We start from the raw sequence: 115,343 nt of genomic DNA, 5'->3' as shown, positions 1-115,343 counted from the left end.
ACGTTGATCGAAGCGCCGCTGCTCCATCCAGCGTCGCGCCCGATACGCGCCTGGAACCTGTCGAAGCAGGGGAGCAAGGCGCGAATAACCCGGCAGGGTCGCTTGCGGCAACTCCGAGCTCCAGCCCCAGCCATGGAACAAGGACAGCTGCACGTCCGGTTCCCGGACCAGGGCCGTGGCCAGCTCCGCCACATAGTGGCCGATGCCGGTGCGAGGTCCCCTGAGGATTCGTGCATTGAGGGCTATCCGCATACCGGTTCCCTGTCGACGACCCCGTTGCCGCTGTGTCGCTCGATGCGTTCCACCAGTTGCTCACTGGCCTGGCGCCAGCTCAACCATTGCCATTGATCCAAGGGGCGGGCGGCCGGAAATACGCCGCTGTGCTCCATGCCGGTGACCAGGTCCGCCAGGCTTTGAGGATCGTCGAGATCGAAATAGGCCATGAATTCACCCCCGATTTCGCGAAACACCTCGATGTCGCTGCCCATCGCCGGAAGCCCGCGCTGCATGGCTTCGACCAGCGGCAGGCCAAAGCCTTCCACATAGGACGGAAACACCAATGCGGTGGCTTGCAGGTAAGCGTGTTCCAGGCTCTGGTCCGAGGCATCGTTGAACACGAACAGGCGTCGATGCAGTTGTGGATGGCGACGGATGCGTTCGATCAGGGCTTCGCATTTCCAGCCGATCTTCCCGATGATGCACAGCCGTGCCTGCGAGCCGGCAGCCCAGGCCCGTTCGAATGCATCGAGCAGGTACGCGTGGTTCTTGCGTGGTTCGATGGTGCTGACCATCAGGAACACCGGTTCGGGCTGCTCGAACAGGCGCTGTAGCTCCCGGTCAATGGCGCTATCGGCGTCCGCCAGGTCCAGTTCGCTGCCCAGGTGGAAATAGTCGAACCAGCGCTCCTCCACGCGCTGTTCGCCGATACGGCGCACCATTTCCTGGCGTACCTGGTCCCGGATGGTGGCGGAAATGGCGACATAGCCGTCAGCCGTGCGGGCGATCCAGTCGAACCAGCGGTTGAACACCTTGACCAGCCCTTCGTCGCAGAATTGCGGATGGGTCAGGGGGATCAGGTCGTAGATCACCGAAACGATCCGGACGCCATCGCGCTTGAGCTGCTCGGCCAGAGGAAAGAAGTCCGCGTGCCAGGAGGAGTCCAGCAATACCAGGGTATCGCCGGCCCGATGTTGCAGGGGCACGATGCGCGCCGGGGCCGGTTTATGTCTCAGGAGGCGGTCGATCAGGCGAATCGGAATGCTCAGGCAGCCAAAGGCAAACAGCCGGCAGCCTGCGTAGAGCAAGCGTCGGGCCCACAGCGACTGGTTGAAGGGCCGCCGCGATTCGAGGGTTCGCTGCGCGAGCCAGAAGAGATTGGCGGCTCGTTCCAGGCGCCCGCGCAGGCTGACCAGGTCCAGTCCCCTGTCTGGCAGCGGCGCGAGGCTTTTCACTTCGTAGATCTCGCCCCGGAACATCACCACGGGCAAGCATTCGCGCCCCTGGCCCTTCGTCGGCAGTTCACGGATGACGTTACGTACCACCCGCTGGATGCCGGAGTTCGCCTTGGGATGTTCATAGACATAGGTGCACTCCACCAACAGGCGCGTCATGGCAGCTCCTCTTGCGGTAATGCCTGGGCGGTGGACAGGCCTTGCCTCTGGATGCTGGTACGGGCCTGGAGCCAGGAGCAGCCGACGAAGTCTTCCTGACGGTTGTTGATGACGTGGAACACCAACCCGTAGTCGCGCCACTCGAAATTGCGATCCAGGTGTGAATCCAGGCGCGACAGGCTCAACGCCACGGAATAGTTGCCCTTGCCCAGGCGCATGTCGAAACTGAAACGGAAAGTGACGTGTTCGCCGGCCACCAGGTCGGTCACGGCCTGGTCCTGGCGATGGGTATTGATGCCGTACATGGGTTGTCCCAGGCGGTCCTTGATCAAAAATCCCAGCACCAGCCGCTCGATGTCCTGGCGCACTTCGACCCGGACCTGCAACACCACGGGCTGGCCGACTTCAGCCACTTCCACCGGTTGTCCCTGGCTGTTGAGCAATTGAACGTCGAGGATGCCGGCTTCGCCGGTACCGGAGATGGTACGCACCTGGCCATTGGCGAGCATCTCCTGGCGCACGACCTGGCCTTCGCGCTGGGCCAGCATGGCGTTGTAGTAATCCATCACTTCTTCCGGCTTGCCGTGCATGGCCATGCGCCCGTTTTCCAGCAGGATGGCGGTGTCGCAGATCGATTGGATCGCCGAGCGGTCGTGGGACACGATCAACAGCGTGGTCCCGGCCTTGCGGAAGCTGCGGATGCGCTCGAAGCTCTTGTGCTGGAAGTAGGCATCGCCGACCGACAGGGCCTCGTCGACAATCAGGATGTCCGGGCGTCGGGCGGTGGCGACGCTGAACGCCAGGCGCATCTGCATGCCGCTGGAATAGGTTCGTACCGGCTGGTCGATGGCGTCGCCGATCTCGGCAAACCCTTCGATCTGCGGCATCAGCGTTTCGATCTCCTCGACCTGCATGCCCAGCAACTGACCGGCCATGAGGGCGTTCTGGCGGCCAGTGAAGTCCGGGTGAAACCCCATTCCCAGTTCCAGCAGCGCGGCGACACGCCCCTGCAGCCGGATGTGGCCGCAGGTGGGTTGGGTCGTGCCGGTGATCATCTTGAGCAACGTGCTCTTGCCCGCGCCGTTGACGCCGACGATCCCCACGGCTTCACCGGGCTGGATCTCGAAATCCACCCCCTGCAGGACCCAGTGCAACTGATGGCGCTGGCGGGAAAAGGGGATCAGCCATTCGAACAGCCGGCTCCAGCGGTTCGGATACTGCTTGTAGGCCTTGCCCAGGCCACTGACGTGCAAATATCCCATCAGAGTTCATCCACCATTTCACCGCCGCGCAGGCGAAACATCCGCAAGCCCAGCACGCACAGCAGCAACCCGGCGACCAGCAACGGCAGCAGGGACTGCCAGGCCGGCCACTGGTTGTAAAGAAACAGGTTCTGGTAGCCCTGCATCAGTGCGGTCATGGGATTGAGGGCCAGCAATCGCTGGATCGGCTCTGGCAGGATGGTGATCGGATAAACGATCGGTGTGAGCCAGAACCAGAACTGCAGGCAGATGCCGAACAACTGCCCCACATCGCGGAAAAAGACGTTGAGGATCCCCAGCAGCAGGCCCAGCCCTGCGGCGAATATCATCTGCACCGCCAGCAACGGCAGCAATGCCAGCAACGCCATGCCAGGCCAGCGGCCGGTCAACAGGAGAAAGCCGAGGAACAGCCCGAGGATGATCGCGAAATTGATCCCCGCGTTGAGCAGAACGATCAGTGGCAGGCAGATCCTGGGGAAACTGATCTTCTTCAGCAGATTGGCATTCTCCAGAAACATGCCCTGGCTGCGGGTAGTGATTTCCGCGAAGAAACCCCAGGTGAGCAAGCCGGCGCAGACGTAGACGCTGTAGGCCATGCCGTCTTCCACCCCCGGCAGGCGCGCACGCATGATGTGGGAAAAGATCACGGTGTAGACCAGGATCATCGACAGCGGGTTGAGCACCGTCCACAGCGCGCCGAAGAGCGAGTTGCGGTACCGGGCCTGGAATTCGCGCTTGACGCTGCCCAGGATGAAGCCGCGATAGCCCCACAGGGCGCGATGCAGGGTCAGCAGCATCAGACGGCCCTGCCGTAGTGGTCTTCGAAGCGGACGATGTCATCTTCGCCCAGGTATTCGCCGCTCTGCACCTCGATGATCACCAGGTCGATCACCCCCGGGTTTTCCAGGCGGTGGCGATGTCCGGCGGGGATGAACGTGGATTCGTTCTTGGCCACCAGGTGTGGGTCGGAGCCGTTATTGGTGACCTTGGCCATGCCTTCGACCACCACCCAATGCTCGTTGCGGTGATGGTGCATCTGCAGTGACAGTGCCGCGCCGGGCTTGACCACGATGCGCTTGATCTTGAAGCGCGGGCCCTGTTCCAGCACGGTGTAGCTGCCCCAGGGGCGGCTGACGGTGCGATGCAGGCGGTAGGATTCGTGCTCCTTGTCCTTGAGCTGGCGTACCACGCAGCGTACGTCCTGGGCGCGGTCGGCGTGGGCGACCAGGATGGCGTCGGCGGTGTCGACGATGATCAGGTTTTCCACACCCAGTGTGGCCACCAGCCGGCCTTCGCCCTGGACGTAATTGTTCCGGCTGTCGATAAACAGCGCCTCGCCGCTGACGCGGTTGTTCTGGGCATCGGCGGGCACCAGCCCGGCGACGGCGCTCCAGGAACCGATGTCGCTCCAGTCGAAGGCCGCCGGGATCACCACGACATTGCCGGAGCGTTCCATCAGGGCATAGTCGATGGAGATATCCGGCATCTCGGCGAAATGGGTGGCGGACAGCTCCTGCTGCACGCAGCCCGAGGTTTCCACGGCAGTGCTGACCGCCACGCAGGCCCGGGCCTGTTCGAGCAGTTCGGGGGCGTGGATCTGCAACTCGGCGAGCAGGGCCTTGACGGAAAAACAGAACATGCCCGAATTCCACAGGAACCGACCGCTCTCCAGATACTGAGTGGCGGTCTGCAGATCGGGTTTCTCGACGAAGCGCACGACCTTGGCCGCACCTTTGGTATCCAGGGGCTTGCCCCGTTCGATATAGCCGAAACCGGTTTCCGGCGTGGCAGGCAGTACGCCGAAGGTCACCAGGTGGCCGCCTTTGGCCAGTTCCATGGCGTGCTCCACCGAGGCCTTGAAAGCGGCTTCGTCGCGGATCAGATGATCGGCAGGCATCACCATCAGGATGGCATCGTCCCCATGCATGGCCTGCACCGCGAGCGTCGCCGTGGCGATGGCCGGCGCGGTGTTGCGACCCGTGGGTTCGAGCACGAAATGACCGCGATGGCGGGTCAGATTGGCGCTTTGATAGTGGTCGCGGCTCTGGAAGTAGTACTCGCGATTGGTCACGGTGACAATGTCGCCCCGGCCATCGAACAGGCTGGCGGCGCGACGGTAGGTCTTGCCCAGCAGGGACTGGCCATCGGGCAGGCGCATGAACGGCTTGGGTTGGCCCTCGCGGGATACCGGCCACAGCCGCGTCCCGGCACCGCCGGAGAGAATCACGGGAATCAGCATGGCCTACTCCTTGGCGACGCGTTTCATGTCCGCATCCATCATCATGCGGATCAGGGTGTCGAGATCGGTCCTGGGCTTCCACCCCAGGACTCTTTTCGCCTTGGCCGGGTTGCCGAGCAGCACCTCGACCTCGGCCGGGCGGAAAAACGCCGGGTCGATCTTCACGAAGTCGCGGTAATCCAGGCCCACATGTTCGAAGGCGATCCTGCACATTTCCCGCACGGTCGTGGTGACGCCGGTAGCGACCACGTAGTCGTCGGGTTTGTCCTGCTGCAGCATCAGCCACATGGCTTCGACATAATCCCCAGCAAAGCCCCAGTCGCGCTTGGCGTCGATGTTGCCCAGTCGCAATTCCTGCTGCTTGCCCTGCTTGATGCGGGCCGCCGCGTCGGTGACCTTGCGGGTCACGAACTCGATGCCGCGCAGGGGCGATTCATGGTTGAACAGGATGCCGCTGCTGGCATGCAGGCCGAAGCTTTCGCGATAGTTGACGGTGATCCAGTGTCCGTACAGCTTCGCGACGCCATAAGGGCTGCGTGGGTAGAACGGCGTATGTTCATCCTGTTGCTCGGCCTGGATCAGGCCGAACATTTCACTGGTGGACGCCTGGTAGAAGCGGGTGCCCGGACTGAACTGGCGAACGGCTTCGAGCAGGTGGGTCACCCCCAGCCCGTCGATGATGCCCGTGGTGACCGGTTGGTCCCACGAGGCCGCGACAAAGCTCTGGGCCGCCAGGTTGTACACCTCGTCCGGTGCGGCCTTGATGACCGCCCGTTGCACCGAACAGGCGTCGGCCATATCGCCATCCAGGTAAACGATCGCGTCTTCGATACCCATCTCTCGCAGACGCCAGCGTGAATCGCTGCTGCGTCGCGCCACCAGACCATGGACCTTATACCCCTTGTCGAGCAACAACTTGGCCAGATACGCGCCATCCTGGCCGGTTATCCCTGTGATCAATGCACTTTTCATTCTTTTTGTACCCGTATCTCCCAGTCGGACAGGATCGCCCGCAAGGATTGTTGTGTTGTTGTTTCAGGTGTCCATCCAGTGGCTTGTCGGAGCTTGGCAGGGCTGCCACACACGCGTCGTTGTTCCGCGCGGCGAAGACGCGCGGGGTCCTGGATCAGTTGCACATCGACCTGGGCAAGATCGCCCAGGTATTCGATCAGGCTGCGAATGCTCTGCTCGCGACCCGAGCAGATGTTGTAGATCTGTCCTGGCGTACCTTGGTCCAGCAGCGCCAGGTAGGCCGAGATCACGTCGTCTACATCGAGAAAATCGCGGGTGACGTCAATGTCCCCCACTTGCAGGCGGGGTGGTTGCAGGCCCTGCTTGATACGGCTGATCTGCCGGGCGGCGCTGGCAATGACAAAACTGTCCTTTTGCCCGGTGCCGATGTGATTGAACGGGCGCGCCACGATCACAGGCCAACCTTCGCTCATGCCCCATTGCAGGCTCAGCAGCTCGGCGGAAAGCTTGCTCACGGCATAAGGGTTGCGTGGTGCGGGAGTGTGCAATTCGGTAATCGGCAACTGGTGGTCGCCGACCTGGCCGTAGACATCGCCGGAGCTGACATACAGGAACGTGCCAGTGAATCCCCGGGCCTTGAGGGCCTGAAGCAGATTCAGGGTGCCAAGCAGATTGATCTGCAGAGTGCGCGCCGGATCGCGAAAGGCTTCGGGAACGAATGTCTGGCCGGCGAGGTGTATCACCGCATCAGGCACGTGCGACCAGAGATTTTCCAGGGTCTTGCCATCAGTGAGGTCGTAGCGAGCGGACACGGGCATCACTTGCCACGTGCAAGCGCAGGTATCCAGGCGCGATTTGATATGACGTCCCACGAAACCGCCGAGGCCCGTAACGAACAGACGTTTTTTCAAGCATCAGCCCTCTTGAGGCAAAACTTCGTCTGTCGCTGGATAAGTAGGAAATATCCGTAAGTTCGGAGAAATCATTCCCAAAAACAGCCCAGATGAAGGGTTTTGTAATTATTTGCTTATCAATCTGTGCCAATTTTGCGGCAATTTCAACACTGCAAGTCGTGACCGGTCAGTTCTCATATTTATAGTCGTTTTATTCTCGCCGAGCGGTTCACGAACCTTGGGAGGATGTGTTTAGAATGCCCCTCGTCAATATGGCTGCCCCGGTTCGATTTCGATTCGAACGACAGGGTGCAGGCCGCTAATAACAAGAACGAGACGGGCTGGTGGACACTCGACAAGCGCGGTGCGGTCCACCACCGTCATGAAAGGAAGTTGCCGGGATTGCGGCTTCCTGATGGGATGCCATGAACTTCATCATTTACTCGGACGTAAACGATCACTCCATCAGCCAGAGCCTTGGCCGCCCTGAGTACAGCTATTACTTCGTACTCAAGGCTTATCGCCCCGTGCTCGAAAGCTTGGGGCGGGTACATGTGGTGGCATCGGTCGCCGAAGTCGATCCGCTGTATCAGACCTTGCAGCAGTCCGGAGAGGATTGCCTGTTTCTCTCGTTTTCACCGCCCCACAAGACCCCCACCGACCTGCTTTGCCCGATGGTCTGCGTGGTGGCCTGGGAGTTCGATTCGATTCCGGCCGAGCACTGGGACAACGATTTGCGCCATGACTGGAGCCGTACGCTGGCCCGCCATGGCCGCGTCATTACCTTGTCCAGTCATACGGCCGAAGCAATCCGCAGGTCGCTGGGCGAGGATTTCCCGGTGCTGGTCCTGCCGACACCGCTGTGGGAGCGTTTCGCGGCGATTCGTGAACAGTACCCGAGTACGCCCATCAATCCGGGCACGGTCCTGGAGATCAAGGGATGCATCATCGACAGCCGACCCCTTGGCCTGTCGGCGGACGGTTTGATCGCGCCCCTTCTCGAAGACGCGCCGCCGGCGGATCCTGTCGTACCTCAGGCTCCTCCTGAGGACGTCGTCCAACCGCTCATCGAGACGCCAGCCCCGACCTGGCGACGTCGTGCATTTCTCAGCCGTCATTACTTGCGCGAAATCCTCCGCGCCTTCAGGGACGACAGCGAGCAAGGACCGTTGTGGCTGGTCAGGCACAACCTGCTGTGCTGGTACCGCGAAGCGGTGCGTGACCTGGTGCCGGTGCCCGTGCGCATTGCCGTGAGCCGGCTTCTGAGGGGGCCGGCCGCGCCCGTGCTGGACGTTGCGTTGCACATCGCCGAGCCGACACCGCCCGAACATCCCCAGGCAATCCTGCCGGATACCAGTCAGAGGGTGGAAACCGAAGTCAGCGGAGTGGTGTACGTCAGCGTGTTCAACCCCGATGACGGTCGAAAGAACTGGCATCACCTCATCACGGCCTTCTGCTGGGGCCTGCGGGACGTCGAGGATGCCACGCTGGTGTTGAAAATGACCCAGAACGACCTGTCGACCTATTACGTCGAGCTGCTCACCTTGTTGTCCCAGTTGTCGCCGTTCAGTTGCCGAGTCGTGGTGATGCATGGATTCCTGGAGGACGAGCAGTTCGCCCGGCTGTATGGCGCGGCGAGTTTCTATGTCAATGCCTCCCGTTGCGAAGGGCTGTGCCTGCCGCTGATGGAGTTCATGTCCTGCGCCCGGCCGGCGATCGCCCCGGACCACACGGCGATGCGTGACTACATCGATCCCCAGGTGGCCTTTATCGTCAAGTCCAGCCGCGAGCCGACCATCTGGCCGGAAGATTCGCGCATCCTTTACCGCACCTTGCGCCATCGGCCCGACTGGGGTTCGTTGAAACTTGCCTACCAGCAGAGCTACGCCCTGGCCCGGCATCAGCCCCAGGCCTACCAGGCCATGGCCTTGGCAGCGAGCGAGCGCATGCGCGGCTATTGCGGTTTCGACCCGGTGCGCCAACGCCTGGCGGATTTCCTGGCGGCGCCCGGTTGCGACGATCCATTGCCGGACGTGATCGAGGCGGGGGCCGCCTCATGCTGATCATCATTTATTCGGAAACCAACCAGAGCAATATCCTGGAAAACCTAGGCAAGCCCGAATACAGCTATTACTTCGTGCTCAAGGAGTTTCGCCCGGTGCTGGAACGGCTGGGGCGGGTGATCGAAGTGACCCGGCCGGACGACGAAGTGGATCAGCTTTATGCCGACTGCCTGGAGCGCGGCGAGGCGTGTGTGTTCCTGTCGTTTTCCCCGCCCCACCGCACCGCGGTCCACTATGCCTGTCCGACGGTTCCGGTATTTGCCTGGGAGTTCAGCACGATTCCCACTGAAAGCTGGCTGGGCGAACCTCGGCACGACTGGCGCACGGTGCTCGGCGCGACAGGCAGGGCGATCACCCATTCCAGTTTCACCGTCGACACTGTCCGCGCGGCGATGGGTGCCGACTTTCCCATCGTCGCCATTGCCGCGCCGGTCTGGGATCGCTTTGCGGCCCGTGGTGCGCTGCTGGCGCAAAGACCGACGGTGGAGCACATGCGTCTGCAACTGCGCGGCCTGTTGATCGACAGCCGCACCACCGACCTGCGGCCCTATGGCCCGCCAGTGCACCGGGCCGGCACCCCGGTGGTGCTCGATGGTCCGGCACAGGATCACGAGTTGCTGCTGGACGGCGTGATCTACACCTCGGTGTTCAACCCGTACGACGGGCGCAAGAACTGGAAGGACATGATCAGCGCGTTCTGCACCACGTTTCGCGACGTGGCCGATGCGACCCTGGTGCTCAAGCTGACTCACCACGATGTCGCCGAAGCGCTGGAGGACATGCTGCACCACGTCTACAAGAACCAGACGTACCGCTGCCGCATCGTGCTGATCCACGGGTACCTGGCCGATGCGGACTACGAACGGCTGGTGGAGGCCACTCGCTATGTGGTCAACAGTTCCTACGGCGAAGGGCAGTGCCTGCCGCTGATGGAGTTCATGTCCTGTGGCCGGCCGGCGATTGCGCCGTTGAACACGGCGATGGCCGACTACATCGACCACGACAATGCCTTCGTGGTGGATTCCACCGAAGAGCTGACCGCCTGGCCTCACGACCCTCGCGCGGCATTTCGAACCTTGCGCTATGTCACGGATTGGGACTCGTTGTGTTCGGCCTATCGTGCCAGCTATGACGTGGCGAAAAACGACCCCGAGCGCTATCGCCGCATGTCGGCCCAGGCCGTGCGCAGCCTGGAGAAATTCTGCAGCCAGGCCAACGCCGAGCAGCGCTTGCGGGACTTTCTCGAGCAGTTGTCCGGGCGGCAGTGGAACGCCGGGCAATCATGATCCGGCGGCTCATGGCCTGGCTCAGGCCTCCCGTGGAGCCCACGCCGCCTGCGCCGGCTGCTGTTTCGCCCCGGGACATCGGCCTTGTCGATGCGACGCTCGACGGCTGGTTCAACAACGCCACCGGCGAATTGCTCAAGGGCTTCGCCATCGGCGCCAACGACACGTTGCTGGATGTGGGTTGCGGTGAGGGCGTGGCCACGTTGTTCGGGATGCGCCAGGGTGCATCGGTGATCTTCACCGACAGCGAATACGACAAGGTGCGCGACCTGGCCCGCCAGGTCGGGCGCCACGCCAGGTCGACCGCAACGCCATTCCTGGGGCTGGTAAGCAATAGCCTGCCGCTGCCCCTGGCCGATGGCTGCGCGGACAAGATCGTGTGCATGGAAGTCCTCGAACATGTCGACCAGCCAGCGCCGTTCATGGCTGAACTGGTGCGCATGGGTCGCCCGGGGGCGCAGTATCTGCTCAGCGTGCCAGCGCCGGTGGGCGAGCGCTTGCAGCAAGGCATCGCGCCGCCGGCCTATTTCCAGGCCCCCAATCATGTGCAGGTATTCGACGCCGAGCAGTTCGCTGCGCTGGTGGAGGACGCCGGCCTGGTGATCGAACATCGCCAGGCCAGCGGGTTCTTCTGGGTCATGGGCATGATCTTCTTCTGGGCCAGCGAAAGGGCGGCCGGACGCATTCTCGAAGGTGCCGTTCGTGACCGGATCCAGGCCCCATACCCGCCGCTGATGCAATCGTGGGCGAGTGCGTGGCAGGCCTTGCTGTCGCAACCCGACGGCCTGGCGATCAAGCAGGTGCTCGATGGGTTCATGCCCAAGAGCCAGGTCATCATCGCTCGTAAACCCGATCCTTGCGCCGAGGACCCGTCGTGACCAGCAAACGAATCATGGACATCGAATTGCTGCGCGCCGTTGCCGTGATCGGCGTGCTGTTCCATCACATACAAGGCATGCCGTTCCCGGGTGGATGGCCAGGCCTGGCGGCGCTGTCCGGTAGCTTCCAATTTTGGTGGGGCGTGGACCTGTTCTTCGCCATATCCGGTTTTGTCATCGGTCGTAGCCTGATCCCGCAACTGCGCGGTTGCGCAAGCCTCCGGCAATTCTGGGTCGCCACGCGTGCGTTCTGGATCCGCCGGGCGTTCCGTCTGTTGCCGTCGGCCTGGCTCTGGTTGCTGCTGGTGCTGCTTGCAGCGTTTTTCTTCAACCGTTCCGGTGCGTTCGGCAGTGTGCAGGCCAACGTGCAGGCCACCCTGGCCGGGGTCCTGCAGTTCGCAAACCTACGCTTTGCCGATGCGTTCATGCGCTATGAATACGGTGCCAGTTTCGTGTACTGGACGCTGTCGCTGGAGGAGCAGTTCTATCTGATCCTGCCGCTGCTGGTGTTCGTTTCGCGGCGGTACCTGGTCTGGGTGCTGCTGGCCATAGTGCTGGTGCAATTTTTCACCTGGCGTGCGGTGTGGCTGTCGGTCGTGCGTACCGATGCCCTGGCCCTCGGGGTATTGTTGTCGATCTGGAGCCTGCGTCCCGGCTACTGGCGGTTCGAGCCCAGGTGGTTGCGCTGGCCGGGTCTTGGCGTAGCGTTGCTGGCAGGTCTTGGCGGCGTCATGGCCTGGCTCGCCACCGAACAGTTCAATCTGTCCTTCTACCGCCTCGGCGTCATCGCGGTTCTCAGCGCCGTGCTGGTGTGGGTCGCGTCCTATGACCGGGATTACCTGCTGCCCCGTAGCCCGCTGAAAGCCGCGCTGACCTGGGTCGGCAGCCGTTCCTACGGGATCTATCTGATCCACGTCCCGGTGTTTTTCCTGCTGCGCGAGCTGTGGTTCCGTCTTGCCCCGTTGGGGTCGCCGGACCTGGCCAGCCATCCCTGGCTGGCCCTGGCTTGCGGCTTGTCGCTGATCGGACTGTTGAGCGAACTCAACTACCGGCTGGTGGAAATGCCCATGCGCAATCGTGGTGCTCGACTGGTCGAACGCCTTCGAGCCGCACCTTGCGTCCTTCCTGTCTCTGGAGCCCCTTCATGCTGAGCCTTTTGAAGAAACTCACCACGGGCACGCCCGCGCCCGCGACGCCAGCGGCTGACAAGGTCGATCCGTATATGCTCGGGCTGCACGATGCGATGCTCAGCGGCTGGTTCAATCAGCGCACGGGCGAACTGTTCACCGGCTTCCCGGTTACTCCCCAGGACACCTTGCTGGACGTGGGCTGCGGCGACGGCGGCAACGTGCATTTCTGCGGCATGCGAGGCGCGAAGATCATCATCGCCGATATCGATGCCGCCAAGGTCGAGGCCACGCGCCAGCGCCTGGGCGATACGCCGGCGCGAGACATCGAATGCCACGTGACCGATTGCAACCCGCTGCCCATCGCCGACGGCACGGCCACGCGGGTGGTGTCCACGGAGGTGATCGAGCATGTCGACGACCCGGCGCAGTTCCTCGCCGAACTGGTGCGTGTCGGTCGACCCGGTGCGCTGTACCTGTTGAGCGTGCCGCACCCCAGCTCCGAAGAACTGCAGAAGGACATTGCCGCCCCGGAATATTTCCAGAAGCCCAATCACATCCGCATCATCGGTGAAGAACAGTTCAAGGCGATGGTCAGCGAGGCCGGGCTTGAGGTGTTGAGTCACAGCCAGTACGGCTTCTACTGGTCAATGTGGATGCTGCTGTTCTGGGAGGCCAAGGTCGATTTCAGCAATGCCGATCATCCATTGCTCAACCACTGGGCCGACACCTGGCAGGCGGTGCTCAATTCGCCTCGGGGCGCGCAGATCAAGCAGGCCCTGGACGGGGTCGTGGCCAAGAGTCAGGTGATCATCGCGCGCAAGCCTTGATCGATACCTGATTGCTCATAGAATGCCCGGGGCGCTGGACGCCCCCCAGTGTCGATGTGACGCGCAATGCGGTGAAACCCATGACTTCTTTATTCCGGCCAGCGCTGGCGCTCGCCGTTTTGCTTTTATCTGGCTGCGAACGACCCCCGGCTCGTCCTCTCGATCAACAGCTGTACATCTGGCAACGCCAATGGGTTCCGGCCCATGACGCGGCGCTGCGCCAGAGTCATCAGGATTTCTCCGGGTTGCGGGTGCTGGCGTTGCAGGCGTTCCCACAGGCTGGCTGGAGTCGGGCGCGGATCGATGCGGCGTTGCTCAAGGCTGACGGTCGGCCGCTGATTGCCGTGATTCGCCTGGACGGCCAGCTCAAGACGCTGGACCAGGACGAGATCGTCGCGCAGATCCAGCAGGTGCTCAAGCACTGGCAAGCCCAAGGCCTGGCGCCGACAGGGGTCGAGATCGACCATGACGCCGGTAGCGCCCGGCTGCCGGGCTACAGGACCTTCCTGGCCCGGTTGCGGCAAAGCTTGCCGGCCGATCTGAAACTGAGCATTACCGCGCTGCCGGCCTGGCTCGACAGCCCTGAATTGCCCGGCTTGCTGGAAACCGTGGACAGCAGTGTGCTGCAGGTCCATGCGGTGAGCGATCCGCGGCAGGGGTTGTTCGATCCGAAGCAGGCCCTGCGCTGGGCCGAACGTTGGGACCGCGTCACTATGCGGCCTTTTTACCTGGCGCTGCCGGCCTATGGGGTGGCACTGCTGAGCCAGGAAAGTGGCGCGCCGGTGGTGGAGAGTGAGGTGCCCATCGACCTGGGCGGCGAGCGCAAGGAGTTGTTGGCCGACCCGCAGCAAGTGGCCGGGCTGGCCGCCGGCCTGCGGGCCGATCCGCCGGAACATCTGGCGGGGTTGATCTGGTTTCGCCTGCCCTTGAGCGGCGACCGGCGCGTCTGGAGCCTGACTACCCTTGGCGCGGTGGCTCGGGGGGACAAGCTCGACAGCCGGCTGGCCCTGGAGCTGGAAGAAAAGGGTGGCTTGTACGATATCCGCCTGGTTAACCGGGGCAACCTCGACAGCCCCTGGCCCCAGCGCCTGACGCTGGCGGTAGGTGGATGTGATGGGGTCGATGCCCTGGCTGGCTACACGTTGCAACAAACGCCCGGACTGCTTACCTTCACCCGCATTCAGGAAGGCCGCCTGGCCGCTGGCGCCCAGCGGGCCGTCGGCTGGGCACGCTGTACAAAAATTGAACAAGGAACTTTCAATGTCTACCCCTAAGTGGTCTCGTCGCCTGCTCTGCCTGAGCCTTAGTCTGCCGCTGGGCCTGCCGTGGGGCGAGGCGCTGGCCTGTGGCCCCGATTTTCCCGCGCGCCTGCTGGACAACCGCGCCCAGACGCTGGCCGAATTGCCTGAAGGCAGCTTTCGTTTCGAGGTCAGCCGCCTTGGCCAGGCCATCGCGGGGCTCAAGTCGGCCAGCGAGGCGACTCGCAACCCGGACTACAACTATGACGACATGCCTGGCTACATCGCCCAACGTGACCAGGCCGAGCGGATCGGTCTGACCCCACCGCAGCAAGCGGTGGTGGAACGGGTGCGGGCTCTGAACGATATTGACCAGGCCCGCGCCGAAGCGGCGAACCTGCCTGCCGAGTTGCGGCTGTATGCCATTGGCGCGGCGGCGTTCAACCTGGGCGATCACCAGCAGGCGGCGCAGGCCTTCCAGGAGTTGCTGGCGCTACCGGCCGATCAGCGCCCGTTGCGCAGTACCTGGGCCGCATATTCCCTGGGGCGGTCGTTGTTCGCCATGAGTACCGAGGCAGGGCGCGGCGAGCCGGCGACGTTGCGCGATCAGGCGCGTGCGGCATTTCGCCAGGCCCGCGAGCTGAGCATCGGTGGTTTCAGCGACCCGCTGGAACTGGGAATCGCCAGCCTCGGCGAAGAGGCCAGGGTGGCCTATACCGCCGATGACTGGGACAGCGCCATCGAGTTGTACGCGAGCCAGTTCCTGCATGGATCCCAGGTCGGCTACAGCTCGTTGCTGTATCTGGCTGCCGACCTGGCTGCGCAGCCGGACGAGCGTCTGGATGCATTGCTCAAGCGTGCGGGTGTGCAGCGGTTGCTGACCGGTTATCTGCTCAGCCGTGTCGGTTGGTGGGACGGCGAGGAGCCGTCCGGGGAGAAGCGCCTTTTCCAGCGCCTGCAGGCCAGCAGCCGTGCAAGCCTGGACAACGCCGACCGGTTGGCGGCGGTCAGTTATCAGCACGGTGACTACGCTGGGGCCAAGGCCTTTGTGGAGAAGGCCGGCGATACCGGGTTGGCGTGGTGGGTTCGGGCCAAGCTGGCCTTGCGCGACGCGGATAAAGCGGCTGCGGCGGCGGCCTACGCCAAGGCGGCCCAGGCTTTCCCCCAAGAGGAAACCTGGGGCGGCCGGCGCAACGCGGATTGGGATTTCGAGGTGGTGCAGCCCAAGTGTCGGGTCGAAGGCGAAAGCGCGATCCTGGCCCTGCAACGGGGCGATTACCTGCAAGCCTTCGATCAGCTTTACCGTGGTCAGAGCAATTACTGGTACGACGCCGCGACTGTCGCCGAACGGGTGCTGACGGTGGATGAATTGAAACAGTACGTCGACCAGCAAGTCCCGGCCCCGCCGGCGTTGAGCCAGGAGGATCGCGACAATTACGTGCCATTGCCGGTCGCCGCGAGCCTGCGCAACCTGCTGGGCCGCCGCTTGCTGCGTGAGGGGCGCTACGACGAGGCGCCGGCCTATTTCGACAATGCCGACCTGCAGGCCAAGGCCCGGGCCTACGCCCAGTTGCTTCAGCAAGCCGAGTCCAAATGGTGGCCAACCCGCCGGGCCGAGGCCTATTTCAACGCTTCCTGGATCGCGCGCCGATGGGGCATGGAACTGCTCGGCTACGAGATGGCTCCGGACTATGCCACTTTCGAGGGCAACTACAGTCTCGAACCTGTCGAACTCAAGGTGGGGCCGCTGATGGCCGAGGGTGAGGTAAAACGCCAGCAAGCCAGCGCCGCCCAGCCAGACCTGCGCTATCACTATCGTTTTGTCGCCACGGCGTTGGCCAGTCAGGCGGCTGACAACCTGCCCCATACCAGCCAGGCGTTCGCGGCGGTGCTGTGCAAGGCAGTGGGGTACAACTCCAGCCTGGAGGAGCAAAGCGCGTTGTATCAGCGTTACGTGAAAGAGGGGCCCTATGTGACCTGGGCGGGTGATTTCGGTCATCAATGCCAGGAGCCGGATTTCCACAGCGCTGACAAGCGCTACGTCACCCAGGCCCTGGAGTCGCTGCGCTCTGCGCTTCGACCGTATAAGCGCTGGTTGCAGGTTGGCGGCCTGGCGTTGGTGGTCGCGGTCGGGCTTGGGTTGATCAGCCGGCGGCGCAACAAGGCGCGGGTATCGGCCAGCTGAAGAGCCGCTGTCCTGACTGTCCCGCGGGAACCGCTCCCACGGGACCGTCCTTGGAAGCTACATCTGCGTCGCCATGCCCTCCACATCCATCGCCGCCTGGCGTAATGCTTCCGAGCGGGTAGGGTGTGGATGGCAGGTCAGGGCGATATCCTCGGCCGAGGCGCTGAACTCCATGGCGACGCAATATTCGCCAATCATTTCACTGACGCTCGGGCCTACCAGGTGCACGCCGAGGATTTCGTCAGTCTGCTCATCGGCCAGGACCTTGGCGAAACCTTCGGTCTCGTGGTTGATTTTCGCCCGGCTATTGGCCGTGAAAGGAAATTTGCCCACCTTGTAGGCGCGACCTTCCGCCTGGAGCTGTTCCTCTGTCTTGCCGACGCTGGCCAGTTCCGGGCGGGTGTAGATGACGCTGGGAATCAACGCATAGTTGACCTCCCCGGCCTTGCCGACGATCTGTTCGATGCAGGCCATGGCCTCGTCTTCAGCCTTGTGAGCCAGCATCGGCCCGGACGTGACGTCGCCGATCACCCAGACGCCAGGTGCTTCGGTTCGATGTTGCCTGTTGGCGAGCATGCCGCGTTTATCGGTGCTCAGCCCGACGTTCTCGAGTCCCAACCCCTGGGTGTAGGGCCGACGACCGATGGCCACCAGCACATAGTCGGCTTCGAGAAGCTGCATCTCGCCGCCGGTTGCAGGCTCGATCTGCAACTGCACGCCTTCTGCCGACGTGACGGCACGGGTAACCTTGGACCCCAGCTTGAACTGGATGCCCTGTTTGCCCAAGGCCCGCTGCAGGGTTTTCGCTGCCTCGACGTCGGTGCCTGGGCAAATGCGATCCAGGTATTCCACGACTGTCACCTGGGCGCCAAGCCGCCGCCAGACCGAGCCCAGTTCCAGGCCGATGACCCCTGCGCCGATCACCACCAGGTGCTGCGGCACTTCACTCAAGGACAGTGCCCCGGTGGAATCCAGGATGCGCTGGTTATCGATCTCCACCCCGGGCAGTGGCGTGGGTTCTGAGCCGGTGGCGATAACGATGTCTTTGGCGCTCAGTTGCGTCTTGCTGCCGTCGTCGCCAGTGACGGTCACTTTTCCAGGGCCGTCGATATGGCCCCAGCCTTTGATCCAGTCGACCTTGTTCTTGCGAAACAGAAATTCGATACCTTTGGTCAGGCCCGCCACGCTGGCGTCCTTCTGTTTCATCATCTGCGCGAGATCGAGAGTGGGGCTGACCTTGATGCCGAGATTGGCGAACTCCGATCCTGTGGCCGCTTCGTAGAGTTCCGAGGCGTGGAGCAGGGCCTTGGAAGGCATGCAGCCGACGTTCAGGCAGGTGCCGCCCAAAGTGGCCCGACCTTCGACGCAAGCGGCCTTCAAGCCCAGCTGGCCGGCGCGAATCGCCGCGTTATAGCCACCCGGGCCGCCGCCCAGAATGATCACGTCATAATTGCTCATCGCTGCTCTCCCGTTCGGCCAAAAAATTATGATCGTAATATGAGCGTTTTCGAGGATTACGGTCAAGGCTTCCCATGTTGGCTTTTGGCGCAGCTTTCATGAAGCAAACAAAAACAGAAATTTCACAGGAATCGTTATAGGGTAACGTTCCTCAACGAAGCGGCCGTGGTTTCGCCCACAGCCCGATTGTGTTCCCTTGAAGCTGGGGTGGTATGCAAGTCGATCTAGATGGCGAAGGGGTGAGTGCGGTTGGGCTACCGCGTTTCCAACAGGCACCGTTCCAAGGGCGGCGCCTGAAGGGCATGGCCTGGGTGCTGGGCACCCTGGCGGGCCTGGGGTTGGTGCTGGCATTTTTTATCGGGCTGTTTGCACCGCAATCGTTGTGGCCTGCCCTGCTGGTAAGCCAGTGCGCTGCCTTGCTGGTGCTGGTCGCGGGCTTGCAATCGGCCTGGTGGGTGACGCGATGGCGTACCCGGGCGCTGCTGCCGAGCCAGGATATCCCGGCGGCTGACATTGAGCCTGTGGATGAACTCGGTTGGTACGAGCGACTCCTGGACGGTATCAGTACGCGCTGTGGTCGCCTGCTGGGCTATATCGGTGCTCCTACGCTGTGGTTGATCGGTTGGGCAATGGTGGTGCTGTTGAGCCTGGAACAGGCCTGGAACCTGGCGTTGCCACCCGCCACGCTGGGTGTGGCGGCCAGTATTGGCGCGGTATTTTCATTGACGCTGGCGTTCGGTTTACTGGTTTTTGAACGCCAGTTGGGTCAGCAATCCATCCTCGAATGGCCGGAGGCGCCGCCGCTGGCGCAGCTGACGCGGCTGGCGATTATCGTCCTGGTCGTTTGCGCCTTGTGCCTGTTGTTCGCCTCGCAAACGTCCATTTGGCCGGTACGGTTGGCGGTGTGGGCGGGGGTGTTGCCGGGCGTGGTGGCCGTGGAGCTGCTGCTCAGGGCATTGCTGTCTGTGTTCAGCCCACGCCGGGACGCCCTTGAGCCGACGCTGCTGGGGCGTAGTGTCCTTGCCGACCTGCTGCGCTGGCCGCCGCGTCCCTTGCAGGCGTTGCAACATGAATTGCACAACCGTTTCGGCATCGACCTGCGGCAAGTCTGGGCTTTCAGTTACATGCGCCGTGCCTTTTTCCCGGTGCTGATGTTGGTCTCGCTGGTGGGCTGGCTGCTGACGGGGGTGCATGAAGTGCCACTGCAGGGGCGTGGTGTCTACGAACGGTTCGGTGAGCCGGTCCAGGTCTTCGGTCCGGGCCTGCATGTCGGATTGCCTTGGCCATTGGGCCGGGTGCTGGCTGTCGAAAATGGCGTGGTCCATGAGTTGGCCACCAGCGTTGGCGACAACCGCGGGCCTGCGCAAGCCGAACCGGCGGAGGGGCCAGCCCCGGCGATTGCCAACCGGTTGTGGGACGCCAGTCATGTGAACGATAAATCCCAGGTCATTGCCAGCCGCCGGGCCGACCAGCAGGGCTTCCAGATCATCAACATGGATGTGCGCTTCGTCTACCGCATTGGTCTTGACGACAAGGCCGCGCTCGCGGCGACCTACCACAGCGCCGATGTGCCCGCGCTGATCCGCAGTACCGCCAGCCGTATCCTGGTGCATGAATTCGCCTCCCGCACCCTGGACGGTTTGCTGGGAGCGGATCGTGTCAGCCTGGCCGATGAGATCGGCCGAGCGGTGCAGGCCGATTTGCAGGCCCTGGACAGTGGTGTGGAGATCCTGGCCACGGTGGTGGAAGCGATCCATCCACCGGCAGGTGCGGCCAACGCCTATCACGGGGTGCAGGCGGCGCAGATCGGCGCCCAGGCATTGATCGCCAGGGAGCGCGGCGCGGCAGCGGAGCAGACCAGCCAGGCGCAGTTGCAGGCCGCCATGGCCTATGACCAGGCCCAGGCCAGCGCTCGGGAAATCAATGCCACCGCACAGGCCGCCGACCTGCGCTTCGGTGCTGAGCGCAAGGCCTTCGCCGCTGCGGGTCATGCCTTCGTGCTTGAACAGTACCTCAGCCAACTGAGCCAGGGCCTGGGCCAAGCCAGGCTGCTGGTGCTCGACCATCGCCTGGGAGACAGCGGCAACGCACCGACCATTGACCTGCGGACCTTCACCTTACCGGCGGACCCTGCCGAGCCGCGTAATCTTGCCCAGCCAGGAGCTGTCCATTGAGCCCTTTTCCCCACGATCACCACGACCACATCGGTCACGATCACGGCCACGCCGGACATCATCACCATCATGGTGAACCCCAGGAAGCCGGGCCGTTCCCTTGGCGCCGAATGGGCTGGGCGGCACTGCTGGTGGCGTTCGCGGTGGCGGCTGCGAGTCTGGTACAAGTGCGGTCCGGAGAGGCCACCGTCATTACGCGTTTCGGCAATCCGGCCAGGGTCCTGCTGCAACCAGGCCTGGGCTGGCGCTGGCCGGCGCCGTTCGAGGCGGCAATCCCGGTGGATTTGCGGCTGCGCACCACTTCCAGTGGTTTGCAGGATGTGGGGACCCGAGACGGATTGCGGATCATCGTGCAAGCCTACGTGGCGTGGCAGGTACAGGGCGACCCGGACAACGTCCAACGTTTCATGCGAGCGGTGCAGAACCAGCCGGACGAGGCGGCACGGCAGATTCGGACCTTCGTAGGCTCGGCGTTGGAAACAACCGCTGCCAGTTTTGACCTGTCGGACCTGGTCAACACCAACGCCAGCCAAGTGCGCATCGGCGACTTCGAGACCCAATTGCGCCAGCAGATCGATCAGCAACTGCTCGCCACGTATGGGGTGCGGGTGTTGCAAGTGGGCATCGAACGCCTGACCTTGCCTTCGGTGACCTTGACAGCCACAGTGGATCGCATGCGCGCTGAGCGCGAGACCATCGCCACTGAGCGCACCGCCATTGGCAAGCGCGAAGCGGCGCAGATCCGCTCCGCTGCCGAGCGTGATGCGCGGATCATGCAAGCCGATGCCACTGTGAAGGCTGCCGATATCGAGGCGCAGTCTCGAGTCGAAGCCGCTCAGCTTTACGGCAAGGCCTACGCCGGTTCGCCCCAGCTCTATAACCTGCTGCGTTCCCTGGACACCCTCGGCACCATCGTTGGCCCTGGCACGAAACTGGTTCTGCGGACCGACGCGGCCCCGTTTCGAGTGTTGGTGGACGGGCCGCCGGCCGTGGAACCAAAAGGTGGAACACAACCATGAGTGTGGTTCCACGTGGAACAAACGAGTTGTCCAGCCCCTGGATCCAGGCCGGACGCCTGACATTTCTGGCGCTTTACGCGGTTACGGCCCTGGCCGCTGTGGCCTGGGCGTTTTCCAACGTCCGGCAGATCGATCCGCAGGAACGGGCTGTGGTGCTGCATTTCGGCGCACTGGATCGGATCGAAAACGCCGGGCTTCTATTGGCCTGGCCTCGTCCTGTGGAACAGGTGGTTTTACTGCCTGCGGCGGATCGGGTTCTGGAAAGGCGCGTAGAGAGCTTGTTGCGTTCGGACGCCGCCCTGCAGGCGGACCGAGTCGCCAGTTTCGCTACGCCGGTCAGCGACGCACTGGCCGGGTCCGGTTATCTGCTGACCGGCGACGCAGGGGTGGTGCAACTGGATGTGCGCGTGTTCTACAAGGTCACCGAACCCTATGCCTTCGTACTTCAAGGAGAACACGTGCTGCCGGCCCTGGATCGACTGGTGACTCGTAGCGCTGTCGCATTGGCTGCGGCTCGGGACCTGGACACGATTCTGGTGGCTCGGCCAGAGCTGATCGGCAGTGATAACCAGGCCGCCGAACGTCGCGAGCGCCTGCGTGGCGATCTGGTTCAGAGCATCAACCGTCGTCTGGCCGAGCTGGCGACCACGGGACAGGGGTTGGGAATCGAAGTGGCGCGGGTCGATGTGCAATCGAGTCTGCCGGGGCCTGCGGTGAGTGCGTTCAATGCAGTGCTGACGGCCAGCCAGCAGGCCGACAAAGCCGTCGCCAATGCGCGAACCGAAGCCGAAAGATTGACCCAGTCCGCCCGTCAGGAAGCGGACCGGGCCCTGCAGGTCGCCCATGCCCAGGCCAGTGAGCGGCTCGCCAAGGCGTCGGCCGATACCGCTACGGTGCTCGGCCTGACCAAGGCTCAGGGTAGTGATCCGCAGATGCTGCTGCGCCTGTATCGCGAACGCGTGCCAGCCATTCTTCGCCAGGCCGGTTCAGTGACAACGGTCGATCCGAAAGACGATTCCCACCTGATCATCCAGGGAGCAGAACAATGACCGCACCCACCATTGCCGCTCCGATGTTGTCTCGCGACGAGCAACGTACTGCCGCGCGGCAACTGACCCTGGCCATGTTGGCCCTTGGTCTGCTTGCGTTGGGTCTGGCCTGGCGGGGATGGGCACCGGAGCAGTCAGGCGTCAGCCAGTTGCTGCTGGGGGTCGCCTCGCTGTTGGTGGCTATGCCAGTGATGAGGTCGGCCTGGTACAGCCTGCGCTATCCGAGCCTGCACGGGATCACCGACCAGTTGATCGCCCTGGCCATGCTTGGCGCCTGGGCCACGGGGGATCTGCTGACGGCCGCGCTGTTGCCGATCATCATGATCTTCGGCCATGTGCTGGAGGAGCGAAGCGTGATTGGCTCCCAGGAGGCCATCCATGCCCTGGGCCGATTGACTCGCAGCCAGGGTCGCAAGGTTCTGGCGGACGGTTCGATCGTCGATGTCGACAACGCGACGCTCCAGCCGGGCGACCTGGTGGAGGTCAGGGCAGGGGACCGGGTGCCCGCCGACGGTCGGGTAGTGTCGGGCCAGGCGAGCCTCGACACGGCTCCCATTACCGGCGAGTCGGTACCGTTGGAAGCGGCGGTGGGCACTCAAGTGTTCGGCGGCGCGATCAATCTCGATGGGCTGCTGCGCCTTGAAGTCACGCGAACCGGCAACGAATCGACGTTGGGCAAAGTCATCGCCCTGATGCAGAACGCGGAGCGCTCCAAGCCACCCATCACCCGGTTGCTGGAACGTTATGCCGCAAGTTATCTGGTGCTGGTGTTGCTGCTGGCGGCAGTGACCTGGTTCATCACCAACGATGCCCAGGCAATGCTGGCGGTGCTGGTGGCCGCGTGTCCGTGTGCACTGGTGCTGTCGGCACCGGCGACGGCGATTGCCGGCATCGCGGTGGCGGCGCGTCATGGCATCCTGATCCGCAGCTCGGCTTTCCTGGAAGAGTTGGCGGACCTCACGTCCCTGGTCGTGGACAAGACCGGCACCCTGACCTACGGTGCCCTGCGTCTGCAATCCATCGAGAGCGACTTGGAGGATCGCGCCTTCCTACTGCCGTTGGCGGCCAGCCTCGGTTCGGCCAGCAGCCATCCGGTCAGCCGCGCATTGGCCGGGTTGGTGGAACAGGACCAGCGCCTGTCCCTGGCACAGATTCAGGAGCGCCAGGGACTGGGCGTGGTCGCGATGACCGAGCAGGGCGAGGCAGCGCTTGGACGGCCGGAGCTGTTCGCCCGGTTAGGGATCGAGACCTCTGCGATCCCCACCCACGACGGCCCGATAGCCGGATTGGCCCTGAATGGACAATTCCTCGCCTGGTTGCTGTTGGCCGACAGCATCAAGCCGGAAGCACAACTGGCCATGACCGAATTGCGTGCGTTGGGCCTGGGACGACAATTGCTGCTGACCGGTGACCGCGAGAGCGTGGCCAAAGCCCTGGCTCGGGACATCGGCATCGGCGATGTACAGGCCCAGGCTCTGCCGGAAGACAAACTCAAACGGGTCATGGCGGAAATCGATCACGGTTTCCGTCCCATGGTGGTGGGCGACGGTATCAATGATTCACTGGCGCTTAAGGCCGGGGTCGTCGGAATTGCGATGGGGGCGGGAGGTGCAGACATTGCCCTGGCGTCGGCGGACGTGGTGTTGATCGGCAGCGACCTGAGGCGGCTCGGTACCTGCGTGCGGCTCAGCCGCCAATGCCGTCGTACGCTGCAGGTCAACGTGATCATTGGCCTGGGCTGGACCCTGGCGATCGTCGCTTTTGCCGCTTTCGGCTGGCTCGGTGCGGCAGGAGCGATGATCGCTGCGCTGCTGCATAACCTGAGCACTCTGCTAGTGTTAGGTAATGCCGGACGGTTGTTGCGCTTCCATGAGCCTTTGTCGAAAGTTTGAAAAGCGGCCCATTGGACAGAACTGCGCGCGATGTGCAATCAAGGGTGGATAGGGTATGCATCAGAGCCGTCCCGGCTCAAGGAGCGACTTCGGGAGGTAATAGAAAAAGGCTATATATTCGATAGGCAGCTATTTTTCTACGATGGTCTACCCTGATTTCAGACGTCTGAAACAAGGGGGATATCTCATGCTCGCGCAACTTCCACCGGCCTTACAGAATCTGCACCTGCCGCTTCGGCTACGGCTCTGGGACGGCCATGAATTCTCGCTGGGCGCCGACCCCAGCGTCACGATCGTGGTCAAGGACCCACAGATGGTCGCGCAATTCACCCATCCCAGCCTGGATGCCCTGGGCGCGGCGTTCGTAGAAGGCAAGCTCGAGCTTGAAGGCTCGATCAACGAAGTGATCCGGGTCTGCGACGAATTGAGCCAGGCCCTGGTGGACGAAGAGGGCGACAACCCTCCGGTGCGCTCGGTCCACGACAAGGAAACCGACGCCAAGGCCATTTCCTATCATTACGACCTGTCCAACGCCTTCTATCAGCTATGGCTCGATAGCGACATGGTCTATTCCTGCGCCTATTTCGAGACGGGCAGCGAAACCCTCGAACAAGCCCAGCAAGCCAAGTTCCGACATCTGTGTCGCAAGCTGCGGCTGCAGCCGGGTGATTACCTGTTGGATGTAGGGTGTGGATGGGGCGGCCTGGCCCGTTTTGCGGCACGGGAGTTCGGCGCCAAGGTGTTCGGTATTACCTTGAGCAAGGCGCAATTGGCACTGGCCCGTGAGCGGGTCAAGGCCGAAGGCCTGGAAGACCAGGTCGAACTGCAACTGCTCGATTACCGCGACCTTCCCCAGGACGGTCGCTTTGATAAGGTGGTCAGCGTCGGGATGTTCGAACACGTCGGCCATGCGAACCTGGAGCAATACTGCAAGACGTTGTTCGGCGCTGTGCGTGAGGGTGGCCTGGTGATGAATCATGGCATCACGGCCAAGCACACCGACGGGCGTCCGGTCGGTCGCGGCGCGGGTGAGTTCATCGAGAAGTACGTCTTCCCCAACGGCGAGTTGCCGCATCTGGCGATGATTTCCGCTCACATCAGCGAAGCGGGCCTGGAGATCGTCGACGTGGAGAGCCTGCGCCTGCATTACGCGCGTACGCTGGATCACTGGAGCGAACGGCTGGAAGACAACCTGGAAGCAGCGTCGAAGGAAGTCTCTGAGCAGGCCCTGCGAATCTGGCGTCTGTACCTGGCCGGCTGCGCCTATGCGTTTGCCAAGGGTTGGATCAACCTGCATCAGATCCTGGCGGTGAAGGCCCATGCTGACGGCAGTCATGACCTGCCTTGGACCCGAGACGACATCTACCACCCCTGATCGGGCCGTTACGCAAAGCCTTGATACTCGTTCATGCAGCGTTGAAACCGCCTCGCCTGACCTTCGTCTCAAGCTTTTTCGTACGGAGCCTAAAGTATCGGGGAAATGAGCCGGGCGACCCGCATGCCGATCTTTTGCAGACGGTGGGTCTCCCGGCTTTCCTGTTTGGCGATTTCGTGGGCCTGGGCGAAATCTGCCTCCAGCATCTGCTCGACCTCTGTGGCGAAGGGGGTATCCACCGTCAGGAGCATCACTTCAAAATTCAACCGGAACGAGCGGTTGTCCAGGTTCGCGCTGCCGATTGCGCTGATTTCCCGATCGATCAACACCACTTTCTGATGCAGGAAACCCGGCTCGTAGCGGAACACCCGTACCCCGGCGCGGACGGCTTCGAAGGCGTAGAGGCTGGAGGCGGCGTAGACGATCCTGTGGTCCGGCCTGGAGGGCAACAGAATGCGCACATCCACCCCCCGCAACACCGCCAGGCGTAGCGCGGCGAATACCGCCTCGTCAGGAATGAAATACGGCGTCGTGATCCATACCCGTTCGCTTGCCGCATGGATCGCTTCGACGAAAAACAGCGAGCACGTCTCGAAGGCATCCGCCGGCCCACTGGCCAATAACTGGCACAGCACGCCGTCCTCCGGATAGGTGTCAGGCAGGATCAGGGGCGGCAATGAGCGGGCAACCCAGAACCAGTCCTCGGCAAATGATTCTTGCATGCTTGCAACCACTGGGCCGCTCACCTGGACATGGGTATCGCGCCACGGCGCCAGGGGCGGCATCTCCCCTAGATATTCATCGCCCACGTTATGGCCGCCGACGAAGCCGAGGACCCCGTCCACGGCGACGATCTTGCGGTGGTTACGAAAGTTCACCTGAAACCGGTTTAGCCAGCCACTGCGGGTCGCGAAGGCTTTGACCTGAACGCCTCCGTCGCGCAGGGCCTGGACATAACGGTGGGGCAGGGAGTGACTGCCGATACGGTCATACAGTAGATAAACCGCGACACCTTCGGCAGCTTTCTTCAACAGCAACGCCTGCAGACGCTGACCGAGGCGATCGTCATGGACGATGAAGAACTGAATCAGGACGGCTTCCCTGGCGTTATCGATGGCTTGGAAGATGGCCTCGAAAGTGGCCTGTCCGTCGATGAGCAAGCGTACCTGGTTGTTCGCCAGGCAGGGCGTGCGCCCCAGTTTCGGCATGGCGCGCAGCGAGGCGTACGCCTGGGAAGCGCGTGCGGCCAGCGCCTCTTCCACCCAGGGGCGCCAGTTCAGCTCGGAGACGGCCTTGCGCATTTCATCGTTGGCCTGCCGGCGTGCCTGGATGTAGCCGTCGAAGGTACTGCGGCCGAAGACCAGATAGGGAATCAGCGTCAGGTATGGGATGAACACCAGTGACAGGGCCCATGCGATCGAGCCTTGGGCCGTTCGCACCGTCAGTACCGCATGAACCGCGGCGATGGAACCCAGGGTATGAAGCAGCGCGATGAGGTAACCGAAAACATGCGGGCCGAAATAGTCCATGGAGTCGTCTTGCTCCTGAATTCCAATTGCTTAACAGACCATGTTCCAGGACGAATGTCGCTAATTAATTCACCTGTGCCAAGCCTGAACCGAAGCCCATGGACGACGTCTAACGGCCACCTGTCCTCTGGAGTTCTTGCAATGAATGTTCGTCTGCTGGGTTTGGCCTTGGCGGTTGGCTTATCTGTTCCTATGGCCGCTCAGGCGCAGATGCTTCAGCCAGGCTTGTGGGAATTGACCACTAGCAACATGAAAGTCGATAACCAGAACCTGCCGGACCTGCAGCTGATCCTGGGCCAGTTGCAGAACCAGATGACCCCGGAACAACGGGCCATGCTGGAGAAGCAAGGCATCACCATGGGCGGGAAAGGGATCCGGGTGTGCCTGACGCCCGAGCAGGTCCAGACCAATGACATCCCCTTGCAGGACCCGCAATCGGGATGCAAGCAGCAGATCACCGAGCGCACCGGTAACCAGTGGAAGTTTCGCTTCAGCTGCCCGAAAGCCCAGGGGAGTGGGATCGCGACATTCCAGAGCGATCGTGAATTCACCACCAAGGTCAACGGTACGTTCAATGCCACCGGCATCCAGCAGAACGGCAGCCTGGATACCCGTGCGGTCTGGCTGGGACAGGATTGCGGAACGGTCAAGCCGAGGGCTTGACCGACCGCTTGAGTCAAGGCCGACTCAACGCGTCGTACAAAGTGTTGAGGTTGTATTCGAACAGGCCGATAAAGGTGCTGGCCGATCCACTGGCAGCCAGGGCATCGGAATACAGCGTGCCACCGATATGCGCGCCACTTTCGTCGGCGATCTGCTTGAGCAGGCGCGCATCCTTGATGTTCTCCATGAATACGGCCTTGACCTTCGCCTGGCGGATCTGGGTAATCAGCGCTGCGACTTCAGCGGCCGATGGTTCCCGTTCGGTGGACAGGCCCTGGGGCGCCATGAACTCGATGCCGTAGGCCTGTCCCAGGTAACCGAAGGCATCATGGGACGTCACGATCTTGCGATTGCCGGGTGGCAGTGAACCGAACCGGGTCCTGACTTCAGCGAGTAGCGCATAGATCTTGTTCAGGTAGGCTTCGCTGTTGCGCACGTAGTCGGCTTTGTTGGCCGGATCCGCGGCTTCCAGCGCCTTGCTGATGTTGCGTACATACAACAGCGCATTCGCCAGGTTGTGCCAGGCGTGCGGGTCGGGGACTGTCTCGCCGTCTTCGTCCAATGAACGGGGAATCACTCCGCGGCTGGCGCTGATCACCGGCGCAGCGGTTTCGGTACTGGCCACCAGGCGATCCAGCCACGGCTCGAAGCCCAGGCCATTCTTGATGATCAATTTTGCACTGAGCAGCGCCTTGGCATCGTCGGGTGTGGGTTCGTAGGTGTGGGCATCGGCGTCGGGCCCCACCATGTTGGTGATCTGGACATGCTCGCCACCGACCTGTCGGGTCATATCGGCAAGGATGCTGAAACTGGTGACTACCTGGAGCCTTTCGGCGGCGGGCAAGGACATGGATAACAGCAGGCTGAACAGTACGAGCAGGGCGCGCATCGGAAACACCTCATGGGGATGTGAGCAAAGGCGGGCGGCGCAGCAAACCATGTACCGGACCGAACACCACGGACAACAGATACAACCCGCCCGCCACCAGTACGATGGCTGGCCCGCTGGGCAGCGAGAAGTAAAACGACAGCAACAGGCCGAACCCTACCGAGAGACAGCCGAGCATTGCCGCAATGAGCATCAGCGTCGGCAGGCGACGGCTCCAGAAACGCGACGCGGCCGCCGGCAGCATCATCAAGCCTACGACCATGAGTGCGCCGATCGCCTGGAAACCGATCACCAGATTCAGGACCACCAGAGTCAGGAACACGCCATGGGCCAACGGTCCGAGCCGGCTGACGGTTTGCAGGAACAGCGGATCCAGGGTGTCGAGCAACAGGGGGCGGTAGATCAGCGCCATGGCCATCAGGCTGATACCCGACACCCAGAGCATGCCGGTGAGTGTCGGTTCGTCCACCGCCAGGGCCGAACCGAACAACAGGTGCAGCAGGTCCAGGCGTTTGCCCGCCACCCCCAATATCAGCACACCGGCCGCCAGTGAAATGGGATAGATCGCTGCGAGACTCGCATCTTCTCGCAGCCCGGTGCGGCGGGTGATCCAGGCAGCCAGTCCGGCCATGCCCAGGCCCGCGCCGAGTCCCCCCACTGTCAGGGCGGGCAGGCTCAGGCCGGCGAACCAGAACCCCAGCGCGGCGCCGGGCAGGATGCCGTGGGCCACCGCGTCGCCGATCAGGCTCATGCGGCGCAGGATCAGGAACACACCCAAGGGCGCCGTGCTGCATGCCAAGACCAGGCCGCCAAGCAAGGCCCGTCTCATGAACACAAACTCCAGGAAAGGCTGCCAGAAGTGGATGGCCGCAAGCATCAGGCCACCCTTGTGCAAGGTTGCTGCGCGATCAATTCATGGCTGCGTCCCAAGGTGCAGCCGGAGTGCTTGATCAACAACGTATGGGGAATATGCTGGCGCACCGCAGCCAGGTCGTGGCAAACCACTACGAGCGTGCGCCCCTCGGCGTGCCAGCCATGGATGTGTTTCCACAGCAACGCCTGGCCTTGTTCATCGAGGGCGGCGTGGGGCTCGTCGAGCAATAGAAGTGGCGCTTCGGTCAGGCCCAGGCGAGCGAGCAGGGCCCGTTGCAGTTCGCCTCCCGACAGCGCCATCAGCGGGCGATGTTCCAGGCCACGCAACGCCCAATCTTCCAGAACGGTGTTGAGCCGCTGGCTGCGCAAGGCTGGCGAATCCCTACGACCCCATGCGCCAGCGACCACCAGCTCCTGAAGGCTGATGGGGAACTGACGATCCAGATGTTGTTGCTGCGGCAAAAACGACACGCCACCGCGGTGCCGGACTTTCAGCGTGATCTTGCCGGACAGGGGCTTTTGCAATCCTGCCATCACTTTCAGCAGGCTGCTTTTGCCAGAACCATTGGCGCCGACAATGGCCGTCAGGCTGCCGGCGGGCCGTTCCAGATACAGCGCGGGCGTTAGCGGTCGTCCTGGAGGCCCCCAACGCAAAGCCTGGCAGTCGATCATGACCGCTCCCGGTTCCAACGACTTTCGGCAACTGCATCATGGGCGTGAAGGCTTTCGGCATGAACCACACGGACATCGAATGCGACAACGTCTTTTGAACGGCGCAAGGCCAGACTGAGTCGTCGAGCGGCATCCTCGCAGAACATCAGGTTCTGGCCGTTGGCGAGGGCGAATGCCTGTTCGTCGGCGCGCTTGACTGCGGTTTGCACGGCGGTGCCCAGTGCCGCTTCGGCTTCGTTGATCAGAAATTGCAACGGCAACTCAATCACGGTCGTAGCCAAGCGTATACCCAGGGTCGCTGTGCTGCGCTGGCTATGAGGGGTGGCGACGATGCCTTTGGAGGATCCTAGCCAGGCCAGAATTTCTGCATGCTCAAGGGCCTTATTGGCAAAGTCGTTCACAAACTGTTGCTGAATCAGCTGACGAGCGAGGGCCGCCGAACAGGGGCACGTAGATGAGTAGGGAATCTCGATGTTCAGTTCCACGTGGAACATTGCATGTTTCTGATGAGCCTTGATGCTTATCGGATAGCGTTTCCAGCCGCCAAGGGGACTGACCAGCGCCGGGCGTTTGAGTAGCAATTCGGTATGGACGGTCAGGGACGCAGAGCTCGAAAGGCCTTCATGGCTGGCGAGGAATTGCTGCAGTACTCGCTCCAGCAAGGAAGGCGACAAGGGCTCGCTCTCGAGCATTTCCAAGGCAAGATACAGCCGGGACATGTGAATACCCCGGGCATCAGCGTCATCCAGGCTGACTCCAGCGTCTGCCCTTGCACTCAGGCGCTGGCCTTCGATCAATACCGGTATCGCGACGCCGTGCATGCCCACCCAATCGAGAGGACCGGCTTGGCGTGAGGCCTGCGCAGCGACGTCTGGCAGCGTTAACGCGTTCATGGGTTAGATCCATCGTGAGGTCAGATTTAATGTTATAGTGTAACAATTAGCCCGGCCAGATCTTTTTCATGAATAGAGTTTTAATCTGTTCGTTCCACGTGAAACATCAGCGGGAATCCTGACAACCGCTGACGCGTCCGCATACAAATTCTCCTGCGCTACCACCGGAGCTGGAGAAGCGATTGATGGTCGTCCAACCGACGCGGCGGCTGTAGCCAACCCAGCTTTCACCGTCGGAAGCCAGTCCTGTGAAAAAGGTCAATTGTCCGTAGCGACTGTTGGTCTGCGCCCAGTAGCGGCGCCTTTCTGCGTCAAACCCCCGAAGATAAATTGTATTGCCAGCAGTCATCACGCTGTAGGTATTGCCGCGCTCATCCGCACACGACAGCAAATTCGCGCTACGTGTGCAGTTTGCCGATAAAGCGCTCTGGCCCTGGGGCGATGCCAGTGATGAAAACGGTAGAAAAAGCGCGCAGGGCAATAAAAATACGAAAAAAAACCGCATGGAGATTTCCGATGATGGACATTGCAGGGTGGCGTAGATTTATTGTTATAGTATAACGTAAATCACAGAACGAGTCGCAGCACGCTGATGCAGCGTCAGCAACGGCCGCCCCGATGAGGATACAACCCATGCCCAATCGCCTTCCTGTTACGGTGCTGTCCGGATTTCTCGGCGCCGGCAAAAGTACTCTGCTCAACCATGTGCTGCGCAATCGCGAAAAACTGCGTGTTGCCGTGATCGTGAACGATATGAGCGAAATCAACATCGATGGCAGCGAGGTTCAGCGCGATGTCACCCTTAGCCGCGCTGAAGAAAAACTGGTGGAGATGAGCAATGGTTGTATCTGCTGCACGCTGCGCGAAGATCTGTTGGCCGAAGTCGGCCAGCTCGCCAGGGAGGGGCGCTTCGACTATCTGCTGATCGAATCCACCGGCATTTCGGAACCCTTGCCCGTGGCGGAGACCTTCACTTTTCGCGATGAGGAGGGGCGTAGCCTGGCCGATGTTGCCCGGCTCGACACCATGGTGACGGTGGTCGACGGAGTGAACTTCCTGGCTGATTACCAGGCCGCCGAGAGCCTGGCCGCCCGAGGTGAAACCCTCGGCGAAGAAGATGAGCGCTCCATCACAGACCTGCTGGTTGAACAGATCGAATTCGCCGACGTGATCCTGATCAGCAAGATCGATCTGATCGGTCGTCAGGAACGGGAAGAACTGACCGCGATTCTCCAGCGTCTCAATACCCAGGCACGGATCCTTCCCATGGTCATGGGGCAGGTGCCGTTGGAGGAAATACTCGACACCCGTCGTTTCGACTTCGAACGCGCAGCACAAGCACCCGGCTGGCTACAGGAATTGCGTGGCGAGCATGTGCCGGAGACCGAAGAGTATGGCATCGCCTCGGCGGCCTATCGGGCACGCCGACCGTTTCATCCCGAGCGTTTCTTCAGCCTGATCGACCGCCCATGGACCAACGGCAGGCTCCTGCGCTCCAAGGGTTTCTTCTGGCTGGCCAGTAAGCCGGAAGAGGCGGGCAGTTGGTCCCAGGCTGGAGGTTTGATGCGTCATGGATTTGCCGGCCGTTGGTGGCGATTCGTGCCCAAGAGCCAGTGGCCACGGGACGAAGAAAGCACTGCCGCCATCCTGAAGAACTGGCTCCCGGGCACGGGAGATTGCCGCCAGGAATTGGTCTTCATTGGCCAGGACATCGATTTCGAATGTCTCACCGCAGCGCTGGACGCCTGTCTGCTTACGGACGAGGAAATGGCCCTGGGAGTCAAGGGTTGGCGGCTGCTGCCGGATCCATTCGGTGCATGGCACGACGAGGTTGCGGCGTGATCTTGGCGGCCGGCCTGGAACGCGGACAGGTCCGCCAGGTCCAGGGCGATACCCCTCGGGCCCTGACGCAGATTCTGGACGATGGCGTCAATCTGGCGGTGTGGCAACGCCAACTCCCGCTGCACATCAGCGATTTTGCCGCGATGGTGCTTTCCATGGAACAGTCTCTGGCGCAGTCGTGGGTGCTCGATCTGCCAGAGGAGGACTCCCAGCCGGAGCTGAACGGTCTGGCTGCCGGTTTCAGCGATCTGCAAGGCTACGAAGGGTTCAGGGCTGATGTCGCCTGGCTGGTCGGCGCGTTTGCCTGCCTGCTGGGCGCCACGCGTGTCGGCCTGCGCCTGCGAACCCTGGACAAGGCCATGTGTCCGCGTTTCCACGTCGACCATGTGCCGGTGCGGCTCGTTACCACCTATGCCGGCCCCGGCAGCCAGTGGCTCGAGGAAGGCGCCATGGATCGCCGATGGCTCGCCCACCCTGAGGCCGAGCCCAGGGATCCACAGATGATCCAACAGCTTGGCCACGGTGACGTGGCCCTGCTCAAGGGCGAGAAATGGCTGGGCAACGAGGGATTTGGCCTGATCCATCGCTCGCCGGAACCGACCCAGGGGGAGCGCCGACTGATTCTTACGCTGGACTGGCTTGCCTAGGCTCTTGCAGCTCTGTACTCGGCCGCGCCCCGTTTCGCCTGCCTGGCCTTCCTCACGGGACTTCGCATAGCGCCTAGGGTTTGAGCCAGCTTCCCTGGTTTTTCCCTTCACAGAACGGCTTGAGGTAGGCGGCGTCACTGGCCACACCGTAATAGTGAATATCCTGGCGATAGGGCATATTGGCCACCTGGGCGTCGCTGCAGATGCCGAACGCACCGCCAGGACACTGATCGACGTATTGCACCTCGACTTTCTGCCCGGCCAGGCTTGGCTGGCAGAACCCGTCGGCGAACAGCTTTGGTGGAATGCTGCGGTTCTGCTGGCATACTTTCACGTCGAGCCGCTCCGCCTGGCTATGGACCACGCAAGCCTGGGCCAGCACCTCGCTCGAAGCCAGTGCCAGTAATAAGCAGCCAATCACCCGCATTTTTCACCTCCATCGAAAGCCGTCGCCCATGCTGCAGAACATTCCCACCCATGTCATCGCAGGGCCGTTGGGGGCTGGCAAGACCAGCCTGATCAGACAATTGCTCGCCCAGCGCCCGGCCGACGAACGCTGGGCCGTGCTCATCAACGAGTTCGGCCAGATCGGCCTGGATGCTGCGCTACTGACCCAGGCGGCCGATGGTATCGCACTGGGGGAGGTTGCCGGAGGCTGCCTGTGTTGCGTCAACGGTGCGCCGTTTCAGGTTGGCCTCGGTCGATTATTACGCAAGGCCCGGCCGGACCGATTGTTCATCGAACCTTCGGGCCTCGGTCATCCGGCGCAATTGATGCGCCAATTGCGGCAAGCGCCGTGGCTCGGCGTGCTGGCGGTCCAGCCATGCGTGCTGGTGCTGGACGCCCGGGCATTGTCAGACGACAAGCCGTTGGCTGATGCGCAACGACAGACGCTTCCCACCGCCGGACTGCTGGTGCTGAACAAATCCGAAGGTCTCACGGACGCCGATCGTGCCCGCGTGATGGAGCGGCTGCCGGCGATTCCATCGTATTGGACACAGCAGGCGAACTTGCCCATCAGCCGTTTGCCGGGCCTGGCCGCAACGGGAGGCGGGGTTGTGGGTAACTTGAACGTGCCCAAGGACGTGGGTCAGCTCCCGGCTGTCTGGAGCGATCCAACGGTGCCGATCTGCCTGCACCAGCAGCAGGAGGGGGGCTGGAGCATCGGTTGGCGCTGGCATCCGAGCCAGCGTTTCGACACGGCGGCACTGACGCGATGGCTGCAAGGCCAGGTCTGGAAGCGGGCGAAGCTGGTTATCCACAGCACCGAGGATTGGGTTTCAGCCAATGCACTGGAGGGGGCGGCGCTGGATTGGCAAAGCAGCGAGTGGCGGCAGGATTCCCGGCTTGAATTGATTTTCGGCGAGCCGCAAGACGTTCCGACCCTGCAGGTTGGCCTGGCCAATTGCCGACGGTCATGAGTCAGCGGTGGTTCAAGGCTTCCACTTGTTGTGTTCCTGCCGCCATTGGCTCAACTCGATGACCTCGGCCCGAGGCCTGGCCTGGACCGGTTCAGCCAAGGTTTCGGGCGACTCTTCGAACGGCATCGGATACGGCGCCAGCTCGATGTGTGCGCTGTGGGCGCCGAATTGGGTGATAGTGCCCGAATGGCGGGACTCGCCAGTGACGGTGAACTCGAAATTGTAGATCCGCGCCAGGCGCCGTCGGCCACTGGCATCCTTCACAAACCCGATCTTCTTCAGCGCGACGTTGCCATCCAGCAGCTCGATCCTGAGGTTGGCACAATGCTGCATGACCCTCGCCAATGCCCGTTCGCGCAAGCCGTGGTTGTGCCACAACCAGGCGCCACCGGTAGCCAGCAGCATCAGCACGAAGATGTTTCCAAGAGTCAGCATGAACGAAGTGCTCCAACAAGTTGCCGTCAGCTTAACTGTGTCGCCGGTCTGTCGTACAGGCTGTGTTTAGTCGCATACTGCGCGGCTTGAATTTCAATCGTTTTACGGAAACCACCCGCATGAAACGTACGCCTCATCTGCTCGCCATACAGTCTCACGTGGTATTCGGTCATGCTGGCAACAGCGCCGCCGTGTTTCCCATGCAGCGGGTCGGGGTCAACGTCTGGCCGCTCAACACCGTGCAGTTTTCCAATCACACCCAGTATGGCCAATGGGCCGGGGAAGTTCATGCGCCCCAGCAGATACCGGCATTGATCGAAGGTATTGCGGCGATTGGCGAGCTGGGTCATTGCGATGCGGTTCTCTCCGGTTACCTGGGCAGCGCGGCCCAGGGTCGGGCGATCCTGACCGGCGTGGCCCGGATCAAGGCTGCCAATCCCAAGGCGCTGTACTTGTGCGACCCGGTCATGGGGCATCCGGAGAAGGGCTGCATCGTCGCGCCCGAGGTGAGCGAGTTCCTGCTGGAAGAGGCCGCCGCGGTAGCGGATCTGATGTGCCCGAACCAACTGGAACTGGACAGTTTTTCCGGGCGCAAGGCGCAATCGCTGCTCGACTGCCTGGGCATGGCGCGTGCGCTGCTGGCTCGTGGTCCCAAGGCCGTGCTGGTCAAGCACCTGGCGTATCCTGGCAAGGCCGAGGACAGCTTCGAAATGCTGCTGGTAACCGCCGAAGGCAACTGGCACCTGCGGCGACCATTGCTGGCATTCCCGCGTCAGCCGGTGGGGGTAGGCGACCTGACATCCGGATTGTTTCTAGCGCGGATACTGCTGGGTGACAGCCTGGTGGCGGCGCTTGAATTCACTGCCGCCGCGGTGCATGAGGTATTGCTGGAAACCCAGGCGTGCGCCAGTTATGAATTGCAACTGGTGCGCGCCCAGGATCGCATCACCCATCCACGTGTGCGGTTCGAGGCGGTGCCGATCCACTTGTGACCGACACCGCTCCAGCTTCCGTCAAGGCGCGTCCGCCTTGATCTCCTGATAGCGCTTCTCCAGCTCCTGGCGAATCTGCCGGCGTTGCTGGGCTTGCTCGTAGCGGCGCTTGGCTTCGCTGTTCTGTGGCTGCAAGGGCGGTACGGGGGCGGGTTTGCGCTGGTCGTCCACCGCAACCATGGTGAAGAAGCAGCTATTGGTATGGCGAACCGAGCGCTCGCGGATGTTCTCGGTCACCACCTTGATGCCCACCTCCATCGAGGTGTTGCCGGTGTAGTTCACCGACGCCAGGAAGGTCACCAACTCACCGACGTGAATCGGCTCGCGAAAAATCACCTGATCCACCGACAAGGTCACCACGTAGCGGCCAGCGTAGCGGCTGGCGCAGGCATAAGCGACTTCGTCGAGGTATTTGAGCAGGGTGCCGCCGTGGACATTGCCAGAGAAGTTGGCCATATCGGGGGTCATCAACACCGTCATCGACAGTTGGGCGTTTCCGGGTTCCATAACGTTCTCACGGATCAAGGCAGCGATTAGGGAAGTGCACCTCTGCGGGCGCTGGTCAGTGGCCTGCTCGACCTTTTTGCAAAACCACCGATATCGGGACGCTGCGCCTGTGGCTGCCGTCACGCGTCGATGGATCTGTTTCCTTATATTGCACCGTCTTTTTGTCAGAAGTCGCGGTGTTAACCTGCAAAAGCCCATCGCGAGGGCATTTCCTACAAGAGAAACGGACTTATCCAGTCGGCGACAGGGAGCCCTACAGATGCATGCCATCAACTTCATTCAAGACTTGGCGATCATCATGCTGGCAGCCGGGCTGGTGACGGTCTTGTTTCATCGTTTCAAGCAACCGGTGGTGCTGGGCTACATCGTTGCCGGTTTCCTCATCGGTCCCCATACACCGCCGTTTGGCTTCATCCACGACGAAGACACGATCAAGACCCTCGCTGAGCTCGGGGTGATCTTCCTCATGTTCTGCCTGGGCCTGGAATTCAGCCTGCGCAAGCTGTTCAAGGTGGGTGCCACGGCATTCATCGCCGCGTTCCTCGAAATCGTGTTGATGATCTGGATCGGTTATGAAATAGGCCGCTGGTTCGACTGGAGCACCATGGACTCGCTGTTCCTGGGCGCGATCCTGGCGATCTCTTCGACCACGATCATCGTCAAGGCACTTAACGACCTGAAGATGAAGAACGAGCGTTTCGCCCAGTTGATCTTCGGGGTATTGATCGTCGAGGACATCCTTGGCATCGGTATCATCGCCTTGCTGTCGAGCATCGCTGTCAGCGGTACGGTGAGCTCCGGCGAGGTGTTTTCCACGGTCGGCAAGCTTTCGCTGTTCATGATCGTCGCGCTGGTGATTGGCATCTTGCTGGTGCCGAGGCTGCTGGCCTATGTGGCGAAATTCGACAGCAACGAGATGCTGCTGATCACCGTCCTGGGCCTGTGTTTCGGCTTCTGTCTGTTGGTGGTGAAGCTTGAGTACAGCATGGTGCTGGGGGCTTTCCTGATCGGTGCGATCATGGCCGAGTCCCGACAGTTGCTGAAGATCGAGCGCTTGGTGGAACCGGTACGCGATCTGTTCAGTGCGATTTTTTTCGTGGCCATAGGCCTGATGCTCGACCCGGTCATCCTGCTGCAGTATGCCTGGCCGATCGCGGTGATCACGGTCGCGGTGGTACTGGGCAAGATGCTTTCCTGCGGCCTGGGTGCCTTTATCGCTGGTAATGACGGACGCACATCGCTGCGGGTAGGGATGGGGCTTTCACAGATTGGCGAATTTTCCTTCATCATCGCTTCACTGGGGATGACCCTGCAGGTCACCAGCGACTTCCTTTACCCGGTCGCGGTCGCCGTCTCGGTGCTGACCACGCTGCTGACGCCTTACCTGATCCGAGCCGCGGATCCGTTGTCCGTCAAATTGGCGACCGTGGTACCGCAACGGCTGTCGCGGGTATTGGGGATGTATGGCGAGTGGCTGCGCAACATCCAGCCCCACGGTGAGAATGCGTTGATCGCTTCCATGATCAGGCGGATCTTGTTGCAGGTAGGCATCAACCTGGCCCTGGTGATCGCGATCTTTGTCTCGGGCGGCTATTTTGCCGAGCGCATGTCGGTTCATATGCAAGCCTGGATCAGCGACCCAAGCTGGCAGAAAGCATTGATCTGGGGTGGGGCGCTGCTACTGTCGCTGCCGTTCCTGATCGCCGCGTACCGCAAGCTCAAGGCGCTGTCGATGATGCTGGCAGAGATGGGGGTGAAGGCGGAAATGGCCGGCCGCCATACCCAGCGCGTACGTCGGGTGATCGCCGAAGTGATCCCGATCCTTTCGCTGCTGGTGATTTTCCTGCTCCTGGCAGCCTTGTCGGCCAGTATCCTGCCGACCAACAAGTTGCTGGCATTGATTGCAGTGGTGGCAACGGCCGTAGCGGCACTGCTCTGGCGTTGGTTCGTCCGGTTGCACACCAGGATGCAGGTGGCCTTGCTGGAGACCCTGGACAACCACAAGGAGTCGTCCGGGCATTGACCGGCCCAGGGGGTCAGCTCTCCAGCCAGACATCCCGTGCCCAGTGCCAGACGGACTCCCAGGTTTCCTCGGCAAGCAACTCGTCTTCGGCCTGCCACAACACGACGGTGCCGTCTTCTTCGACGCAGTAGTAGTCGTCGCCGTCCTGACAGATCGGGATCAGGCTGCGGTCGACACCGGCATCCCAGGCGTTGGCGGCCACGTCCGGCAGGTAGGTATGGGATTGTGGATCGGTGACGGTCACCGGCTCCAGGCTGCCATAGACGACATCGCTGACGGTCAGCAAAAACTCTCTGAAGACAAACGGGATGTCGATGAACAGCTGTTCTTCGATTTCTACCAGCAGGTCTTCGTCGGGCAACTCCAGTGGAACCGGTACGGGTTCGTTGGCTTCACGCAGTTGTTCGATAATTTCTTCCACGTCCGGGGATCCTCTTTCTCGATGGCGCGGTTTGTATGGAGCGGTTTATACAGTAGCTCGCCATAGATGCAACCGCGAAATAGAAAACCCCGGCCTGAGCCGGGGTTCTCTTATTTCAACCTGCAAAACGCGCAAAGGTTCAACCGTTCTGGCGGATACCTGCCACCAGCCAAGGCTGGTTGTCGCCCTGGGCGCGTTCCATGTTCCAGCTTTCGCTGAACGCTTCGCCCTGGTCGAAGCGAGAGTTCTTCGATACACCGCTGAAGGTCAGGGTAGCGATGGTCTTGTCGGCGCGATCATCGACGCCGTCCAGTTGTACCTGCAGGTTGTCGATGTAGGTGGACTGGAAGCCGTCACCCAGTTCCGCACGCTCGCGCTTGAGGAACTCCAGCAATTGCGGGGTCACGAACTCGGCGATCTTGTCCATTTCGTTCGCGTCCCAGTGTTGCTGCAGGGACTGGAAGTGGGTACGCGCGGCTTCGACGAAACGCTCTTCGTTGAACCAGGCCGGAGCGTTGATCACTGGACGGGCGGCCACCGGAGCGGCCGAGCCACCGAAGATGGAGCCGGCGGAAGGCTGCTGGTTGAATACTTCACGCTGCATCGGTGCATGGCCGGCCGGGGCGAATTGCTCCTGCTGCTTGCGACGACGGGCGGCAATGAAGCGGAAGACCAGGAAGGCGATGACCGCCATGATCAGGATGTCGAAGATCTGCATGCCCTGGAAGCCGTCGCCCATGAACATGGAAGCGAGCAGACCGCCGGCCGCGATGCCGGCCAATGGGCCGAGCCAGCGCGAAGCACCGCTGGCCTTGGTGGCGGCGCCAGCGGCACCGGCCGCGCCTGCGGTGGCGGCAGTGGACCCGGCAGCAGAGGACGGCGCCATCTGGCTGGTCTGGTGAGTCGGGGCCGCGCCCGAGCTTTTACCACCGCCAAAACGCTTGGCGGCATTGGCGTCGATGGCCATCGTCAGGCCGATGCACAACGCCATGGCGATGCTAAGAAAACGTTTCATATAAAGGCATTCCCATTTGTGGATAGCACGCGCGCCATGTTGCACAGGTGAACTGTTGCTGGCTAGCGGCAGAGTGTTTCGGGCTTTTGCGTGACAGGTTAGGTTCAGCTTCAATCGCGCAAGAGGGCTTGTTCGCTTTGGGCTGTAGGAAAGAGGAACAAGTTCTATCGGAAATATTTCCAGAAAACTGAAGGAGCGAGCTTGCTCGCGATAGCGGTGTCTCAGTCAGCATCCATATTGACTGACCGACGGCTATCGCGAGCCAGCTCGCTCCCACAGGGGCCTACACAACTCTCTAGATCGCTTCCAGCTTGGCGTACCCCAGCATCAGCCATTTGCTGCCTTCGCTGAAGTTCACCTGGACCCTGGCCTGGGCGCCGGCGCCTTCGAAATTGAGGATCACGCCGTCGCCGAATACCGAATGGCGCACGGTCTGGCCTAGGCTGAAGCCGGTCTCCGGGATATCGCTGCCGCCGAACAGGCTGCTGGTGCCTTGCGACTGGCTGCCACCGAATGGTCGACTGACACTGTTGGACAACCGGACTTCCTGGATCAGGCCCTTCGGTACTTCGCGTACGAAACGCGACACCTTGTTGTAGGTTTCGCTGCCGTACAGGCGTCGGGTTTCGGCGTAAGTCAGCACCAGGTTCTGCATGGCCCGGGTGATGCCCACGTAGGCCAGGCGCCGCTCTTCTTCCAGGCGCCCCGGTTCTTCCAGGCTCATTTTGTGCGGGAAGAGGCCTTCTTCCATGCCCACCAGAAAGACGTAGGGGAATTCCAGGCCCTTGGCGCTGTGCAAAGTCATCAGTTGGATGCTGTCTTCATGCTCGTCGGCCTGGGTATCGCCCGCCTCCAGGGAAGCATGGCCCAGGAAGGCCGACAACGGCGACAGGTCGGCGTCTTCTTCGGTGTTCTCGAAGTTGCGCGCGGCGCTGACCAGTTCCTCGAGGTTTTCCACCCGGGCCTGGCCTTTCTCGCCTTTTTCCGCCTCGTGGTAGGCAATCAGCCCGGACTGCTCGATAACGGTCTGGGTCATCAGGTGCAGCGGCATCTCTGCGCACTTGGCCGCCAGGTCGTCTATCAGCTCCATGAAGGCCTTCAGGGCGCCGGCGGCGCGGCCGGTCACGCCTTTGTTGGCCACCAGCTGGCGCATGGCTTCCCACATGGATACGTGGCTATGGCGGGCGTGTTCGCGAATCGCCTCGACGGTCTTTTCGCCGATGCCACGGGTCGGCACGTTGATCACCCGCTCCAGGGCGGCATCGTTGCCGCGGCCCTCCAGCAGGCGCAGGTAGGCCATGGCGTTCTTGATTTCGGCTCGTTCGAAGAAGCGTTGGCCGCCATAGATCCGGTAGGGGATCCGTTCGCGCAACAGGGCTTCTTCCAGGACCCGGGATTGGGCGTTGGAGCGATACAGGATGGCGATGTCGCTGCGGGAGAGGCCGGTCTTCAGCGCGCTCTGGATGGTTTCCACCACATAGCGGGCTTCATCGTGTTCGTTGAACGCGGCGTACAGGTTGATCGCTTCGCCTTCATTGCCGTCGGTCCACAGCTCCTTGCCCAGGCGCCCGGTATTGTGGGCGATCAGTGCGTTGGCAGCCTTGAGGATACCGGCGGTCGAGCGATAGTTCTGTTCGAGGCGGATGACCTCGGCGTCGGGGAAGTCCGCTGAATACTGGTGGATATTCTCGATCTTGGCGCCGCGCCAGCCATAGATCGACTGGTCGTCGTCGCCCACCACCATCAGGCTGTCGCCGCCCTTGGCCAGCAGGCGCAACCAGGCGTACTGCACGGCGTTGGTGTCCTGGAATTCGTCCACCAGGACATGCCTGAAGCGCTTCTGGTAATGCTCCAGCAGGCCCGGATGATCGCGCCACAGGTCCAGAGCCCGCAGCAGCAGCTCGGAAAAATCGATGACGCCGGCCCGTTGGCATGCCGCCTCGTAGGCTTCATAGATGCCGCGCATGGTCGCCAGGAACAGGTCGCCACTGGCCTGGATATGCTGTGGTCGCAGGCCTTCGTCTTTCTGACCGTTGATGAACCATTGGGCCTGGCGGGCGGGCCAGCGCTGTTCGTCCAGGCCCAGCTCGCGGATCACCCGCTTGACCAGCCGCTGCTGGTCGTCGCTGTCGAGGATCTGGAAGGTCTGGCTCAGGCCGGCTTCCTGCCAGTGCGCCCGCAGCAAGCGGTGCGCCAGGCCGTGGAACGTGCCGACCCACATGCCGGCCGGGTTGATGCCCATCAACTGCTCGATGCGATGACGCATCTCGGCAGCGGCCTTGTTGGTAAAGGTCACCGACAGGATCGAATGAGGCGAGGCGTTCTCGACCTGGATCAACCAGGCGATACGGTGCACCAGCACTCGGGTCTTGCCGGAGCCGGCACCGGCCAGGACCAACTGACGGCCCACGGAGGCGGCTACGGCCTGGCGTTGGGCGTCGTTGAGGGAGTTCAGCAGAAGGGAGAGATCATCGCGCATCGGGGCATTCTAGGGCGCGGCGTCACCCCGGGCAAACCAAGCTTTGCAGCAACCGATAAAAGACCGGTCGGGGATGACCGGTCAGTCATGGTGCAGGAGCGTTGCCAGGCCTCGTGCGCAGCGTTCGAGGAACGTCGCAATGGCGAATTTTTTGCGTATTTTTATGAGCCTCGGCAGTGTGGGATAAGCCCGGGCTTGTGTATGCTCGGTGCTCTTTCGGGTTCTCCGTGCCCCTGTGATAAGAACAAGAACAGTGCCTATGACCCTCAATTCCGATCTGGCGGGCCCTTGTGTGGAACCGCGGGTCATTCGCAAGCAGTACGCCACGGAGATGGCGGTAGAGCGTACACGGTTGCTGTACCAGGGCTCGCTGCTGCCAACCTTGTTCATGCTGGTCAACGGCCTGGTCTGCGCGGCGCTGTTGTGGGATCCGTCACGCTATGTCCTGGTCAGCGTCTGGCTGGTGTGGCTGTTGTCCCTGGTGGCGCTGAGGGTGATCCAGGTGGCTGCCTTCGATTCGGCGATCCCGGGCCGCCAGGCGCATCCCATCTGGCTGCGGATGTTTTTGCTGGGCTCGGCGATGACCGGCCTGACGCTGGCCATTGCCGGCATCGCCCTGGCCCCGACCGACAACTTCCAGCAACAGGCCTGGGTGTTCGGCCTGATCGGCGCGGCCACCCTGTCGGCCAGTGTCGCCTATGCGGTGAGCCTTCCCGCCTATCTGTCTTTTACCTTGCCCTGCCTGCTGCCGGCGATCGGTTTCCTGTTCTGGGGCGACGACCAGCAGCAGCACGGATGGGGCTGGCTCGGCCTGGCTGTTCTGGTATCGCTGAGCGTGGTGGCCTGGCAGGTCAATCGACTGATGCAGAACGGCATGCTGCGACGTTTCCAGAATCAGGCATTGATCGAACATCTGCAGCAGACACAGATTCGTAGCGCGCAGCTCAACGAGGCGTTGGCCAGGGAAGTCGAACAGCGTCGTCTCGCCGAAGAGCGGTTGCGCGCCGCCCAGGTTGGCCTCGAGGCGCGCGTGGCCCAGCGCAGCCTTGAACTGGAGGTGGCCAGCCAGGCCCTGAGCAAGAGCGAGGCGCGCCTGGCCTTGGCCCTCAAGGCGAGCGAGCTGGGGTTGTGGGACTGGAACCTGCAGACCGACGAAGTCCACCATACCCAGCTCAAGGAGTTGTTCGGGCTGGAGCGCGAATACGTCACGGCGATGCTCAGCCATCTCACGCCCCGCCTGCATCCACAAGATCTGCCAGCGCTCAAGCGAGCCCTGATCGAGCATCTGAAGGGCCGTAGCGAGGACTACCAGATCGAATATCGCATTCGCCACAGCGACGGGCACTGGGTGTGGATCGAAGATCGCGGGCGGGCCGTGGAACGCAGCGCCAGCGGCCGGGTGTTGCGGATGGTCGGCACTCGACGAAACATCAGCGCCAGCAAAGAGCTGGAACAGCAGCGGCAATTGGCTGCTACGGTGTTCGAGGCCGCCAGCGAAGGCATCGTGATTTTCGATCCCAACTACGCACTGCTGGCCGCCAACCAGGCATTCACCCGGGTCACCGGGTTCAATATCGATGACATGCTGGGTTGCAACGTGGTGGATCTTCCGTGCAGTCGGGACGCCCGGCGGCACTATCCGGTCATTCGCCAGGCCCTCAAGGCGCACGGCACCTGGCAGGGCGAACTGGTCGAGGCTCGGGCCAACGGCGAGCTGTACCCGCAATGGCTGCAACTGAACGTCGTGCGCGATGTACGAGGAAATGTCAGTCATATTGTGGGCTTCTTCGCCGATCTTTCGGCGAGGCGCGAATCCGAAGAGCGGATGCGCTACCTCACCCACTATGATGAACTGACGGGGCTGGCGAACCGGTCGCTGTTCCGCGAGCGGTTGCATGAAGCCCACCAGCGTGTGCGACAGGGAGGGCGGCGCAGCCTTGCATTGCTGCATATCGACCTGGATCGCTTCAAGTTGCTCAACGACAGCCTGGGGCATGACATTGCCGACCAGTTGCTACAGAAAATGGCCCGGCGCCTGATCAACGCGTTGCCCGAGGCCGACACCATCGCCCGACTGTCCGGCGATGAGTTCGGGGTGCTGTTCGATGCCTACGGCAATCTTTCCAGCCTGGCCCGGGTGGCGACCCGCCTGTCCGCCAAGTTGCGCCTGCCGCTGACCATCGAAGGCCATGAGCTGGTGGTCAGCGCCTCCATCGGCATCAGCCTGCTACCCGATAACGCGCGTGAAGTCGCCACCCTGGTCAGCCAGGCAAACATGGCCATGCAACATGCCAAACACCTGGGAGGCAACAATTTCCAGTTTTTCACCGACAGCCTCCAAGCCAGTACGCTGGAGCGGCTGCAGCTGGAAAACCAACTGCGCAAGGCCCTGGAAGAACAGCAATTGAAGGTGTTCTACCAACCCAAGCTGTGCCTGGCGACCGGTCGTCTGAACGCCGCCGAAGCCTTGGTGCGCTGGGATCATCCGACCATGGGCCGGGTACCGCCGGGGGAGTTCATCGGCCTGGCCGAAGAGACCGGGTTGATCGGGCCGATTGGCGAGTTCGTGTTGCGCCAGGCCTGCTGGCAGGCGTGCGAATGGCAGCGCCAGGGGCTTTCGCCTATCAGGGTCTCGGTCAATCTGTCGGTGCATCAGTTGCGCCAGGGCAAGTTGGTCAGCCTCGTGCGGCAAGTGCTGGAAGAAACCGGCCTGGCCCCTCATTGCCTGGAATTGGAACTGACCGAGAGCCAGTTGCTCGACAGCGTCGAACACATCATCGCCACCTTCCAGCAACTGCGAGACCTGGGGGTCAAGCTGGCGATCGACGATTTCGGCACCGGCTATTCCTCGCTGAGCTACCTCAAGCGTATCCCGGTGGATTACGTGAAGATCGACCAGGCGTTCATTCGTGGGCTGGAAGAGGGTGGCGAGGATGCTGCGATCACCCGGGCGATCATCGCCATGGCCCATGGCCTGTCGCTCAAGGTGGTGGCCGAGGGTGTCGAGCACCAGGGCCAGCTGGCGTTCCTGAAGGCTGAACAGTGCGATGAAGTGCAGGGCTACCTCATCAGCCGTCCGCTCGAGTCCCAAGGCCTGGCCGCGTTGTTGCGCGACAAGCCGGGCGATTCATGGCTCACCTCTGCTACATGACGCGCATGCGGCATGGAATCGGGCGATCGAGTTACGTATCGGGCGGGCAAAAAGGCAATTCATGTAGTATAACTACAAGCTTGGCTACATCACTGCTGCATCCGGCATCTGCCAATAACGCCGCCAATAACAAGAGTCCAGTCCCTTGAACCTGTTGCAACACATCGCCCAGTCACGCCACCTGCTGCGCAAATCGGAACTGAAAGTCGCCGATCACGTACTGCTCGATCCTGCGGCCGTGATGCACAGCTCCATGGCTGACCTTGCCCACAGCGTCGGCATCAGCGAGCCGACCATCGTGCGGTTCTGCCGCGCCATCGGTTGCTCGGGTTTCCAGGACTTGAAGCTCAAGCTGGCGCAAAGCCTGGCGGCCGGCGCAAGCTTCGGTCAGTTTGCGATCCATGAGGACGACTCGGTTGCCGACTACAGCCTGAAGATCTTCGACACCACCTTGCATACGCTGATGGAGGTTCGCGAGAAGCTCGACCCGGTGGCCTTGCAAAAAGCCGTGACGGCCATGTCCCAGGCCCAGCGCGTCGAATTCTATGGCTTCGGCGCTTCGGGCGCCGTGGCGGCCGATGCCCAACACAAGTTTTTCCGCCTGCTGCTCACTGCGGCAGCCTATTCCGACCCGCACATGCAGGCGATGTCGGCGGTCACGTTGAAACCCACCGATGTGGCGATCTGCATTTCCCAGTCGGGGCGCTCCAAGGACCTGCTGATCACCGCCAACCTGGTGCGCGAAAGCGGTGCCTCGCTGATCACCCTGTGCCCGAGCCAGACGCCATTGGCCGAGCTCTCGACAGTGAACCTGGCCATCGACGTGCACGAAGACACTGAAATCTACACACCGCTGACCTCGCGTATCGCGCACCTGGTGGTCATCGATGTGCTGGCGATGGGGGTTGCCATGGCGCGCGGCCCGAGCCTGGTCAACCACCTCAAGAGCGTCAAGCGCAGCCTTCGCAGCCTGCGGCTGTCGCCCAAGTCGGTCAAGGCACTGGACGACTGAGCCAATCATCAAGGCAAGCGCCGTTGTGGCGATGGGACAAGTCTCCTCGCCACAGGCTCAACCCTCCCCAAGATCCCATCGCTCGAATTCATCGTTCTGTAACCCACGCGCCGCCAAAACGTCATCCCAAGCCTTCATCTTGAAACTCCCGTATACGTCTTGGGAGTCTCGACATGACCCAGTCCTACGAAGAACGCAGCGCCGTCAAAACCCGTCGCCAGCAGGAAGACCAACGCCGCATGGCGTTCCGTCGTGCGATCGAAGACCGCTTCGAACAGCGCCAGCTCCTGGCCGAAATCAGCGAATTTCCTGACGCGACAGAATTCAACTACTGGCAGGCAACGCCGGTGGCTTCCCGTCGAAACGCTCAACCAGGCCAATGATCTGGGCGCGCTCACCGCGAACGAACGCCAGGAAGGCGTGGGCCACCGGTGACAAACGCTTCGCCCTGGCCTGCACCAGGCACCAGCTTCGGTAGAGCGGCAACTCTTCCACCGGCAGCTCGATGAGTGCGCCGGACGACAATTCCCGGCTCACGGCGTGGCGCGTCAACAACGCCACGCCCAGCCCCGCCACTACGCATTCGCGTTGGGCTTCGGCCGAGGCCACTTCCAGCGTCTGGGTGAAATGCACCCGCTTTTCCTTGAAATATTCCTCGCAGGCCAGCCGCGTTCCCGACCCGGGTTCGCGCAGCAACAGTGTGTAGGGCTCCAGGTCCTGCAGGCGCAATGCCCCCATGTGACACAGTGGGTGATCCGGCGGCGCCACGGCCACGATCGGATTATTGAGAAACGGCAGGAACTCAAGCCCCATGTCCTGGGGCACCATGGACATGATCACCAGGTCATCGCGGTTGTCCGAAAGCCGCCGGATCACTTGTCCGCGATTGACCACAGTAAGGTTCAGGTTGACCTCCGGATGCTGGCGCTTGAACGCGGCGAACAGGTGCGGCACGAAATATTTCGCGCTGGATTCCACCGCCAGTTTCAATTGCCCCTGCAGCGAGCCCTGCATGTCCGAAAGCTGCATATCGAGGTTCTCCAGGCGCCCGAAGATATCCCGGCTGGCGCGTTGGAGGGCTTCGGCGGCTTCGGTCATGTAGAGTTTTTTCCCGACATACTCGAACAACGGCTGGCCAATCAGCTCTTCAAGGGATCGAATCTGTAGGCTAACGGCTGGTTGCGTGAGAGACATTTCCTCGGCAGCACGGCTGTAGGACCTCAGGTCGCACACTTCATTGAAAATTTGCAGTTGACGCAAAGTCATACGCATCAATGACTTACGCATTTTTCACTCACCTTGGTCCGATCCCGACAACGCAACTATAAGTCTTGGCTTATGCGTGACCCAATAAATATTCATTTTTGTTAATCCCCGCCCGGTACTAGTGTGGAGCTGCGACCAATTGTTACATCTGGTCACGCGTCGGCCTGAACGTCCAGGCCGTGGTATCACCGGCTCAAGGGAACCTCCAATTGATAACAAAGATCCTGATCGCCAACCGCGGTGAGATTGCCGTCCGAATCGTGCGCGCCTGCGCCGAGATGGGCATTCGCTCGGTCGCGGTCTACTCCGACGCGGACCGCCATGCCTTGCATGTCAAGCGCGCGGACGAGGCCCACAGCATCGGCGCCGATCCGCTGGCCGGTTATCTCAACCCGCGCAAGCTGGTGAACCTCGCCGTGGAGACCGGCTGCGATGCCTTGCATCCCGGTTATGGCTTCCTTTCGGAAAACGCCGAACTGGCGGATATCTGCGCCGAACGAGGTATCAAGTTCATTGGTCCGGCAGCTGAAGTCATTCGACGCATGGGCGACAAGACCGAAGCGCGTCGCAGCATGATCAAGGCCGGCGTGCCGGTTACCCCAGGCACCGAGGGCAACGTTTCGGGTATCGAGGAGGCGTTGGCCGAGGGCGACCGGATCGGATACCCGGTGATGCTCAAGGCAACGTCCGGCGGCGGTGGCCGCGGTATTCGTCGTTGCAACAGCCGCGAAGAACTCGAACAGGCCTTCCCTCGCGTTATCTCCGAAGCCACCAAGGCGTTCGGTTCGGCGGAAGTGTTCCTGGAAAAATGCATCGTCAACCCCAAGCACATCGAAGCGCAGATCCTGGGGGACAGTTTCGGCAACGTGGTGCATCTGTTCGAGCGGGACTGCTCGATCCAGCGTCGCAACCAGAAGCTGATCGAAATCGCTCCCAGCCCACAGCTGACGCCCGAGCAGCGTGCCTACATCGGCGATCTGTCGGTGCGTGCCGCCAAGGCCGTGGGCTATGAAAACGCTGGCACCGTGGAGTTCCTGCTCGCCGAGGGCGAGGTGTACTTCATGGAAATGAACACCCGGGTTCAGGTGGAGCACACCATCACCGAAGAAATCACCGGGATCGATATTGTCCGCGAGCAGATTCGCATCGCCTCCGGCCTACCGCTGTCGGTCAAGCAGGAAGACATCCAGCACCGTGGATTCGCCCTGCAGTTCCGGATCAACGCCGAGGACCCGAAGAACAATTTCCTGCCCAGCTTCGGCAAGATCACTCGTTATTACGCGCCTGGCGGTCCCGGCGTGCGTACCGACACGGCGATCTACACCGGCTACACCATTCCGCCGTTCTACGATTCGATGTGCCTGAAACTGGTGGTCTGGGCGTTGACCTGGGAAGAAGCCATGGACCGTGGCCTGCGGGCCCTGGACGACATGCGCCTGCAAGGGGTCAAGACCACCGCGGCGTATTACCAGGAAATCCTGCGCAACCCCGAATTCCGTAGCGGTCAGTTCAATACCAGCTTCGTCGAAAGCCATCCTGAATTGACCAACTACTCGATCAAGCGCAAACCCGAAGAGCTGGCCCTGGCCATCGCTGCCGCCATTGCCGCCCACGCAGGCCTGTAAGGAATCATGACAATGTCCAAGAAGATCCACGTAACCGACACTATCCTGCGCGACGCTCACCAATCGCTGCTTGCCACCCGCATGCGCACCGAAGACATGCTGCCTATCTGCGACAAGCTCGACAAAGTCGGCTATTGGTCGCTGGAAGTCTGGGGCGGCGCGACCTTCGATGCCTGCGTGCGTTTCCTGAAGGAAGATCCGTGGGAGCGCCTGCGCCAACTGCGTGCCGCACTGCCCAACACTCGCCTGCAAATGCTGCTGCGCGGCCAGAACCTGCTGGGTTATCGCCATTACAGCGACGACGTGGTCAAGGCGTTCGTGGCCAAGGCCGCCGTCAACGGCATCGACGTATTCCGGATTTTCGACGCGATGAACGACGTGCGTAACCTGCGCGTCGCCATCGAGGCCGTGAAGGCCGCCGGCAAGCATGCCCAGGGCACCATCGCCTACACCACCAGCCCGGTGCATACCATCGAGGCGTTCGTGGCCCAGGCCAAGCAGATGGAAGCCATGGGTTGCGATTCGGTGGCGATCAAGGACATGGCCGGTTTGCTGACCCCGTATGCCACAGGCGAGTTGGTCAAGGCGTTGAAGGCCGAGCAATCGCTGCCGGTATTCATCCACTCCCACGACACCGCCGGCCTGGCCGCGATGTGCCAGCTCAAGGCCGTCGAGAACGGCGCCGATCACATCGACACCGCCATTTCCAGCTTCGCCTGGGGCACCAGCCATCCAGGTACGGAATCGATGGTCGCGGCTCTCAAGGGCAGCGAGTTCGACACCGGCCTGGACCTGGAACTGCTGCAGGAAATCGGTCTGTATTTCTATGCCGTGCGCAAGAAATACCATCAGTTCGAAAGTGAATTCACGGCGGTGGACACCCGTGTCCAGGTCAACCAGGTGCCCGGCGGGATGATTTCCAACCTGGCCAACCAGTTGAAAGAGCAGGGCGCGCTGAACCGCATGAACGAAGTGCTGGCGGAAATCCCGCGAGTACGCGAAGACCTCGGCTTCCCGCCGCTGGTGACTCCGACCTCGCAGATCGTCGGCACCCAGGCGTTCTTCAACGTACTGGCCGGTGAGCGCTACAAGACCATCACCAACGAAGTGAAGCTCTACCTGCAAGGCGGTTACGGCAAGGCGCCGGGCCAGGTGAACGAAAAACTGCGTCGCCAGGCCATTGGCAGCGAAGAGGTGATCGACGTGCGTCCGGCCGATCTGCTCAAGCCGGAAATGACCAAGTTGCGTGGCGAGATCGGCGCGTTGGCCAAGTCCGAAGAGGACGTGCTGACCTACGCCATGTTCCCGGACATCGGTCGCAAGTTCCTCGAAGAGCGCGAAGCCGGCACCCTGACGCCAGAGGTGTTGCTGCCGATCCCTGAGGCGGGCGGCGTGAGCGCGGCGGCGGGTGAGGGTGTGCCAACGGAATTCGTCATTGACGTCCACGGCGAAACCTACCGCGTCGACATCACCGGCGTGGGCGTCAAGGCCGAAGGCAAGCGTCACTTCTACCTGTCCATCGACGGTATGCCGGAAGAGGTCGTGTTCGAGCCCCTCAATGAATTCGTCGGAGGTGGCAGCAGCAAGCGCAAGCAAGCCACTGCGCCGGGCCACGTCAGCACCACCATGCCGGGCAACATCGTCGACGTGCTGGTCAAGGAAGGCGACGTAGTGAAGGCCGGTCAGGCCGTGCTGATCACCGAAGCCATGAAGATGGAGACCGAAGTGCAGGCCGCCATCGCCGGCAAGGTCACGGCCATTCATGTGGCCAAGGGCGACCGGGTCAATCCGGGCGAGATCCTGATCGAGATCGAAGGCTGAGCGAACAGCCTCGATACAACCGTTTAACCTCGGGGGGGCATGTGCTCCCCTTTTTTTTCGAAAGCCAGGTCACCGGGAGGGTGAAGCCAATTCGCCAAGGCGATGGTGCGACCGACATGCGTGCAGGCGGCTCCACCGCTGTTGCGAGCAGGCCTTTCTCACAGGAAGGCACCGAGGCGATCAGAACATCATTCGCCACTGCCCCATCAAGGCGTGACTGCGGTTGTCGTTGCCCGTTTCACCGCTGTAACCCAATCCCAACGTGTGGCGTGGCGAAACAGCCAGGTCCAGCCCGGCTTCCACCAACAGGCTGTCCCGGTCCAGGTCGGATCCTTGCACCGTATAGGTTCTGCCTCCCTTCACCAGGCTCTGGCGGGCGCTGCCTCTGACATCGCCGTAGAGGTGTCTCCAGCCGACATTCAAGCGAGGGGTCAATTGCGTGCCCTGGTCAAAAGCCAAGGCCGTGGCGAGGCGCAGGCCCAGGGTACTGCTGTAATGGTCCTCGGTCTGGCGATCGACCCTCAGCGCCGAGTCGCCGCCCTTTTCCGTGTAGCGGTCGCGTTGATAGCGCTGATAATCCAGCTGGGCATAGGGTTCAAGATCGTAACGGCCGAGGTCGAAGCGATAGCCGAGTTGCCCGAAGACCTGTTGCGTGCTGGCATCGTAGCGGCCCTTGAGATGATCGTTGAAACCATTGAACACCACATGGCGCTTGGTGCTGCCGTCATGATCGCCATGAACGGCGCCCAGGCGCAGTGCCATCGGTCCGTCCTGGCGCCAGGCGTAAGCGCCCAGGTACCAACTGTCGAGGCCTGCGTCGAGTCGGTGACCGTCCAGCTGTGTCCGGGTCTTGCTGCCCATCATGCCCAGGCGCCATTCAGGGCTGATCGCCCAATCGGTCCCCAGCATCAGGCCCTTTGTGGAATGCTTCAGCGCATCGCTCCCCAATTGCCTGCTGACTGTGCCGCCATGGCCGATGGCCTGGATCCAGACCTGACCGTCGACAGGCCGCTGGCCCATGGCGGACAGCATCCCGGCGCTGATTGGCGCGATGCTGTTCAACGTGGCATTGGCCAGGTTAGCGGTAGTCTGGCCGGCCAGTTGCTCGATGGCATCGGCCGCCACGATTCTGTTGCTTCCAAGCAGCGCGTTGACCGCGGCGTTGGGTGTTCTGGCCGGTGGGGTGACTCGTAGCGCAGCGGCGGGTTTGGAAGGCATGGTGGGCGCATTCGGCTTGGTGGCAACCGCTTTGGCGAGGGCGAGTGTCTCCACGGGCTTGGGCTCTGGTGGCTCGACCGGTTGTGGTTCTTCGATGCTGGCCGCCAATTGCTTCCCGTTGTCGGAAGTTGCGGCGGTCTCGAGGAGGGTGTCGTTGCGGACGTAGGTCAGGCCAACCTGAGTGTCGGTGTAATGCGCAGTGGCCGTCATGAATGGGAGGTTGTCGATGACCGTACCAAACTCACCCACGACGTTGCCCGCACGAATGACGGTATGTTCACTGGAGGAAAGGCTGTCGGCCGGTACGGCGACGATTGTCAGGGTCGAATCATTCAGCGTCGCGGTGCCTTCGACCTGGATCGAGGCACTGCCTCCATTGGCGTCGATGCCATAGACCAACTCGGCGCTTCTCGACAGTTCGAGATTGCCCGTAATCGAGGGGGCGCCGACATCCGGGCCTACCTCCCACCGTCCCGCCATCGTCAGGAAATCCACGGTTCCGTTGCCGCTGAAACTGGCCGCTTCATGTACATGTACTCCGCCATGCGCGGTGCCTGAATGGGTCATGCGACCCCCTGGCTCGACCATCACGCCATTGGCCACGGCGCCCTTGTTATCGAATGCACCGAGCACCCCGATCCGTCCGTCGATATGTCCGGTATTGACCAGCGTGGCTTGAGGCTCCACCACACCCCAGCCGGCGAAACGAGCGGTGTGTTCCCATTCGCCCTGGGAGACCTGCAAGGCCTCGAAATTACGGGTCTCCCCCAGGACGGGAAGCTTGGCCAGGTCCAGTCGCAGCATGTTGGTTCCGCCGCCGCCATCCATGGAACCGGGGAACTTCGCGTTTGCGCTGACAATCACCAGGTCGTTCTTGCCTGTCCATTTCGCGTTGCCTTTGCGGGGGACGTTGGCGTTTTGTTTCCTGGTGTCGGCCGCTTCGGCGAAGGCCTCCAGGCGTTGCTGTTGCTCGGCGGTCGTGGGGATATGAGCCGGTTGCTGAGCCATCGAAACATTGGCGCAACCCAGGGTCAGGGCAATTGCCAGGGCCAGGCGTCGGGGAAGATATGAGTGTTGGATAGGCATCGAGTACGGCCTCTCAAGGGTGGAGGCCGCACTTTAAAAATTCCAACCTGGCAGCGATGCCGGGCGGATTCCCCGGCATTGGCGGGAGAGAGCAGATCGAACATGTAGGCTGGTCGGGTCGTGCTCAGGTTATCCGCCGCGTTGCCTTCCACGGCTTGTGGCGTTGCCCTACAGTTTCCTCGGACCTGTGCGTTAGACCGTCCAAGAGCCTTTAGCTGCGTTTGAGATACGCCTTCCCATAATGCCGCTCCATCCGCGCCTGGATCAGTTCCAACGCAATGGACATCAACCAATAGATAATCGCCGCCGTCGTCAGCATCTCGATATAGCGATAGCTGGAACGACCATAGGACTGTGCCAGGAACATGACTTCCCAGACCCCCATCACCGAGATCAGGGATGAATCCTTGAGCATGGAGATGAACTGGTTGGTGGTGGGCGGGATGATGGTGCGCATGGCCTGGGGCAGGGTGACCCGCCAGAAGATCACGGTTTCGCCCATGCCCAGGGCCAGCGAGGCTTCGCGCTGACCATGAGGAACGCCGAGGATGCCGGCGCGGAAGATTTCGCTCAGGTAGGCGCCGTAGTTCAGCGACAGGGCGATCACCCCGGCGGCGATGGCACCCGGCACCACGCCCAATTGGGGCAGGCCGAGGTAGATCAACAGGATCTGGATCAGCAGGGGGGTGCCGCGGAAGAACGATGCGTAGAAGCTGGCGATGCCGAACGCCACGGCGCTGCTGGACAACCTTGCCAGGGCCGCGGCGAAGCCCAGCAAGGACGAAGCGACGATCGAACACAGGCACAGGAACAGGGTCAGTGCCGCGCCTTGCAGGAAGCCGTTGGGCGCCAGATGCAGGCCGATCAGGTTCGGCAGCTTGTCCAGGATGATGGAGAACTTCAGGTCGAAGGTCAGGAAAAAGCTCGCGAACAGCACCAGCATGGCTGCCCAGGTCAGGTACAGCCGTGTGCGGAAACCGAAGATTTTCTTCAGGCGCGACTCAGCCACCGGTTGCGGTGGCTGAGAAGAGGGCGGGAAAGAGGTCATTGGGTGATGTCGGCGCCAATCCATTTCTGCGAGAGTCTGCTCAAGGTGCCGTCCTGTTTCAACTGCGCGAAAACCTCACGCACCTTGCTGTTCCACTGGGCATCGCCCTTTTCGATGGCCACCGAATTCGGCTCGGAATACAGCGGTGCGCCCGCCAGCTTGAAACGTTTGTCTTCGGTCAGGCGCGGCTGGGCGGTCACCAGGTTGGTCAGCACGGCATCCAGCCGTACCCCGGCGCCCAGGCCCAGGTCTTGGAACGCCACGTTGTCGGTGTCGTACGGGGCGATCTGCACGTCGTCGAAGGGATAGCTCAATTGGGTGTCTTCGGCGCCTTCGATCACCAGGTTCTTGTTCAGGTAACTTTCATAGCTGGAGGCGCTGGTCAGACCGACTTTCTTGCCGCTCAGGTCCTTGGCGCCCTGGATGCTGTCGTCCTTGGCATTGACCACGATAACCGCGGGCGAGGCGTAATACTGCACCGGGAAATCGAACACCTCGGCGCGGGCCTTGCTCGGGGTCATGGAGCAGATGCAGATGTCGTAGCGTCCGCTCCAGTGGCCGGCGGCGATCACGTCCCAGGAAGGCGTTTCCAGGCGCAGCTTCACGCCCAGTTTCTGCGCCACGGCCTTGGCCACGTCCACGTCGAACCCGTCGAGCTGGTTCTGGTCGTTCAGAAACGAGAAGGGCGGGTAGCTTTCCATCAGGACGCCGACCAGTTCTTTCTTCTGTTCGATGCGATCGAGCGTGGCTCCGGCGAGCGCTTGCGACGAAGCGGCCAGCAGAATAAGGCCCAGGGCCAGCAATGGTTGTCGTTTCATGTGGAGTCCCTGGTAGAAAAAAGTTGTGACAAATCGAAGAGTGCGTATTAAATAGTTATAAGAACGACTCCGGTAGTGAGTTATTTTCATAAGCTTATGAGTGAATCGAATATGGGCGCAGCAACCACAGTCATTCTCGACGGCGGCATGGGCCGCGAATTGCAACGTCGTGGCGCACCGTTCCGTCAGCCCGAATGGTCGGCGCTGGCCCTGAGCGAAGCGCCCGAGGCGGTGGAAGCGGTGCACGCGGCCTATATCGCCAGCGGCGCGGACGTCATCACCAGCAACAGCTACGCGGTGGTGCCGTTTCATATTGGCGAGGCGCGTTTCGCCGCCGAGGGCCAGGCACTGGCGGCGCTGGCCGGGGAACTGGCGCGGCGGGCGGTGCAGGCTTCCGGCAAAGCGGTACGGGTGGCCGGTTCATTGCCGCCGCTGTTCGGTTCCTACCGCCCCGACCTGTTCGACGCCTCGCGCGCCACTGAACTGCTCGCCCCTCTGGTGGCCGGCCTGGCCCCGCATGTCGATCTATGGCTGGCTGAAACCCAGAGCTCGACGGTCGAAGCCAAGGCGATCCATGCCGGCCTGCCCCGGGACGGCAAGCCGTTCTGGCTGTCGTTTACCTTGAAGGATGAGGACACCGACGAAGTGCCGCGCCTGCGCTCCGGCGAACCAGTGGCGGACGCGGCGGCGGTCGCGGCCGAGCTGGGCGTCGAAACACTGCTGTTCAACTGCAGCCAGCCGGAAGTGATCGGCGCGGCCATTGATGCGGCGCGAGACACCTTCGAGCGTCTGGGGGTGAAGATCCACATCGGTGCCTACGCCAACGCCTTCCCGCCGCAACCGAAGGAAGCGACGGCCAACGACGGGCTGGATCCGCTGCGTGAAGACCTCGATCCACCGGGGTACCTGCAGTGGGCGGCTGACTGGCAGAAGCGCGGGGCCAGCCATTTGGGCGGCTGCTGCGGGATCGGGCCGGAGCATATTGCGGTGTTGGCGCAACAGCTAGGTTAAAACGCATGACGGTTTTATCGTTCCCACGCTCTGCGTGGGAATGCATCCCATGACGCTCTGCGTCACCTTCCAGAAGCGGAACGCGGAGCGTCCCTAGCGCCATTCCCACGCGGGAGCGTGGGAACGATCAATCCGCGCTAGCCGGTCCACGACTTTGTTCCATGAGCCCTTGCTCCCGCGCCACAGTTCGGAGGACATCCCGGCTTACGCTTTTCTCCGAGCCCGCCAGCCATCCCTATACATATGTATGTCATTTCCGGTCGAACGGCGCGATAGGGTCCCAGCCCTCATCACAACCGGGACACCTCAATGTCTGTCTTTTCTGAACATGAACCTGGCGCGTCGGCGTCTCTTCCTGCCGCGCGCCTGAAGCCCATCAGCCTGCTAGCCAACGGCGCTCGCTTTCAACCGCATGTATTCGCCGATCAATGGCTAGGTCAATGGGGCCTCACCGGCGATGCGCAGGTCAACGTCACGTATCAAGAAGTCGAGACCATCGACTCGGCCGCCGCCACCCAGAGCACCTCGGTGCCTTTGCGTGACGCCGTGACCCAAGGCTTTCTGATCGCCCATCAAAGCCGCGGATCTTCCTCTGGCCATTCGCCGCGTGAAGGTTGGATTTACCCCCACATCAGTCACATGTCCCTGGACTTCTCGGCACTGCGGGTCAACGGCAAGACCCTTGCGCCAGACGTTTTGCAACAATTGCGCGCCGGCATTGCGCCCGGCTATCAGGGCATCGGTCAGCCCGTCATTACTGAGGTGGATGCCCAGGGCAATGTGCTCGGTGCCCGTGAAAAAGAACAGGTCAGGCAATTGGCGTTGCTGGACACCAATCAGGTGAAACTGGCGCGCTTGTTTGCCGCTCTTCCAACGTTCGACTCGGTGCTCAAGAATCTGCTGGCCAGCCGGATCAAGGCGAAGATCCCGGAGAAAAAATTCCGTGGATCGCTGCTTCAAGACATCGATCCGGATCACTGGTATGTGAATCACTTTACCGTGGACGCGGCGGGCGGCCGTTCATTGACCTCGTCGCAGCGTTTTTCCGACGTGATGTTGGACTGCCTGATGACGGATACACCGCCCACTTACTCGGTCGGTAGCGTGGGGTTTTTCAGTCGCCCAGACTCGGTGGAGGAGGTCGACAGCATTTTTGCCGGCCCGCTGGATGCGAAAACGGCAGCGACCCTGGAGGCCGTGTTCTATATCGCCCAGCCCACCGGGAATGAAGAATTGAAACAGCAGTGGCGCGACGATCTCATCCGCTTTCGTAACAGCAGCGGCGCAGACGTTCTCGATACGCCAACCCCGGCGTCCACCACGCACGCGGCACTTGCTCATCTGCTGTCCCGACGTTTTTTGCACTTGTTCGACCTGTACAGGATCGATCGCGATCCAGGCACCCAATCAAGCCCGGACGCCCGAACCCGGCAGGCTGAGGAAGATCGCCTGTTGGATCTCATCACCACCCACCCTTCCATGGCCGATAGAAACCGCTTGCTGCGGGCCCCCATTCCCCATGTCTACGCCGTCATGCTCGATATGGGCTGCGCCGCGCCCCGGAAATGGTCGGCGGCGATGGTGATCAAACGGACCGATAAACCCTATCTGTTCCTTTACTCCCTGGAAGGCGGAATACAGCGATTCGGTTCTGTCCAAGACCTGATCAATAAAGTGAGTCCGATCTACGAAGGGCAGAAGCGTGCGATCCGGGATATCTCCTCTGAATTGTCCGGGCCTGTGTTTGAAGTGGCGGCAGACGACTTGCTGCAGGTTCAAAGCGCTGCCCTGGAAAGGTATTTGAAGACTGCGCAAAACGAGACGGTCGCTTTGACGGCGTTTGCCCTGAGCGCTGAAGATGCGCTGGACTTGCCCATGTTGTCGCTGGCCGGGCCGCTGGCGGTCCGTCAGGAAATCCTGGTTGAAAACAGTCGCGGTGATTTCTATAAAACCGCCACGCGTTTGGAGAAGTCGACCTATCGCAGCCTGGAAACGCAGGTCTTGGAGGCGGCCTATCAATTAGGCCGTAGCGATATCCAGACCTTGTTGCAGTTCACCCGCCAGAAGGTCAAAGAGTACCTGCAAAAAACCGTGCACCCCGGCATCGATGCCGATCCGGACCAGAGCCTGGTCACGTTCTTCTATGGCAAACGCGCCAACCCAAGGCAGTCGCGCAGCGCCAGTCTGACCCAACTGTTGCTCGACAACCTGCGCCCGGCTCAATACCCGAACGGCATGCGCGAAGTGTTGAGCGCTTACCTGGTCGATGAGGACGGCCAACGCATCCGGAATCCGGCCAACGGTTATTTCGTCACGTTGACGGGGCGCGAACTGGCGCGGATGGTGACGAGCATCGATGCCGGTGGCAGCTATCAAGCCATGCTCAAGGAGGCGATGCACAAACCGGAATACAAAAAGGCCTGGCAAAGCGCGTACCTCGCCAATCTGAAATTCAAAGCCTTCGAGGCCTCGCTCAAGGGCGACGACGTATTCAAGGCCGTCCTGATCGATAAGGCTTTCAATCCTCCAAAACTGGCAAAGAAGCTCGCCCTATGGCTCGACGCCGTCCTGCGCTCGCCATCAGCCGAACGTCGCGCACCGGTCATGGGGCGCACGGTTCACGTCTACGGTCTTTTGCTGGGTGGCAGCATGGCGGCGGGCGGGCAGCAGGCCAGGCAGAGCAATGCGACCAGCATCGATGGCGCGCTGATCTTTTCCGATCAGGCGGGGCCGGATATCAAGGGCACCGTCGGCGTTTATTTCCCGGATGCGCCCAAGGGGGAGGACTTTCATGAGTTTGCCGATCTCAGCGATGGCATTGCGCAGCTGTTGCCCCGTGAGGATTGGCAAGAATATTTCCGGGCGCGCATTTCCACCAGCAACCCGGTTGAGATCAAGCGGACATTGGGGCAGCAGGGTGGTCGTCCGTTGATTCGCGGCGCGTTGATCACCGGCGACCTGTTTGAGGCGCTGCATCGGGCGCACGTGCACTTTCACAGCGCCCATGCCGATCACCGTTCCAACAGCAACCGGGATGTTCGCCATCAAACCTATGGCCGGTTCGGGCAGATGGTGATCGAGATTGTCCTGGAACTGGCCGGCCTGTTCCTGGCGCCCGGTATCCAGATGCTCAAGAGCGCCATCAAGACCGGTTTGCTGATATTCAGAACCGGGGCCATTCCTCTGAACCTCAAGACCTTGGCGCTGGTGCACGCCGTAGCGAACCACGGTGGATGGCGCTTGTCCGCAGGCGTGGCGGTGCCCACGCGAAGCCAGTCGTTTTTCCGCGCGGTGACGGCGCGCCAGAGTCCGGAGGAGGCGCAGACCGGACTGCGGTTGGACAGCGCGATCTACGGCCGTTACGCCGTGGCGGATACCTCGGTTATACGGGGCCTGGCAGCCGACACCCGGGGCTTCTATCGTGGGACGGTCAGCGACGTGGCGACAGGTCGCGTGATAGCCCGCCCCGTGTACGTACGCCAACCCGATGGCACGGTGTTCCGCGTGCACGACGCGACGAGACTGAACGCGACCGATGCCATTCTGGTCGACCCGATAACGGGATTGAGCCTGCGCTCCAGTGGGGTGATGAGAAGTACCGTGGCGCGGACGTCCGATGGCGAATGGCGTGCCGTAGGATTTGGCCGGGGCGGTGGAAAACGGCCGGGGGATTTGAACCCCCAGCCAGGCCCTTCGAAACCCAAGAAAGCGGCCATCTCGTCTACCGCGCTTTCCTCGTTGGTGCGAACGCCAGGCCGTTGGAACAACCAGCTCATGGACTTGGTTCCGTCAATCATGACGCGTCTGCGAAGTTGGCCACAAAACCGCAGCTTGCTGATTCTCAACGAACAGACACCTGAGCATGTCTGGTCGGTGCGCTTTACCCCCGGCCAAGACGAAACCATCTATCCGGCAAGCAACCATCCGGACAGGACCGACACCGATGTGGTCCTGAGCCGACCGACCCAGACCCATTACAGCCTGGTGTTGGGGGAGGAGGTCGTGGAGATCCCTGCCGACGGCGATTGTTTCTTCAATGCCGTCACCCGTGGGCTGAATGAAGGACAGGCCCAGGAAACGTTCTCCATGCAAGGCTTGCGAAATGAAGTGGCCGACTATATCGATCAGCATCCACAGATCGAACAATACGTGGCACCGCCGCCCACTGGGACACAAGAGGCGCTCTTCGAGAATGCGTCTTCGCTGGACAACCTGTTGGGTTCGGCGGCGGTGCTCGATCTCACCCGGATCGTCTATGGCGCGCCCAACCCGCATCGCCTGTTCCAACCCACCTTGCGCTACCTGGAGTTGCATGCGAACAGTGCGGTGGGTATGGCACTCACGGCCAATCCAGCCTCCAGATTGCCAACCGAAATCCTCCAACAAGTCGGACGCCTATTGTCGCAGCGGCCGCCGGCGAAATTGGCAGCCAGCGTTTATGCGCCATATTCCGGGGAAGAGCGACAAACCATGCAGCAACTGTTCGAGGACCTCTTGGTGGGGCCCGTTGAGCCTGCACTGATCCAGAAACTGCTTGATGACAAGTACCTGCTGATGACCCCTGACGTGGCCCATATCCTGCTGGAGTACGGCGTGACCGCAAGGCAACTGGTCAATTACCATCCCAATAACAGTTCGGCTTATGTCCTGTATGACGAAGCGCTGCACGGGCATCTGGACGAAGACCAGCTTGAAGCTCTGCTCGATGGGGCCTACTTGGTCAATAGCGATGATCTGGATGATGCCAAGAGTCTGTTGAATGCCGATTCTGGCAAGTACATCAGTGATACTTCGGAGCTGTTCGATCATTTCATTTACACGGACAGGGCCGATAGGACTGTCAACTTGTTCAAGACCGCTCTCGGGCGTTTTCCCGTCTTGCTGAGGCGGGCGAATTTTCTGTTCAGGTCGCCGATCATCGCGCATAACCTGGGCGGTTTGTTGCGGGTCGGCGAAGTGGCCCGGTGGCTACGTAACCCGGCCTTGTCCGATAGGCGTTTCCAGCTTCTTGCGGAGTATGCGAGCACCCGCTACAGCGAATTGCAGCGCACCGAAAGCATTGATGTCGACTGGATGCAGTTGTTTGACGACCGGAACCTGGAGAATATCGTCGTGCATCAAGAAGAGCTGGCGGATTTCCTGGTGTTCCTGGGGGGCGCGTGGGGCAACATCATGGACAACGACATTCCTGCGGTCGCAAAACTGTTCAGCTTTGCGGGGCAGCCGCCGTCCAACGCCAGGGTTGCCCTGTTGTTCGAGACCCCGAATCTGTGGAGCTCTCTGCAGAAACTCCGAAAGGATTACGCCAGCCAGATCTGGGCCGACCTGATCGGGCCGCACTTCAGCGACGCCACCATCCGAAAGACACTGGCCGAACCCCGGGCACTGAATTCCGAGCTGCATCTTGCCCTTGCCTTGAGAAGCAGCCTTGCCCCGGACGAATTCCGCGCGAATCAGATTATCCAGCGGCTGCTGTCCATCGGCCAGCGTCGGGCCCAGCAGTACCTCTACAACTTTGATTTCCCGACCGATCGCCTGGGCCATAGTCGCCTGGATTTTGCCGTGTATGTGGAAAGCCACCTGACCATCCCGGACTGGGCCTGGCAGTACGCAAGACGCGGGGTTACCGCCGATTCGCTCAAGCAGATCGGCGAGGTGAAGCCCAAGCCTGAGTGAATCATGTATTCACCGCCAATCCCTGTGGGAGCGGGCTTGCCCGCGAAAGCGTCGGATCAGCCTGCATTGGTGCTGAATGGGTCGACGGCTTCGCGGGCAAGCCCGCTCCCACGTTGGGTCCTTGGCGTTCACAAATGCTGCGCCCGGCACTGCGCCAAGCTGCGCACCTGCCCACCCTCGTGCAGATTCTCCTCGCTCAACCAACGCTCGAACCCCGCGCCAATGGCGGGCCATTCCGAGTCGAGCATCGAGTACCAGGCCGTATCGCGGTTCTGTCCCTTGACCACCATGTGCTGGCGGAACACCCCTTCGAAGGTGAAGCCCAGCCGTTCGGCGGCGTACCTGGAGCGGGCGTTGGCGTTGTTGCATTTCCATTCCAGCCGACGATAACCCAGGGCAAATGCCTCCTTCGCCAGCAGGTAGACCGCCTCGGTACTCTTCGGCGAGCGTTGCATCGACGCGCCGAAGGTTACGTGGCCGATCTCGATGCGGCCCTGGGCCGGAACGATGGACATCAGGCTGAGAATGCCTTGCACGTCGCCACTGGCCCGGTCGATCACGGTGAAGAAGTACGGATCGATGTTGCTGGCGTGATTCTCTAGCCAGGCATCGAAAGCCTTGCGCTCCGTGAAAGGGCCGTAAGGCAGGTAGTCCCAGAGTTTCGGGTCGGCACCGGGGCCTTCCAGGGCTTGCCACAGGCCATCGGCATGACGCGCCGGGTCAAGTTTTTCCAGGCGGATGAAACGTCCTTCGATCAACTGGGTGAACGGTGCCGGGACACCTTTCCAGTCGGCGAGTGAAATCGGCATGCGGTGCTCCTCAAAGGGCTTTGCGAAATTGGATGAAGCCTGGGCGTTCGGCGACGCGCTCATACAGCCGGATCGCTGTCGCGTTGGTTTCGTGGGTCAGCCAATGCACCTTGCAGCAACCGTCGGCCTTCGCCGTGGCGTAGACGAACTCGATGAGTTGCCGACCGACCCCGGTGCCCCGGCACTGCTGCGTGACGAGCAGGTCTTGCAGGTAGCAGGAGTTTTCGATGCTCCAGTTCGAACGATGGTAGATGAAGTGCACCAGGCCCACCGCCGTGTCGCCGTCCCAGGCGAGCGCGCCATGGGTCGGCTCGCGGTTGTCGAGCAGCCGCTGCCAGGTACTTTCGCTTACCGCCTCCGGCAGTTTGGTGTCGTAGAACCGCAGGTAGGCCTGCCACAACGGCAGCCACGCGGCATGATCGTCAGCGGTGACGAGGCGGATCCTGGTTTGGCTCATGTTCACTCCTCGGTTGTTGGAGCAGGCATCAGGCGCGAGAGCGCCTGGTCCTGAGGATCTGGGCTGGCGGCGAGCCCGTTGCGTACCCCGGCGACATCGGCGGGGCCGCGGTTCTGGCTGAGCTTGCGTTTACCTTCCAGGCGCTGGATCGGCAGGGCGAAGCCGACGATTGCCTTGAGCATGCCGTCGATATACTCAGGCGGTGCGTCATCGACTGTCCATGGCTGGGCGCGACCGCTTTCGTGGCGGTCGGTGAGGGCGCTCACCAGGTTGCGCAGGCGATGGGCGTCGGTGAAGACTTCGGCGCTGCCGTAGGCATGTACGGCCAGGTAGTTCCAGGTCGGCACGACTTTGCCGTGCTCGGCTTTGCCGGGGTAGAAAGCGGGGCTGACATAGGCATCGCCACCGGCGAAAACCACCAGCGCCTCGGCACCGGCCTGCAGATCGCGCCACTGTGGGTTGGCCCGGGCCAGGTGCCCGTACAGGGTGCCATGGGGGCCTTGTCGTGGCTCCAGCAACAGGGGCAGGTGACTGGCCTGCAGGCCGTGCTTCCCCTGGGTGATCAAGACGGCCAGGCGGCAGTCGTCGATCATCTGCTGGAGCTGGGGCAGGTCTTGCACGGCAAAGGCTTTAGGGTTGTACATGACATTTTCCTTGGCGAATGCCCACATCCTAGGCAGGCTATTGGTCTGTTGTAAGAGCCACTTTCAACCAATTCAGTAGGACCATTTTCGGGTGCTGTCATGACCAATGCCGTGCCACCGCTGTCCTTCAATCCCGCTGGAATCGAGCTGGATCGCCGCCAGGGACTCAGCCGCCAGCTCTATCAGGCTTTGCGCTCGCGGGTACTGGACGGGCGCCTGGCCGGTGGCACCCGCCTGCCCGCCAGCCGTGACCTGGCGACGGCACTGTCTATTTCCCGCAACAGTGTGGTGCGGGCCTACGATCAGCTCTATGCGGAGGGTTTCATAGAAGGGCGGGTCGGTGATGGCACTTACGTAGCGACTCTGTCATCCGCGACGCTGCCCATCAAAAACATATCCACAAAAGTGTCCACAGGCATATCAACAGGCTTACCCACAGGTTTATCCACAAAAGTCGCTCCGGACTGGTTGGATTTACCGGTGGCCCCCGCCAGTAAAGTTATCCACAGCGACGCCTTGGCGCGTGTCGAAAAACATCACCTGAACCCGCCTCCCAGCGGTCCGCCCCGAGCGTTCAGGGTCGGCGTACCGGCCTTCGATCTGTTCCCATTCGACATCTGGGCCAAGCTGAACGCCGCTTTCTGGCGCAAGCCGGATCTGCAGCAGTTGTGTTATGGCGACTCACAAGGCGATGCACGCCTGCGGGCCCTTATCGCCGCTTACCTGCGTAGTTCTCGTGGTTTGCACTGCACGGCTGAGCAAATTGTGATCACCAGCGGCGCCCAGCAGGGCATCAGTCTTTGTGCACAGCTGCTGGTGGATCCTGGGGACATAGTGGCAGTGGAAAATCCGGGCTATCGCGCCGCCGGGCATGCGTTTTCCGTGGCGGGCGCCGATGTGCGAGGGGTGTCCGTGGACAACGACGGGCTCGATTGCGCGGCGCTGGAGGGGTTGAGCCATTGTCGGTTGGCCTATGTCACACCGTCCCATCAGTATCCGCTTGGTGTGGTCATGAGCCTTGCTCGACGGCTGGAACTGCTGGCCTGGGCCGAACGCAACGATAGCTGGATCGTCGAAGACGACTATGACGGCGAATACCGCTACAGCGGTGCGCCGCTGGCGCCCTTGGCTGCGCTGGATCGCCAGGGCCGGGTGCTTTATGTCGGGACGTTCGGCAAAGTCGCGTTCCCGGCCTTGCGCCTGGGCTACCTGGTATTGCCTCCGGGCCTGGTGGATGCGTTTGCCCGTCGTCGCGCCGTGGATGTGCGCCACTCGGAAGTCAGCACCCAGGCGGTGATGGCCGAGTTCATGGCCGCCGGGCATTTCCAGCGGCACATCCGGCGCATGCGCCGGGCCGCACTGGCACGACGCGATGCGATGCTGGCCGGTTGGCCGAAAGCTGTCGCCGGCGTGGGGCCGCTGCCGACAGTGGTGGCGGGGTTGCATGTCACGGTGCCGGTGGACAGCGTCGAGCGTGAGCGGGAGCTGATCGTCCAGGCGACCCGGATTGGCGTCGAGATCAATGGCTTGAGCAGCTATTGGCTGCCCGCCACGCAGCCTCCCCTGGTGCGCGCCGGGCTGGTGCTGGGGTTCGCGGCCGTCCCGCCAGCGGCCATCGGTGCCGCGCTGACGAGCCTGGCAAAGGCATGGGGCGCCGGGGATTGAACACCGGGCATCGACGGATGCCCGGTGGGCCAGGACTATGAGGGCCGTTTCGGAAAGAAGACCGCAATGGCTTGATCCACGGCGATCTCGCTGCGGTAATGGTCGATCAGTTGCCGCTGGTTGAGTTCGTTGGTCGAGTCAGCGGCTTTCCCGAGGTTGACCTGTTCCGGTGTCTTCAAGCGTGCGGACAGGAAAGCGTGAGCCGGTACCCAGTCGGTCGAATAGTGGAAATCGGCGAACCAGAGGGTTTTGTTTTCCTTGAGGTCCTTGATCTCATACCGGTCCAGGTAGCCATAGAACGGTCCCTTGATCCGTTGTCGGCTTTTCTGCTTGCTGATGGAAATCTGATTCCGACTCTTGAGCCATGTGACGCTGCTCATGGTGGGCGGACGTTGCTTGATGACCTTGAGCACGGCTTCGAATCCATCGTCGTAAAGGGCCTTCGCGGCTTTCTTGAGTTCCGCGCGCGTGGATTCGGCAATACGTCGCTCGTCTGCGGGAATATCCACCGTTTCGTTCGAAGTGCTGTCCAGCGCTTTCGTGATCGCGGCGCCGACTTTCTCCATCCGGCTGGCATGGGCGTTCAGGATCACGGCGAGCCCTGCAGGAGAGCGCTCAGGCTCCTGGAGGTTTTCCGCGACCTCGGTCTTGAACGCCGTCAAGCCATTGATCAGGGCCTTGCCCTTGGTCACGCTGGTCTTGAGCGGTGGAACCACCGACGGCATGGCGGCCGGCGGGGAGTCGGCATTGATATGGGGCACCCACTCGCCGTTGTCCTTGCGATGGAACGTGGCGATGATCTTGTCCGAGAACGGGTGCTTGACGTCGACCCAGTCGGTTTCCTCCTTCAGCTTCGTCAAACGCGGCTCACCACTGACCAGGCCCCAGAACCGCGCCCTGATGAATCTTTTTCTCGGCCTCGGACGTGCCTCATACGGTGCCCCCGTGGTCCGTTGGTTGCTGCGTTCGTCGAGGGCCTGGGCCAGGTGACGCAGGGTTCGTTTCTTGAGCAGGCCGACCTGCTTGACCAGTCGACTGAGCTCCACCAGGCGAACGCTGTCCTTGTATTCACTGGCGATGTATTCAAGGTGTTCCTCGATGGCGGAGAACTGTTCCGTCAGGCTGCCGTAGGCGTCGATCTGCTCGTCGAGGCGAATCACGCTGCGTTCCTCGATGGCGTCATGCAGGCTCTGGAAAGCGACCGTGACGTTATCCACGACCTGATTGAGGTCCGCCCAGCCTTCGGGCATGGTGCCGACGCTTTCGAGCGACAGGCAAAGATGCCGGTACATGTCCAACTGGATCAGCCGGATGGCGTCACTCCTGTAGGCCGGCATCTTTGCACGGTGCTGGCGCAGGAATTCGAAGCCTTCGCGTCCCAGCTTCTTGAGCCTGGCGAAGCGGGTCTCCATGTAGTCCAGGCGTTCGATCATGTCGTCGCCGACCCTGATCATGGTGTCGGCGGCATCGATATGCTCCTGCTCCAGGATTTCTACACCGGAGGTGGTCATGTCCATGGCCTTCCTCAGGGCCGGGGTGAATCGCTCGTTCAACGCGTCTATCTCCTCGAACGTGAAATTGATCTGCGCATTGAGGTAACCCAGCCTGGCCTGGGGGGCGTCGGGCCTTGATTGGAACACCGGCCATTCGGTCAATATTCGCAAGGCTTCGTCGTAGCTCTCACGTTGTGTCTTCAAGGTGCTGAGGTACACGTCGCGCTTGGTTTCCTTGGCGGCGCCCGATGCCTTGTTCATTTCTTCGGCATTCATGGTCAGCAGCTTCTGGTTCTGCGGTTTGCTGTTTTCGATCCGGTTCAGCTCTGCAAGCAGTTGCGTGCTGAGGCGTTTTGCCTCGGCGATGACCGCCTGCCTGGCGTCTTTCGAACCGATGCCACGCAAACGCAGACGGGTATCGACATGCCATCTTCCATGGGTGTCGCCCATCAAGGCAGGACCGATGCGTGCGGGATTGGCCTCATCGACGATGAAGACCTGTTCCCCCTCCACCGCCACCTTGAACCAGGTATGCGCCACCTGTGCGTACCAGTCCTCGCCCTTTGGGTAGAGCCCTTTGAATGCGCCCTGGGTTTCGGGTTGCTCCAGCCTGTCGGGTTTGTCGATACGGAAGGTTTCCAGGAGCTTCACACCTTGCCCCGACTTGCTGATCAAGGCACCGCTGGAATGAATGACGGCGTAGTGTTCGGGCAACAGCTCGGTACCCTTGAGCGGTGGGCGCTTTTCGATGACCAGCTCGGTTTTTTTCAGGTCTTCCAGCTCGACCACCACCTCCGGCGCCGTCGATCGGCGGCTGCGTTTGCCTTCCCTGGCGCGGGCGATGGCGAACGCGGTGATGGCCATTGCCATGTTCAGCAGCAGGTCGACGAAGGCTTCCCATGTGGCCTGGCTGTTGAACGTTTCGTCGTTCTGCGTCAGCGACTCCACGTCGTCCAGGATCTGCCAGAACCAGGCCGCGGTGCCTACGGCTGAGCCCAGGTAGGGCAGCGCCAGGTTGAAGATCAACCAGCCGGCCTGCTTGAAGGTCTGCCAGCGATGCTCACTGTTGGAAATCGATTGGCGATCGGCCAGTTCCACCAGGGCGTCGGCATTGGCCTTGAACAACTGCGGCAGGAAGTCGGCTCCGAGCGTCTCTTCACTCAAGCTGATGGGGGCGCTGTTGGCCCAGGCCGAAAAAGGATCGGTCACGAAATCGATAATGGTCCAGGGGGAGGGCAGAGGGCCTGAAAACACGTATCGGCTGTAGTTTTCACGCACGCCGTCGGCTAGCCAGGCCAGTACCGACTGGCGCAAGGAAGGGGTTTGCTTGATGGCATAGATCAGGTTGCTGAACGATGGATACTGGCACAGCTGCGGTTCGAGCAGCGGCCGGTACAGCAGGCAGGGGCCGGCACCCGGGTTCTGGGGGCCGATCACGAACATGTTGGTCACGACGTCCTTCGAGTGCCTCTGTTCGGACACGAACGCCAGTTTGCGGATCACGATGGTCTGCCCGTCGATCTTGCGATCGGCCGGCTCGGGCTCCATCAGGGCGCATATATAGCGATAGCCCCGTTCATCGATGTAGCAGGCTCCGCGGATCTTGCTTTCGAGCGCCAGCATGGGTAGCTGGACGCGCAGCTGGGAGGTATACAGATTCTGGCGACGACTTGACTCCTGCGGGTCGTCCAGCAGCTTGCGCTTGACCAGTTCGGGGTAGACACGACCGATATCGATCTTGCCGATGACCTTTTCCAGGTAGTCGATCGTCATCCAGCCAGGCAGGGCGGTACCGTCGATCGATCGAACCGTTCTATCCCCCGGAGGCAGCGCGATGAGGTTTTGCAAGGCCAGTTCAACCAGGCTGAACCGAGCGGTTTCGAATTTCCCCGGCACGATGAAGGTACCCCAGGCAACCAGGCTGCGGATCTGGACCTGGATTTTCTCCAGGTCGAGGCTCTCGGCATCGGCGTGTTCCGATTGCATCTGTTGCTTCAGGGCCGCCAACGTGTAGCGCTTGATAGAAGGGATCTCGTCCAGGTAAGTCTTGCCGGCATGAGAACTGCTCAGCGCCGAGAGGCTTTTCATGTGTTGGGCAAACAGCATCTGGTCCGATACCGATGCTGTCTTCAACCAGTCAGGTATCTGCTTCTGGAACCAGTCTTCGGTCGGGTCGTTATCCGTGTCCAGCTCATCGGAAGCGTTCTGCTCGTTCTCGCTGGGTATGAACCTCTGCATGAAGCCCGGGGAGCCGATGATCTCCACTTGCATGGCAATCAACCCGCAAGCCTTGTGATCGAAGATATTGCCGCTGGGTTCGTAGAGCCGCCACTGGATCTTCTTGCGTACCCCGGTCCCCAGGTGAGTGGGCAGGGATTGGCCGAGGGCGTGTTGGGAGTCGAACTTCTCATAGCCGTTGCGCAGCGAGTAGGTGAGGATGACTTCCTGGCCGTCGATTTTGCCGATCAGCACCACGACCGAGTTCTCGTTGACGCGGGACACCTTGTCGCCGTTGACTTCATCGATATCGATCAGATACGCATGGGTGTCGAAGCGGTCATGCTCCTTGCGATCCTGTAGATCGGGATAAAGGTACAGCAGCCTGGCCATGGTGCATTCGGTCGCGGTCCAGCCCTTGACCTGCCTGACGTCCCAGAGCTTGCGCAGCGTGCGGGACAGCTCATGCCAGCGCGGACCGGAGGCGCCGAGGGAGGCGTTCCAGTACAGCAGTTGCTGCTCCTGGCTGGCGGACAACATGGTCGGCACCAGCTCGTTGATCATGTTGCCGATCTGCCCGATGCGCACCGGAAGATGCACCTCGGGCGTGGTCAGCGGCAGTTGGGTCAGATAGTGCAGGCCGTCCACCAGCAAGGTGGAATCGCTCTCGCCCACCCGCTCGGCCACCATGCTGCTCAAGGTTTCGTAGCGTGTGGGGCGCTCGACGATTTCGCCATCGACAATGTCCCAGTCCGGCTCCCCGACGACGGTGTTGTGCGGGTCGAGGTCCAGCGCCGGATAGAGTCGCTTGAGGGCTGTGCGCAAGAGTACGGCGGCCACTTCCGGTGAGGTCGGACCGGCCAGCAATTGATTGAGTACGGCATCCCTGAGGCTGGCTTCGGGCGTGGATTGCCCGGTGGTTCTTAAGGTTCTTGCCATTTGAGTCTCCCTGTCTCGCGGTACATGCAATCCTCGAAGCCAGATGCTTCGGGGATTGCATGCTAGGAGCGGGCAGGACAGGGAGGGTGGTAACTATGTATATGCCGGGTACAAGGTGCCGGGCTATTGGCCGGACTTGATCCGTGTCCAGGTTCGCGTCCGTGCTCGCTCGGCATCCCTGGGCAAGGGTTGCAGGGTGTAGAGCGTAGCCATCGCCGTCTCGGTCGGGTACAGGTTGGGGTTGCTGCGGATCGCGGGATCGACCTTGTCCGTGGCGTCCTTGTTCGGGTTCGGATACCCGACGAAATCGCTGATCGGGGCGATCACCTGGGGTTGCAGCAAGTAGTTGATGAAGGTGTAGGCGTCGCCCGGGTTCTTGGCGTCCTTGGGAATGGCGAGCATGTCGAACCAGATCGGCGCGCCTTCCTTGGGCAGGCGCATGTCCACCGTCACACCATTCTTGGCTTCCTTGGCCCGGTTGGCCGCCTGGGAGAAGCTGCCGGAATAGCCCACCGCCACGCAGATATCGCCGTTGGCGATGTCTGCCATGTACTTGGACGAGTGGAAATAGGTGATGTAGGGGCGGATCTTCAGCATCAGCGCTTCGGCCTTGGCATAGTCCGCCGGCTTCTTGCTGTTGGGGTCCAGGCCCAGGTGCTGAAGGGCCAGGGGCAGGATCTCCGACGGCGAATCCAGCAGCGCCACGCCGCACTGCTTGAGCTTGCTGATGTTCTCTTCCTTGAAGATCAGGTCCCAGCTGTCCACCGGCGCATTGTCGCCCAGGGCGGCCTTGACCTTGTCCGGGTTGAAGCCGATCAGGATGGTGCCGTACATGTAGGGCACGGCGAATTTGTTGCCCGGGTCGTTGGCTTCGATCAACTTCATCAGCTTGGGATCGAGGTGGTTCCAGTTGGGCAGTTTGCTGCGGTCCAGGGGTTGGAAGACGCCGGCTTCGATCTGCTTGGCCAGGAACACATTGGACGGCACCACCACGTCGTAGCCGGAATTGCCGGTGAGCAACTTGGCTTCCAGGGCTTCGTTGGTATCGAAGATGTCGTAGACCAGCTTGATCTGGCTGTTCTGCGCCTTGAAGTCGTCCAGGGCCTTGGGCGTGATGTAATCGAACCAGTTATAGACCCGCAGGGTTCGTTCCTCGGCCTGGGCCGTTGTGCAAAGCAGCGCGGCGCACAGGGCCGGGGCCATTAGACGCTTGAGTCTTTTCATGCTTGTGTTCCTCATTGGGCGCTTTGGAAACCTTCGAGTACGTTCACGGCATTGATGCCGATCTCAGCCACCGCATAGCCGCCTTCCATCACGAACAGGGTCGGCTTGCCGAGCGCGGCGATACGTTTGCCCATCGCCAGGTAATCCGGGCTGTCGAGCTTGAACTGGGAAATCGGGTCGTCCTTGAAAGTGTCCACGCCCAGGGACACGACGATGACATCCGCGTCGTAGCGCCGGGTTTCGTCGCACGCCTGCTCCAGGGCCGCGCTCCAGGTGTCCCAGCCCGAACCGGCTGGTAGAGGGTAGTTGAAATTGAAACCTTTCCCGGCGCCTTCGCCGCGTTCATCCGCGTACCCCAGGAAGAACGGAAACTCGGCCTCCGGGTGGCCGTGGATCGAGGCGAACAACACGTCGCTGCGCTCATAGAAAATCGACTGGGTGCCATTACCGTGGTGGTAATCCACATCGAGGATCGCAACCTTCTCGTGACCTTGGTCGAGGAACGCCTGGGCGGCGATGGCGGCGTTGTTGAGGTAGCAATAGCCGCCCATCAAATCGCTGGCGGCGTGGTGCCCCGGCGGGCGGCACAGAGCAAAGGCACTGCGGGCGCCGCGCTGGATTTCAGCCTGGGCGGTGAGGGCCACCTGGGCGGCGCTGTAGGCCGCTTGCCAGGTGCCGGCGGTGATCGGCGCACCGCCGTCGAAGCTGTAATAGCCCAGCTGGCCATGCAGGCTGCGGGGGATGACAGTGCGCAGGGTCCGGGCCGGCCAGGTGTAGGGCAGCAAATCGCCTTCGCGGTTGTACTCGACCCAGCGATCCCAGGCCCCGCGGAAAAACTCCAGGTAGGCCGCGGTGTGGATGCGCTGGATCGGTGCGAGGCCAAAATCCGTTGGCGCCTCCACCGGGCCCAATGCCCGGGCCTTGACCCGTTCCAGCACATGATCGGCCCGGGAGGGCATTTCGAAGCAAGGCATCAGTTGCCCGTCCATCAACTCGCAGCGGCCATGGTGCAAGTGGTGATCATCCGAGTAGATCGTCAGCATTTGTTGTTCTCCGCAAAAGGGCTGATCGGTTGACCACAGTCTTGCGGCGGGCGGCGTTTCAGAGAACGGCAGGAGAGGCCAAAAGGGGATCGAAATGGCCAAAAGGTTTGACCGTAAATCGCCCCTTGATGGCGCAGTTGTGCGCGGGGTTGGGGCATGAGTGATGCTCCGATGGTTGTCCGCAACGTGGCGAGGGAGCTTGCTCCCGTTGGACGCTCCAAATGCCTTGAGCGAAACCGCCTCAAAAAGTCTGGCGCATGCTTTCAGCCCCGCCGCATCGACCGGTTTGAGACGCTAGCGCCGTCGAGCGGGAGCAAGCTCCCTCGCCACAGGTGGATGGTGTCGCGGTTAGCGTGGGTCGACGTTATCCAGCGCTCGGTTCGCCAGCAATGAACTCAGTTCGATCAATTGCTGAATACCAAGAACGAAGTGGCGTTTTGAGCCTTCCAGTTCGAAAGCCAGGTCGCTGATCATCGCATCAGCCGAAGCCAGGGTCTCGCTGAGGTTGACAAGCAGGCATTCGCTGTCGATGTCCTGTATGACGGTGAAGAGCTGGCCCGGCTGGGAGCTGGCCTCGCGATTCTCCGGCTTTGGCAGCAGGTAGAAATCCAAGGCGCGCTTGGCGGCTTCGTCCTGCTTCTTGTTTTTCGGTTTACTGGAAGGCGAGGGGCGGGCTGTTTCAGGAGGATTGGGGGTGACCTTGAACATGTGGTGCTCCTTTCGTCTGAGGAACCATCACCGTCTGCCGCCAAGCAGATTGAGGTGACGGATTACACAAGGTTGGCGGACCGGAACGAAAGGAACCCGGCATCCCCGAAGGGATCCTTGCGCAACCCGCCATAACACAGGAGTGCCAATGCCAGAAGCATCGCAATCATATTGAGGGGCGTTGCACCTTTCGTCTAACGGGCCGCCAAGCCCGACCACTGATGGGCAGTGGCAGGGAAACGATAGAGACCGGGGGCAAGGCGCACAAGCGGGCGGATTCTGGCGTAGTTGTGGGCAATGGCGCAAGGATTCGTAGCTTGGTGGACGCGTTGGTGGAGGGCGAATAAACAAGGCTCCGGATTGCCCCGGGATTCGTGGCGAGGGAGCTTGCTTCCGCTCTGCGGCGCAGCCGTCGTAAATCGGCCGGTGCGGTATCTGCGCACAAATGCGTCAGTCTGTTTTGGGGTGACTGCGTACCCAACGGGGATAAGTCCCCTCGCCACAGGGGGATGTTGTACATGAAGGCGATGTAGGGGGATCAGGGCCTGAACTGACTCGGCGCCACGCCGCTCCAGCGCACGAAGGCGTGACGGAAGCTGGCTGTTTCGCTGAAGCCCAGTCGTTCGGCGATACGGTAGATGGGCAAGCGATCCTCGCAAAGCATCTGCTTGGCCCGTTCGAAGCGCAGTTCGTCCAGCAGTTCCTGGTAGCTGCAGCCGCAGTCCTTGAGGTGCCGGCGCAGGGTGCGTGCCGAGCAGTTCATCTGTTCGGCCAGGCGTTCCAGGCCTGGGGCGGCGTCCAGCTGGACGGCGAGCAACTGGCGGATCCGCCCCAGCCAGGCCTGGCGTCCGGTGAATTCGGTGTTCTGCTTGCGGCAGCGTTCGACCATGGCGTTGTGGGTGATGGGGTCGGCCAGGGGCAGGGGGCGGTCCAACCAATGACGGTCGAAGGCAAAGGCGTTGACGGTGGCGTCGAAACGCACCGGGCAGTCGAAGTAGGCCACGTAGCGTGCCCGGTACTCCGGTGCAGGATGTTCGAAGCGCGCTGCATGCAGCGGCAATGCGCGGCCAAGCAGGTCATTGCAGATGACCTTCAGCGAGACCATGCAGAATTCGGCATTGAATGCCGCCAGGGCGGGATTCTCCCGGTAATCGCTGGCGCTGAGCCAGATGTGCTCGCCATCGTCCTCCAGGGCCAGGTCGAACAGTGTTCCCAAAAGAGCCGGATAGCGCAGTGCCAACCGCAAGGCGTCACCTAAGGTGGCACTGGTGAGCAAGGCATAGCCGAGCATGCCGTAGGACGAAACATGCATGCGCAAGCCCAGGTCCAGGCCGATGTCGCGCTTGAGGGCCACGGCGTTGGCGCAGACCTGCATTTCCTGGTTGGTGGTGATGCGCGTGTCGGCCCGGTTCAGGTCGGCCGCACTGATGCCGCTGCCGGCCAGCAACGCTTCACTCGGCAGGCCTTCGTGCTTGAAGGCATCAAGCACCAGGGAGACGGCGTTGAGAGTAGTGAGGTGGGAATGAAGCATGTTCGTTTCCAGCCTTGGGGAGGCTGGATATCGAGCAAGTTGTATGCCGGGAAAAACGATAACCCGATACCGCACAACGCCTCAACGGGCTGCTTACGCTCGCAGGTAACGGTCGCGGTTCGCTTCTTTAGGCGCGCTGAAGACTTCCACTCATTGCCTGCCAATGGAAAAAAGCCATGTCGACTTCAAGCCCCACTCCTTCGATGACAAGCTCGCCATGCCCCCTGCGAATCGATGATGAGATCACCTCATGGGCCCTGAACGTGCACCTGCTGTTCGCGTCACGCCCGTCGCTGACGGACGTCGCACGGACGACGCTGCAAGCGCTCCTCGATGAACGTTACCCAACGTTGGCGCCAGCCGCCGCAACCGCCGTGATCCTTGAACCTCAATGGCGCATGGACGGCGGGCAACCGCACAAGGTCGGGTACAACACCCATGGATTGGCCGACCTGTTGCTCGAGCGCTGCAGGGGCGTGGGGGCAAGGACGTTCAGCCAGGGCAGCTTTCTTGCGAAATTCCCTGGCGCAGAGACGCCCCAGGGCGAAAAGGTCCCCTTGGATGAACTCCAGCAAATGCTCGAAGAAGGGGCCTCCACGCTGCTTGAGGGCTATCAACAGCACCTGGTGGATTTCTGGAGCACGGACGCTCCCAGTGTCTGGCGACAACTGTCCGATCTGTTCAAGACGCAGTTGCAACAGGCCGCTTCGGCGCTCGTAGGCGAGGAACTCGCCACCGTCCAGGCCGTCCTCGACTACCCGGAGCCGGCTCGGCGACAACGAGCCCTGGGGCAGGGCACCACCCGAGCCTGCGTCACGTTTGTCTACGAGGGCGACAGCAACGTTCCTCATCCGGGGGATGTGCTGGTGCTGGCCATGTCGCGCCGTCTGGGTGAGCGAGAAATCGCTTTGCTCTACACATTGACGGGCGGGATCGAGGTGTTCGGCTCGGTGGCGGCAATGGAAGCGTCCTGGTTCGGTGCGCGCCGGGCGGACGATTCGAAGCTGAGAAACTACACCCCCGAGCAGGACATCTTCGACGCCTTGACCCTCTGCCTCCTGGAGCGTCAGTTGCAACTGCTCGCCAGGATCAAACCCTCGGCTTATCCCGACACGGCCAGTCTTGAACGCGAAGTGGCGCTGGTTTCCGGTCCCGGCACGCTGCTGGGGGCCTTTCGCTCGGGGCATGAGGCCAGGCTGTCGAAACTGCAGCAGGTGCTTCCATCCTGGCTGAGGAATGCACCGTTGGCGGATCGCGGCGCCTACGGTCGTTTGTTGTCATCGCTGGCGGCGCAGCATCGAAGGTCTGTGTCATTCATGGCGGGTATTTCGAACATCCTTGAGTTCGCTGACCAGGCCTTGAAGGAAAAGATGCTGGAGGATGACCCTTCGCGCACGGATATCTCGGTGAACGAAATTGAAGTGACGTTATCCCGGTCGAGCAATTCCCCGTTCGAGATCATCGATCCGCCGTTTCCTCCCCCTCGCAGTGCGACTCAAACCCGGACTTTCCCCGAGATGGCGATCCGAAATCTCGAAGCTTTTCCCTGGAGCCCATCGAAGATCACTTACCGAGGGGGCGAACCACCCGCCTGGATGACCTATGAATATCTGCGGGACCTGACCTCGCGAGCCGACATCGGCCAGCACTATCCCGAACTGCTGCAGCGCAAGTTACTGAACGATCCCCTGGATGTGGCCCGCAGGCAGCAACGTTTCGCTGATCGCCTCGCCATCCTGCTGCCATTGCAGGCATTGGAACTGAAGATCAAAAAGAACCTTACCGATATGGCTTATCGCTTTGTCGTGGCGGTGTTGCGGCCGACTCTGTCGGCCGGTTTCGCTGCCGGGTATGAACCGGTCATCAGGCCCCTGGCTTTCCTGACCGATGCCCAGGCAACGCCCAATGTGGTCGCCGACATGTTTGTGATCGGCCCCGAGGATGCCAGCCTGGGCCCTCATGTGCTTTACAGGCCTGCTTCGTCAACGCCCCTGATGGAATTTGCCTCGCGAGCCGCTCTTTTCGATGCCATCAAGCAGGCCGGAGCGTTACAGGACAGCGTACTTGCCGGGCTTGAACCTTCTGCCCGTCGGGTCTATGCCAATGGTGGTTTCCAGGAGCCGCACATCGGCCGGGTGCTGCTTTCGGATGCCACCGCTCCCCGGTCTCCGGAACCTGCATTGCTCGGCCGCGAGCCGTTACAAGGCGATATCGTCGGTGCGTTGTACAAAGCCTGTGCCCGGGCCTTGATCGAACAGGCCAAACGGGCTTCGGTGTCCGACTCGCAGACGCGCTGGGACAGGTTCATGCAGTTTGGCTGGGTAGCGTTCAACCTGTTGCTGCCGCTGCTGGATGGTCCGGTAATGATGATCGGTTTGCTGGCCCAGCTCACGGAGCAGCTTGATGAGTTCATTGACAGCGAGGGGGTGCAAGACAGCGCGGAAGCCTTGGCCGCGGCGTTGATGGGCCTGGCGTTGGTGCTGGTACAGGGAGGGGCGCGCCTGGGAGCGATCAGCCGACTGGAGTCGCGGGCGAGGATCGAGCATGAGGCTCCGGTTGCCTTGCCTGGCAATGCGATCATCAAAGAGCCGGCGTTAGCTGCGTCCGCTAGCCCTTACGGGGCGAAAGCGCGGCTGGTCTATGGCTGGTCGAGCCCTCGTACCCATTTTTCCGCCCCTGAGCTGGCCCGCCTCGATACTTTCCAACTGGCGTCTCCTTCTACGTCGCAAGGCCTGGTGGTTTCGGGTGAATACCAGGGGCTCTATCAACGGGGCAGCCTGTGGTTTGCCCAGGTCGAAGGCAGATGGTATCGAGTGTCACGCCGGCTTGAGGGGGTGGTGATCATCGACGCCGCCCATCCGGCGCGGACCGGTCCCTGGCTTGAACATGACGGGCAGGGTCGCTGGCGCCTGGGACTCCGCCCGCGATTGCTCGGTGGTGCGGGTGGGCTGAGTATCCGTGCCGCAAAGAAACTCAAGAGCCTGGAGAAGAAAGGGCGCGATCTGCTGGGCACACTTGATCAACAAATGTCTGACGTCGGTTGGTTGTCCAGAAGTGAGCGTCCGCCTATCGACGTAGAGGATCTCATCGTAGGCAAGGCAACCGGGTTCGACCGCTGTGCCGAGGAGATCGAGCAGTTGACGCAAGCGCTGGGTGACCAGGCTCCGCGAATGTTGATCGAGGAGCTGAGGGCCGGTGCCAGGCGTCTGCGGGAGTTGGGGCGAACCACCCGCATCATGATGACCAAGGCGAAGCTGCCCAACGTTGGCGCGGTGGAGTACTTGCTACAGGAACAGGAGATCAGCATCCGCAAGGCCGGTGGCCGGGTGGATATTTCAGACAATAAAGGTAACGACTTCCTGCAGGTCTACGAGATTCGCGAGAGGCGCAACAACCGCGTGCTGTGGTTCGCTCACTTCCATTATCTGAAACAGGATGCAGCGGCGGATGCCTTTACCAAGGCTCACCTGAAGACATTCGAGCAGGGCGGGCGGGGGCTTGAGTTCCAGAAAGCCCAGCAGAAGGCCGGCCAGGCGGTTGAGCGGATCTGGCGTGCCGACATTGGCAGCGCCGCCGCCAAGGCGTTGTTCCTCTCGGTGTAGCGGTGTGAGGCGCGAGGAGACTCGCGCCTCAGCGGTTTGCAGGGCTCAGCTCAGCTCACCGCATAGGTCCAGCTCAACCAGCCGGCGGACATCCTCCACGGCCAGCCCGGCGCCTATCAACGCTTGCAGCTTGCCGAACGCCGCCTCGCGGGTCATGCCGCCACCGGACAGCACCCCAACGCCTCGCAAGCGGCTGCCGGCTTCGTACACGTCCAGTTCCACGCCGCCTTCATGGCATTGAGTCACCGCCACCACTACCACGCCGCTGTCCCGTGCCCGCTCCAGGCTGGCGAGGAAGGCCGGGTTGTCGCTTGGCCCGGTGCCGCTACCGTAGCACTCCAATACCAAACCCTGGATACCACTGCCGAGCAGGCCATCGAGGATCTCGGCGCTGATGCCGGGAAACAGAGGCAATGCCGCGATATTGGCCAGTTGTCTTGGCTGCTGGTAATTCAGCTCGGCCGGCAGGGACGTGGCTTTCGCTGCGCCGCCCTGGCGCTCCAGGCGCTTGAACGGATGGCGACCGAAACTGCGCACTTTCGCGCACCGGGTCGGTGCCAGCAGCTCCCCGTGGAAGTACAGGTGCACGCCCGGGGCCAGGCCCTGGCCGAGGGCGACCAGCGCGCCGCTGAGGTTCTCCCAGGCGTCGCTGTCGGTCACGCCGGCGGGCAGCATGGAACCGGTGAAACATACCCGGGCATGCAGGCCCAGCAGTTGGAAACTCATCGCCGCCGCGCTGTAGGCCAGGGTATCGGTGCCGTGCAGGATCAGCACGCTGTCGCAACCCTGTACATCCACGGCATCGACCACCGCTTCGCGCAGTTGCTGCCAGTAGGCCGGGGTCATGTTGGCGCTATCGATCAGAGGCGACATCTCCCGGAAGCGCCACTGCGGGATCACGAGTTCGGGTTGGCTGTGCAGGTAATCGCGCATGCGCGCTTCGAAGCCGGAAGCCGGGGCCAGGCCCTGGGCGCTGGCCTGCATGCCGATGGTGCCGCCGGTATAGAGCACCATGACGTGCTGGGCGGCAGGGTAGGTCGAGCAATTCATGGTTGTTCTCCGAGGACGAAAGCGGCAGCTTCGTCGAGCTGCCCCAACATAAGGTCGAGCATGACGCCGACCTTACGCTGTGTCACGCCGGGCGCAGGGGATGCGCCCGGTTTTTTGCAACAAGCCTGCCGATCAGCGTTGCGCTGCGGTCGCGCCGGTCACTGCTTCAGGCTGGGGAGCCGAAGACGGGTTGGCTGGCCAGGCCTTGCGGTCCAGATCCAGGTCCGGGAACCTGGCGGAGTCGAAGACCGGTACCTTGATGCCGCAAGAGCGCTGGTCGTCGTAGTCGCGCAGGATGCGCATGCCGACCTTGAACAGCATGAACAGCGCGATCAGGTTCACGAACGCCAGCAGAGTCATGGTGATGTCGGCGAAGGCAAACACGGTGCTGAGGTTTTCGATGGCACCCCAGAAGATCAGCACCAGGACCAGCGCGCGATAGCCGATCAAGGCCTTGCGGTTTTCACCCACCATGAAGCGCAGGTTGTTCTCGCCCAGATAGTAGTTGTAGAGAATCGAGGTGAAGACGAACAGCGCCAGGGCCACGGAAATGAACATCCGGCCCCAGTCGCCCACGACGGCAGCCAGGGAGTTCTGGGTCAGGGCAATGCCGTCGCCTTCGAAGCCAGGGGTGTAGAAGCCCGACAGCAGGATCAGCAGCGCGGTGCAGGTGCAGATCACGAAGGTGTCCAGGAAAACACTGAACGCCTGGACCACGCCCTGGGCGACCGGGTGCTCGACCGAGGCGACAGCGGCCACGTTAGGCGCACTGCCCAGGCCCGCTTCGTTGGCGAAGACGCCACGCTTGACGCCCATGACGATGGCGCTGCCGATCAGGCCGCCGAAAGCCTGGTCCAGGCCGAAGGCGCTTTTGACGATGGTCACGAGCATGGCCGGTACATGGTCGAACTGCAGCACGATCACGTAGATGGTCACGGCGATGTAGGCCAGGGTCTTCACAGGCACCAGCAGGTCGGCGACCTTGGCGATACGCTTGATCCCGCCGATGAACACCAGGCCCAGCAGCACCGCCAGGCCCAGGCCGGTGTAGGTGGTGTCGAGACCGAAGGCGTTGTTCAGCGAGTGGGTCACGGCGTGGGCTTGCAGGCCGTTGAAGGCAAAGCCGAAGGTGACCAGCAGCAGGAACGCCATGATCATGCCCAGCCAGCGTTTCTGCAGGCCGTGCTGGATGTAGTAGGACGGGCCGCCACGGTACTGGCCTTCGGAGTCGCAGCGCTTGTAGAGCTGGCCGAGGGAGCATTCGAAGAAGCTGCTGGACATGCCGACCAGCGCGGTCACCCACATCCAGAACACCGCGCCGGGGCCGCCGAGAGTCACGGCGATGCCGACACCGGCGATGTTGCCCGCGCCGACACGACCGGCGAGGCTGAGCATCAGGGCCTGGAAGGAACTGAGCTGGTCGGTGCTGCTCTTGAGGCTGTCACGGAACACCGAGAACATGTGGAAGAAATGACGGAACTGGACGAAACGCGAGCGGATCGTGAAGTAGCCGCCGAGCCCGACGATGAGCACGATCAGCACTTTCCCTGAGAGGAAGTCGTTGATGACTTCAAGCATGAGTATTCCTCGCTGTTTTTTGTTTAAGCAAATGCTGGCCATTTGGAAACATCACGTTACATCCGTCGGCGCACGGCTTGACAGGTGAGGCGAGGTTTCGTCCCGGTCCAATTCGCGGGTTGTTATTAGTTCGGGTTTCGCATGTTTAAGGTCTCGCTACCGACGACCACTCATGCGAAGAGGGGCGGCACTATACCTATCAGTGCCTTGCCCGTCTGCACGGTTGTGGTGCAAGCGACGAAACGTCGTGCCGCAATCGGTACGAATCGCAGCCTTCGACAGCCCATCAAAGGAGCTGTCGAAGGCTGAGATCTGTCCCGATGTTGTCAATTTCGGCATAAGCCCTCCCTGGCGATGGCAAAAAAAGGGCTTGGGGAAAAAATTCCCCAAGCCCTCAAAAGGTGAGAGGTGTCTAGTCCCTCGACCTGGTGAGCAATGCTCTCTGTCACGCCTTGAGCGGGACCAGACGCGGAGCGATCATGTTTTCCGGGCGCAGGATGTCGTCGAGCATGGCGTCGTCGAGCAGACCTTCTTCGCGCACCAGTTCCAGCACGCCGCGTCCGCTTTCCAGCGCGACGCGGGCAATGCGAGTGGCGTTTTCATAGCCGATGTACGGGTTCAGCGCGGTGACCAGGCCGATCGAGTGCTCGACCAGTTCACGGCAGCGCGCTTCGTTGGCGGTGATGCCGACGATGCAGTGTTCGCGCAGCATGTCCATGGCCCGTTGCAGCAGGCGGATCGAGTCGAAGATCTTGAAGGCGATCAGCGGCTCCATCACGTTCAGTTGCAGCTGGCCGCCTTCGGCCGCCATGGTCAGGGCCAGGTCGTTGCCGATGATCTGGAATGCCACCTGGTTGACCGCTTCCGGGATCACCGGGTTGACCTTGCCGGGCATGATCGAACTGCCTGGCTGACGGGCCGGCAGGTTGATTTCGTTGATGCCGGTGCGCGGGCCGCTGGACAGCAGGCGCAGGTCGTTGCAGATTTTCGACAGCTTGACCGCGGTGCGCTTGAGCATGCCGGAGAACAGCACGAAGGCCCCCATGTCGGACGTGGCTTCGATCAGGTCGGCGGCGGGCACCAGCGGCTGGCCGCTGATAGTGGCCAGGCGCTGCACGGCCAGGGCCTGGTAGCGCGGGTCGGCGTTGATGCCGGTGCCGATGGCGGTGCCACCCAGGTTCACTTCGGTGAGCAGTTCGGGCGCCAGGGTTTTCAGACGCGCCAAGTCTTCGCCCAGGGTCGTGGCGAAGGCGCGGAATTCCTGGCCGAGGGTCATCGGCACGGCGTCTTGCAGCTGGGTGCGGCCCATTTTCAGGACGTGGCTGAACTCTTCGCCCTTGGCGGCGAATGCCTGGATCAGGCTTTCGAGGCTGGCCAGCAACGCATCGTGGCCCAGCAGCAGACCCAGGCGGATCGCGGTCGGGTAGGCGTCGTTGGTGGACTGCGCCATGTTCACGTCGTTGTTGGGGTGCAGGTATTGGTACTCGCCTTTCTGGTGACCCATGGCCTCCAGCGCGATGTTGGCGATGACTTCGTTGGCATTCATGTTGGTCGACGTGCCGGCGCCGCCCTGGATCATGTCCACCACGAATTCTTCGTGGAAATCGCCGCGGATCAGACGGGCACAGGCTTCGCTGATGGCTGCATGCTTGGCTTCGCTGAGCTGGCCCAGCTCGCGGTTGGCATCGGCGGCGGCCTGCTTGACCATTGCCAGACCGACCACCAGCTTGGGGTAATGCGAGATCGGAACGCCCGAGAGGCGGAAGTTGTTCACCGCTCGCAGGGTCTGGATGCCGTAATACGCTTGCGCTGGTACTTCGAGTACGCCAAGCAGATCTTTTTCTGTGCGGAATGATGCAGCGGAAGACATGATGGAAAATCATCTCGATAAGGACCCGGACTGTGCCGGAACGCTGTGGATCCTAGGCCTTCAGGAAAATAAGGGCCAATGCTGTTAAACACTGCCCTATGCATATTCGGCATAATGCACATGTGACGCCGGGCGAACGGCGAACGTGTGACCTGTTTTGGTGCGTGTGTCGTGCATGCGTTGGGCATGTGCAGGGAGAACGTGATGAATCTTGAAAGCAAATGGCTCGAGGACTTCAGTGCCCTGGCCGCCACTCGCAGTTTCTCCCAGGCGGCCGAGCGCCGCTTCGTGACGCAACCGGCTTTCAGCCGACGCATCCGCAGCCTTGAGGCGGCGCTGGGGCTGACGCTGGTCAACCGCTCCCGCACGCCGGTGGAACTGACGGCGGCGGGGCAGTTGTTCCTGGTGACGGCACGCACCGTGGTGGAGCAACTGGGCGAGGTGCTGCGTCACCTGCATCACCTGGAGGGTGGACAGGGCGAGGTGATACAGGTGGCGGCCGCGCATTCCCTGGCCCTGGGCTTTTTCCCACGCTGGATCGCCCAACTGCGCAATGAAGGCATGAACATCGCCACCCGGCTGGTGGCCACCAACGTGGGCGATGCCGTCCATGCCCTGCGCGAAGGCGGCTGCGATTTGATGCTGGCCTTCTATGACCCGGATTCGGCCATGCAGATGGATCCGGAGATCTTCCCGTCACTGCACCTGGGCCAGACCGAAATGCTGCCGGTATGCGCCGCCGATGCCGATGGCAGGCCGCTGTTCGATCTCGAAGGCGAGGCCAGCGTGCCGTTGCTGGCCTACAGCGCCGGGGCGTTCCTCGGACGCTCGGTGAACCAGTTGCTGCGCCAGCGGGCGCTGCGTTTCACCACGGTCTACGAAACGGCCATGGCCGACAGCCTCAAGAGCATGGCCCTGGAAGGCCTGGGCATCGCCTGGGTGCCGCAACTGAGCGTGCGCGCCGAGCTGGCCCGAGGTGAACTGGTGATCTGCGGCGGTACCCAATGGCATGTACCGCTGGAGATCCGCCTGTATCGCTGCGCCCTGGTGCGCAAGGCCAATGTACGACTGCTCTGGCGCAAGCTCGAGGGGGGCGTGGCCCAGGGTGCCATCGGATCCTGAAAACAACACGCAACCCCTTGTGGGAGCGAGCTTGCTCGCAATGGCGTTGGCTCTGCAGCATTGATGGCGACTGACACACCGCTATCGCGATCAAGCTCGCTCCCACAGGGATGCGGGCTGTTCCCTCGCTGACCTGCGAGTCAATAAAGCCGCCGCTTCAGCCCAAATGACAGATGGTCGGCGAAGGTGCGTTTAACGCACCGTTTTCGGTATACTGCCCGGCCTTCGGTCGGTTCGCCCGGCCATAATTCGTACAACAAGCCACGCTGGTTTCCCGCGTGGCTTGTTGTTTTTTGACGCGCCCGCGGGCGCCCAGAGAGAAGAGGCACGACGATGAGTGCACTGGTTGGCGTGATCATGGGCTCCAAGTCCGATTGGTCCACCCTTAGCCACACCGCCGATATGCTGGAAAAGCTCGGCATCCCCTATGAGGTGAAAGTGGTTTCCGCCCACCGCACCCCGGATCTGCTGTTCCAGTACGCCGAAGAGGCCGAGGCGCGTGGCATCGAGGTGATCATCGCCGGTGCCGGTGGCGCGGCCCACCTGCCGGGCATGTGTGCGGCCAAGACGCACCTGCCGGTGCTGGGCGTGCCGGTACAGTCGTCGATGCTCTCGGGAGTCGATTCGCTGCTGTCCATCGTGCAGATGCCGGCCGGCATTCCGGTCGCGACCCTGGCCATCGGCAAGGCTGGCGCGATCAACGCGGCCCTGCTCTCGGCGAGCATCCTGGGCGCCAAGCACCCACAATTTCATACCGTATTGAAGAAATTCCGCGCTGAACAGACAGACAGCGTCCTGGACAATCCGGACCCACGCATTGCCTGAGGTGGTTGACGAATGAAGATCGGTGTAATCGGTGGCGGCCAGTTGGGCCGCATGTTGGCCCTGGCGGGTACGCCGCTGGGGATGAACTTCGCTTTCCTGGACCCGGCCCCGGACGCTTGTGCCAGTGCCCTGGGCGAGCATCTGCGGGCTGACTACGGCGACCAGGACCACCTTCGCCAACTGGCCGATGAAGTCGATCTGGTGACCTTCGAATTCGAAAGCGTCCCGGCCGAGACCGTTGCCTTCCTGTCCCAGTTCGTTCCGGTCTACCCGAGCGCCGAGGCCTTGCGCATCGCGCGAGACCGCTGGTTCGAAAAGAACATGTTCAAGGACCTGGGCATTCCCACCCCGGCCTTCGCCGACATTCAGTCCCAGGCCGACCTGGACGCCGCCGTCGCGTCCATCGGCCTGCCGGCCGTGCTCAAGACCCGCACCCTGGGCTACGACGGCAAGGGCCAGAAAGTCCTGCGCACGCCCGAAGACGTGGCCGGTACATTCGCCGAGCTGGGCAGCGTGGGCTGCCTGCTGGAAGGCTTCGTACCATTTACCGGGGAAGTCTCGCTGATCGCCGTGCGTGCCCGCGACGGTGAGATCCGTTTCTATCCGCTGGTGCACAACACCCACAAGGACGGCATCCTCAAGCTGTCCGTCGCCAGCACCGACCACCCGCTGCAGGCACTGGCCGAGGACTACTCCAGCCGGGTGCTCAAGCAGCTCGATTACGTCGGCGTGATGGCGTTCGAGTTCTTTGAAGTGGACGGCGGCCTCAAGGCCAACGAGATCGCCCCTCGGGTGCACAACTCCGGGCACTGGACCACCGAGGGCGCCGAGTGCAGCCAGTTCGAAAACCACCTCAGGGCGGTGGCCGGGCTGCCCCTGGGTTCGACCGCCAAGGTCGGCGAAAGCGCGATGCTCAACTTCATCGGCAAGGTGCCGGACACCGAGAAAGTCCTGGCAATCGCCGACTGCCATCTGCATCACTACGGCAAGGCGTTCAAGGCCGGACGCAAGGTCGGCCACGCCAACCTGCGGTGTGCCGATCGGGCCACGCTGGCCCAGCAGATCATCAAGGTCGAGACGCTGATCGCCGAGCATTGATCCGCAACATTTTGGAACCATTCGTCGGCAGGATTCTCTCATGGCAAGGTGCCAAAGCCTGACTAGGCTTTGGCATGAGTCCTACTCAAGAGGAAATGCCATGGGAATCATCGGAACCATCTTTATCGGCTTGATCGTTGGCCTGCTGGCGCGCTTCCTGAAACCGGGTGATGACAGCATGGGCTGGATCATGACCATTCTGCTCGGTATTGGCGGTTCGTTGGCAGCCACCTATGGCGGCCAGGCCCTGGGCATCTACCAGGCGGGCGAAGGTGCCGGCTTCATCGGTGCCCTGGTGGGCGCGGTCGTATTGCTGGTGATCTACGGCCTGATCAAAAGAAACTGAATCAAATGCGTCAAGGCCCTCTCTACGGCGCGTAGAGAGGGCTAGAATGCCCGGCGTCCTACCTTTCACTCTTTGCCGAGCCCTTTCATGCGCCGTCTAGTGTTGACCCTTCTTTTGCTGGGCAGTGCCTTGGCCCATGCAGCCGAACTGCCGGAAACCGACTGGCTCGAGCTGATGCCCAAGTCGGACCAGAAAGCCCTCGAGGCCATGCCCGAGATCGACCACAACTCCCCGGAAGCCGATGGCACCTTCACTCAGAAAGGCGGCCTGAAACAGAGCAAGGGCTTGCCGGCGGTGATGTATTCGACCAAGACCGTGGCGTCGATGAACGACAAGCACATCCGCATCGGCGGTTATCCGGTACCCTTGGAAACCGATGCCAAGGGTCACAGCACGCTGTTTTTCCTGGTGCCATACCCTGGCGCCTGCATCCACGTTCCGCCACCGCCGCCCAACCAGTTGGTACTGGTGCGTTACCCCAAGGGCCTGAAGCTGGATGACATCTACACCCCGTTATGGGTGACCGGCACGCTGAAGATCGAAAAGGTCGACAACGACCTGGCGAGCGCGGCGTATGCGCTGGACGCGGAGAAGGTGAGGGTAGTGCAGGACGCGGATCTGTAACCGACTGCTCGGCTGACCCAAAACCATGCGGGAGCGAGCAGGCTCGCTCCCACTGTGGTTTTTGTGGCGTGGCTTAGAGCGGCTTGCTGCAGATGCTCACGCCAAGGGTATGGCTGGCCTCTGGCAGCAAGGTCACCACATCGTCCATCACATTCGCCGTTTCGATGCACAGCATGCGCTGCCAGCCATCGTCGGCCATGTCGCTGAAGGCCTTGGCGCGTTCGGTCCAGGGGTTCCAGATCACCGCCGAACGCGAACCGCTGCTGGTCAGTTCGATCCGTCGTGCCCAGTGCGGGTCCACGATGCTCAGCGTCGGCGGGGTATCGAGATAGATGCGATCCGTCTCGCCGGAAAAATGCAGGTCACCGGCCTGGGTCGCTGTGTTCCAGTCGTCCAGGGTCTCGATGTAACTCAGGCCATCGACCCCTTGGACATGCACGTTGCGGACATCGCTGACGGCGAAATAGCTGTGCAGCGCCTGGCTGAGGCTGACGGTCTCGCTGCCACGGTTATGGCTGGTGAGGCTGATGTGCAACTGCGTGTCCATCACGATGGCCAGCGTCAGGTCCACCTGATGGGGCCAGCCCGACAGGCCATTCTCAGGATAAGGCAGCACGAACTCCACCTTCAGGCTGTCGCCTTCGGCTTCGATGCCCTTCAATGTCCAGTCCATAGCCCGCACCAGGCCGTGGGCGGTGGCTGGCTCGTTGCTCACGCGCATGGCTTGTACGCTGTCGGGGTTGCGGGTGAGGTTGCCGAACCATGGCCAGCACACCGGTACACCGGCGCGGATGCTCTTGCCGGTCTTGAAGGTGGCCTGGTCGTTGAGCCAGATCAGCGGCGGCTGGCCGTCCACTTGATAGCTGAGGATATGCGCGCCTTGCTGGGCCACCAGCAACTCGGCCTGGCCGTGGCGAATGCGCCATCCATTGAGTTCATCCAGTTTGACGGCTTCGACATTGGGCGTAGGCATGCTGCAAATCTCGCTCGGGAACAGGAACTGCAATGGACCGCAAAACGGTCGCCGTGTTTAACGGGCGCGGGGCGGAACCGAACGGGTGCGACCGCTGCCATCGATGGCGACGAACACGAACACGGCCTCGGTGACCTTGCGCCATTCACTGGACAGCGGATCGTCGCTCCAGACCTCGACCATCATCTGGATCGAGCTGCGACCGATTTCCAGGGTCTGGGTGTAGAACGACAGTTGTGCACCCACCGCTACCGGCACCAGGAACGCCATGCGATCGATCGCCACGGTCGCCACGCGCCCGCCGGCTACCCGGCTGGCCATTGCCGTGCCAGCCAGGTCCATCTGGGACACCAGCCAGCCGCCGAAAATATCGCCAAAGCCGTTGGTGTCACGGGGAAGTGCGGTGATCTGCAGGGCCAGGTCGCCTTGCGGGATTGGATCTTCTTGCTCGAGCTCTATCATGCCGAAGGGGCCTCTGACCCGTAACTCTGTCTTGTACTTCAGGTGAATAGCCGTCTTTGTAAAAAACGATTCAGCCCGAACATGCTGCGTTCGTCACGTTTTTCGTAAAGGCGTGCCAAAGGGATACTCTGCGAAACCGGCTGGTTTTTCATTGCGCCCACCAACGACGTTTTCGCACAGCAACCCCTTACAGAGTGTCGCAAGCTTGCGAGTATATCGGGCGATAGACGTCGAGACGACCACTAGTGCCCTCATTCCCCAATAAGGTTCTTCTTTGATGGCGTCCCTCGCCGTCATGCTGCATTGCCGCTTCTCAAGGCGCCCGTTTGCGCAACTGGACACCCGGCTCCGATTTTCGATGCCCAAGGGCACGTCTCCATGTGCTTTTTCGAACAATTTGCTATCGTGCCAAACCTTGCCCCAACCCGTATCGGTGGGTTGCGGAAACGACTATAAGAGAAGCCCCTCCCATGACCACTGCGCCTTCGAGCACGGCAACACCCGCGCAACCCGCCCGTCCGCTGACCCGCAATGATTACAAGACCCTGTCGCTATCGGCCCTGGGCGGCGCGCTGGAGTTCTACGATTTCATCATTTTCGTGTTCTTCGCCACCGTGGTCGGGAAATTGTTCTTTCCCGCCGAAATGCCCGAGTGGCTGCGCCTGATGCAGACGTTCGGCATTTTTGCCGCCGGTTACCTGGCCCGTCCGCTGGGCGGGATCATCATGGCTCACTTCGGCGACCTGCTGGGACGCAAGAAGATGTTCACCTTGAGCATCTTCATGATGGCGGTGCCTACCCTGATCATGGGTCTGTTACCCACTTATGCGCAGATCGGCATGTGGGCGCCGATCCTGCTGTTGCTTATGCGGGTGATCCAAGGGGCGGCCATCGGTGGCGAAGTGCCGGGGGCTTGGGTATTCGTTTCCGAACACGTTCCGGCGCGCCACATCGGTTATGCCTGCGGCACCCTCACTTCCGGCCTGACGGCGGGGATCCTGCTGGGGTCGCTGGTGGCCACCGCCATCAACAGCCTTTATACGCCCGTGGAAGTGGCGGAGTTCGCCTGGCGGATTCCGTTCCTGCTGGGCGGCGTGTTCGGTCTTTTCTCGGTGTACCTGCGCCAGTGGCTGCACGAGACTCCGGTATTCGCGGAGCTGCAGCTGCGCAAGGCATTGGCCGAAGAAGTGCCGTTGCGCGCAGTGCTGCGTGACCATCGAGGCGCCATCATCGTTTCCATGCTGCTGACCTGGTTGTTGTCCGCCGCCATCGTGGTGCTGATCCTGATGACCCCGACGGTCCTGCAGACGGTCTATCACTTCCAGCCGACCACCGCCCTGCAGTCCAACAGCCTGGCGATCGTGATGCTGAGCATCGGCTGCATCCTGGCCGGTGTGCTGGCCGACCGCTTCGGCGCGGGACGTGTCTTCGTGTTCGGCTGCGCCGCATTGCTGGCCAGTAGCTGGACCTTCTACCACAACCTGGCCGAGCATCCGCAGTGGCTGTTCCCGATGTATGCCCTCACCGGTCTTCTGGTGGGCACCATCGGCGCGGTTCCCTATGTCATGGTCAAGGCCTTTCCGCCGGTGGTGCGCTTCAGCGGCCTGTCGTTCTCCTACAACGTTGCCTACGCGATTTTCGGCGGCCTGACGCCAATGATCGTCAGCCTGCTGCTCAAGGAAAGCCCGATGGGACCGGCCTATTACGTGGCGGTGCTGTGTGGCGTCGGGATGGTGGTAGGGGCCTATCTCTGGAAAAAAGGGCGCTAGACCGGTTCTGTGGCGAGGAGATAAATCCCCTTGCCACGACATCTTGTAAAACTCGATGCTGGCCTTTCATCCAATTGTCATATTTCAGCCATAGAGTGTTCACACGGCTTACAGATACTTGGCCGACTTAACACACCCTATCTGCTAGGAGTAAGGCATGAAACTGAAGCGTTTGATGGCGGCAATGACTTTTGTCGCTGCTGGCGTTGCGACTGCCAACGCGGTTGCCGCTGTTGACCCTGCGATCCCGAGCTACACCAAGACCACTGGTGTGTCGGGCAACCTGTCCAGCGTCGGCTCCGATACCCTGGCCAACCTGATGACCTTGTGGGCCGAGAACTACAAGAAAGAATACCCGAACGTAAACATCCAGATCCAGGCCGCCGGTTCCTCCACCGCGCCGCCCGCACTCACCGAAGGCACCTCCAACCTGGGCCCGATGAGCCGCAAGATGAAGGACAACGAACTGCAGGCCTTCGAACAGAAGTACGGCTACAAGCCAACCGCTATCCCGGTTGCCGTGGACGCCCTGGCCGTATTCGTGCACAAGGACAACCCGATCCAGCACCTGACCATGGAGCAGGTCGACGCGATCTTCTCCTCCACTCGTCTGTGCGGCGGCAAGACCGACGTCAAGACCTGGGGTGACCTGGGCGTGACCGGTGACCTGGCCAACAAGCCGGTCCAACTGTTCGGTCGTAACTCGGTATCCGGCACCTACGGCTACTTCAAGGAAGAAGCCCTGTGCAAAGGCGACTACAAGCCAAACGTCAACGAGCAACCAGGTTCGGCTTCGGTCGTGCAGTCCATCAGCTCTTCGCTCAACGGCGTGGGCTACTCGGGCATCGGCTACAAGACCGCCAGCGTGAAGACCGTGGCCCTGGCCAAGAAAGGCAGCACTGAGTTCGTCGAGGACACCGAAGAGAACGCCCTGAACGGCAAGTACCCGCTGTCGCGTTTCCTCTACGTGTATGTCAACAAGGCTCCGAACAAGCCTCTGGCTCCCCTGGAAGCCGAGTTCGTGAAGCTGATCCTGTCCAAGCAAGGCCAGGAAGTCGTGGTCAAGGATGGCTACATCCCACTGCCAGCCAAGGTAGCCGCCAAGGCCCTGGCTGACCTGGGTCTGTCGGAAGGCGGCAACGTCGCCAAGAAGTAAGCCCTGAGCCCGGGCCGGCGCCCGGGCTTTTGTGGAAGCGGGCCTGCTCGCGAAGAGGCCGGTGCATTCGACGTCGATGTCGACCGGCCCGATGCTGTCGCGAACGGGCTCGCTCCCACACACAAATTCCTGTCCGCTGCCGGTTTGTTCGGCGGCGGATTTGTTGCGTCACTGCATTGTCATCTTTCTGTCATACAGGATCGCTAGGGTGTGCGCATGAATGATCTGGCCAATTCCACAATGACTACGACTTCCCCTCCCAAGCGCATTGATTTCAATACGCCTGAGCTTCAACGCAAGCGTCGCGTCCGCGCGCTCAAGGATCGCCTGACCCGCTGGTACGTGCTGGTGGGTGGCCTTGCCGTCCTGGCGGCCATTACCCTGATTTTCTTCTTCCTGGCCTATGTCGTGCTCCCGCTGTTCCAGGGTGCGGACCTGACGGCCAAGGACTCCATCACGCCGGCCTGGATGCAGGACGCCGGCAAACCGCTGATGATCTCCATCGAAGAGCAGAACCAGGTGGCCATGCGGGTTTCCGACAAGGGCCAGGCGCTGTTCTTCGACCTGACCAGCGGCGCCGAACTGCGCCGTGTCGACCTGCCGGTCCCGGCCGGCGCCAGCGTGACGTCCATTGGCGAAGACCAGCCCGGCAGCCCGCTGGTGGTGATCGGCCTGTCCAATGGCCAGGCCCTGGTGTTCCGTCATACCTATAAGGTCACCTACCCGGACGGCAAGAAAACCATCTCGCCTGCCGTCGAATATCCTTATGGTGAGACGCCGATCGTCTTGAGCGAGCAGGGCGCGCCCCTGGAGCACGTCAGCCTCAACGCCACCGATTCGACCCTGTTGCTTGCCGGTTCCAGCGGTGCCCAGTTGCAGGTGCTGTCGCTCACCAGCGAAGAAAACATGATGACCGGCGAGATCACCAGCGAGCAGACGCGCATCGAGCTGCCGCAGATGACCGAGCCGGTGAAGAACATCTTCGTCGACCCTCGCCAGCAATGGCTGTATGTGGTCAACGGCCGGGCCCAGGCCGACGTGTTCAACCTGCGGGACAAGAGCCTCAACGGCCGCTACAAGCTGCTGGAAAACGCCGAAGCCCAGATCACCGCCGCCGCCCAGCTGGTGGGGGGGATCTCGCTGATCTTCGGTGATTCCAAGGGTGGCCTGGCCCAATGGTTCATGGCCCGCGATGCGGACGGCGAGCAACGCCTGAAGCAGATCCGCACCTTCCAGATGGGCACCACGCCGATCGTCGAGATCAGCGCCGAAGAGCGCCGCAAAGGCTTCGTCGCCCTCGATGCCGCCGGCAAGCTCGGCGTGTTCCACAGTACCGCCCACCGCACCCTGCTGGTGGACCAGGTGGTCGATGGCCAAGGTCTGTTCGGCATGTCGCCGCGGGCCAACCGCCTGATCGTGGAGCAGGGCGGCAAGCTGCAGCCGCTGACCCTGGACAACCCGCACCCGGAAGTGTCCTGGAGCGCCCTGTGGAGCAAGGTCTGGTACGAGAACTACGACGAGCCTAAATACGTCTGGCAATCGACCGCCGCCAACACCGACTTCGAACCCAAGCTGAGCCTTTCCCCGCTGACCTTCGGTACGCTCAAGGCCGCGTTCTACGCCATGCTGCTGGCCGCGCCGCTGGCCGTCGCCGCCGCGATCTACACCGCCTACTTCATGGCCCCCGGCATGCGCCGCAAGGTCAAGCCGGTGATCGAGCTGATGGAAGCGATGCCGACGGTGATCCTCGGTTTCTTCGCCGGCCTGTTCCTGGCGCCGTACGTGGAAGGGCATCTGCCAGGTATCTTCAGCCTGCTGATGCTGTTGCCCATCGGCATCCTGGTGTCCGGCTTCGCCTTCAGCCGCCTGCCCGAGTCGATTCGCCTGAAAGTGCCGGACGGCTGGGAGAGCGCGCTGCTGATTCCGGTGATCATGTTCGTGGGCTGGCTGTCGCTGTACATGAGCCCGTACATGGAAGCCTGGTTCTTCGGCGGCGACATGCGCATGTGGATTTCCCATGACCTGGGCATCACCTATGACCAGCGCAACGCCCTGGTGGTGGGCCTGGCGATGGGTTTCGCGGTGATCCCGAACATCTACTCCATCGCCGAAGACGCCGTATTCAGCGTACCTCGCGGCCTGACCCTGGGCTCCCTGGCCCTGGGTGCCACGCCGTGGCAGACCATGACCCGCGTGGTGATCCTCACTGCCAGTCCGGGCATTTTCTCGGCACTGATGATCGGCATGGGCCGGGCGGTGGGCGAGACCATGATCGTGCTGATGGCCACCGGTAATACGCCGGTCATGGAAATGAACCTGTTCGAAGGCCTGCGCACCCTGGCGGCCAACGTGGCGGTGGAGATGCCCGAGTCTGAAGTCGGTGGCAGCCATTACCGCGTACTGTTCCTGTCGGCACTGGTGTTGCTGCTGTTCACCTTTGTCATGAACACCCTCGCCGAGCTGATCCGTCAGCGTCTGCGCAAGAAATATTCGTCGCTTTAAGAAAGGTAGAAGTCTGTGAAACAGCACTCCCTGAAAGGATGGTTCAAGAGCGGCGCCCCCGGCGTCTGGATCAGCGGTGGCGCGGTGTCCATCGCGGTGATCATGACCATTGGCCTGCTGGCAGTGATTGCCGTGCGCGGCCTGGGCCACTTCTGGCCGGCGGACCTGATCCACGCCAGCTACAACGTGCCGGGCATGCCCAGTCACCTGGTGGTCGGCGAAGTGGTGCAGAAAGAAGAAGTGCCTCGCGAGCGGCTGAAAAGCGCTGGCCTGCCGGTGCCCGACGAAGGCCCCGAGTTCATGACCCGCGAGCTGGTGAAGGTGGGTAACCGGGACCTCAATGGCACCGACTTCACCTGGATCGTCGGCGACTGGCTGACCAACCAGACCACGCCACCGGAGCTGATGGCCATCGAGCGCCGCGAGTGGGGCAACTTCTACGGCTACCTGGTCAACGTCAAGGAGGAGGGCAAGGTCGTTGCCGAAGGCGAGGCCGCCTGGCCGCAGTTGCAGGCCCGGGTGGAGCGCGTCAACCAACTGGCCGCGGAGCTCAAGACCCTGGAGAAGGTCGAGATCGGTGCGATCAACGCCGGACTGGAGCGTATCCGCCTGCACGGTCGCAAGCTGGAGCTGGACGGCAAGCTTGACGCCTCGGCCCAGGCCGACCTGGACAGCGAGCGTGCCGAGCTCAACGCTCGCTACAAGGACATCGAGGCACGCCTGACCGACCTGCACGCCCAGTTCAACCGCGACAGCCTGACCGCCCGGGATGCCAACGGCAAGGAAGTGGAAATCAGCATCGGCAAGGTGGTGCACGCCTATCAGCCGAACGGCATGGGTACCTTCACCAAGCTGGGGTTCTATTTCAGCAAGGTCTGGGAGTTCCTCAGCGACGACCCTCGTGAAGCCAACACCGAAGGCGGGATTTTCCCGGCGATCTTCGGCACCGTGATGATGACCCTGATCATGGCGATGATCGTGACGCCGTTCGGCGTACTGGCGGCTGTATACCTGCGCGAATATGCGCGCCAAGGCACCATGACCCGGCTGATCCGTATCGCCGTGAACAACCTGGCGGGCGTCCCGGCCATCGTGTACGGCGTGTTCGGCCTGGGCTTCTTCGTCTACGTGCTGGGTGGTTCGGTCGACCGGCTGTTCTTCCCCGAAGCCCTGCCGGCGCCGACCTTCGGGACTCCTGGCCTGCTCTGGGCGTCCCTGACCCTGGCGCTGCTGGCGGTGCCGGTGGTGATCGTGGCGACCGAGGAAGGCCTGGCGCGTATCCCGCGGACCGTGCGCGAAGGCTCCCTGGCCCTCGGCGCGACCAAGGCCGAGACGCTGTGGAAGATCGTGCTGCCCATGGCGAGCCCGGCGATGATGACCGGCATGATCCTCGCCGTGGCCCGCGCCGCGGGCGAAGTGGCGCCGCTGATGCTGGTGGGCGTGGTGAAACTGGCACCTTCGCTGCCGCTGGACGGTAACTACCCGTACCTGCACCTGGACCAGAAGATCATGCACCTGGGCTTCCATATCTATGACGTGGGCTTCCAGAGTCCGAACGTAGAAGCGGCGCGGCCGTTGGTCTACGCCACGGCGCTGCTGCTGGTACTGGTGATCGCGATATTGAACCTGTCGGCGGTGTGGATCCGTAACCACCTGCGCGAGAAGTACAAGGCACTGGATAGTTGATTACGCACTGATTTTCTGTGGGAGCGAGCCTGCTCGCGATGGCATCGCCTCGGTCCAGCGCCGGGCCGAGGTGCCAGAAACGCGAGCAGGCTCGCTCCCACACAACCGAACCGAATTTGTTAGCACAGGGAGCCTCCCATGCAACACGAAGCACATACACACGGCATCAACATGTCGGCCCTGGGCCGCGACAAGCAGAGCCTGAACCTGGCCGAAGAAACCGTCGCCATCGAAGTGCCCGGCCTGAACCTGTTCTACGGCCAGAAGCAGGCGCTGTACGACGTCAGCCTGAACATCCCGAAACAGCGCGTGACCGCGTTCATCGGTCCGTCGGGTTGCGGCAAGTCCACCCTGCTGCGCACCTTCAACCGCATGAACGACCTGGTGGACGGTTGCCGCGTCGAGGGTGAGATCAACCTCTACGGCAACAACATCTACCGCAAGGGCGAAGACGTGGCCGAGCTGCGCCGTCGCGTGGGCATGGTGTTCCAGAAGCCCAACCCGTTCCCCAAGACCATCTACGAGAACGTGGTCTATGGCCTGCGCATCCAGGGCATCAACAAGAAGCGCGTACTCGACGAAGCCGTGGAGTGGGCGCTCAAGGGCGCGGCCCTGTGGGATGAAGTCAAGGATCGCCTGCACGACTCGGCCCTGGGCCTGTCCGGTGGTCAGCAGCAGCGTCTGGTGATTGCCCGCACCATCGCCGTGGAGCCGGAAGTATTGCTGCTCGACGAGCCTTGCTCGGCCCTGGACCCGATCTCGACCCTGAAGGTCGAGGAGCTGATCTACGAACTCAAGTCCAAGTTCACCATCGTCATCGTGACCCACAACATGCAACAGGCGGCTCGGGTCTCCGACTACACCGCGTTCATGTACATGGGCAAACTGGTGGAATTCGGCGATACCGATACGCTGTTCACCAATCCGGCCAAGAAGCAGACCGAAGACTACATCACCGGTCGTTATGGCTAGTCGAGGCCGTTGCAAGCCGCAGAGCACAGGCGGCAGATGCGATCCGGATCAACATTTAACTGCTTGAAGCTTGCAGCTTGAAGCTTGCAACTTTCGCGGAGCGAACAAGATGATTTCGAAGGAAGGCCTTACTCACCACATTTCCGCACAGTTCAACGCCGAGCTGGAGGAAGTGCGCAGTCACCTGCTGGCCATGGGCGGGCTGGTGGAAAAGCAGGTCAACGACGCGGTGACCGCGCTGATCGAGGCCGATTCGGGCCTGGCCCAGCAAGTGCGCGAGATCGACGACCAGATCAACCAGATGGAGCGCAACATCGACGAGGAGTGCCTGCGCATTCTGGCCCGTCGCCAACCCGCTGCTTCCGACCTGCGCTTGATCATCAGCATCTCCAAGTCAGTGATCGATCTTGAGCGGATCGGCGACGAAGCCACCAAGATCGCTCGCCGCGCCATCCAGTTGTGCGAAGAGGGCGAGGCGCCGCGCGGTTACGTCGAGGTTCGCCACATCGGTGACCAGGTGCGCAACATGGTGCGCGATGCCCTGGACGCCTTTGCCCGTTTCGACGCCGACCTGGCGCTGTCGGTGGCCCAGTACGACAAGATCATCGACCGCGAATACAAGACCGCCCTGCGCGAGCTGGCGACCTACATGATGGAAGACCCGCGTTCCATCTCCCGGGTGCTGAGCATCATCTGGGTCCTGCGTTCCCTGGAGCGTATCGGCGATCATGCGCGCAACATCTCGGAACTTGTGATCTATCTCGTGCGTGGCACCGATGTACGGCACATGGGGCTCAAGCGAATGAAGGAAGAAGTTGAGGGCACCCCGTCCGAAACCGCTAATGTTCCGGGTGAAACTGACGATAAGTAAGATTGCCCAAGAAAAGCGCCCGGCCTTCTGGTCGGGCTTTTTTTTGTGGCCTTTTTAATCGAAAGCAGCACCCCGCGAACGAAAAGTCCCGGCGTGACTGACGGTTTTTGGCAATATGCCATCAGTAAAAGCGGTATGCTTGCCGGGATTTTTTAGAGGTGGATCTGGATGAGTAAGGTCAGTGTGTTGGTCGTGGACGATGCTTCGTTCATTCGTGACCTGGTGAAGAAGTGCCTGCGCAATTACTTCCCGGGCATCCGTATCGAGGACGCGGTGAACGGCAGGAAAGCCCAGGCCCTGCTGGCCCGTGAGGCATTCGACCTGGTGCTGTGCGACTGGGAAATGCCGGAGATGTCCGGTCTTGAGTTGCTGACCTGGTGCCGCCAGCAGGACAACCTCAAGGGTATGCCGTTCGTGATGGTCACCAGCCGTGGCGACAAGGAGAACGTGGTCCAGGCGATCCAGGCCGGCGTTTCCGGCTACGTCAGCAAGCCCTTCACCAACGAACAGTTGCTGACCAAGGTCAAGCAGGCCCTGCACAAGGTCGGCAAGCTCGACACCCTGATGAACAGCGCCCCGACCAAGATGAACTCGGCGTTCGGCAACGACTCCCTCAGCGCACTGACCGGCGGCAAGGGCGCGCCGGTAGTGACGGCTGCCGCGCCAGCTCCTGCTGCCGCCAGACCGGCCGCCGCTGCGCCTGCCGCTGCCGCACCGGCTGCTCCCGCCGCCGCGCCGGCCCGTGGCTTGCTCAACAGCCCGCCCGTCAAGGCGCCGGCCGCCTCCGCAGCGACCGCCAACCGCGGCCAGGGCCAGTTGCGCCTGTCCAGCGGCACCCAGCAATGCGTGATCAAGGCCCTGAGCCTCAAGGAAGCGCTGCTGGTGGTCAAGCGCACCGACACCCTGCCTCAGGTGCTTGAAAGCTCCGTACTGGACATGGAGCAGGGCGACAACGCCGAAACCGCGCGCCTGAACGGTTATCTGCACGCCATCGTCGCCCATGAGCAGACACCGGACAGCGAATGGCTGCAACTGACCTTCCGCTTCGTCGACAAAGACCCGCAGAAGCTCGACTACATCTCCCGCCTCATCGCCCGCGGCACGGCGCAGAAGCACTTCGTTCCCGGCGCCTGATCCGGCGACGGCCTCCAGCCCGCTGTCGCGAGCGGGCTCGCTTCCACATTGGTTTGCAGTATCCACAGTCCTCTGTGAGAGCATGCTCAAGACCGGCTCCTCCAATCTTGAGTGCAACATGCTCGTCATGTCGGACAGCAAGACTGACCATTGGTCCGGACTGTTATTTCCTACAGGTTGTTCTTCAGGTTTTTTCTCCTAAGTTGCTGCGGACAGTCGTCCTGATGGTTGCCTGCACAATGGGAGAGCGTGATGAGCCTATTTATCAGCCTGGAAGAAAGAAATCGAATAGCCGACGCATTACACCGTGATCAGGCACCGTTGCTCGAGGCTTCGATCGATGAAGCCGTGGACGGGAAAGTCTCGTATGCCGATCTGGAGATGGGATTGACCATCCGTATTCCTTTTGTCGATGGGATGCGGGTGGATGGTCGATATCATGCAGTGCTGCAATCGGTGGATGGGCCTGGCGGGTTTGGTATGGGTGGAACAATCCAGGAAGCGAACCAGGACATCGTCGTGGACGTGCCGGCTGACCGGGCGTTGGAGTTCCAGGGGCAGCAGGCCGCACTCTATTATTTCTATCTGGAATATCCGGTCGAAGAGACGAAATCGCCAGTCGTCGTGCTGTCAATGGAGGGTCAGATATATAAGCCTGTAGTGGATGAAGCGGTTGACGGCATGATTGCCCTCCCGGTGGTTGTGCAAGGCGTCAACCTGCGCATCAGAGCCGGCTCATCGCTCACGCCGGGTGCTCTTGTTTCTGTCTATTGGTGGGGTTCGAGCGCGGATGCCTGTTTCGTCAAGCACATGGTTATTGGGCCGGGTCCGGTGGAGGATCTGGTCGTGCCCGTGGGGGCGGATTTTCTGGTACCGATCAAACACGGCACTGTCAGGGTTATCTACACGGTGCAATCGACAGCGGGAACGAGGGTATCCCCTGTCCTTGAACTCGGTGTCGCTGGCGACCTGGCCGTGCCCGCTGGGATCCACCAGCAAGGACAGGAAACTCGTAGCGTGGTCTATCTTTCGGCCATCAGTGAGGGAGGCTCTTATCCGTTTCGGCTGTTGACTCAGGGAATGGTTGCGGGCGATGTCGTGATATTTTTCTTCACCGGCTTTCGGCTCGGCTCTGAACTGGTGATACGGCATACGGTCAAGCAATCGGATATCACCGCTGGCCTGATAATGTTCGGGGTACCGATTTCGTATTTATCGTTGCAAGAGAGTGCCTGGGTTTGGAGTATGGTTGATCGTCCGGAGGGTGGTGCTGTAGGGTCTCCTGATCTGCCTTTGTTCCTTGTGTCCCCTTCCCGAAGCGGGGGCCAGTGCCTGTAGATTGATTTTGGGAACCCATCTGCTCGCGATCAGGCCATGGGCCTGAGCAAAGCGCCTGTGGCCTGCATTTTGAAACATCCGTCGACTACGCTGGTCCATCCCAGCTGCTAGGCTGCTGTGCAGGCCTTCACTTTTCGACAGAATCTTGCCCATGCTCGTGCCTTTGCTGTTTGCCTGTGGTCTTGTCCTGGCCTCCACGTCGGCCGTGGCCATGACAATCTACAAATCCACCGATGCCAATGGCGTGGTGTCCTATAGCGACCGCCCCAGCAAGGGCGCCCAGGTGTTCGTGTTCCGTGATCGCATGGTCGAGCGCCTGGAACGACAGGTGTTTCTCGATATCCACAAGCAAAAAGGCGCGGACGCGGTGTTCGTGCGCAATGACCTGTACGCGCCGGTGGAGATCGAGTTGAGCTTCGCCGGGTTGAGCAACGTCAGTGGCGCGCCGAGCCGGCCGATTCGTCGGGTGTTGCCGGCGCGCAGCAACCTGCGCCTGGCGCTGCTCACGGCCACGCAGCCCGGCCGGCCCCTGGTGTACACCCCGCGGTTCGAATACTCCCTGGGCGACCCCGCCGGCACGGCGCAAGCCTACCGCTACCCATTGCCGTGGCGCGGCGGGCCGTTTCGCCTGAGCCAGGGCGCCAATGGCCAATACAGTCATTACGGCCCCAAGAATCGCTACGCCATGGACATCGCCATGCCCGAAGGCACGCCGATCATCGCGGCGCGTGGCGGCGTGGTCATCAAGACTGAAAACGAACAGACCGGCAGGGGGGACGATCCTTCGGGCAACTTCGTGCGGATACTGCACGACGACGGGACCATGGGGGTCTACCTGCACCTGCAGAAAGGCTCGGTGAGCGTGCGGGAAGGGCAACGGGTGGGGGTGGGTACGCCGTTGGCGTTGTCCGGCAACACCGGCAACAGCTCCGGTCCGCACCTGCATTTCGTGGTGCAGCGCAACACCGGCTTGGGGTTGGTGTCGATTCCCTACCAGTTCAACCAGCCCGTGGGGGACTTGCCCAACTTTGCGGTGGGCAAGCAGTAGCCTCTGCAGCAGCAAAAGCGCTTCTGTGGCGAGGGGACAAAACCCCTCGCCACAGAAGGGTCGTCGCCGCAAAGGTGTTGATGCTCAATCGAGCATCAACACCTTCGCCAGGATGATCTTCGGGCCTTTCATCTTCTTGATGATGATCCGCAGGCCTTCGACTTCCAGCACTTCTTCCTCTTCCGGCACCCGCTTGAGGGTTTCATAGACCAACCCTGCAAGCGTCTCGGCCTCGATGTGATCCAGGTCGATGCCCAGCAGACGCTCGACCTTGAACAACGGCGTGTCGCCCCGTACCAGCAGCTTGCCCGGCTGGTAGGCCAGGATGCCGCGCTCGGCCTTGCGGTGTTCGTCCTGGATGTCGCCCACCAGCACTTCCAGCACGTCCTCCATGGTCAGGTAGCCGATGATGTTGCCGTCGGCTTCCTCCACCAGGGCGAAGTGCGAGCCGCCCTTGCGGAACTGCTCCAGCAGCTGCGACAGCGGCATGTGCCGCGACACACGCTCCAGGGGCCGGGTCAGTTCGGCCAGGTTGAACGATTCGGGGATGTGGTCCAGGGCCGCCAGTTCCAGCAGCAGGTCCTTGATGTGCAGCAGGCCCACGAACTCCTGGCGTTCGCTGTCGTACACCGGGTAGCGGCTGAATTTGTGACGGCGGAACATCGCCAGGATTTCCTTGAGCGGCGCGTTGAACTCCAGCGTCACCAGGTCTTCCCGGGAATTGGCCCAGTCCACCACCTCCAGCTCGCCCATTTCCACGGCCGAGGCCAGCACGCGCATGCCCTGGTCGCTGGGGTCCTGGCCACGGCTGGAGTGCAGGATGAGCTTGAGCTCCTCACGGCTGTAGTGGTGCTCGTGATGGGGGCCCGGTTCCCCTTGGCCGGCGATGCGCAGGATGGCGTTGGCGCTGGCGTTGAGCAGGTAGATGGCCGGATACATGAGCCAGTAGAACAGGTACAGCGGCACGGCGGTCCACAGCGACAAAAGCTCGGGTTTGCGGATGGCCCAGGATTTGGGCGCCAGTTCGCCGACCACGATGTGCAGGTACGAAATGATGAAGAACGCGGTGAAGAAGGAAACGCCCTTGATCACTTCCGGCGATTCGACGCCCACCGCGCCCAGCAGCGGTTCGAGGATGTGCGCGAACGCCGGCTCACCGACCCAGCCCAGGCCCAGGGAGGCGAGGGTAATGCCCAGCTGGCAGGCGGACAGGTAGGCGTCGAGCTGGCTATGGACGGTGCGCAGGATGTGCCCCCGCCAGCCGTTCTGCTCGGCGATGGCTTCGACCCGGGTCGAGCGCAGCTTGACCATGGCAAATTCGGCCGCAACGAAGAATCCGTTGAGCAGAACCAGGATCAGAGCAAAGAGAATCATGCCGAATTCGGCGAAAAGTGTGACGAGGGACAAGCCAGGGGATGGGTCCATGATGGGGTTTTGCAGGTTCCGTGAGTGCTTGGAGGGTCAAAAATGCATGCCTGCAAAGGCAGGCGCAAGTCAGCCAATGTAGCGGCTGACTCGGCAATTGCCTAGAGGGAAGCGCCGGCGTGCGTCAATCGGCAGGGGTGGCGTGACGCGCGCGAACCACCTGCGCCGGGGCGAAATGGCAAGTAAAAGTGCTGCCGTGGCCGGGCACGCTGCTGATTTCCATGCGGCCTCGGTGCCGCAACAGGACATGCTTGACGATCGCCAGCCCCAAGCCGGTGCCACCGGTATTGGAGTTGCGGCTGGAGTCGACACGGTAGAAGCGTTCGGTCAGGCGCGGCAGGTGCTTGCTGTCGATGCCGATGCCCGAGTCCTGCACGCTCAGGTGCGCGCCTTGCACGTCGCCCCACCAACGGATATGGATCCGGCCTTGTTCCGGCGTGTACTTGACCGCATTGAACACCAGGTTGGAAAACGCGCTGCGCAGTTCTGCCTCGCTGCCCTTGAGCTGCACCAGCGGGTCGGCTTCCAGGGTGATGGTTTGTTGCTTGGGGCCGGACAGCTCCTGGGCATCTTCGCTGATGATCTGCAGCAGGTCGTCGATGGGGACCGGCTGGTTGTCCGACGGGTAATCGGTGGCCTCCAGCTTCGCCAGCAACAGCAAGTCGTTGAGCAGGGTCTGCATGCGTCCGCTCTGCTGGTGCATCTGCTGCAGGGCCCGGCGCCAGCGCGGGTTCACCTCGTCGACATTATCGAGCAGGGTTTCCAGGTAGCCGCAGATCACTGTCAGGGGCGTGCGCAGTTCGTGGGATACGTTGGCGATGAAGTCCTTGCGCATCTGTTCCAGCTGATGAATGCGTGTCACGTCGCGCACCAGCATCAGGTGTTCGTTGTTGCCATAGCGGGTGATGTACAGCTGGATGCGCAGCCGGTCATTGGTGGGGGACGGGATTTCCAGGGGTTCGGCGTAGTTTTCCTGCTCGAAGTATTCCTTGAATCGCGGGTGGCGTACCAGGTTGGTCACCGGCTGGCCGCTGTCCTGGGGCGTCTTGAGGCCCAGCAGGGTCTCGGCGGCGCGGTTCCACCATTCCAGGTTGCCGTCGCTGTCGAGCATGATCACCGCGTCCTTGAGGGCCGCCGTAGACTCCTGCACCCGGTCGATCACCGCTTGCAGGCGGCCACGCACGCGCTGGTCGCGCCGTTGCAGGTGGTAGATGCTGTCGAACACCTCGCCCCACAGTCCGTAGCCGTCGGGCGGGGCCTCGTCGGGTTTGTGCAGGCGCAGCCATTCGTGCAGGCGCAGCAGTTGCTTGAGGGTCCAGGCCAGGTAGAGGGCCAGGCCCGCCGCCAGGCTCCAGGCGTAATGCCCGCTGATCAGGCCGATCACCAGGCAGCCGGTGACCAGCAACAACATGTGGCGAATCAGGGTGCCATGCCAGTTTTGATTCAATTGAACACGCGTCCTTGTCAGCTTGTCGGGCGGTAAGGGCTCGGATCAGGCCTTCGTCGAAAAACGATAACCGGTGCCACGCACGGTTTGTACCAGATTCTCATAGGCATCGCCGAGGGCCTTGCGCAGGCGACGGATGTGCACATCCACGGTGCGCTCCTCGACATAGACGTTGCCGCCCCAGACCTGGTCCAGCAGCTGGCCGCGGGTGTAGGCGCGTTCCTGGTGGGTCATGAAGAACTGCAGCAGGCGGTATTCGGTCGGCCCCATCTCGGCAGGCTTGCCGTCGATGGTCACCCGGTGGCTGATCGGGTCCAGCAGCAGGCCGCCGACTTCGATCGGCGCCTCGCCATCGGTCGGCCCGGCGCGGCGCAGTACGGCCTTCAGACGCGCCACCAGTTCCCGTGGGGAGAACGGTTTGGTGATGTAGTCGTCGGCGCCGACTTCCAGGCCCTGGATCTTGTTGTCTTCCTCGCCCTTGGCCGTGAGCATGATGATCGGAATGTCACCGGTCAGCTCGTCGCGCTTGAGGCGCCGCGCCAGCTCGATACCGGAGGTGCCGGGCAGCATCCAGTCCAGCAGGATCAGGTCGGGCTTGCGGTCGATGATGATCGCGTGGGCCTGTTGAGAGTTTTCTGCTTCCATGCAGTCATAGCCGGCCATCTCCAACGCAACGGCAATCATCTCGCGGATGGGCGCCTCGTCGTCGACGATCAGAATGCTCCTGCCAACCATGGGGTAATCCTCTTGTCATTTAACTGTCTTGCGCCGCATTAGATAACGGAATTATTGCAGTCGTGTGACAGTTATTTCGTGCTTCGGCAGCAAAAGGGATCCTGGGCTACGCTTTTCAGTCCGAATCCTGGCTACCACACAAGAAGGTTTTCCATGGCTTATTACACTCGATCCATCAACGCGCTGGGGCTGTTGGTTGCGTTGGCATTACCGGGAATGGCGTTTGCGGCTGGCGAGCCGGCGATGGTCAAGGACGGTGTGCTGGTCGATCACGCGGGCATGACGTTGTATACCTTTGACAAGGATGACGACGGCAAGTCGATGTGCAACGACAAATGCGCCGTGAACTGGCCGCCGCTCAAGGCTGAAAGCACCGCGACGCCCTCGGGCGAATGGACTGTGATCACCCGTGCCGATGGCTCTTCACAATGGGCCTATGACGGCGATCCACTGTATACCTTTGTTGGTGACAAGAAAGCGGGAGACATGACCGGCGACGGCAAAATGGATGGCGCATGGAAGATCGCCAAGCCCGACTGACTCCCGTCTGTCGAAGATCGCTGTGGCGAGGGGATTTATCCCCTCGCCACAAGGTCCGGTGACTACTAAGAAATAGGTGTGCCTCAGCGCAACGCGTAATCCAGCACGATCCCCGCGAAAATTGCCAACCCGGCCCAGTGGTTGTGCAGGAATGCCTTGAAGCAGCGCATCCGGTCCCTGCTGCGGGTGTACCAGAACTCCCAGGCAAAACACCCGGCGGCGACCACCAGCCCCAAGTGGAACCAGGTGCCCAGCTGGAACTTTACGCCGGCCAGCAGCAGGCAGCCCAGCGCCAGGCCCTGCAGCGTCAGGATGATCACGCGGTCGGCGTCGCCGAAGAGAATCGCCGTGGACTTCACCCCGATCCGCAGGTCGTCGTCCCGGTCGGTCATTGCGTAGTAAGTGTCATAGCCCACCGTCCACAGCAGGTTGGCGATGTACAGCAGCCAGGCGGCCGCCGGCAGGTGGCCGGTCTCGGCGGTGAACGCCATCGGCATTCCCCAGGAGAACGCCGCGCCCAGCACCACTTGCGGGTAATAGGTGTAGCGCTTCATGAAGGGGTAGGTGAAGGCCAGCGCCAGCCCGCCGAGGGACAGCAGGATGGTCGGTGCGTTGGTGCACAGCACCAGCAGGAAACTCACCCCCATCAGCACCGCGAAAAACACCAGCGCTTCCTTCGAACTGACCTTGCCGCTCACCAGCGGGCGCTGCTCGGTGCGTTTCACATGGCCGTCCACCTTGCGGTCGGCCCAGTCGTTGATGACGCAACCGCCAGCGCGGGTCAGTACCACGCCGAGGACGAAAATCACGATGTTGGCCAGGGAAGGGGAACCCTCTCCGGCGATCCACAACGCCCAGAGCGTCGGCCACAGCAACAGGTAGATGCCGATGGGCTTGTCCATGCGGGTCAGTTGCAGGAAATCCCAGGCCCGTGGGTTGAGGCGATTCAAGGATTTGAGCAGTTGCAGGTACATCAGCAAGTCTCCGAATAGGCGCGCGCGACGCTCCACAGGCGCGGCAGGAAGATTTCCGCCACCAGCACGCTCAACGCGCCGCGATCGAAACGCGAACGACGGCCCCACAGTTGTGGCGCGCGCACCTGCGCCGGCAGCCACGGCTCAGGGTAATGGCAAACCTCGATGGCGCGGCGCTGGAACGCCTGGTCGCAGAACAGCAGCTCCCCCAGGGAGCGGCTGCCCAGTGCGTCCATCTGCAACCCGTCCCCTTCCAATGCGCTGCGCGCCGCCACACTGCGGGCGAACACCCAAGGCTCGCCATGCCCCAGCAGGTACACCTCGCGGACCCAGCCTTCGCTGCCCTCGGCCAGGTCCAGGGCGGCGCATTCGTCGGCCCGCAATGGCTGCCAGCCTTCAAGCAGCGGCATCACACTGAAGTGGTCGTCCGACAGGCGCGTCAGGCGCCGGGTCAGGGAACCTTCGTCATACAGCCAGTCGAGCACACAGGCATCGGGGCGGGGCGAAAGCAGGTGCCGAGGCCACCAGTGAAGTGTAGGAAATATCGAATTTGTATGCGGCACAGGGGTCTTGAATGGCAGCAAAGGAGGTCGCGAGCTTACCATGGCGATCGTCGGTTTTGACGGCCCCGGCCTGCCATCGCGTCGATCGTGCTTGCATCTGCGGCGACCGATCAGTACAAAACGCCCTGAGCCGGAAGGGCGACCGCATCGACCCAACCATACCGGCAAACGCCTGATACCCGAGGAAGTACCCGAATGAAGAAGTGGCAATGTATCGTCTGCGGCCTGATCTATAACGAAGCCGACGGTTGGCCGGATGATGGCATCGCCCCCGGCACCCGCTGGGAGGATGTTCCGCAAGACTGGCTGTGCCCGGACTGCGGTGTCGGCAAAATGGACTTCGAAATGATCGAGATCGCCTGATCCGTCGTCCCCATCAAGAACAGCATGGAGAGCAACATGAGCGCACCTGTCGTCATCGTCGGTACCGGACTGGCCGGCTACAACCTGGCCCGGGAGTTTCGCAAGCTCGATAGCGAAACCCCGCTGCTGCTGATTACTGCGGACGACGGACGCTCCTACTCCAAGCCGATGCTCTCCACCGGCTTCGGCAAGAACAAGGACGCCGACGGCCTGAGCATGGCCGAGCCGGGCGCCATGGCCGAGCAACTGAAGGCCGAAGTGCGTACCCATACCCGCATCAGCGGTGTCGATCCGGGCCACAAGCGCCTGTGGATCGGCGAGGAAGCGGTGAGCTATCGCGACCTGGTCCTCGCCTGGGGCGCCGAAACCGTGCGGGTGCCAGTACAGGGTGACGCCGCGGACCTGATCTTTCCCGTCAATGACCTGGAAGACTACGGGCGCTTCCGGGCGGCTGCTGTCGGCAAACGTCGGGTACTGCTGCTCGGCGCCGGCCTGATCGGCTGCGAATTCGCCAACGACCTGATCCTTGGCGGCTACGAAGTGCAACTGGTGGCGCCGTGCGAGCAAGTCATGCCGACGCTGCTGCACCCGGCTGCCGCCGCCGCGGTGCAAGCCGGGCTGGAAAGCCTCGGCGCGCGTTTCCACCTGGGGCCGGTGCTCAATCGCCTGCAGCGGGTGGCCGACGGGCTGGAGGCGCACCTGTCCGACGGCCAGGTGATTGCCTGCGACCTGGTGGTCTCGGCCATTGGCTTGCGCCCGCGCATCGACCTGGCGGCTGCCGCGGGCCTGGTGGTCAATCGCGGCGTGGTGGTCGACCGTCACCTGAAGACTTCCCACGCCAACATCTTCGCCCTGGGCGATTGCGCCGAGGTCGATGGCTTGAACCTGCTCTACGTCATGCCCCTGATGAGCTGCGCCCGGGCCCTGGCCCAGACCCTGGCCGGCAATCCGACCGCCGTGAGCTATGGCCCCATGCCGATCACCGTGAAGACACCGGTATGCCCGCTGGTGGTTTCACCGCCACCGCGAGGCCGCGAAGGCGTCTGGAGCGTCGAAGGGCAGGGCGCCGACATCAAGGCCCTGTGCCGCGATGCCCAGGGCAACCTGCTGGGCTATGCCCTGACAGGTGCGGCAGTGATGGAAAAGCTGGCGCTGAACAAGGAACTTCCGCCCCTGTTGGCGTAAATACTGGGGGTTCTGTCGCAAAAACCCTACTTTTCGTCCCACAAAGCTCATCCGGCCACTGGCGCCGCCTGCTGCCCCGTGCCATTCTCACTTCCGTCTGCCGCAGTGTAGAGCCTGCGGTGCCTTAGGGGCTGTTCCCATGAGACCAGCCCAGACATAACAACAAAAAACCGTCAAAGGGGCTTCATTCATGCGTAAACCAGAACTCGCCGCCGCCATCGCGGAAAAAGCGGACCTCACCAAGGAACAGGCCAACCGCGTCCTCAACGCCGTTCTCGAAGAAATCACCGGCGCCCTGCATCGCAAGGACAGCGTTACCCTGGTAGGTTTCGGCACCTTCCTGCAACGCCACCGCGGCGCCCGCACTGGCAAGAACCCACAGACGGGTGAGCCGGTGAAAATCAAGGCCAGCAACACCGTCGCTTTCAAGCCGGGCAAATCGTTGAAGGACATCGTCAATCCGTAATTGCTGCAACCACCTCGGTTGGGGGGAAGTGGCAACAAAAAGGGCACATCGGTGCGAATCGAGTGCCCTTTTTCATGGTTTTTTGCCTGAGCCTCCCGAGTCGCCGTGGGCGCTGACGTGAACATGGGCAGCGTCGGTGCGGCGCCATGCGGCTCCTGGAACGCCACAAGGCCGAGCGGGTGGCCGATACGCGCTGGGCGGGCGCGGCATGGCACAGCCCGGACGGCCTGTGGACGCCGTTGATGCATTCGCCCTGATGGTGCGGGACAAACGGGGCGGTCCGGATTTCGTGCCGGCCAATATCTGACGGGGCTGGCTCTTACATTCAAGGAGTGCAGGCGTGATGCGATCTCGTTTCGATCCGCTGGTTCATGTCGATTGGAAAATCCCGGGGGGCGAGCTCCTTGCGTTGCTCCAGCATTACTACCCCGATATCGACGTGTTTGTCGGCCGGCCCTTCGAGGCGCTGCTGGATGAGCTCTGCAATGAGATGCCCGAGATCTGCTTCCAGGCGCTGGCCAATGCCTTGGCCGAACGAGGCTACGACCTGTGGAACCTGGATGCCGGCGGCGATGACTACCGACCGGTCATTGTCCCGACCGATCAGCGCCAGGCATTTGCCAGGCACTGGCAGGACCAGGAGGACTTCACGCCGAGCCTGATCGAGCCCCGGCAACCGGTTGTCGCCGAGGGAAAAGCCCCGCGCAAGCCGGCCAGGTCCAAGCGCGGCAAGCTGAACTGGCTGCAGGAAGTGCACGACTATCCCGGCCCCACCTACGTCGATGAATACAACTACCGCAACGGTTGGGCCGCCGTTACCGAGCAGGACGATGAACGGTGGCTGTGCTTCCTGATCGACTATAACCAGTGGCCGCCTGCGGAGCAGGACATGCTCGAGCACCGTACCGATGGGCTCGACGGTGCCGACCTGCAACTCATCGATGCCAATGCCCGGCGCAGCCTGTGGAGACGTCGGGTCAAAAGCGGCGATTACAGTGCGGACGACCGCTACCGATACGAAGTGCGCCAGGGTGACGATATCCAGGATTTCGGCCCTGCCCAGGTGCAATGGCCGGGCTTCGAGCAGCCCTGTGTCGTGGTGGACGGCGAGGTCTTCGAACGCCAGCGTATTTACGAGCCAGTGCCGATGACGCGTATCTGGCGGATCACGGCGCAGGCCAGCGAAGTCATTTTCGAACACCCGGATGAACTGACGATATTGCCTATCGGGGCCCGTCGCCTGCTGTTCATGCAGCACAACGGCCCCCTGTGCTGGACCTGGAGTCAGGACCCACCGCACCAAGCCATCGCCGCCCAGCCGATGCCGGCGGTGGACGGTTACCACCTCCGAAGTTCGACCGCCTACCTGGGGGGTGATGAGATCCTGCTGTTCAGCGAAGACAAGCGAAAGAGCCTCCAAGACCCGCGCTACCACGAGACCGTGCTGCTGGCCTGGCGCTTCAACGTGGTCACGGGGGCCGCAACGAAGGCGCTGCTGGATGGCTTTGGCAGCGAGGTGCGCCAGGACACGCGCCTGCTTGTCACAGAACCCAGGAACGTCATCACGCTGCGCACGTTCCACGGGCGGGTTCATGTCAGCCGGGGGCACGGTGACTGGTGGGTCTGGAACTACGTCACTCAGACGTTCGGTTCCCACACCCTGGCCTGGTTCTGGAATCAGCGCAGCAACCAGGTGCTCAAGCTGTCCAGCCAGGATATCCGGCGTATCAAGCCGCAGGTGCGTTACCTGCCGGCCCAGGATCGCTACCTGGCGTTCGAAGCGGATTTCGTCGCCAGGTTGCCGACGTTCGACGCGATGCTCGAGGCCAAGGGCAGCGAGGTGCTGGGTTTCGACTGACCGGGGCGACAGCCAGGATGTGCGCCTGCGCCCAGCTTCCTGGGCGCTGCGCTCCGGCTGTGCCGGGACGGACTGGCACCTTGTCCTGTTCGCCTTTGTCGACCCGCCCTGGAAACGTAGAGCGCTAGCGAACCCCTTCCACCAGGACCTTGTCTTTCTCACCGCCCCAAGGGTCGTCCAGCAGGTACTTGGCAGGTGCCTTGCTGTCTGAGGGCACCAGCGTGATCTTGTAGAAAATCTCGTCCCCTTCGCACACTTCGAAGTACAACGCGTAGTCGCGTGCCTGCAGGTCAAGCTCGACCTTGAATTTTTCAGCGGCGGAGGCGACTTCCACATGGTTGATGTCGGTGACTTGAAACGGCACGACGATGCAGCGCTGGGCGGTGGGATCAAGGTTGAAGTGATCTTCCAGTTTCAAATGCACATTGGCGCCGAAAGCGTCCTCGGGCAAAGGGTCGAACACCACATAGTCTTTATGGATGATCGCGCCTTGTTCCAGGTTGGTCTTGCCCCACTGGCTCGAGGTCTCGTCGAAGGGCCGTGAACGGAATTGAATCTGGCTGTGGGAGATCAACAGATCCACGGATTGAGCGGTATTTTTCATCAGTAAACCTCGATTTTGACTCTGGTTCCGTCGGGTAGGTCGGACAGGATGTTGCCGATACTCGAGCCGGCCCCCCGGTTGTCGCTGGGATCGATGTACTTGACGCTGGCGCCGGTGCCACCTTCCTTGAACATTGCCATCGGCCACTCGTCCCGGTCCTTGCCTGCTTTGGTCTTGACGTCCTTCAGGCTGAGTTTGCGATTGAGCTTAGCGGTGTCGCGTTGAATGGTCACAATGTAGGGATGACCTTTTTTGATCGCGCCGTCGATGTGTCCAAATGTCTGGGGATACTCGGAGCGTTTCAATCGCAGCCTGTAATCGTACTGTTTTGACCGTGCCTTGATCAGCGTACAGCCGGCAAGGCCAAGGGGGTCCTGCCAAGTGAATGGATTCAGGACGAACGCGTAAAGATTGAACCCTCCGGCCAACCCGATCGGATCCGGTGTGATGAATCGGCCGGTGTCGGGATCGTAATATCGGTGCAAGTTGTAATGCAGCCCCGTCTCCCGGTCCAGGTACTGTCCCTGGAACCGCAGGTTCTGCTCTTCGATGTAATACGGCTCGCGCAGCTCTTCCAGCGTGTTGCCCCACACCCGATAGGTCGCCCGCCAGATGTTGTGTCCGTCGGCTTCGGTGAGCTGCTCTGGCAGGCCATTGAGGTCGTTGTGGTAATAGCGGATTTTTTGCAGCGGACCAGTGCCATCGACCCGGGCCAGGGGTTCGTAGCTGTTGTCGTCGTAAAGGTACAGGCTGGTCTGCTGGTGGCGATACTCTTGCAACAGGCGCAGGCCGTCCCAGGCGAAACGGGTTTCGCCCAGCGGATAGCCATGGGTGTCATGCTCGGTTTTTGCGATGCGTCGGCCCAGCGGGTCGTAGGTCATGCGCACGATGCTGCCGTTCTCGTTGCGCACTTCGACCAGGCGGCTCTCGGCATCATAGGCAAAGCGTTGCAGGCCCCGTTTTGCGCTGCGCTTTTCGATCATCCGGCCAAAGGCATCGTAGCGGTAACGCTTGTCCTCATAAGTCAGCAGCTTGTTGTGCACCACCCGTCCAGCGCCGGCTTGCGGGCCGTCCAGCAGGTTGGCGGCGGCGTCGTAGGCGAACGTCTCGCGTTGGCCGTGGAGGCTGTCCTGGCTGGCGAGGATGCGGCCGGTGGCGTCGTAGTGCAGGAATTGGCGGTGTGGTGTGGCCGGTTGCTGATCGAGCTTGCCGATCAGGTTGTCGGCGGGGTCGTACTCGAAGCGTTTTTGCAGCGTCGCCGGCAGGTTCGACGCTTGGCTGCCGTGGCAGCGTTGGCGCGCACGCAGGCGGCCGCAGCGGTCGTATTCGCTGCGGGTGCTGACCTGTCCTTGGGTGCGTAGCACTTCGCGGTGCAGGCGGTCGCGCTCGAAGTCGCTGATGACCTGGCCGTCGAGGTTGATCTGGTGCAGATGCCCGCTGCCGTAGTACAGCCGGTTGAGCCAGCGGCCATCGGGCAGTTGGGTCTGGATCAGGTTGCCGAGTTCGTCGTAGTGATATCGCAGGCTGCCGGCGGCGCTGTTTTCGGCCACCAACTGGCCGAGGGCGTCGTAGGCGAAGCTCAGGCCTTGGGCGTTGCCCTGATGGTCGGTGAAAGTGACGGCGGTAAGCTGGTCCAGCGGGTCGTAGGCATATTCGGTGCGGCCATCGTCGGTGACTTTGGCAATCAGCCGGCCCACGGCGTCGCGCTCCAGTCGATGCACGATGGGCGATGGTGGCGTTTCGGGAACGACCGCCAGGCCTGTGCCGTAAGGGGCCGGAACGGCCGTTACCGCTGTGACGTTGTCCAGTCGGTCGTAGGTGTAGCGCTTGGCGCTGCCATCCAGGTCCTGCTGTTCGGCCAATCGGTCTCCCGCATCCCAGGCAAACCGATAGCTCTCGCCGTTCTCGTTGACCAGCGCCTGCAGTCGCCCATAGCTGTCATACGCGAACTGCACCTGCCGGCCCTGGGCGTCGGTGCGCTGGCGGACCTGGCCGCGGCGGTTGTGCTGGTAGAGCGTGGTGTGTCCGGCAGGGTCGGTGTAGCCGGTCAACTGGCCGGCGACGTCGCGCTGGTACTGCTCGGTGCGGCCGTCCGGCAATTGGCTGCCGATCAGACGGCCCCGGGCGTCGTAGCTAAATTGGGTGCGTTCGCCCAGGGCGTTGGTGATGGTTCGCAGGTGGCCACGCGAGTCGTAGCTCAAGCGTGTCGGATAACCCGAGCAGTCGATGTGCTCCACCAGTTGCCCGAAAGGGTTCCAGCGCAGCTTCTTGCTTTTGCCGGTGGCGTCGATGATCTCGATGGCCTGGCCGTGGGCGTCGTAGCGGTAGCGGGTGACGTGGCCCAGGGGATCGGTTTCGCCGATGCAGTTGCCACGTTGATCGTAGCGGTATTTCCAGCTGTTGCCGGCCGCATCGGTGTACACCAGCGGCAGGGACCAGTGTTCGAGCCAGAGGGTCGATTCGCTGCGACCCAGCGGGTCGGTTTCGCCGATCAGGTTGCCGGCTGCGTCATAGCTGTAGGCGTAGCGCCCGCCCTGCGGGTCGGTGGCGCCGAGCATCTGGCGTTCGTCGTTCCACTCGAACGTCCAGGTCTGACCGAGGTTGTCACTGCATCGGGTGATCTGGTACTGGCTGTTCCAGTGTCGCGTGCTGACGCGCTGCAGGCTGTCGGTGATGCGCGTGGTGCCGGCCGAAAGGTCGTAGTCGAACTGGTAGGCATCGCCCTCGTCGGTCCAGTGACGGACCACGCGCCATTCCTGGCCGTCGATCAAGGCCCAGTCGTAGAAGCAGCGCAGGCCCGTCGGTAACTGGTGTTCCACCATGCGCCGCCCTGCGTCATAGGCGAAGCGTCGTTGCACCAGGCCGGCGGCGTCGCGTACTTCGACCAGGTTGCCCAGCGTATCGTAGCCGTAGCTGACCAGCGCTTCGCGTTGCTGGTCGGGGTACAGGCGCTCGATCTGGATGACACGTTCACGCTCGTAGGCCAGTTCCACCTGTATCAGGTCGAAAGCATCGCGCAGCCGCACCAGGCGCCCGGTTTCGTCGTAGTCGAGGTGAATACGGTTGTCGTTGCGATCGCCCAGCTGGCTCAGGCGCAAGTGCGATGGGTTGGCAGGCGTGGGCTCGAACAAGCGGTACAGGCCGTCGTCGCTTTCGATCAGCAACTGGCCGTTGACGTGGCGACGCACGGCCAGGCCTTCGCCAGCGCTGAACACCGCACCGCCCAGGGGGATCGAGCCCATGTCGATGCGGCGGCCCTGTTCGTCGGTGTAGACCAGGGTTTCGCCGCCCTCCGGATGCGGCCGGATTTCGACGCACACTTCGTAGGGCACGCTCCAGCCGACGCCGAACAAGCCTTCGCCGCGCTCGTCGCGGCTGCAGTAGAAACGTTGCCAATCGATAGGCAGGATCCCCGGCAGCACGAAATCCCGCTCCTCGTCACCACCCAGCACCTTGGCCCCGGTGGCGGCATGCACCGGATTCGACGAGCCCATGGCCGCATTGGCCGCCGCGCCCATGGCGCTGCTGACCGCCATCGACGCCGCCGCGCCAGCCAGCATGCACGGCAGGTTGCTCAGGAACTTGCCCTTGCCACCCTTGAGCATCAGCAACGCAGTCACCGCCAGGCCCACGCCCGGTGTCTTGCCGCTGCGGATCTCGCGCACCACCACCGAACCGCCGCCGATGGTCACATCTGGAGAGATCAGCCCGGACGACACCACCTTGGCATCGCAGGTGCTGCGGTCGCCGCTGCGCACGGCGGGCTGGCCGTTGATGGTGACCTTGTCCGAGCCTTCGGCCAGGAACTGCGGTGGCATCGGCGGGTGCTTGGTGCAGATGACCA

90 protein-coding genes (1 of these 90 running past the window's edge) are annotated in these 115,343 nt (G+C 61.9%); 46 read left to right on the top strand and 44 right to left on the bottom strand.

Annotation, left to right across the window (positions count from 1 at the left end):
• The 7 genes in view from BLP99_RS13285 to BLP99_RS13255 are tightly spaced (at most 3 nt apart) and all read right to left on the bottom strand, a layout consistent with a single transcriptional unit that may run on beyond the window.
• Nucleotides 1–252 carry the start of a glycosyltransferase family 4 protein gene (locus tag BLP99_RS13285; RefSeq protein ID WP_072459055.1) on the bottom strand. 879 nt of this gene lie to the left of the window's left edge, so the window shows 252 of its 1,131 coding nt (coding positions 1–252); it begins with the start codon at nucleotides 250–252; its stop codon lies off the left edge, out of view.
• On the bottom strand, nucleotides 243–1,610 hold the full coding sequence (locus tag BLP99_RS13280; protein ID WP_072459054.1) for a glycosyltransferase family 4 protein: 1,368 nt from the start codon (nucleotides 1,608–1,610) through the stop codon (nucleotides 243–245). The genes BLP99_RS13285 and BLP99_RS13280 overlap by 10 nt, the downstream gene beginning before the upstream one ends.
• Nucleotides 1,607–2,872, bottom strand: a complete 1,266-nt coding sequence (locus BLP99_RS13275) for an ABC transporter ATP-binding protein (RefSeq protein ID WP_092180506.1) — start codon at nucleotides 2,870–2,872, stop codon at nucleotides 1,607–1,609. The genes BLP99_RS13280 and BLP99_RS13275 overlap by 4 nt, the downstream gene beginning before the upstream one ends.
• Nucleotides 2,872–3,669 carry an ABC transporter permease gene (locus tag BLP99_RS13270; protein ID WP_092180504.1) on the bottom strand — a complete coding sequence of 266 codons (798 nt, stop codon included), beginning with the start codon at nucleotides 3,667–3,669 and terminating at the stop codon, nucleotides 2,872–2,874. Before BLP99_RS13270 ends, BLP99_RS13275 begins: the two co-directional genes overlap by 1 nt.
• Nucleotides 3,669–5,111, bottom strand: a complete 1,443-nt coding sequence (locus BLP99_RS13265; protein WP_092180502.1) for a mannose-1-phosphate guanylyltransferase/mannose-6-phosphate isomerase — start codon at nucleotides 5,109–5,111, stop codon at nucleotides 3,669–3,671. Before BLP99_RS13265 ends, BLP99_RS13270 begins: the two co-directional genes overlap by 1 nt.
• Before the next feature lie 3 nt (nucleotides 5,112–5,114).
• Nucleotides 5,115–6,083 (bottom strand): GDP-mannose 4,6-dehydratase, encoded by a 969-nt coding sequence (gene gmd / locus BLP99_RS13260; protein ID WP_092180500.1) that lies wholly within the window; start codon nucleotides 6,081–6,083, stop codon nucleotides 5,115–5,117.
• Nucleotides 6,080–6,994, bottom strand: a complete 915-nt coding sequence (locus BLP99_RS13255; protein WP_072397406.1) for a GDP-mannose 4,6-dehydratase — start codon at nucleotides 6,992–6,994, stop codon at nucleotides 6,080–6,082. The genes gmd and BLP99_RS13255 overlap by 4 nt, the downstream gene beginning before the upstream one ends.
• A 407-nt stretch (nucleotides 6,995–7,401) precedes the next feature.
• Between BLP99_RS13255 and BLP99_RS13250 the strand changes: the two genes are divergently transcribed.
• The 7 genes from BLP99_RS13250 to BLP99_RS13220 all read left to right on the top strand — a co-directional run bounded on the left by BLP99_RS13250 (nucleotide 7,402) and on the right by BLP99_RS13220 (nucleotide 16,583).
• Nucleotides 7,402–9,039 (top strand): glycosyltransferase, encoded by a 1,638-nt coding sequence (locus BLP99_RS13250; protein ID WP_072431335.1) that lies wholly within the window; start codon nucleotides 7,402–7,404, stop codon nucleotides 9,037–9,039.
• Nucleotides 9,033–10,325 carry a glycosyltransferase gene (locus BLP99_RS13245; protein ID WP_072431336.1) on the top strand — a complete coding sequence of 431 codons (1,293 nt, stop codon included), beginning with the start codon at nucleotides 9,033–9,035 and terminating at the stop codon, nucleotides 10,323–10,325. Before BLP99_RS13250 ends, BLP99_RS13245 begins: the two co-directional genes overlap by 7 nt.
• A complete protein-coding gene (locus tag BLP99_RS13240) occupies nucleotides 10,322–11,203 on the top strand; it encodes a class I SAM-dependent methyltransferase (protein WP_092180498.1) in 882 nt (293 codons plus the stop codon). The genes BLP99_RS13245 and BLP99_RS13240 overlap by 4 nt, the downstream gene beginning before the upstream one ends.
• Nucleotides 11,200–12,354, top strand: coding sequence for an acyltransferase family protein (locus tag BLP99_RS13235; protein ID WP_092180496.1), 1,155 nt, complete (start codon nucleotides 11,200–11,202; stop codon nucleotides 12,352–12,354). Before BLP99_RS13240 ends, BLP99_RS13235 begins: the two co-directional genes overlap by 4 nt.
• Nucleotides 12,348–13,160 carry a class I SAM-dependent methyltransferase gene (locus tag BLP99_RS13230; RefSeq protein WP_072397366.1) on the top strand — a complete coding sequence of 271 codons (813 nt, stop codon included), beginning with the start codon at nucleotides 12,348–12,350 and terminating at the stop codon, nucleotides 13,158–13,160. Before BLP99_RS13235 ends, BLP99_RS13230 begins: the two co-directional genes overlap by 7 nt.
• An 80-nt stretch (nucleotides 13,161–13,240) precedes the next feature.
• Complete coding sequence (locus BLP99_RS13225; protein ID WP_072397365.1) at nucleotides 13,241–14,434, top strand: DUF3142 domain-containing protein; 1,194 nt, start codon at nucleotides 13,241–13,243, stop codon at nucleotides 14,432–14,434.
• Complete coding sequence (locus tag BLP99_RS13220) at nucleotides 14,421–16,583, top strand: hypothetical protein (RefSeq protein ID WP_072397364.1); 2,163 nt, start codon at nucleotides 14,421–14,423, stop codon at nucleotides 16,581–16,583. Before BLP99_RS13225 ends, BLP99_RS13220 begins: the two co-directional genes overlap by 14 nt.
• A 57-nt stretch (nucleotides 16,584–16,640) precedes the next feature.
• Here the strand turns inward: BLP99_RS13220 and lpdA are convergent, their stop codons facing one another.
• Nucleotides 16,641–18,041, bottom strand: a complete 1,401-nt coding sequence (gene lpdA, locus BLP99_RS13215) for a dihydrolipoyl dehydrogenase (protein ID WP_072397363.1) — start codon at nucleotides 18,039–18,041, stop codon at nucleotides 16,641–16,643.
• 212 nt (nucleotides 18,042–18,253) lie between these two features.
• Between lpdA and hflK (BLP99_RS13210) the strand changes: the two genes are divergently transcribed.
• The 5 genes from hflK (BLP99_RS13210) to cfaB all read left to right on the top strand — a co-directional run bounded on the left by hflK (BLP99_RS13210) (nucleotide 18,254) and on the right by cfaB (nucleotide 25,550).
• On the top strand, nucleotides 18,254–20,215 hold the full coding sequence (gene hflK, locus BLP99_RS13210; protein ID WP_092180494.1) for a protease modulator HflK: 1,962 nt from the start codon (nucleotides 18,254–18,256) through the stop codon (nucleotides 20,213–20,215).
• Nucleotides 20,212–21,234, top strand: a complete 1,023-nt coding sequence (gene hflC / locus BLP99_RS13205) for a protease modulator HflC (protein WP_092180492.1) — start codon at nucleotides 20,212–20,214, stop codon at nucleotides 21,232–21,234. Before hflK (BLP99_RS13210) ends, hflC begins: the two co-directional genes overlap by 4 nt.
• Nucleotides 21,231–22,283 carry a protease modulator HflK gene (gene hflK / locus BLP99_RS13200; protein WP_072459047.1) on the top strand — a complete coding sequence of 351 codons (1,053 nt, stop codon included), beginning with the start codon at nucleotides 21,231–21,233 and terminating at the stop codon, nucleotides 22,281–22,283. Before hflC ends, hflK (BLP99_RS13200) begins: the two co-directional genes overlap by 4 nt.
• On the top strand, nucleotides 22,280–24,175 hold the full coding sequence (locus BLP99_RS13195) for a heavy metal translocating P-type ATPase (RefSeq protein ID WP_092180490.1): 1,896 nt from the start codon (nucleotides 22,280–22,282) through the stop codon (nucleotides 24,173–24,175). Before hflK (BLP99_RS13200) ends, BLP99_RS13195 begins: the two co-directional genes overlap by 4 nt.
• 187 nt (nucleotides 24,176–24,362) lie before the next feature.
• A complete protein-coding gene (gene cfaB / locus BLP99_RS13190; protein ID WP_072397355.1) occupies nucleotides 24,363–25,550 on the top strand; it encodes a C17 cyclopropane fatty acid synthase CfaB in 1,188 nt (395 codons plus the stop codon).
• Between the two features lie 89 nt (nucleotides 25,551–25,639).
• Here cfaB and cls read toward each other — a convergent pair whose 3' ends face one another.
• On the bottom strand, nucleotides 25,640–27,079 hold the full coding sequence (cls, locus tag BLP99_RS13185; protein ID WP_072397354.1) for a cardiolipin synthase: 1,440 nt from the start codon (nucleotides 27,077–27,079) through the stop codon (nucleotides 25,640–25,642).
• A 141-nt stretch (nucleotides 27,080–27,220) separates the two neighbouring features.
• On the opposite strand from cls, the gene BLP99_RS13180 reads away from it, so the two are divergent.
• On the top strand, nucleotides 27,221–27,742 hold the full coding sequence (locus BLP99_RS13180) for a DUF3617 domain-containing protein (protein ID WP_072397352.1): 522 nt from the start codon (nucleotides 27,221–27,223) through the stop codon (nucleotides 27,740–27,742).
• 13 nt (nucleotides 27,743–27,755) lie between these two features.
• Here BLP99_RS13180 and BLP99_RS13175 read toward each other — a convergent pair whose 3' ends face one another.
• The 5 genes from BLP99_RS13175 to BLP99_RS13155 all read right to left on the bottom strand — a co-directional run bounded on the left by BLP99_RS13175 (nucleotide 27,756) and on the right by BLP99_RS13155 (nucleotide 31,574).
• Nucleotides 27,756–28,631 (bottom strand): metal ABC transporter substrate-binding protein, encoded by an 876-nt coding sequence (locus BLP99_RS13175; RefSeq protein WP_092180488.1) that lies wholly within the window; start codon nucleotides 28,629–28,631, stop codon nucleotides 27,756–27,758.
• Between the two features lie 10 nt (nucleotides 28,632–28,641).
• Nucleotides 28,642–29,508 carry a metal ABC transporter permease gene (locus tag BLP99_RS13170; protein ID WP_072459044.1) on the bottom strand — a complete coding sequence of 289 codons (867 nt, stop codon included), beginning with the start codon at nucleotides 29,506–29,508 and terminating at the stop codon, nucleotides 28,642–28,644.
• The gene (locus tag BLP99_RS13165) at nucleotides 29,508–30,176 is read right to left on the bottom strand and encodes a metal ABC transporter ATP-binding protein (RefSeq protein ID WP_092180486.1); all 669 of its coding nucleotides are present in this window, start codon (nucleotides 30,174–30,176) and stop codon (nucleotides 29,508–29,510) included. The genes BLP99_RS13170 and BLP99_RS13165 overlap by 1 nt, the downstream gene beginning before the upstream one ends.
• A complete protein-coding gene (folE2, locus tag BLP99_RS13160; RefSeq protein ID WP_092180484.1) occupies nucleotides 30,173–31,069 on the bottom strand; it encodes a GTP cyclohydrolase FolE2 in 897 nt (298 codons plus the stop codon). The genes BLP99_RS13165 and folE2 overlap by 4 nt, the downstream gene beginning before the upstream one ends.
• A gap of 106 nt (nucleotides 31,070–31,175) precedes the next feature.
• Nucleotides 31,176–31,574, bottom strand: coding sequence for a glutamine synthetase (locus tag BLP99_RS13155; RefSeq protein WP_092180482.1), 399 nt, complete (start codon nucleotides 31,572–31,574; stop codon nucleotides 31,176–31,178).
• A gap of 128 nt (nucleotides 31,575–31,702) precedes the next feature.
• On the opposite strand from BLP99_RS13155, the gene zigA reads away from it, so the two are divergent.
• Complete coding sequence (gene zigA / locus BLP99_RS13150; protein WP_092180480.1) at nucleotides 31,703–32,911, top strand: zinc metallochaperone GTPase ZigA; 1,209 nt, start codon at nucleotides 31,703–31,705, stop codon at nucleotides 32,909–32,911.
• Complete coding sequence (locus BLP99_RS13145; RefSeq protein WP_176776507.1) at nucleotides 32,911–33,558, top strand: DUF1826 domain-containing protein; 648 nt, start codon at nucleotides 32,911–32,913, stop codon at nucleotides 33,556–33,558. Before zigA ends, BLP99_RS13145 begins: the two co-directional genes overlap by 1 nt.
• A 73-nt stretch (nucleotides 33,559–33,631) precedes the next feature.
• Here the strand turns inward: BLP99_RS13145 and BLP99_RS13140 are convergent, their stop codons facing one another.
• Nucleotides 33,632–33,985: an NADH:ubiquinone oxidoreductase gene (locus BLP99_RS13140; protein ID WP_072397335.1), complete on the bottom strand. Its 354-nt coding sequence runs from the start codon at nucleotides 33,983–33,985 to the stop codon at nucleotides 33,632–33,634.
• Between the two features lie 28 nt (nucleotides 33,986–34,013).
• Between BLP99_RS13140 and BLP99_RS13135 the strand changes: the two genes are divergently transcribed.
• Nucleotides 34,014–34,979, top strand: coding sequence for a CobW family GTP-binding protein (locus BLP99_RS13135; RefSeq protein WP_072397333.1), 966 nt, complete (start codon nucleotides 34,014–34,016; stop codon nucleotides 34,977–34,979).
• Nucleotides 34,980–34,991: 12 nt separating this feature from the next.
• Here the strand turns inward: BLP99_RS13135 and BLP99_RS13130 are convergent, their stop codons facing one another.
• Nucleotides 34,992–35,414, bottom strand: a complete 423-nt coding sequence (locus tag BLP99_RS13130; protein WP_072397331.1) for a DUF3301 domain-containing protein — start codon at nucleotides 35,412–35,414, stop codon at nucleotides 34,992–34,994.
• 119 nt (nucleotides 35,415–35,533) lie between these two features.
• On the opposite strand from BLP99_RS13130, the gene pdxY reads away from it, so the two are divergent.
• The gene (gene pdxY, locus BLP99_RS13125; RefSeq protein WP_072397329.1) at nucleotides 35,534–36,406 is read left to right on the top strand and encodes a pyridoxal kinase PdxY; all 873 of its coding nucleotides are present in this window, start codon (nucleotides 35,534–35,536) and stop codon (nucleotides 36,404–36,406) included.
• A 21-nt stretch (nucleotides 36,407–36,427) separates the two neighbouring features.
• Here the strand turns inward: pdxY and BLP99_RS13120 are convergent, their stop codons facing one another.
• Nucleotides 36,428–36,913, bottom strand: a complete 486-nt coding sequence (locus BLP99_RS13120; RefSeq protein WP_072397327.1) for an acyl-CoA thioesterase — start codon at nucleotides 36,911–36,913, stop codon at nucleotides 36,428–36,430.
• A 259-nt stretch (nucleotides 36,914–37,172) separates the two neighbouring features.
• Here BLP99_RS13120 and BLP99_RS13115 point away from each other — a divergent pair, with 259 nt between their 5' ends.
• Complete coding sequence (locus BLP99_RS13115) at nucleotides 37,173–38,936, top strand: cation:proton antiporter (RefSeq protein WP_072397325.1); 1,764 nt, start codon at nucleotides 37,173–37,175, stop codon at nucleotides 38,934–38,936.
• 13 nt (nucleotides 38,937–38,949) lie between these two features.
• Here BLP99_RS13115 and BLP99_RS13110 read toward each other — a convergent pair whose 3' ends face one another.
• The 3 genes from BLP99_RS13110 to uvrD form a co-directional block, all read right to left on the bottom strand.
• A complete protein-coding gene (locus BLP99_RS13110) occupies nucleotides 38,950–39,357 on the bottom strand; it encodes an SMI1/KNR4 family protein (RefSeq protein ID WP_072397323.1) in 408 nt (135 codons plus the stop codon).
• Between the two features lie 139 nt (nucleotides 39,358–39,496).
• Nucleotides 39,497–40,372, bottom strand: a complete 876-nt coding sequence (locus BLP99_RS13105; RefSeq protein WP_072397321.1) for a Tim44 domain-containing protein — start codon at nucleotides 40,370–40,372, stop codon at nucleotides 39,497–39,499.
• A 295-nt stretch (nucleotides 40,373–40,667) separates the two neighbouring features.
• Nucleotides 40,668–42,851, bottom strand: a complete 2,184-nt coding sequence (gene uvrD / locus BLP99_RS13100; protein WP_072397314.1) for a DNA helicase II — start codon at nucleotides 42,849–42,851, stop codon at nucleotides 40,668–40,670.
• 259 nt (nucleotides 42,852–43,110) lie between these two features.
• Between uvrD and BLP99_RS13095 the strand changes: the two genes are divergently transcribed.
• From BLP99_RS13095 to BLP99_RS13085, 3 genes are all read left to right on the top strand, one after another.
• Nucleotides 43,111–46,002 (top strand): putative bifunctional diguanylate cyclase/phosphodiesterase, encoded by a 2,892-nt coding sequence (locus tag BLP99_RS13095; RefSeq protein WP_072397312.1) that lies wholly within the window; start codon nucleotides 43,111–43,113, stop codon nucleotides 46,000–46,002.
• A 145-nt stretch (nucleotides 46,003–46,147) separates the two neighbouring features.
• A complete protein-coding gene (gene hexR / locus BLP99_RS13090; protein ID WP_003187110.1) occupies nucleotides 46,148–47,014 on the top strand; it encodes a transcriptional regulator HexR in 867 nt (288 codons plus the stop codon).
• A gap of 173 nt (nucleotides 47,015–47,187) precedes the next feature.
• On the top strand, nucleotides 47,188–47,397 hold the full coding sequence (locus tag BLP99_RS13085) for a PA3496 family putative envelope integrity protein (protein ID WP_072397311.1): 210 nt from the start codon (nucleotides 47,188–47,190) through the stop codon (nucleotides 47,395–47,397).
• On the opposite strand, the gene BLP99_RS13080 is transcribed toward BLP99_RS13085, so the two are convergent.
• Nucleotides 47,339–48,301 (bottom strand): LysR family transcriptional regulator, encoded by a 963-nt coding sequence (locus BLP99_RS13080; protein ID WP_072397309.1) that lies wholly within the window; start codon nucleotides 48,299–48,301, stop codon nucleotides 47,339–47,341. The two genes, BLP99_RS13085 and BLP99_RS13080, sit on opposite strands and share 59 nt — an antisense overlap.
• Before the next feature lie 188 nt (nucleotides 48,302–48,489).
• On the opposite strand from BLP99_RS13080, the gene BLP99_RS13075 reads away from it, so the two are divergent.
• Both BLP99_RS13075 and oadA read left to right on the top strand, forming a co-directional pair.
• Nucleotides 48,490–49,905, top strand: a complete 1,416-nt coding sequence (locus BLP99_RS13075; RefSeq protein ID WP_053149054.1) for an acetyl-CoA carboxylase biotin carboxylase subunit — start codon at nucleotides 48,490–48,492, stop codon at nucleotides 49,903–49,905.
• 12 nt (nucleotides 49,906–49,917) lie between these two features.
• Complete coding sequence (gene oadA / locus BLP99_RS13070) at nucleotides 49,918–51,726, top strand: sodium-extruding oxaloacetate decarboxylase subunit alpha (protein ID WP_072431354.1); 1,809 nt, start codon at nucleotides 49,918–49,920, stop codon at nucleotides 51,724–51,726.
• A 180-nt stretch (nucleotides 51,727–51,906) separates the two neighbouring features.
• On the opposite strand, the gene BLP99_RS13065 is transcribed toward oadA, so the two are convergent.
• The 3 genes from BLP99_RS13065 to BLP99_RS13055 form a co-directional block, all read right to left on the bottom strand.
• Entirely contained in the window at nucleotides 51,907–54,030 is a 2,124-nt protein-coding gene (locus tag BLP99_RS13065) for an autotransporter outer membrane beta-barrel domain-containing protein (RefSeq protein WP_092180478.1), read from the bottom strand.
• A gap of 211 nt (nucleotides 54,031–54,241) precedes the next feature.
• Nucleotides 54,242–55,078, bottom strand: coding sequence for an amino acid ABC transporter permease (locus BLP99_RS13060; protein WP_072397296.1), 837 nt, complete (start codon nucleotides 55,076–55,078; stop codon nucleotides 54,242–54,244).
• Nucleotides 55,075–55,896, bottom strand: a complete 822-nt coding sequence (locus BLP99_RS13055; protein WP_072397295.1) for an ABC transporter substrate-binding protein — start codon at nucleotides 55,894–55,896, stop codon at nucleotides 55,075–55,077. Before BLP99_RS13055 ends, BLP99_RS13060 begins: the two co-directional genes overlap by 4 nt.
• Before the next feature lie 111 nt (nucleotides 55,897–56,007).
• Here BLP99_RS13055 and BLP99_RS13050 point away from each other — a divergent pair, with 111 nt between their 5' ends.
• Entirely contained in the window at nucleotides 56,008–56,907 is a 900-nt protein-coding gene (locus tag BLP99_RS13050; RefSeq protein ID WP_072431357.1) for a homocysteine S-methyltransferase family protein, read from the top strand.
• A gap of 309 nt (nucleotides 56,908–57,216) precedes the next feature.
• Nucleotides 57,217–62,583 (top strand): OTU domain-containing protein, encoded by a 5,367-nt coding sequence (locus tag BLP99_RS13045; RefSeq protein WP_092180476.1) that lies wholly within the window; start codon nucleotides 57,217–57,219, stop codon nucleotides 62,581–62,583.
• Between the two features lie 128 nt (nucleotides 62,584–62,711).
• Here BLP99_RS13045 and BLP99_RS13040 read toward each other — a convergent pair whose 3' ends face one another.
• From BLP99_RS13040 to BLP99_RS13030, 3 genes are read right to left on the bottom strand one after another with little or no spacing between them, the layout of a single operon-like run.
• Nucleotides 62,712–63,392, bottom strand: a complete 681-nt coding sequence (locus BLP99_RS13040) for a GNAT family N-acetyltransferase (protein WP_072397292.1) — start codon at nucleotides 63,390–63,392, stop codon at nucleotides 62,712–62,714.
• Nucleotides 63,393–63,402: 10 nt separating this feature from the next.
• Nucleotides 63,403–63,849 carry a GNAT family N-acetyltransferase gene (locus tag BLP99_RS13035; RefSeq protein WP_072397290.1) on the bottom strand — a complete coding sequence of 149 codons (447 nt, stop codon included), beginning with the start codon at nucleotides 63,847–63,849 and terminating at the stop codon, nucleotides 63,403–63,405.
• 2 nt (nucleotides 63,850–63,851) lie between these two features.
• Nucleotides 63,852–64,493: an FMN-binding negative transcriptional regulator gene (locus BLP99_RS13030; RefSeq protein ID WP_092180474.1), complete on the bottom strand. Its 642-nt coding sequence runs from the start codon at nucleotides 64,491–64,493 to the stop codon at nucleotides 63,852–63,854.
• 99 nt (nucleotides 64,494–64,592) lie between these two features.
• Between BLP99_RS13030 and pdxR the strand changes: the two genes are divergently transcribed.
• Nucleotides 64,593–66,158 (top strand): MocR-like pyridoxine biosynthesis transcription factor PdxR, encoded by a 1,566-nt coding sequence (gene pdxR / locus BLP99_RS13025; protein ID WP_092180472.1) that lies wholly within the window; start codon nucleotides 64,593–64,595, stop codon nucleotides 66,156–66,158.
• Nucleotides 66,159–66,193: 35 nt separating this feature from the next.
• On the opposite strand, the gene BLP99_RS13020 is transcribed toward pdxR, so the two are convergent.
• The 5 genes from BLP99_RS13020 to BLP99_RS13000 all read right to left on the bottom strand — a co-directional run bounded on the left by BLP99_RS13020 (nucleotide 66,194) and on the right by BLP99_RS13000 (nucleotide 75,313).
• Nucleotides 66,194–70,807 carry a dermonecrotic toxin domain-containing protein gene (locus BLP99_RS13020; RefSeq protein ID WP_092180470.1) on the bottom strand — a complete coding sequence of 1,538 codons (4,614 nt, stop codon included), beginning with the start codon at nucleotides 70,805–70,807 and terminating at the stop codon, nucleotides 66,194–66,196.
• A 123-nt stretch (nucleotides 70,808–70,930) separates the two neighbouring features.
• Complete coding sequence (locus BLP99_RS13015) at nucleotides 70,931–72,031, bottom strand: polyamine ABC transporter substrate-binding protein (protein ID WP_072397285.1); 1,101 nt, start codon at nucleotides 72,029–72,031, stop codon at nucleotides 70,931–70,933.
• 11 nt (nucleotides 72,032–72,042) lie between these two features.
• A complete protein-coding gene (locus tag BLP99_RS13010) occupies nucleotides 72,043–73,074 on the bottom strand; it encodes a histone deacetylase family protein (RefSeq protein ID WP_072431363.1) in 1,032 nt (343 codons plus the stop codon).
• 348 nt (nucleotides 73,075–73,422) lie between these two features.
• On the bottom strand, nucleotides 73,423–73,782 hold the full coding sequence (locus tag BLP99_RS13005; RefSeq protein WP_072397282.1) for a DUF6124 family protein: 360 nt from the start codon (nucleotides 73,780–73,782) through the stop codon (nucleotides 73,423–73,425).
• A 538-nt stretch (nucleotides 73,783–74,320) separates the two neighbouring features.
• Nucleotides 74,321–75,313: an AraC family transcriptional regulator gene (locus tag BLP99_RS13000; protein ID WP_092180468.1), complete on the bottom strand. Its 993-nt coding sequence runs from the start codon at nucleotides 75,311–75,313 to the stop codon at nucleotides 74,321–74,323.
• Between the two features lie 176 nt (nucleotides 75,314–75,489).
• Here BLP99_RS13000 and BLP99_RS12995 point away from each other — a divergent pair, with 176 nt between their 5' ends.
• Complete coding sequence (locus tag BLP99_RS12995) at nucleotides 75,490–78,915, top strand: dermonecrotic toxin domain-containing protein (RefSeq protein WP_143007949.1); 3,426 nt, start codon at nucleotides 75,490–75,492, stop codon at nucleotides 78,913–78,915.
• Nucleotides 78,916–78,960: 45 nt separating this feature from the next.
• Here BLP99_RS12995 and BLP99_RS12990 read toward each other — a convergent pair whose 3' ends face one another.
• The 3 genes from BLP99_RS12990 to aspA form a co-directional block, all read right to left on the bottom strand.
• Nucleotides 78,961–79,965 (bottom strand): asparaginase, encoded by a 1,005-nt coding sequence (locus BLP99_RS12990; RefSeq protein ID WP_092180464.1) that lies wholly within the window; start codon nucleotides 79,963–79,965, stop codon nucleotides 78,961–78,963.
• 132 nt (nucleotides 79,966–80,097) lie between these two features.
• The gene (locus tag BLP99_RS12985) at nucleotides 80,098–81,543 is read right to left on the bottom strand and encodes an alanine/glycine:cation symporter family protein (RefSeq protein ID WP_092180462.1); all 1,446 of its coding nucleotides are present in this window, start codon (nucleotides 81,541–81,543) and stop codon (nucleotides 80,098–80,100) included.
• A 445-nt stretch (nucleotides 81,544–81,988) separates the two neighbouring features.
• Complete coding sequence (gene aspA, locus BLP99_RS12980; protein ID WP_072397269.1) at nucleotides 81,989–83,413, bottom strand: aspartate ammonia-lyase; 1,425 nt, start codon at nucleotides 83,411–83,413, stop codon at nucleotides 81,989–81,991.
• A 204-nt stretch (nucleotides 83,414–83,617) separates the two neighbouring features.
• Here aspA and BLP99_RS12975 point away from each other — a divergent pair, with 204 nt between their 5' ends.
• From BLP99_RS12975 to BLP99_RS12955, 5 genes are all read left to right on the top strand, one after another.
• On the top strand, nucleotides 83,618–84,535 hold the full coding sequence (locus tag BLP99_RS12975; protein ID WP_072397267.1) for a LysR substrate-binding domain-containing protein: 918 nt from the start codon (nucleotides 83,618–83,620) through the stop codon (nucleotides 84,533–84,535).
• A 333-nt stretch (nucleotides 84,536–84,868) separates the two neighbouring features.
• Nucleotides 84,869–85,360, top strand: coding sequence for a 5-(carboxyamino)imidazole ribonucleotide mutase (gene purE, locus BLP99_RS12970; protein ID WP_003196369.1), 492 nt, complete (start codon nucleotides 84,869–84,871; stop codon nucleotides 85,358–85,360).
• Nucleotides 85,361–85,372: 12 nt separating this feature from the next.
• Nucleotides 85,373–86,458 carry a 5-(carboxyamino)imidazole ribonucleotide synthase gene (locus BLP99_RS12965; RefSeq protein WP_072397265.1) on the top strand — a complete coding sequence of 362 codons (1,086 nt, stop codon included), beginning with the start codon at nucleotides 85,373–85,375 and terminating at the stop codon, nucleotides 86,456–86,458.
• 100 nt (nucleotides 86,459–86,558) lie between these two features.
• On the top strand, nucleotides 86,559–86,804 hold the full coding sequence (locus tag BLP99_RS12960; protein ID WP_039593587.1) for a GlsB/YeaQ/YmgE family stress response membrane protein: 246 nt from the start codon (nucleotides 86,559–86,561) through the stop codon (nucleotides 86,802–86,804).
• Between the two features lie 87 nt (nucleotides 86,805–86,891).
• A complete protein-coding gene (locus tag BLP99_RS12955) occupies nucleotides 86,892–87,428 on the top strand; it encodes a DUF3299 domain-containing protein (protein WP_072459030.1) in 537 nt (178 codons plus the stop codon).
• A 73-nt stretch (nucleotides 87,429–87,501) separates the two neighbouring features.
• Here BLP99_RS12955 and BLP99_RS12950 read toward each other — a convergent pair whose 3' ends face one another.
• Together BLP99_RS12950 and BLP99_RS12945 are read right to left on the bottom strand one after the other, a co-directional pair.
• Entirely contained in the window at nucleotides 87,502–88,401 is a 900-nt protein-coding gene (locus tag BLP99_RS12950) for a D-hexose-6-phosphate mutarotase (protein WP_072397582.1), read from the bottom strand.
• Between the two features lie 57 nt (nucleotides 88,402–88,458).
• The gene (locus BLP99_RS12945; RefSeq protein WP_024777863.1) at nucleotides 88,459–88,863 is read right to left on the bottom strand and encodes an acyl-CoA thioesterase; all 405 of its coding nucleotides are present in this window, start codon (nucleotides 88,861–88,863) and stop codon (nucleotides 88,459–88,461) included.
• A 470-nt stretch (nucleotides 88,864–89,333) separates the two neighbouring features.
• On the opposite strand from BLP99_RS12945, the gene BLP99_RS12940 reads away from it, so the two are divergent.
• The 9 genes from BLP99_RS12940 (at nucleotide 89,334) to BLP99_RS12900 (ending at nucleotide 101,339) form a co-directional block, all read left to right on the top strand.
• Nucleotides 89,334–90,632, top strand: a complete 1,299-nt coding sequence (locus BLP99_RS12940) for an MFS transporter (protein WP_072397261.1) — start codon at nucleotides 89,334–89,336, stop codon at nucleotides 90,630–90,632.
• Nucleotides 90,633–90,789: 157 nt separating this feature from the next.
• Entirely contained in the window at nucleotides 90,790–91,788 is a 999-nt protein-coding gene (locus BLP99_RS12935; protein ID WP_072397249.1) for a phosphate ABC transporter substrate-binding protein PstS, read from the top strand.
• Nucleotides 91,789–92,256: 468 nt separating this feature from the next.
• Nucleotides 92,257–94,290 carry an ABC transporter permease subunit gene (locus tag BLP99_RS12930; RefSeq protein ID WP_172834652.1) on the top strand — a complete coding sequence of 678 codons (2,034 nt, stop codon included), beginning with the start codon at nucleotides 92,257–92,259 and terminating at the stop codon, nucleotides 94,288–94,290.
• A 15-nt stretch (nucleotides 94,291–94,305) separates the two neighbouring features.
• Entirely contained in the window at nucleotides 94,306–95,976 is a 1,671-nt protein-coding gene (pstA, locus tag BLP99_RS12925; protein WP_092180460.1) for a phosphate ABC transporter permease PstA, read from the top strand.
• Nucleotides 95,977–96,114: 138 nt separating this feature from the next.
• Nucleotides 96,115–96,948: a phosphate ABC transporter ATP-binding protein PstB gene (gene pstB / locus BLP99_RS12920; RefSeq protein WP_072397244.1), complete on the top strand. Its 834-nt coding sequence runs from the start codon at nucleotides 96,115–96,117 to the stop codon at nucleotides 96,946–96,948.
• Nucleotides 96,949–97,057: 109 nt separating this feature from the next.
• Nucleotides 97,058–97,819, top strand: a complete 762-nt coding sequence (gene phoU / locus BLP99_RS12915; protein WP_030139132.1) for a phosphate signaling complex protein PhoU — start codon at nucleotides 97,058–97,060, stop codon at nucleotides 97,817–97,819.
• 168 nt (nucleotides 97,820–97,987) lie between these two features.
• On the top strand, nucleotides 97,988–98,953 hold the full coding sequence (locus BLP99_RS12910) for a response regulator (protein WP_072397240.1): 966 nt from the start codon (nucleotides 97,988–97,990) through the stop codon (nucleotides 98,951–98,953).
• Between the two features lie 252 nt (nucleotides 98,954–99,205).
• Nucleotides 99,206–100,291, top strand: coding sequence for a hypothetical protein (locus BLP99_RS12905; RefSeq protein WP_092180458.1), 1,086 nt, complete (start codon nucleotides 99,206–99,208; stop codon nucleotides 100,289–100,291).
• Nucleotides 100,292–100,442: 151 nt separating this feature from the next.
• Nucleotides 100,443–101,339: a peptidoglycan DD-metalloendopeptidase family protein gene (locus BLP99_RS12900; RefSeq protein WP_092180456.1), complete on the top strand. Its 897-nt coding sequence runs from the start codon at nucleotides 100,443–100,445 to the stop codon at nucleotides 101,337–101,339.
• A gap of 84 nt (nucleotides 101,340–101,423) precedes the next feature.
• Here BLP99_RS12900 and BLP99_RS12895 read toward each other — a convergent pair whose 3' ends face one another.
• From BLP99_RS12895 to phoB, 3 genes are all read right to left on the bottom strand, one after another.
• On the bottom strand, nucleotides 101,424–102,764 hold the full coding sequence (locus BLP99_RS12895; protein ID WP_072397234.1) for a hemolysin family protein: 1,341 nt from the start codon (nucleotides 102,762–102,764) through the stop codon (nucleotides 101,424–101,426).
• A gap of 124 nt (nucleotides 102,765–102,888) precedes the next feature.
• Nucleotides 102,889–104,175, bottom strand: a complete 1,287-nt coding sequence (phoR, locus tag BLP99_RS12890) for a phosphate regulon sensor histidine kinase PhoR (protein WP_231991122.1) — start codon at nucleotides 104,173–104,175, stop codon at nucleotides 102,889–102,891.
• Nucleotides 104,176–104,256: 81 nt separating this feature from the next.
• Nucleotides 104,257–104,946 (bottom strand): phosphate regulon transcriptional regulator PhoB, encoded by a 690-nt coding sequence (gene phoB / locus BLP99_RS12885; protein ID WP_053148877.1) that lies wholly within the window; start codon nucleotides 104,944–104,946, stop codon nucleotides 104,257–104,259.
• Nucleotides 104,947–105,099: 153 nt separating this feature from the next.
• On the opposite strand from phoB, the gene BLP99_RS12880 reads away from it, so the two are divergent.
• Nucleotides 105,100–105,486 (top strand): COG4315 family predicted lipoprotein, encoded by a 387-nt coding sequence (locus BLP99_RS12880; protein ID WP_072397230.1) that lies wholly within the window; start codon nucleotides 105,100–105,102, stop codon nucleotides 105,484–105,486.
• A gap of 83 nt (nucleotides 105,487–105,569) precedes the next feature.
• Here the strand turns inward: BLP99_RS12880 and ubiA are convergent, their stop codons facing one another.
• On the bottom strand, nucleotides 105,570–106,460 hold the full coding sequence (gene ubiA / locus BLP99_RS12875) for a 4-hydroxybenzoate octaprenyltransferase (RefSeq protein ID WP_072397228.1): 891 nt from the start codon (nucleotides 106,458–106,460) through the stop codon (nucleotides 105,570–105,572).
• On the bottom strand, nucleotides 106,460–107,023 hold the full coding sequence (locus BLP99_RS12870; RefSeq protein ID WP_072397580.1) for a chorismate--pyruvate lyase family protein: 564 nt from the start codon (nucleotides 107,021–107,023) through the stop codon (nucleotides 106,460–106,462). Before BLP99_RS12870 ends, ubiA begins: the two co-directional genes overlap by 1 nt.
• A gap of 195 nt (nucleotides 107,024–107,218) precedes the next feature.
• Here BLP99_RS12870 and BLP99_RS12865 point away from each other — a divergent pair, with 195 nt between their 5' ends.
• The 4 genes from BLP99_RS12865 to BLP99_RS12845 all read left to right on the top strand — a co-directional run bounded on the left by BLP99_RS12865 (nucleotide 107,219) and on the right by BLP99_RS12845 (nucleotide 110,895).
• On the top strand, nucleotides 107,219–107,386 hold the full coding sequence (locus tag BLP99_RS12865) for a rubredoxin (RefSeq protein WP_072397226.1): 168 nt from the start codon (nucleotides 107,219–107,221) through the stop codon (nucleotides 107,384–107,386).
• Between the two features lie 36 nt (nucleotides 107,387–107,422).
• Nucleotides 107,423–108,571, top strand: coding sequence for an NAD(P)/FAD-dependent oxidoreductase (locus BLP99_RS12860; RefSeq protein ID WP_076405925.1), 1,149 nt, complete (start codon nucleotides 107,423–107,425; stop codon nucleotides 108,569–108,571).
• A gap of 190 nt (nucleotides 108,572–108,761) precedes the next feature.
• Nucleotides 108,762–109,037 carry an HU family DNA-binding protein gene (locus BLP99_RS12855; protein ID WP_072397222.1) on the top strand — a complete coding sequence of 92 codons (276 nt, stop codon included), beginning with the start codon at nucleotides 108,762–108,764 and terminating at the stop codon, nucleotides 109,035–109,037.
• A 343-nt stretch (nucleotides 109,038–109,380) separates the two neighbouring features.
• Nucleotides 109,381–110,895: a DUF6630 family protein gene (locus BLP99_RS12845; protein WP_076405927.1), complete on the top strand. Its 1,515-nt coding sequence runs from the start codon at nucleotides 109,381–109,383 to the stop codon at nucleotides 110,893–110,895.
• Between the two features lie 124 nt (nucleotides 110,896–111,019).
• Here the strand turns inward: BLP99_RS12845 and comJ are convergent, their stop codons facing one another.
• Both comJ and BLP99_RS12835 read right to left on the bottom strand, forming a co-directional pair.
• Entirely contained in the window at nucleotides 111,020–111,499 is a 480-nt protein-coding gene (comJ, locus tag BLP99_RS12840; RefSeq protein ID WP_072397218.1) for a competence protein ComJ, read from the bottom strand.
• A partial coding sequence (locus BLP99_RS12835) for an RHS repeat-associated core domain-containing protein (RefSeq protein WP_092180452.1) occupies nucleotides 111,499–115,343 on the bottom strand: 3,845 nt, incomplete at its 5' end. The genes BLP99_RS12835 and comJ, both read right to left, overlap by 1 nt.

The sequence above is a fragment of the Pseudomonas sp. NFACC32-1 genome (assembly GCF_900101215.1).
GTDB lineage: Bacteria > Pseudomonadota > Gammaproteobacteria > Pseudomonadales > Pseudomonadaceae > Aquipseudomonas.
Note: the sequence above shows the minus strand (reverse complement) of the source record. Positions and strands in the feature narration are given on the sequence as shown.

Coding starts and splice junctions, on each gene's coding strand:
- BLP99_RS13280 (WP_072459054.1), bottom strand. CDS start 1,610: ATGACGCGCCTGTTGGTGGAGTGCACCTATGTCTATGAACATCCCAAG.
- BLP99_RS13275 (WP_092180506.1), bottom strand. CDS start 2,872: ATGGGATATTTGCACGTCAGTGGCCTGGGCAAGGCCTACAAGCAGTAT.
- BLP99_RS13270 (WP_092180504.1), bottom strand. CDS start 3,669: ATGCTGCTGACCCTGCATCGCGCCCTGTGGGGCTATCGCGGCTTCATC.
- BLP99_RS13265 (WP_092180502.1), bottom strand. CDS start 5,111: ATGCTGATTCCCGTGATTCTCTCCGGCGGTGCCGGGACGCGGCTGTGG.
- gmd (WP_092180500.1), bottom strand. CDS start 6,083: ATGAAAAGTGCATTGATCACAGGGATAACCGGCCAGGATGGCGCGTAT.
- BLP99_RS13250 (WP_072431335.1), top strand. CDS start 7,402: ATGAACTTCATCATTTACTCGGACGTAAACGATCACTCCATCAGCCAG.
- BLP99_RS13245 (WP_072431336.1), top strand. CDS start 9,033: ATGCTGATCATCATTTATTCGGAAACCAACCAGAGCAATATCCTGGAA.
- BLP99_RS13240 (WP_092180498.1), top strand. CDS start 10,322: ATGATCCGGCGGCTCATGGCCTGGCTCAGGCCTCCCGTGGAGCCCACG.
- BLP99_RS13230 (WP_072397366.1), top strand. CDS start 12,348: ATGCTGAGCCTTTTGAAGAAACTCACCACGGGCACGCCCGCGCCCGCG.
- BLP99_RS13225 (WP_072397365.1), top strand. CDS start 13,241: ATGACTTCTTTATTCCGGCCAGCGCTGGCGCTCGCCGTTTTGCTTTTA.
- BLP99_RS13220 (WP_072397364.1), top strand. CDS start 14,421: ATGTCTACCCCTAAGTGGTCTCGTCGCCTGCTCTGCCTGAGCCTTAGT.
- lpdA (WP_072397363.1), bottom strand. CDS start 18,041: ATGAGCAATTATGACGTGATCATTCTGGGCGGCGGCCCGGGTGGCTAT.
- hflK (WP_092180494.1), top strand. CDS start 18,254: ATGCAAGTCGATCTAGATGGCGAAGGGGTGAGTGCGGTTGGGCTACCG.
- hflK (WP_072459047.1), top strand. CDS start 21,231: ATGAGTGTGGTTCCACGTGGAACAAACGAGTTGTCCAGCCCCTGGATC.
- BLP99_RS13195 (WP_092180490.1), top strand. CDS start 22,280: ATGACCGCACCCACCATTGCCGCTCCGATGTTGTCTCGCGACGAGCAA.
- cfaB (WP_072397355.1), top strand. CDS start 24,363: ATGCTCGCGCAACTTCCACCGGCCTTACAGAATCTGCACCTGCCGCTT.
- cls (WP_072397354.1), bottom strand. CDS start 27,079: ATGGACTATTTCGGCCCGCATGTTTTCGGTTACCTCATCGCGCTGCTT.
- BLP99_RS13180 (WP_072397352.1), top strand. CDS start 27,221: ATGAATGTTCGTCTGCTGGGTTTGGCCTTGGCGGTTGGCTTATCTGTT.
- BLP99_RS13175 (WP_092180488.1), bottom strand. CDS start 28,631: ATGCGCGCCCTGCTCGTACTGTTCAGCCTGCTGTTATCCATGTCCTTG.
- BLP99_RS13170 (WP_072459044.1), bottom strand. CDS start 29,508: ATGCTTGCGGCCATCCACTTCTGGCAGCCTTTCCTGGAGTTTGTGTTC.
- BLP99_RS13165 (WP_092180486.1), bottom strand. CDS start 30,176: ATGATCGACTGCCAGGCTTTGCGTTGGGGGCCTCCAGGACGACCGCTA.
- folE2 (WP_092180484.1), bottom strand. CDS start 31,069: ATGAACGCGTTAACGCTGCCAGACGTCGCTGCGCAGGCCTCACGCCAA.
- BLP99_RS13155 (WP_092180482.1), bottom strand. CDS start 31,574: ATGCGGTTTTTTTTCGTATTTTTATTGCCCTGCGCGCTTTTTCTACCG.
- zigA (WP_092180480.1), top strand. CDS start 31,703: ATGCCCAATCGCCTTCCTGTTACGGTGCTGTCCGGATTTCTCGGCGCC.
- BLP99_RS13140 (WP_072397335.1), bottom strand. CDS start 33,985: ATGCGGGTGATTGGCTGCTTATTACTGGCACTGGCTTCGAGCGAGGTG.
- BLP99_RS13135 (WP_072397333.1), top strand. CDS start 34,014: ATGCTGCAGAACATTCCCACCCATGTCATCGCAGGGCCGTTGGGGGCT.
- BLP99_RS13130 (WP_072397331.1), bottom strand. CDS start 35,414: ATGCTGACTCTTGGAAACATCTTCGTGCTGATGCTGCTGGCTACCGGT.
- pdxY (WP_072397329.1), top strand. CDS start 35,534: ATGAAACGTACGCCTCATCTGCTCGCCATACAGTCTCACGTGGTATTC.
- BLP99_RS13120 (WP_072397327.1), bottom strand. CDS start 36,913: ATGGAACCCGGAAACGCCCAACTGTCGATGACGGTGTTGATGACCCCC.
- BLP99_RS13115 (WP_072397325.1), top strand. CDS start 37,173: ATGCATGCCATCAACTTCATTCAAGACTTGGCGATCATCATGCTGGCA.
- BLP99_RS13105 (WP_072397321.1), bottom strand. CDS start 40,372: ATGAAACGTTTTCTTAGCATCGCCATGGCGTTGTGCATCGGCCTGACG.
- uvrD (WP_072397314.1), bottom strand. CDS start 42,851: ATGCGCGATGATCTCTCCCTTCTGCTGAACTCCCTCAACGACGCCCAA.
- BLP99_RS13095 (WP_072397312.1), top strand. CDS start 43,111: ATGACCCTCAATTCCGATCTGGCGGGCCCTTGTGTGGAACCGCGGGTC.
- BLP99_RS13085 (WP_072397311.1), top strand. CDS start 47,188: ATGACCCAGTCCTACGAAGAACGCAGCGCCGTCAAAACCCGTCGCCAG.
- BLP99_RS13080 (WP_072397309.1), bottom strand. CDS start 48,301: ATGCGTAAGTCATTGATGCGTATGACTTTGCGTCAACTGCAAATTTTC.
- oadA (WP_072431354.1), top strand. CDS start 49,918: ATGTCCAAGAAGATCCACGTAACCGACACTATCCTGCGCGACGCTCAC.
- BLP99_RS13065 (WP_092180478.1), bottom strand. CDS start 54,030: ATGCCTATCCAACACTCATATCTTCCCCGACGCCTGGCCCTGGCAATT.
- BLP99_RS13060 (WP_072397296.1), bottom strand. CDS start 55,078: ATGACCTCTTTCCCGCCCTCTTCTCAGCCACCGCAACCGGTGGCTGAG.
- BLP99_RS13055 (WP_072397295.1), bottom strand. CDS start 55,896: ATGAAACGACAACCATTGCTGGCCCTGGGCCTTATTCTGCTGGCCGCT.
- BLP99_RS13050 (WP_072431357.1), top strand. CDS start 56,008: ATGGGCGCAGCAACCACAGTCATTCTCGACGGCGGCATGGGCCGCGAA.
- BLP99_RS13045 (WP_092180476.1), top strand. CDS start 57,217: ATGTCTGTCTTTTCTGAACATGAACCTGGCGCGTCGGCGTCTCTTCCT.
- BLP99_RS13040 (WP_072397292.1), bottom strand. CDS start 63,392: ATGCCGATTTCACTCGCCGACTGGAAAGGTGTCCCGGCACCGTTCACC.
- BLP99_RS13035 (WP_072397290.1), bottom strand. CDS start 63,849: ATGAGCCAAACCAGGATCCGCCTCGTCACCGCTGACGATCATGCCGCG.
- BLP99_RS13030 (WP_092180474.1), bottom strand. CDS start 64,493: ATGTACAACCCTAAAGCCTTTGCCGTGCAAGACCTGCCCCAGCTCCAG.
- pdxR (WP_092180472.1), top strand. CDS start 64,593: ATGACCAATGCCGTGCCACCGCTGTCCTTCAATCCCGCTGGAATCGAG.
- BLP99_RS13020 (WP_092180470.1), bottom strand. CDS start 70,807: ATGGCAAGAACCTTAAGAACCACCGGGCAATCCACGCCCGAAGCCAGC.
- BLP99_RS13015 (WP_072397285.1), bottom strand. CDS start 72,031: ATGAAAAGACTCAAGCGTCTAATGGCCCCGGCCCTGTGCGCCGCGCTG.
- BLP99_RS13010 (WP_072431363.1), bottom strand. CDS start 73,074: ATGCTGACGATCTACTCGGATGATCACCACTTGCACCATGGCCGCTGC.
- BLP99_RS13005 (WP_072397282.1), bottom strand. CDS start 73,782: ATGTTCAAGGTCACCCCCAATCCTCCTGAAACAGCCCGCCCCTCGCCT.
- BLP99_RS13000 (WP_092180468.1), bottom strand. CDS start 75,313: ATGCTTCATTCCCACCTCACTACTCTCAACGCCGTCTCCCTGGTGCTT.
- BLP99_RS12995 (WP_143007949.1), top strand. CDS start 75,490: ATGTCGACTTCAAGCCCCACTCCTTCGATGACAAGCTCGCCATGCCCC.
- BLP99_RS12990 (WP_092180464.1), bottom strand. CDS start 79,965: ATGAATTGCTCGACCTACCCTGCCGCCCAGCACGTCATGGTGCTCTAT.
- BLP99_RS12985 (WP_092180462.1), bottom strand. CDS start 81,543: ATGCTTGAAGTCATCAACGACTTCCTCTCAGGGAAAGTGCTGATCGTG.
- aspA (WP_072397269.1), bottom strand. CDS start 83,413: ATGTCTTCCGCTGCATCATTCCGCACAGAAAAAGATCTGCTTGGCGTA.
- BLP99_RS12975 (WP_072397267.1), top strand. CDS start 83,618: ATGAATCTTGAAAGCAAATGGCTCGAGGACTTCAGTGCCCTGGCCGCC.
- purE (WP_003196369.1), top strand. CDS start 84,869: ATGAGTGCACTGGTTGGCGTGATCATGGGCTCCAAGTCCGATTGGTCC.
- BLP99_RS12965 (WP_072397265.1), top strand. CDS start 85,373: ATGAAGATCGGTGTAATCGGTGGCGGCCAGTTGGGCCGCATGTTGGCC.
- BLP99_RS12960 (WP_039593587.1), top strand. CDS start 86,559: ATGGGAATCATCGGAACCATCTTTATCGGCTTGATCGTTGGCCTGCTG.
- BLP99_RS12955 (WP_072459030.1), top strand. CDS start 86,892: ATGCGCCGTCTAGTGTTGACCCTTCTTTTGCTGGGCAGTGCCTTGGCC.
- BLP99_RS12950 (WP_072397582.1), bottom strand. CDS start 88,401: ATGCCTACGCCCAATGTCGAAGCCGTCAAACTGGATGAACTCAATGGA.
- BLP99_RS12945 (WP_024777863.1), bottom strand. CDS start 88,863: ATGATAGAGCTCGAGCAAGAAGATCCAATCCCGCAAGGCGACCTGGCC.
- BLP99_RS12940 (WP_072397261.1), top strand. CDS start 89,334: ATGACCACTGCGCCTTCGAGCACGGCAACACCCGCGCAACCCGCCCGT.
- BLP99_RS12935 (WP_072397249.1), top strand. CDS start 90,790: ATGAAACTGAAGCGTTTGATGGCGGCAATGACTTTTGTCGCTGCTGGC.
- BLP99_RS12930 (WP_172834652.1), top strand. CDS start 92,257: ATGCAGGACGCCGGCAAACCGCTGATGATCTCCATCGAAGAGCAGAAC.
- pstB (WP_072397244.1), top strand. CDS start 96,115: ATGCAACACGAAGCACATACACACGGCATCAACATGTCGGCCCTGGGC.
- phoU (WP_030139132.1), top strand. CDS start 97,058: ATGATTTCGAAGGAAGGCCTTACTCACCACATTTCCGCACAGTTCAAC.
- BLP99_RS12910 (WP_072397240.1), top strand. CDS start 97,988: ATGAGTAAGGTCAGTGTGTTGGTCGTGGACGATGCTTCGTTCATTCGT.
- BLP99_RS12905 (WP_092180458.1), top strand. CDS start 99,206: ATGAGCCTATTTATCAGCCTGGAAGAAAGAAATCGAATAGCCGACGCA.
- BLP99_RS12900 (WP_092180456.1), top strand. CDS start 100,443: ATGCTCGTGCCTTTGCTGTTTGCCTGTGGTCTTGTCCTGGCCTCCACG.
- BLP99_RS12895 (WP_072397234.1), bottom strand. CDS start 102,764: ATGGACCCATCCCCTGGCTTGTCCCTCGTCACACTTTTCGCCGAATTC.
- phoR (WP_231991122.1), bottom strand. CDS start 104,175: ATGTTGTTGCTGGTCACCGGCTGCCTGGTGATCGGCCTGATCAGCGGG.
- phoB (WP_053148877.1), bottom strand. CDS start 104,946: ATGGTTGGCAGGAGCATTCTGATCGTCGACGACGAGGCGCCCATCCGC.
- BLP99_RS12880 (WP_072397230.1), top strand. CDS start 105,100: ATGGCTTATTACACTCGATCCATCAACGCGCTGGGGCTGTTGGTTGCG.
- ubiA (WP_072397228.1), bottom strand. CDS start 106,460: ATGTACCTGCAACTGCTCAAATCCTTGAATCGCCTCAACCCACGGGCC.
- BLP99_RS12865 (WP_072397226.1), top strand. CDS start 107,219: ATGAAGAAGTGGCAATGTATCGTCTGCGGCCTGATCTATAACGAAGCC.
- BLP99_RS12860 (WP_076405925.1), top strand. CDS start 107,423: ATGAGCGCACCTGTCGTCATCGTCGGTACCGGACTGGCCGGCTACAAC.
- BLP99_RS12855 (WP_072397222.1), top strand. CDS start 108,762: ATGCGTAAACCAGAACTCGCCGCCGCCATCGCGGAAAAAGCGGACCTC.
- BLP99_RS12845 (WP_076405927.1), top strand. CDS start 109,381: ATGCGATCTCGTTTCGATCCGCTGGTTCATGTCGATTGGAAAATCCCG.
- comJ (WP_072397218.1), bottom strand. CDS start 111,499: ATGAAAAATACCGCTCAATCCGTGGATCTGTTGATCTCCCACAGCCAG.